The organism is [Mycobacterium] fortunisiensis (assembly GCF_019050325.1).
GTDB classification, from domain to species: domain Bacteria; phylum Actinomycetota; class Actinomycetes; order Mycobacteriales; family Mycobacteriaceae; genus Mycobacterium; species Mycobacterium fortunisiensis.
Map to the genome: position 1 here is coordinate 1 of NZ_VOMB01000005.1, position 115,343 is coordinate 115,343.

The 115,343-nt window shown below is 66.4% G+C and carries 101 protein-coding genes, 3 tRNA genes and 1 pseudogene (1 of these 105 running past the window's edge); 48 read left to right on the forward strand and 57 right to left on the reverse strand.

The annotated features are described in order from the left end of the window. Positions 1 to 357 precede the first annotated feature (357 nt). Positions 358 to 1,556, forward strand: a pseudogene (locus FR943_RS26910) (IS481 family transposase). 25 nt (positions 1,557 to 1,581) lie between these two features. Here the strand turns inward: FR943_RS26910 and FR943_RS03745 are convergent. Then, positions 1,582 to 1,664: transfer RNA gene (locus FR943_RS03745), tRNA-Leu, on the reverse strand. Between the two features lie 262 nt (positions 1,665 to 1,926). Between FR943_RS03745 and FR943_RS03750 the strand changes: the two genes are divergently transcribed. From FR943_RS03750 to pknB, 7 genes are all read left to right on the forward strand, one after another. Then, positions 1,927 to 3,393 carry an FhaA domain-containing protein gene (locus FR943_RS03750; protein WP_217155126.1) on the forward strand — a complete coding sequence of 489 codons (1,467 nt, stop codon included), beginning with the start codon at positions 1,927 to 1,929 and terminating at the stop codon, positions 3,391 to 3,393. A gap of 131 nt (positions 3,394 to 3,524) precedes the next feature. After that, positions 3,525 to 3,992 carry an FHA domain-containing protein FhaB/FipA gene (locus tag FR943_RS03755; RefSeq protein ID WP_029110475.1) on the forward strand — a complete coding sequence of 156 codons (468 nt, stop codon included), beginning with the start codon at positions 3,525 to 3,527 and terminating at the stop codon, positions 3,990 to 3,992. A 31-nt stretch (positions 3,993 to 4,023) separates the two neighbouring features. Further along, positions 4,024 to 5,547, forward strand: coding sequence for a PP2C family protein-serine/threonine phosphatase (locus tag FR943_RS03760; RefSeq protein ID WP_217154981.1), 1,524 nt, complete (start codon positions 4,024 to 4,026; stop codon positions 5,545 to 5,547). After that, positions 5,544 to 6,959, forward strand: coding sequence for a peptidoglycan glycosyltransferase RodA (locus FR943_RS03765; protein WP_217154982.1), 1,416 nt, complete (start codon positions 5,544 to 5,546; stop codon positions 6,957 to 6,959). Before FR943_RS03760 ends, FR943_RS03765 begins: the two co-directional genes overlap by 4 nt. Continuing rightward, a complete protein-coding gene (gene pbpA / locus FR943_RS03770) occupies positions 6,956 to 8,431 on the forward strand; it encodes a peptidoglycan D,D-transpeptidase FtsI family protein (protein WP_217154983.1) in 1,476 nt (491 codons plus the stop codon). Before FR943_RS03765 ends, pbpA begins: the two co-directional genes overlap by 4 nt. Positions 8,432 to 8,453: 22 nt before the next feature. Further along, a complete protein-coding gene (locus tag FR943_RS03775; protein ID WP_217154984.1) occupies positions 8,454 to 9,731 on the forward strand; it encodes a protein kinase domain-containing protein in 1,278 nt (425 codons plus the stop codon). Then, positions 9,728 to 11,602 carry a Stk1 family PASTA domain-containing Ser/Thr kinase gene (pknB, locus tag FR943_RS03780; RefSeq protein WP_217154985.1) on the forward strand — a complete coding sequence of 625 codons (1,875 nt, stop codon included), beginning with the start codon at positions 9,728 to 9,730 and terminating at the stop codon, positions 11,600 to 11,602. Before FR943_RS03775 ends, pknB begins: the two co-directional genes overlap by 4 nt. On the opposite strand, the gene FR943_RS03785 is transcribed toward pknB, so the two are convergent. Then, positions 11,580 to 12,254, reverse strand: coding sequence for an aminodeoxychorismate/anthranilate synthase component II (locus FR943_RS03785; RefSeq protein WP_217154986.1), 675 nt, complete (start codon positions 12,252 to 12,254; stop codon positions 11,580 to 11,582). The two genes, pknB and FR943_RS03785, sit on opposite strands and share 23 nt — an antisense overlap. Before the next feature lie 30 nt (positions 12,255 to 12,284). Continuing rightward, positions 12,285 to 13,034 (reverse strand): DUF881 domain-containing protein, encoded by a 750-nt coding sequence (locus FR943_RS03790; RefSeq protein ID WP_217154987.1) that lies wholly within the window; start codon positions 13,032 to 13,034, stop codon positions 12,285 to 12,287. A 94-nt stretch (positions 13,035 to 13,128) separates the two neighbouring features. Between FR943_RS03790 and crgA the strand changes: the two genes are divergently transcribed. Both crgA and FR943_RS03800 read left to right on the forward strand, forming a co-directional pair. After that, on the forward strand, positions 13,129 to 13,413 hold the full coding sequence (crgA, locus tag FR943_RS03795; protein ID WP_076195894.1) for a cell division protein CrgA: 285 nt from the start codon (positions 13,129 to 13,131) through the stop codon (positions 13,411 to 13,413). A gap of 155 nt (positions 13,414 to 13,568) precedes the next feature. Continuing rightward, complete coding sequence (locus tag FR943_RS03800; protein WP_217154989.1) at positions 13,569 to 13,985, forward strand: PH domain-containing protein; 417 nt, start codon at positions 13,569 to 13,571, stop codon at positions 13,983 to 13,985. Between the two features lie 75 nt (positions 13,986 to 14,060). On the opposite strand, the gene FR943_RS03805 is transcribed toward FR943_RS03800, so the two are convergent. Then, complete coding sequence (locus FR943_RS03805; RefSeq protein ID WP_217154990.1) at positions 14,061 to 14,588, reverse strand: peptidylprolyl isomerase; 528 nt, start codon at positions 14,586 to 14,588, stop codon at positions 14,061 to 14,063. 142 nt (positions 14,589 to 14,730) lie between these two features. On the opposite strand from FR943_RS03805, the gene cwsA reads away from it, so the two are divergent. After that, positions 14,731 to 15,129, forward strand: a complete 399-nt coding sequence (cwsA, locus tag FR943_RS03810) for a cell wall synthesis protein CwsA (protein ID WP_217154992.1) — start codon at positions 14,731 to 14,733, stop codon at positions 15,127 to 15,129. Between the two features lie 7 nt (positions 15,130 to 15,136). Here cwsA and FR943_RS03815 read toward each other — a convergent pair whose 3' ends face one another. The 12 genes from FR943_RS03815 to dnaA all read right to left on the reverse strand — a co-directional run bounded on the left by FR943_RS03815 (position 15,137) and on the right by dnaA (position 29,901). Then, positions 15,137 to 15,721 (reverse strand): hypothetical protein, encoded by a 585-nt coding sequence (locus tag FR943_RS03815; RefSeq protein WP_217154993.1) that lies wholly within the window; start codon positions 15,719 to 15,721, stop codon positions 15,137 to 15,139. A 170-nt stretch (positions 15,722 to 15,891) separates the two neighbouring features. Beyond that, positions 15,892 to 16,314: a hypothetical protein gene (locus tag FR943_RS03820; protein ID WP_217154995.1), complete on the reverse strand. Its 423-nt coding sequence runs from the start codon at positions 16,312 to 16,314 to the stop codon at positions 15,892 to 15,894. 205 nt (positions 16,315 to 16,519) lie between these two features. After that, positions 16,520 to 16,592: transfer RNA gene (locus FR943_RS03825), tRNA-Ala, on the reverse strand. A gap of 153 nt (positions 16,593 to 16,745) precedes the next feature. Beyond that, positions 16,746 to 16,819, reverse strand: a tRNA-Ile gene (locus FR943_RS03830). A gap of 56 nt (positions 16,820 to 16,875) precedes the next feature. Continuing rightward, entirely contained in the window at positions 16,876 to 17,799 is a 924-nt protein-coding gene (locus FR943_RS03835) for a DUF3566 domain-containing protein (protein WP_217154997.1), read from the reverse strand. A gap of 52 nt (positions 17,800 to 17,851) precedes the next feature. Further along, a complete protein-coding gene (gene gyrA / locus FR943_RS03840) occupies positions 17,852 to 21,619 on the reverse strand; it encodes an intein-containing DNA gyrase subunit A (RefSeq protein WP_217154998.1) in 3,768 nt (1,255 codons plus the stop codon). A 107-nt stretch (positions 21,620 to 21,726) separates the two neighbouring features. Continuing rightward, positions 21,727 to 23,760, reverse strand: coding sequence for a DNA topoisomerase (ATP-hydrolyzing) subunit B (gene gyrB / locus FR943_RS03845; RefSeq protein WP_217155000.1), 2,034 nt, complete (start codon positions 23,758 to 23,760; stop codon positions 21,727 to 21,729). 216 nt (positions 23,761 to 23,976) lie between these two features. After that, positions 23,977 to 24,558 carry a DUF721 family protein gene (locus tag FR943_RS03850; RefSeq protein WP_217155002.1) on the reverse strand — a complete coding sequence of 194 codons (582 nt, stop codon included), beginning with the start codon at positions 24,556 to 24,558 and terminating at the stop codon, positions 23,977 to 23,979. Then, a complete protein-coding gene (gene recF / locus FR943_RS03855) occupies positions 24,555 to 25,709 on the reverse strand; it encodes a DNA replication/repair protein RecF (protein WP_217155004.1) in 1,155 nt (384 codons plus the stop codon). The genes FR943_RS03850 and recF overlap by 4 nt, the downstream gene beginning before the upstream one ends. A gap of 10 nt (positions 25,710 to 25,719) precedes the next feature. Then, entirely contained in the window at positions 25,720 to 26,613 is an 894-nt protein-coding gene (gnd, locus tag FR943_RS03860; protein ID WP_217155007.1) for a phosphogluconate dehydrogenase (NAD(+)-dependent, decarboxylating), read from the reverse strand. 26 nt (positions 26,614 to 26,639) lie between these two features. After that, positions 26,640 to 27,833 carry a DNA polymerase III subunit beta gene (gene dnaN, locus FR943_RS03865; RefSeq protein WP_217155008.1) on the reverse strand — a complete coding sequence of 398 codons (1,194 nt, stop codon included), beginning with the start codon at positions 27,831 to 27,833 and terminating at the stop codon, positions 26,640 to 26,642. Positions 27,834 to 28,389: 556 nt separating this feature from the next. After that, the gene (gene dnaA / locus FR943_RS03870) at positions 28,390 to 29,901 is read right to left on the reverse strand and encodes a chromosomal replication initiator protein DnaA (protein ID WP_217155010.1); all 1,512 of its coding nucleotides are present in this window, start codon (positions 29,899 to 29,901) and stop codon (positions 28,390 to 28,392) included. Between the two features lie 512 nt (positions 29,902 to 30,413). On the opposite strand from dnaA, the gene rpmH reads away from it, so the two are divergent. The 9 genes from rpmH to FR943_RS03915 all read left to right on the forward strand — a co-directional run bounded on the left by rpmH (position 30,414) and on the right by FR943_RS03915 (position 36,900). Then, positions 30,414 to 30,557, forward strand: coding sequence for a 50S ribosomal protein L34 (rpmH, locus tag FR943_RS03875; protein WP_003883350.1), 144 nt, complete (start codon positions 30,414 to 30,416; stop codon positions 30,555 to 30,557). A gap of 30 nt (positions 30,558 to 30,587) precedes the next feature. Then, positions 30,588 to 30,944, forward strand: coding sequence for a ribonuclease P protein component (rnpA, locus tag FR943_RS03880; protein ID WP_217155011.1), 357 nt, complete (start codon positions 30,588 to 30,590; stop codon positions 30,942 to 30,944). After that, positions 30,941 to 31,297 (forward strand): membrane protein insertion efficiency factor YidD, encoded by a 357-nt coding sequence (gene yidD, locus FR943_RS03885; RefSeq protein ID WP_217155013.1) that lies wholly within the window; start codon positions 30,941 to 30,943, stop codon positions 31,295 to 31,297. Before rnpA ends, yidD begins: the two co-directional genes overlap by 4 nt. Then, positions 31,290 to 32,360, forward strand: coding sequence for a membrane protein insertase YidC (yidC, locus tag FR943_RS03890; RefSeq protein WP_217155015.1), 1,071 nt, complete (start codon positions 31,290 to 31,292; stop codon positions 32,358 to 32,360). The genes yidD and yidC overlap by 8 nt, the downstream gene beginning before the upstream one ends. 39 nt (positions 32,361 to 32,399) lie before the next feature. Continuing rightward, entirely contained in the window at positions 32,400 to 32,942 is a 543-nt protein-coding gene (locus FR943_RS03895) for a Jag family protein (RefSeq protein ID WP_217155016.1), read from the forward strand. Positions 32,943 to 33,015: 73 nt separating this feature from the next. Further along, a complete protein-coding gene (gene rsmG / locus FR943_RS03900) occupies positions 33,016 to 33,732 on the forward strand; it encodes a 16S rRNA (guanine(527)-N(7))-methyltransferase RsmG (RefSeq protein WP_217155017.1) in 717 nt (238 codons plus the stop codon). Between the two features lie 2 nt (positions 33,733 to 33,734). After that, complete coding sequence (locus FR943_RS03905) at positions 33,735 to 34,721, forward strand: ParA family protein (RefSeq protein ID WP_218045265.1); 987 nt, start codon at positions 33,735 to 33,737, stop codon at positions 34,719 to 34,721. A 54-nt stretch (positions 34,722 to 34,775) separates the two neighbouring features. Beyond that, positions 34,776 to 35,816 (forward strand): ParB/RepB/Spo0J family partition protein, encoded by a 1,041-nt coding sequence (locus FR943_RS03910; protein WP_217155018.1) that lies wholly within the window; start codon positions 34,776 to 34,778, stop codon positions 35,814 to 35,816. A 232-nt stretch (positions 35,817 to 36,048) separates the two neighbouring features. Beyond that, positions 36,049 to 36,900 carry an acetyltransferase gene (locus tag FR943_RS03915; RefSeq protein WP_217155020.1) on the forward strand — a complete coding sequence of 284 codons (852 nt, stop codon included), beginning with the start codon at positions 36,049 to 36,051 and terminating at the stop codon, positions 36,898 to 36,900. A gap of 267 nt (positions 36,901 to 37,167) precedes the next feature. Here the strand turns inward: FR943_RS03915 and FR943_RS03920 are convergent, their stop codons facing one another. From FR943_RS03920 to FR943_RS03955, 8 genes are all read right to left on the reverse strand, one after another. After that, positions 37,168 to 38,361: an N-acetylmuramoyl-L-alanine amidase gene (locus FR943_RS03920; protein ID WP_217155022.1), complete on the reverse strand. Its 1,194-nt coding sequence runs from the start codon at positions 38,359 to 38,361 to the stop codon at positions 37,168 to 37,170. A gap of 127 nt (positions 38,362 to 38,488) precedes the next feature. Continuing rightward, complete coding sequence (gene trxA, locus FR943_RS03925) at positions 38,489 to 38,821, reverse strand: thioredoxin (protein WP_217155024.1); 333 nt, start codon at positions 38,819 to 38,821, stop codon at positions 38,489 to 38,491. A 34-nt stretch (positions 38,822 to 38,855) separates the two neighbouring features. Then, positions 38,856 to 39,791, reverse strand: coding sequence for a thioredoxin-disulfide reductase (gene trxB / locus FR943_RS03930; RefSeq protein ID WP_217155026.1), 936 nt, complete (start codon positions 39,789 to 39,791; stop codon positions 38,856 to 38,858). An 80-nt stretch (positions 39,792 to 39,871) separates the two neighbouring features. After that, the gene (locus FR943_RS03935; RefSeq protein WP_217155028.1) at positions 39,872 to 40,609 is read right to left on the reverse strand and encodes an RsmA family anti-sigma factor; all 738 of its coding nucleotides are present in this window, start codon (positions 40,607 to 40,609) and stop codon (positions 39,872 to 39,874) included. After that, positions 40,560 to 41,213, reverse strand: coding sequence for an RNA polymerase sigma factor SigM (gene sigM / locus FR943_RS03940; protein WP_217155030.1), 654 nt, complete (start codon positions 41,211 to 41,213; stop codon positions 40,560 to 40,562). The genes FR943_RS03935 and sigM overlap by 50 nt, the downstream gene beginning before the upstream one ends. Before the next feature lie 98 nt (positions 41,214 to 41,311). After that, on the reverse strand, positions 41,312 to 44,974 hold the full coding sequence (gene murJ, locus FR943_RS03945; RefSeq protein ID WP_217155032.1) for a murein biosynthesis integral membrane protein MurJ: 3,663 nt from the start codon (positions 44,972 to 44,974) through the stop codon (positions 41,312 to 41,314). After that, positions 44,971 to 47,454 (reverse strand): DUF6049 family protein, encoded by a 2,484-nt coding sequence (locus tag FR943_RS03950; protein WP_217155034.1) that lies wholly within the window; start codon positions 47,452 to 47,454, stop codon positions 44,971 to 44,973. Before FR943_RS03950 ends, murJ begins: the two co-directional genes overlap by 4 nt. Beyond that, entirely contained in the window at positions 47,451 to 48,266 is an 816-nt protein-coding gene (locus FR943_RS03955; RefSeq protein ID WP_217155035.1) for an NUDIX hydrolase, read from the reverse strand. The genes FR943_RS03950 and FR943_RS03955 overlap by 4 nt, the downstream gene beginning before the upstream one ends. An 84-nt stretch (positions 48,267 to 48,350) precedes the next feature. Between FR943_RS03955 and FR943_RS03960 the strand changes: the two genes are divergently transcribed. Together FR943_RS03960 and FR943_RS03965 are read left to right on the forward strand one after the other, a co-directional pair. Next, a complete protein-coding gene (locus FR943_RS03960) occupies positions 48,351 to 49,814 on the forward strand; it encodes a CCA tRNA nucleotidyltransferase (protein WP_217155037.1) in 1,464 nt (487 codons plus the stop codon). Between the two features lie 18 nt (positions 49,815 to 49,832). Further along, complete coding sequence (locus FR943_RS03965; RefSeq protein WP_217155038.1) at positions 49,833 to 50,324, forward strand: pullulanase; 492 nt, start codon at positions 49,833 to 49,835, stop codon at positions 50,322 to 50,324. A gap of 90 nt (positions 50,325 to 50,414) precedes the next feature. Here the strand turns inward: FR943_RS03965 and FR943_RS03970 are convergent, their stop codons facing one another. Both FR943_RS03970 and FR943_RS03975 read right to left on the reverse strand, forming a co-directional pair. Further along, positions 50,415 to 51,191 carry a TIGR03084 family metal-binding protein gene (locus tag FR943_RS03970; protein WP_217155040.1) on the reverse strand — a complete coding sequence of 259 codons (777 nt, stop codon included), beginning with the start codon at positions 51,189 to 51,191 and terminating at the stop codon, positions 50,415 to 50,417. Positions 51,192 to 51,214: 23 nt separating this feature from the next. Then, on the reverse strand, positions 51,215 to 52,498 hold the full coding sequence (locus FR943_RS03975; protein ID WP_217155041.1) for an MFS transporter: 1,284 nt from the start codon (positions 52,496 to 52,498) through the stop codon (positions 51,215 to 51,217). A gap of 88 nt (positions 52,499 to 52,586) precedes the next feature. On the opposite strand from FR943_RS03975, the gene FR943_RS03980 reads away from it, so the two are divergent. Further along, complete coding sequence (locus tag FR943_RS03980) at positions 52,587 to 53,192, forward strand: YqgE/AlgH family protein (RefSeq protein ID WP_217155042.1); 606 nt, start codon at positions 52,587 to 52,589, stop codon at positions 53,190 to 53,192. Positions 53,193 to 53,224: 32 nt separating this feature from the next. Here the strand turns inward: FR943_RS03980 and FR943_RS03985 are convergent, their stop codons facing one another. Together FR943_RS03985 and FR943_RS03990 are read right to left on the reverse strand one after the other, a co-directional pair. Then, positions 53,225 to 53,572, reverse strand: a complete 348-nt coding sequence (locus tag FR943_RS03985) for a hypothetical protein (RefSeq protein WP_217155043.1) — start codon at positions 53,570 to 53,572, stop codon at positions 53,225 to 53,227. A 58-nt stretch (positions 53,573 to 53,630) separates the two neighbouring features. Continuing rightward, positions 53,631 to 54,578, reverse strand: coding sequence for an LpqN/LpqT family lipoprotein (locus FR943_RS03990; protein ID WP_217155045.1), 948 nt, complete (start codon positions 54,576 to 54,578; stop codon positions 53,631 to 53,633). A gap of 219 nt (positions 54,579 to 54,797) precedes the next feature. On the opposite strand from FR943_RS03990, the gene leuS reads away from it, so the two are divergent. Beyond that, positions 54,798 to 57,650: a leucine--tRNA ligase gene (leuS, locus tag FR943_RS03995; protein ID WP_308170447.1), complete on the forward strand. Its 2,853-nt coding sequence runs from the start codon at positions 54,798 to 54,800 to the stop codon at positions 57,648 to 57,650. Between the two features lie 49 nt (positions 57,651 to 57,699). Here leuS and FR943_RS04000 read toward each other — a convergent pair whose 3' ends face one another. Next, positions 57,700 to 58,383, reverse strand: coding sequence for an SDR family oxidoreductase (locus FR943_RS04000; RefSeq protein WP_217155046.1), 684 nt, complete (start codon positions 58,381 to 58,383; stop codon positions 57,700 to 57,702). Positions 58,384 to 58,460: 77 nt separating this feature from the next. Here FR943_RS04000 and ggh point away from each other — a divergent pair, with 77 nt between their 5' ends. Then, a complete protein-coding gene (gene ggh, locus FR943_RS04005; protein WP_217155047.1) occupies positions 58,461 to 59,801 on the forward strand; it encodes a glucosylglycerate hydrolase in 1,341 nt (446 codons plus the stop codon). 5 nt (positions 59,802 to 59,806) lie between these two features. On the opposite strand, the gene FR943_RS04010 is transcribed toward ggh, so the two are convergent. The 8 genes from FR943_RS04010 to FR943_RS04045 form a co-directional block, all read right to left on the reverse strand. Then, positions 59,807 to 60,289, reverse strand: coding sequence for a MarR family winged helix-turn-helix transcriptional regulator (locus tag FR943_RS04010; protein WP_217155048.1), 483 nt, complete (start codon positions 60,287 to 60,289; stop codon positions 59,807 to 59,809). Between the two features lie 65 nt (positions 60,290 to 60,354). Continuing rightward, entirely contained in the window at positions 60,355 to 61,107 is a 753-nt protein-coding gene (locus tag FR943_RS04015) for an amino acid ABC transporter ATP-binding protein (protein ID WP_217155049.1), read from the reverse strand. Next, positions 61,107 to 62,879, reverse strand: coding sequence for an ABC transporter substrate-binding protein/permease (locus FR943_RS04020; RefSeq protein WP_217155050.1), 1,773 nt, complete (start codon positions 62,877 to 62,879; stop codon positions 61,107 to 61,109). The genes FR943_RS04015 and FR943_RS04020 overlap by 1 nt, the downstream gene beginning before the upstream one ends. A 45-nt stretch (positions 62,880 to 62,924) precedes the next feature. Continuing rightward, positions 62,925 to 63,590: a GntR family transcriptional regulator gene (locus tag FR943_RS04025; protein ID WP_217155051.1), complete on the reverse strand. Its 666-nt coding sequence runs from the start codon at positions 63,588 to 63,590 to the stop codon at positions 62,925 to 62,927. 81 nt (positions 63,591 to 63,671) lie between these two features. Then, positions 63,672 to 64,478, reverse strand: coding sequence for an LLM class F420-dependent oxidoreductase (locus FR943_RS04030; protein ID WP_308170448.1), 807 nt, complete (start codon positions 64,476 to 64,478; stop codon positions 63,672 to 63,674). Between the two features lie 14 nt (positions 64,479 to 64,492). Beyond that, the gene (locus FR943_RS04035) at positions 64,493 to 65,392 is read right to left on the reverse strand and encodes an Rv0045c family esterase (protein ID WP_372448071.1); all 900 of its coding nucleotides are present in this window, start codon (positions 65,390 to 65,392) and stop codon (positions 64,493 to 64,495) included. A 102-nt stretch (positions 65,393 to 65,494) separates the two neighbouring features. Continuing rightward, positions 65,495 to 66,586 (reverse strand): inositol-3-phosphate synthase, encoded by a 1,092-nt coding sequence (locus FR943_RS04040; RefSeq protein WP_217155052.1) that lies wholly within the window; start codon positions 66,584 to 66,586, stop codon positions 65,495 to 65,497. 60 nt (positions 66,587 to 66,646) lie between these two features. Then, positions 66,647 to 67,192: a PadR family transcriptional regulator gene (locus tag FR943_RS04045; protein WP_217155055.1), complete on the reverse strand. Its 546-nt coding sequence runs from the start codon at positions 67,190 to 67,192 to the stop codon at positions 66,647 to 66,649. A 213-nt stretch (positions 67,193 to 67,405) separates the two neighbouring features. Between FR943_RS04045 and FR943_RS04050 the strand changes: the two genes are divergently transcribed. From FR943_RS04050 to FR943_RS04060, 3 genes are all read left to right on the forward strand, one after another. After that, positions 67,406 to 67,828 (forward strand): DUF5318 family protein, encoded by a 423-nt coding sequence (locus FR943_RS04050; RefSeq protein ID WP_066901853.1) that lies wholly within the window; start codon positions 67,406 to 67,408, stop codon positions 67,826 to 67,828. Positions 67,829 to 68,009: 181 nt separating this feature from the next. Next, positions 68,010 to 70,361, forward strand: coding sequence for a transglycosylase domain-containing protein (locus FR943_RS04055; protein WP_218045269.1), 2,352 nt, complete (start codon positions 68,010 to 68,012; stop codon positions 70,359 to 70,361). Between the two features lie 8 nt (positions 70,362 to 70,369). Beyond that, positions 70,370 to 71,971, forward strand: coding sequence for a glycosyltransferase family 87 protein (locus tag FR943_RS04060; RefSeq protein ID WP_217155132.1), 1,602 nt, complete (start codon positions 70,370 to 70,372; stop codon positions 71,969 to 71,971). Between the two features lie 128 nt (positions 71,972 to 72,099). Here the strand turns inward: FR943_RS04060 and FR943_RS04065 are convergent, their stop codons facing one another. Then, positions 72,100 to 73,419 carry an adenylate/guanylate cyclase domain-containing protein gene (locus FR943_RS04065; RefSeq protein ID WP_217155056.1) on the reverse strand — a complete coding sequence of 440 codons (1,320 nt, stop codon included), beginning with the start codon at positions 73,417 to 73,419 and terminating at the stop codon, positions 72,100 to 72,102. 50 nt (positions 73,420 to 73,469) lie between these two features. After that, positions 73,470 to 74,165 carry a hypothetical protein gene (locus tag FR943_RS04070; protein WP_217155057.1) on the reverse strand — a complete coding sequence of 232 codons (696 nt, stop codon included), beginning with the start codon at positions 74,163 to 74,165 and terminating at the stop codon, positions 73,470 to 73,472. A gap of 157 nt (positions 74,166 to 74,322) precedes the next feature. Here FR943_RS04070 and rpsF point away from each other — a divergent pair, with 157 nt between their 5' ends. The 8 genes from rpsF to FR943_RS04110 all read left to right on the forward strand — a co-directional run bounded on the left by rpsF (position 74,323) and on the right by FR943_RS04110 (position 80,747). Next, on the forward strand, positions 74,323 to 74,613 hold the full coding sequence (gene rpsF / locus FR943_RS04075; RefSeq protein ID WP_003884149.1) for a 30S ribosomal protein S6: 291 nt from the start codon (positions 74,323 to 74,325) through the stop codon (positions 74,611 to 74,613). Positions 74,614 to 74,682: 69 nt separating this feature from the next. Beyond that, the gene (locus FR943_RS04080) at positions 74,683 to 75,186 is read left to right on the forward strand and encodes a single-stranded DNA-binding protein (RefSeq protein WP_217155058.1); all 504 of its coding nucleotides are present in this window, start codon (positions 74,683 to 74,685) and stop codon (positions 75,184 to 75,186) included. A 36-nt stretch (positions 75,187 to 75,222) separates the two neighbouring features. Next, complete coding sequence (gene rpsR / locus FR943_RS04085; RefSeq protein ID WP_003884147.1) at positions 75,223 to 75,483, forward strand: 30S ribosomal protein S18; 261 nt, start codon at positions 75,223 to 75,225, stop codon at positions 75,481 to 75,483. Positions 75,484 to 75,494: 11 nt separating this feature from the next. Further along, on the forward strand, positions 75,495 to 75,950 hold the full coding sequence (gene rplI, locus FR943_RS04090; protein WP_217155059.1) for a 50S ribosomal protein L9: 456 nt from the start codon (positions 75,495 to 75,497) through the stop codon (positions 75,948 to 75,950). 545 nt (positions 75,951 to 76,495) lie between these two features. Then, positions 76,496 to 77,881, forward strand: a complete 1,386-nt coding sequence (gene dnaB / locus FR943_RS04095) for a replicative DNA helicase (RefSeq protein ID WP_217155061.1) — start codon at positions 76,496 to 76,498, stop codon at positions 77,879 to 77,881. Between the two features lie 169 nt (positions 77,882 to 78,050). After that, on the forward strand, positions 78,051 to 79,415 hold the full coding sequence (locus FR943_RS04100) for an LAGLIDADG family homing endonuclease (protein WP_217155062.1): 1,365 nt from the start codon (positions 78,051 to 78,053) through the stop codon (positions 79,413 to 79,415). A 114-nt stretch (positions 79,416 to 79,529) separates the two neighbouring features. After that, positions 79,530 to 80,159, forward strand: coding sequence for a DUF4262 domain-containing protein (locus FR943_RS26725; protein WP_308170450.1), 630 nt, complete (start codon positions 79,530 to 79,532; stop codon positions 80,157 to 80,159). Positions 80,160 to 80,276: 117 nt separating this feature from the next. After that, positions 80,277 to 80,747 (forward strand): hypothetical protein, encoded by a 471-nt coding sequence (locus FR943_RS04110; protein WP_217155064.1) that lies wholly within the window; start codon positions 80,277 to 80,279, stop codon positions 80,745 to 80,747. Here FR943_RS04110 and FR943_RS04115 read toward each other — a convergent pair. After that, positions 80,744 to 81,145: a maleylpyruvate isomerase N-terminal domain-containing protein gene (locus FR943_RS04115; protein ID WP_217155065.1), complete on the reverse strand. Its 402-nt coding sequence runs from the start codon at positions 81,143 to 81,145 to the stop codon at positions 80,744 to 80,746. The two genes, FR943_RS04110 and FR943_RS04115, sit on opposite strands and share 4 nt — an antisense overlap. Continuing rightward, positions 81,138 to 82,523, reverse strand: coding sequence for an FAD-dependent oxidoreductase (locus FR943_RS04120; RefSeq protein ID WP_217155066.1), 1,386 nt, complete (start codon positions 82,521 to 82,523; stop codon positions 81,138 to 81,140). The genes FR943_RS04115 and FR943_RS04120 overlap by 8 nt, the downstream gene beginning before the upstream one ends. 146 nt (positions 82,524 to 82,669) lie before the next feature. Between FR943_RS04120 and FR943_RS04125 the strand changes: the two genes are divergently transcribed. Next, positions 82,670 to 83,455 (forward strand): SDR family oxidoreductase, encoded by a 786-nt coding sequence (locus tag FR943_RS04125; protein ID WP_308170451.1) that lies wholly within the window; start codon positions 82,670 to 82,672, stop codon positions 83,453 to 83,455. Positions 83,456 to 83,480: 25 nt separating this feature from the next. Here the strand turns inward: FR943_RS04125 and FR943_RS04130 are convergent, their stop codons facing one another. From FR943_RS04130 to FR943_RS04150, 5 genes are all read right to left on the reverse strand, one after another. After that, positions 83,481 to 83,621, reverse strand: a complete 141-nt coding sequence (locus tag FR943_RS04130) for a hypothetical protein (RefSeq protein ID WP_217155068.1) — start codon at positions 83,619 to 83,621, stop codon at positions 83,481 to 83,483. Positions 83,622 to 83,709: 88 nt separating this feature from the next. After that, positions 83,710 to 85,782: an AMP-binding protein gene (locus FR943_RS04135; protein WP_372448072.1), complete on the reverse strand. Its 2,073-nt coding sequence runs from the start codon at positions 85,780 to 85,782 to the stop codon at positions 83,710 to 83,712. 94 nt (positions 85,783 to 85,876) lie between these two features. Continuing rightward, on the reverse strand, positions 85,877 to 88,810 hold the full coding sequence (locus FR943_RS04140) for an MMPL/RND family transporter (protein WP_217155070.1): 2,934 nt from the start codon (positions 88,808 to 88,810) through the stop codon (positions 85,877 to 85,879). Continuing rightward, positions 88,811 to 91,690 carry an MMPL/RND family transporter gene (locus tag FR943_RS04145; protein ID WP_217155071.1) on the reverse strand — a complete coding sequence of 960 codons (2,880 nt, stop codon included), beginning with the start codon at positions 91,688 to 91,690 and terminating at the stop codon, positions 88,811 to 88,813. It lies immediately after the preceding gene. After that, on the reverse strand, positions 91,687 to 92,109 hold the full coding sequence (locus FR943_RS04150) for an MmpS family transport accessory protein (RefSeq protein WP_217155136.1): 423 nt from the start codon (positions 92,107 to 92,109) through the stop codon (positions 91,687 to 91,689). Before FR943_RS04150 ends, FR943_RS04145 begins: the two co-directional genes overlap by 4 nt. A 681-nt stretch (positions 92,110 to 92,790) precedes the next feature. Between FR943_RS04150 and FR943_RS04155 the strand changes: the two genes are divergently transcribed. Further along, complete coding sequence (locus FR943_RS04155; RefSeq protein WP_217155072.1) at positions 92,791 to 94,308, forward strand: MFS transporter; 1,518 nt, start codon at positions 92,791 to 92,793, stop codon at positions 94,306 to 94,308. On the opposite strand, the gene FR943_RS04160 is transcribed toward FR943_RS04155, so the two are convergent. Continuing rightward, complete coding sequence (locus FR943_RS04160; RefSeq protein ID WP_217155074.1) at positions 94,309 to 95,640, reverse strand: hypothetical protein; 1,332 nt, start codon at positions 95,638 to 95,640, stop codon at positions 94,309 to 94,311. Positions 95,641 to 95,965: 325 nt separating this feature from the next. Between FR943_RS04160 and FR943_RS04165 the strand changes: the two genes are divergently transcribed. The 3 genes from FR943_RS04165 to FR943_RS04175 all read left to right on the forward strand — a co-directional run bounded on the left by FR943_RS04165 (position 95,966) and on the right by FR943_RS04175 (position 99,201). After that, complete coding sequence (locus FR943_RS04165) at positions 95,966 to 97,264, forward strand: glycosyltransferase (RefSeq protein WP_217155076.1); 1,299 nt, start codon at positions 95,966 to 95,968, stop codon at positions 97,262 to 97,264. A 107-nt stretch (positions 97,265 to 97,371) separates the two neighbouring features. Further along, entirely contained in the window at positions 97,372 to 98,181 is an 810-nt protein-coding gene (locus FR943_RS04170; protein ID WP_217155137.1) for a TylF/MycF/NovP-related O-methyltransferase, read from the forward strand. A gap of 18 nt (positions 98,182 to 98,199) precedes the next feature. Continuing rightward, positions 98,200 to 99,201: a Gfo/Idh/MocA family protein gene (locus tag FR943_RS04175; RefSeq protein WP_217155138.1), complete on the forward strand. Its 1,002-nt coding sequence runs from the start codon at positions 98,200 to 98,202 to the stop codon at positions 99,199 to 99,201. Here the strand turns inward: FR943_RS04175 and FR943_RS04180 are convergent. Next, positions 99,194 to 99,976, reverse strand: a complete 783-nt coding sequence (locus FR943_RS04180) for an alpha/beta fold hydrolase (protein WP_217155077.1) — start codon at positions 99,974 to 99,976, stop codon at positions 99,194 to 99,196. The genes FR943_RS04175 and FR943_RS04180 overlap by 8 nt on opposite strands. 173 nt (positions 99,977 to 100,149) lie before the next feature. Here FR943_RS04180 and FR943_RS04185 point away from each other — a divergent pair, with 173 nt between their 5' ends. Beyond that, positions 100,150 to 101,163 (forward strand): Gfo/Idh/MocA family protein, encoded by a 1,014-nt coding sequence (locus tag FR943_RS04185; protein WP_217155078.1) that lies wholly within the window; start codon positions 100,150 to 100,152, stop codon positions 101,161 to 101,163. A gap of 27 nt (positions 101,164 to 101,190) precedes the next feature. Here the strand turns inward: FR943_RS04185 and FR943_RS04190 are convergent, their stop codons facing one another. Then, positions 101,191 to 102,831: a GMC oxidoreductase gene (locus tag FR943_RS04190; protein ID WP_217155079.1), complete on the reverse strand. Its 1,641-nt coding sequence runs from the start codon at positions 102,829 to 102,831 to the stop codon at positions 101,191 to 101,193. A gap of 186 nt (positions 102,832 to 103,017) precedes the next feature. Between FR943_RS04190 and FR943_RS04195 the strand changes: the two genes are divergently transcribed. Next, on the forward strand, positions 103,018 to 104,283 hold the full coding sequence (locus tag FR943_RS04195; RefSeq protein WP_217155081.1) for a glycosyltransferase: 1,266 nt from the start codon (positions 103,018 to 103,020) through the stop codon (positions 104,281 to 104,283). A 16-nt stretch (positions 104,284 to 104,299) separates the two neighbouring features. Here FR943_RS04195 and FR943_RS04200 read toward each other — a convergent pair whose 3' ends face one another. Then, entirely contained in the window at positions 104,300 to 105,004 is a 705-nt protein-coding gene (locus FR943_RS04200) for a rhamnosyl O-methyltransferase (RefSeq protein WP_217155082.1), read from the reverse strand. Here FR943_RS04200 and FR943_RS04205 point away from each other — a divergent pair. The 4 genes from FR943_RS04205 to FR943_RS04220 all read left to right on the forward strand — a co-directional run bounded on the left by FR943_RS04205 (position 104,997) and on the right by FR943_RS04220 (position 108,920). Next, entirely contained in the window at positions 104,997 to 105,200 is a 204-nt protein-coding gene (locus tag FR943_RS04205; RefSeq protein ID WP_217155083.1) for a hypothetical protein, read from the forward strand. The two genes, FR943_RS04200 and FR943_RS04205, sit on opposite strands and share 8 nt — an antisense overlap. Before the next feature lie 89 nt (positions 105,201 to 105,289). Beyond that, complete coding sequence (locus FR943_RS04210; protein WP_217155085.1) at positions 105,290 to 106,672, forward strand: nucleotide sugar dehydrogenase; 1,383 nt, start codon at positions 105,290 to 105,292, stop codon at positions 106,670 to 106,672. A 48-nt stretch (positions 106,673 to 106,720) separates the two neighbouring features. Next, entirely contained in the window at positions 106,721 to 107,719 is a 999-nt protein-coding gene (locus FR943_RS04215) for an NAD-dependent epimerase/dehydratase family protein (protein WP_217155086.1), read from the forward strand. Between the two features lie 64 nt (positions 107,720 to 107,783). After that, positions 107,784 to 108,920: an acyltransferase family protein gene (locus FR943_RS04220; RefSeq protein ID WP_217155139.1), complete on the forward strand. Its 1,137-nt coding sequence runs from the start codon at positions 107,784 to 107,786 to the stop codon at positions 108,918 to 108,920. A gap of 93 nt (positions 108,921 to 109,013) precedes the next feature. On the opposite strand, the gene FR943_RS04225 is transcribed toward FR943_RS04220, so the two are convergent. The 4 genes from FR943_RS04225 to FR943_RS04235 form a co-directional block, all read right to left on the reverse strand. Continuing rightward, positions 109,014 to 109,676: a rhamnosyl O-methyltransferase gene (locus tag FR943_RS04225; protein WP_246584835.1), complete on the reverse strand. Its 663-nt coding sequence runs from the start codon at positions 109,674 to 109,676 to the stop codon at positions 109,014 to 109,016. Positions 109,677 to 109,975: 299 nt separating this feature from the next. Continuing rightward, the gene (locus FR943_RS26295; RefSeq protein WP_308170452.1) at positions 109,976 to 110,767 is read right to left on the reverse strand and encodes an ABC transporter permease; all 792 of its coding nucleotides are present in this window, start codon (positions 110,765 to 110,767) and stop codon (positions 109,976 to 109,978) included. After that, positions 110,764 to 111,519: an ABC transporter permease gene (locus FR943_RS26300; RefSeq protein WP_246584823.1), complete on the reverse strand. Its 756-nt coding sequence runs from the start codon at positions 111,517 to 111,519 to the stop codon at positions 110,764 to 110,766. The genes FR943_RS26295 and FR943_RS26300 overlap by 4 nt, the downstream gene beginning before the upstream one ends. A gap of 31 nt (positions 111,520 to 111,550) precedes the next feature. Next, a complete protein-coding gene (locus tag FR943_RS04235) occupies positions 111,551 to 112,480 on the reverse strand; it encodes an efflux ABC transporter ATPase subunit, DrrA-related (protein ID WP_217155090.1) in 930 nt (309 codons plus the stop codon). 202 nt (positions 112,481 to 112,682) lie between these two features. Here FR943_RS04235 and FR943_RS04240 point away from each other — a divergent pair, with 202 nt between their 5' ends. Continuing rightward, entirely contained in the window at positions 112,683 to 113,447 is a 765-nt protein-coding gene (locus FR943_RS04240; protein WP_308170461.1) for a phthiotriol/phenolphthiotriol dimycocerosates methyltransferase, read from the forward strand. An 18-nt stretch (positions 113,448 to 113,465) separates the two neighbouring features. Here the strand turns inward: FR943_RS04240 and FR943_RS04245 are convergent, their stop codons facing one another. The 3 genes in view from FR943_RS04245 to FR943_RS04255 are tightly spaced (at most 40 nt apart) and all read right to left on the reverse strand, a layout consistent with a single transcriptional unit that may run on beyond the window. Then, on the reverse strand, positions 113,466 to 114,524 hold the full coding sequence (locus FR943_RS04245; protein ID WP_217155141.1) for an NAD-dependent epimerase/dehydratase family protein: 1,059 nt from the start codon (positions 114,522 to 114,524) through the stop codon (positions 113,466 to 113,468). A gap of 40 nt (positions 114,525 to 114,564) precedes the next feature. Further along, positions 114,565 to 115,071, reverse strand: a complete 507-nt coding sequence (locus FR943_RS04250; RefSeq protein WP_217155092.1) for a DUF2505 domain-containing protein — start codon at positions 115,069 to 115,071, stop codon at positions 114,565 to 114,567. 12 nt (positions 115,072 to 115,083) lie between these two features. After that, a protein-coding gene (locus FR943_RS04255) for a metal-dependent hydrolase (RefSeq protein ID WP_217155094.1) crosses the window boundary here: on the reverse strand, positions 115,084 to 115,343 show its 3' end. The gene runs 670 nt beyond the window's last position; 260 of the gene's 930 nt are visible here — the last part of the coding sequence; its start codon lies off the right edge, out of view; it ends in the stop codon at positions 115,084 to 115,086.

Sequence of the window (115,343 nt, forward strand, 5' to 3'; positions counted from 1 at the left end):
CTACACTGACCGGTGCTCACAGGTGAGGAATTTCAACGAGCACACCTGGGGACGTTCGATGAGCGCAATCAGAGGAGCTAACGCCGGCCCTGCCCAAACCCACTGCGCGACTTCAACCTCGGGGACTTACGCAACCAGATCCCCGCACACGACCCAGCACCCATCGATAGGACGACGCACACCCAAACACAAAGGCCGCGAACTCTGCTGAGTTCGCGGCCTTGAGTCTGCGGTGAAACCGCTCTCTGTGGGCGAAGGGGTGTGTGAGTTCACGACATAGGTGACACATGAGTCGGGACATGGGCGACACCTGCGATGGACCTCGATGAGTCGCGTCATAGGTGACAGTCATGATTCATGTCGAAAGCCCGCGTGGTGGTGTTGGAAATCGTCTCCGGTCATCTGTCGGTCAGCGCCGCGGCCCGTACCTACGGGATGTCCCGTCAACACATCCACCGACTGCTCAAACGTTTCCGGGAAGGCGGTCTGGAAGCCGTCGATCCCCGCTCTCGGCGCCCCGCCAGCAACCCCCGCGCAGTCAGCGATGAGGTCATCACCGCGATCGTGCTGCTGCGCGAAAAACTCACCGCACAGGGCCTCGACGCCGGCCCGATCACCCTGCAAGAACACCTGGCCCAACAACAGCTACCGGTGCCCTCGACCTCCACCATCCGACGCATCCTGCACCACCACGGACTGATCACCCCGCAACCACACAAACGGCCCTGCAGCTCCTATCACCGCTTCGCCGCCGAACAACCCAACGAATGCTGGCAGTCCGACTTCACTCACTGGACCCTGGCCGACGGCACCGACATCGAGATCCTCAACTGGCTCGATGACCACTCCCGATACCTGCTGTACTGCACCGCATTTACCCGCGTCAGCGGACCCGACATCGTGGCCAGTTTCACCACCCTCATCGACATCTACGGCCCGCCGGCATCCACCCTGACCGACAACGGATCGGTCTACACTTCACGATTCACCCACGGCCACAACGATTTCGAACGACTTATCGCCAGCTGGGCATCACGCAAAAGAACGGACGCCCCGGCCACCCGCAAACCCAAGGCAAAATCGAACGCTTCCACCAAACCCTCAAACGCTGGCTGGCCGCCCGCCCCCGACCATCGACCCTGGCCGACCTGCAACACCTGCTCGACGAATTCCGCATCATCTACACCACCGAACGCACCCACCGAGCCCTGCCAGCCGCCACCACACCGGCACAGGCCTACACCGGCCGACCCAAAGCCACCCCGGACGCAATGATCGAACACTTCCGCATCCGCCACGACACCGTCGATCAATTCGGCAAACTCACGCTGCGCCACGGCAGCCGACTACACCACCTGGGCATCGGACGCCGCCATGCCCATACCCCGGTACTCATTGTGGTCACCACCACCAACGTCACCGTCATCAGCAAAACCGGATACCACCTCATCGCCGGCCACCGGATCAACCCCGACCGCAACTACTGGCCCAACCAACAAAAAACCCCGGCCAAAAGACCGGGGAATTCTGTAACCGATGACTCGACTCATGTGTAACCCATGACCCGACTCACCACATCTGTGGGCGAAGGGGGACTTGAACCCCCACGTCCCGAAGGACACTGGCACCTGAAGCCAGCGCGTCTGCCATTCCGCCACTCGCCCGAATGACCGAGGCAGCGTAACACTGTGGGCGCGCGGTTCCCAAACCGCCCGATCAGCGGGCCCCCGGGCGGCCAGAGAATCCTTAACCTCATCTAGATCAGGTCACTGACCAGCGTCGATCTGATTCTCAGAGTTCTGTTGGTCCCGCATAACGGCGCCAGGCCGATACCATGCTTGTGAGCAGTGTGGCCAGAGCGACACGCGGGAGCACGGATGACCGTGCCGAGACGACGAATGACGACGAGTGAAGGCGGGCGGTGACATGGGTCTTGTCGACCGCATCGAACGCAAACTCGAGTCGACCGTCGGCGATGCGTTCGCCCGGGTCTTCGGCGGCTCGATCGTGCCCCGAGAAGTAGAGACCGCATTGTGTCGGGAAGCCGAATCCCGAGCCCGTACCGTGGCCGGTGGACAGGTTTTGGCACCGAACGACTACGTAATTACGCTCAGTGGCACTGACTATCAGAAGGTGAGCGCCGATACTGACCTGACCTCGACCACGTTCGCCAAGCATCTGGGGGGATTCATTCGTGATCAGGGGTGGCAAACGTATGGTGATGTGGTTGTCAGATTCGAGCAATCACCGAACTTGCACACCGGACAGTTCCGCGCGCGTGGCGCGGTCAACCCCGATTCAACCGCTGGCGAATCCGCGCGAGCCCACGGCGACCATGCGTTCACCGCAGAATCAGGAGAACCACCTATGACCGATAACCCGAATTACCGCGGCGGCCAGGGACAAGGGCGGCCCGGCGACGATTACTACGACGACCGCTACGGGCGTCCGCAGGACGATCCCCGTGGCGGTCAGTACCCGCCGGATCAGGGTGGCTATCCCCCACAGGATCAGGGCGGCTACCCCCCGCCGGACCAGGGTGGCTACCCCCCGCAGCGCGGCGGCTACCCCGATCAGGGCGGCTACCCCGATCAGGGTGGCTACCCGGATCAGGGCGGGTACCCCGACCAGGGCGGCTACCCGGACCAGGGCGGCTACCCGCCGCAGTCCTACGAGCAGCAGCGCCCGCCGGCCGGTTACGGCGGCCAGCCCGGTGGCGGATATGACCAGCCGGCCGGGCGTGGCTACGGCCAGCCCGGTGGCGGCGGCTACGGTCAGCCCCCGCAGGGCGGTCAGCCCGGCTACGGCGGCGGTGACTACGACTACGGACGTCAGGACCCCCGCCAGGGCGGCGGCTACCCGGAGCAGGGCGGTTACCCCGAACAGGGTGGGTACGGCGGCGGCCAGCCCTACGGACGCCAGGAGTACGGCCAGCCGCAGGACTACGGTCGCGGCTACGCCGAGCCGCAGCAGGGCGGTTACCCCGAGCAGGGCTACGGCGAGCCGGGTTATGGCGACCAGGGCGGTTACGGCGGCGGCGAGTACGGCGCCCCGGCCCAGGGCGGGTACGGCGGCGGCTATGGCGGCGGCGATTACGCCGCCGGCGGGGCCTCTGTCACGCTGCAGCTCGACGACGGCAGTGGCCGCACCTACCAGCTGCGCGAAGGCGCCAACGTGATCGGCCGCGGTCAGGACGCCCAGTTCCGTCTGCCGGACACCGGAGTCTCGCGTCGGCACCTGGAAATTCGGTGGGATGGACAGGTCGCGTTGCTGTCAGACCTCAACTCCACCAACGGCACCACGGTGAACAATGCGCCCGTGCAGGAGTGGCAGCTGGCCGACGGCGACGTCATCCGGCTGGGCCATTCCGAGATCATCGTGCGCGTGCACTGAGCATCTGAGACCGGACACACCGGAGTGGCAAGCACCCAGCTTCGCCCTCACGGCTATCGCCGTCCAAGTATCGTGACGTTGCCGGCGGTAGCGCAGCGATACCAGTGGGGCGGATACGGAGAGGACGTCAGATGCAGGGGTTAGTGCTGCAGCTGACGCGTGTCGGATTCCTCCTGCTGCTGTGGCTGTTCATCTGGTCGGTGCTGCGCATCCTGCGTACCGATATCTACGCGCCCACCGGCGCGGTGATGGTGCGTCGGGGATTGGCGCTGCGCGGTTCCCTGCTGCCGAGCCGGGACCGCCGCCACATCGCGCGGCAATTGGTGGTCACCGAGGGCGCACTGGCCGGAACCCGCATCACGTTGGGTGCCCAGCCGGTGCTGATCGGCCGTGCCGACGACTCCACCCTGGTGCTCACCGATGATTACGCTTCGACGCGGCACGCCCGGCTCTCACCACGAGGTTCGGAGTGGTACGTCGAAGACCTAGGATCGACCAACGGCACATACCTTGACAGGGCGAAGGTGACAACAGCGGTAAGGGTTTCCATCGGAACGCCGGTTCGAATCGGCAAGACGGTAATCGAGTTGCGTCCGTGACGCCGCGTACGCAAGGAGCGCGAGGAACACTATGACCCTCGTACTCCGATACGCCGCGCGCAGCGATCGCGGGCTGGTGCGCGCCAACAACGAGGACTCGGTGTATGCCGGGGCCCGGCTGTTGGCGCTCGCCGACGGTATGGGCGGCCACGCCGCCGGCGAGGTGGCCTCTCAGTTGGTCATCGCCGCACTGGCACACCTCGATGACGACGAGCCCGGTGGGGACCTGCTCAGCAAGCTCGACACCGCAGTCGGCCAGGGCAATGCCGCCATCGCCGCGCACGTCGAGGCGGATCCCGAGCTCGACGGCATGGGCACGACGCTGACCGCGATCCTGTTCGCCGGCAACCGGCTGGGGCTGGTCCACATCGGTGACTCCCGCGGCTACCTGCTCCGCGACGGGGAACTGACCCAGATCACCAAGGACGACACCTTCGTCCAGACCCTCGTCGACGAGGGCCGCATCACCGCCGAAGAGGCGCACAGCCACCCGCAGCGCTCGCTGATCATGCGGGCGCTGACCGGCCACGAGGTCGAACCGACCTTGATCATGCGTGAGGCCAAGGCCGGCGACCGCTACCTGCTGTGCTCCGACGGCCTGTCCGATCCGGTCAGCCAGGAAACCATCCACGAGGCACTGCAGATCGAGGATGTCGCCGAGTGCGCCGACCGGCTGATCGAGCTGGCGCTGCGCGGCGGCGGCCCCGACAACGTCACCGTGGTGGTGGCCGACGTGGTCGATTACGACTACGGGCAGACCCAGCCGATCCTGGCCGGCGCGGTGTCCGGCAACGACGATCAGAGCGCGCCGCCGGACACGGCGGCCGGACGGGCCTCGGCGTTCAATCCGCGCCGCAACGAACCCAAGCGGGTGGTTCCCCAGCCCGCCGAGCCGGATCGTCGGCCCCGGTCGCGGCGCCGCTTCCTGATCGCCGCGGTGCTGCTGGTGCTGGTGCTCGTCGGTGGGTTGGCGATCGGCCGCGAGGTGATCCGCAACAACTATTACGTCGCCGAACACGACGGCACGGTGTCGATCATGCGCGGCGTGCAGGGCTCGTTTCTCGGTGTCTCGCTGCAGGAGCCGTTCCGGTTCGGCTGTCTCAACGATCGCAACGAGCTGTCGCTGATCGGCGCCGACCAGGATCGCAACGGTCTCAATTGCCGTTTGATGGCGGTCAACGACCTGCGCCCGTCGGAGCGGGCCCAGGTGGTCGCCGGCCTGCCGGGCGGTACGCAGGAAGAGGCTTTCGCCCAGATCGGTGATCTGGCCCGCAGCTCGGTGCTGCCGGTCTGCGCACCGCGCACCGCGACCACGACGTCCAAGCCCGCCCCGCCACCGCCGCCCACTCCCACGTCGACACCCAGCCCGTCGCCGGGCGCTCCGCCGGCTCCCAGCGCCGAACCGCCGGCTCCGGAGACCAGCGCCCCCGAGGCGCCCGCCCCGGGTCCGTCGCCCACCGCGGCCGCGCCGGCCCCGGCCCCTCCGACACCGACCTTCACCGCGCTGCAGCCGCCGCCACAGGAACCGGGGACGAACTGCCGAGCGGTGTCATGACAACTCAACCCCAGTCGCCGGTTACCGTCATGCCGCCGCTACCGAATCGGCGCAATGCGGAACTGCTGCTTCTGGGGTTTGCGGCGGTGATCACCACCCTCGCACTGCTGATCGTGGAGGCCAACCAGGAGCAAGGGCTGGGCTGGGAGCTGGCCCGCCACGTCATCACCTTCACCGCGTTGATGGCCGTCGCGCACCTGACGATCCGGCGCTTCGCCCCCTACGCCGACCCGCTGCTGCTGCCGGTGGTGGCGGTGCTCAACGGGCTAGGGCTGGTGATGATCCACCGGTTGGACCTGGCCCGGGGCGAGATGACCTCCGACGGCCTCGGCGGTACCGCCAATCAGCAGATGATGTGGACGCTGGTGGGCGTCATCGGATTCGCCGTCGTGGTGGCGTTGCTGACCGATCACCGGATGCTGGCCCGCTACGGCTACATCTGTGCACTGACCGGCCTTGTGCTGCTGGTGATTCCGGCGCTGCTACCGGCCCGTTACTCCGAGCAGTACGGCGCCAAGATCTGGATCCAGTTCCCCGGCTTCTCCATCCAACCCGCCGAGTTCTCCAAGATCCTGCTGCTGATCTTCTTCGCCGCGGTGTTGGTGGCCAAACGCGACCTGTTCACCAGCGCCGGAAAGCACTTCCTCGGATTGGATCTGCCGCGGCCCCGCGACCTCGCTCCCCTGCTGCTGGCCTGGGCCGCCTCGGTGGGCGTGATGGTGTTCGAAAAGGATTTGGGCACTTCGCTTTTGCTGTACGCCTCGTTCCTGGTGCTGGTGTACGTGGCCACCGAGCGGCTCAGCTGGGTGATCATCGGGCTGGCCCTGTTCGCCGCGGGAAGCGTTGTGGCGTACCAGGTTTTCGACCATGTGCGGGTGCGGGTACAGACCTGGCTCGACCCGTTCGCCGATCCCGACGGCGCCGGGTACCAGATGGTGCAATCGTTGTTCAGCTTCGCCACCGGCGGCATCTTCGGCACCGGCCTGGGCAACGGCCAGCCCGGGAACGTCCCGGCCGCCGCCACCGATTTCATCATCGCCGCCATCGGCGAAGAGCTCGGATTGGTCGGGCTGGCAGGCGTTCTCATGCTCTACACGATCCTGATCGTCCGCGGGCTGCGCACCGCGATCGCGGTGCGTGACAGCTTCGGCAAGCTGCTGGCCGCCGGGCTGGCCTCAACACTGGCCATCCAGCTGTTCATCGTGGTCGGCGGTGTCACCAAACTGATCCCGCTGACCGGGCTGACCACGCCGTGGATGTCCTACGGCGGATCCTCCCTGCTGGCCAACTACATCCTGCTGGCCATCCTGGTGCGCATCTCCCACATCGCCCGCCGGCCGATCACCACCACCGCGCCGCCCAACCCGACGCCGATCGCCGCGGCCAGCACCGAGGTGATCGAGAAGGTATGAACACCTCCCTGCGCCGGGTGGCAGTCACGATCATGGTGTTGATCGTGCTGCTGCTGGGCAACGCCACCATCACCCAGGTGTTCGCCGCCGACGGGTTACGCTCCGACCCGCGCAATCAGCGGGTGCTGCTCGACGAGTACTCCCGGCAACGCGGCCAGATCACCGCCGGCGGGCAACTGCTGGCCTACTCCGTGGCCACCGACGGCCGGTTCCGGTTCCTGCGCGTGTATCCCAATCCCGAGGTCTACGCCCCGGTCACCGGGTTCTACTCGCTGGCCTACTCCAGCACCGGGCTGGAGCGGGCCGAGGACACGATCCTCAACGGATCCGACGAACGGCTCTTCGGCCGCCGGCTGGCCGATTTCTTCACCGGCCGCGACCCGCGCGGCGGCAACGTCGACACCACGATCAAGCCGGAGGTTCAGCAGGCCGCCTGGGATGCCCTCGAGCACGGCTGCGACGGACCCTGCAAGGGCTCGGTGGTGGCGCTGGAACCGTCGACCGGCAAGATCCTGGCGATGGCGTCGTCCCCGTCATACGACCCCAACCAGCTGGCCACCCACGATCTCGAGGCGCAGAGCCAGACCTGGCAGCAGCTGCGTGACAACGCCCAGTCGCCGCTGCTCAACCGGGCGATCTCCGAGACCTATCCCCCGGGCTCGACGTTCAAGGTGATCACCACCGCGGCGGCGCTGCAGTCCGGCGCCACCCCGGACACCGAGCTCACCGCGGCGCCGCGGATCCCGCTGCCCGACAGCACCGCCACCCTGGAGAACTTCGGCGGGGCGTCGTGCGGGGCCGGTCCGACGACCACGTTGCGCGAGGCGTTCGCGAAGTCCTGCAACACCGCGTTCGTCCAGCTCGGGCTGAACACCGGCGCCGACAAGTTGAAGTCCACCGCCCAGGCCTTCGGGCTGGACTCGCCGCCGCCGGCCATCCCGATGCAGGTGGCCGAATCCACCACCGGTCCCATCGTCGACGCCGCCGCGCTGGGCATGTCCAGCATCGGCCAGCGCGACGTCGCCCTCACTCCGCTGCAGAACGCGCAGGTGGCCGCGACCATCGCCAATGACGGCATCGCGATGCGCCCGTATCTTGTGGATAGCCTCAAAGGGCCCGATCTGAGCACGATCGCCACCACCGCGCCCGCCCAGGAGCGCCGGGCGGTGTCACCCCAGGTCGCGGCTACACTTACGGACTTGATGGTCGCCGCCGAGCAGGTGACTCAGCAGAAAGGAGCCATCGCCGGCGTGCAGATCGCTTCGAAGACCGGTACGGCAGAGCACGGGACGGACCCCCGTAACACTCCGCCGCATGCCTGGTACATCGCATTCGCACCGGCCGCCGACCCCAAGGTCGCGGTCTCGGTGCTGATCGAGGACGGCGGGGACCGGTTGTCGGCCACCGGCGGCGCACTCGCCGCCCCGATCGGACGCGCCACGATTGCGGCGGCGCTGCGGGAGGGTTCATGAGCGACGCTTGCGAGGTGGCCGCATGAGCCCCCGCGTTGGAGTGACGCTGTCCGGGCGGTACCGGCTGCAGCGCCTGATCGCCACCGGCGGCATGGGTCAGGTGTGGGAGGCGGTGGACTCCCGGTTGGGCCGGCGCGTCGCCGTCAAGGTGCTCAAGGCCGAGTTCTCCACCGACGCCGAGTTCGTCGAGCGGTTCCGGGCCGAGGCCCGCACCGTGGCCATGCTCAACCACCCAGGTATCGCCAGCGTCTACGACTACGGCGAGACAGAACTGGACGGCGAGGGGCGGACCGCCTACCTGGTCATGGAATTGATCAACGGAGAGCCGTTGAACTCCGTGATCAAACGCACGGGCCGGCTCTCGCTGCGGCATGCCCTGGACATGCTCGAGCAGACCGGCCGCGCGCTGCAGGTGGCCCACACCGCGGGCCTGGTGCACCGCGACGTCAAGCCGGGCAACATCCTGATCACCCCGACCGGTCAGGTGAAGCTGACGGACTTCGGTATCGCCAAGGCCGTCGACGCCGCCCCGGTCACCCAGACCGGCATGGTGATGGGCACGGCCCAGTACATCGCCCCCGAACAGGCCCTGGGCCATGACGCCACCGCGGCCAGCGACGTGTATTCGCTGGGAGTCGTTGGCTATGAATCGGTTTCGGGTAAGCGCCCGTTCACCGGTGACGGGGCCCTGACGGTCGCGATGAAGCACATCAAGGAGACCCCGCCGCCGCTGCCGGCCGATCTGCCGCCCAACGTCCGCGAGCTGATCGAGATCACCCTGGTGAAGAACCCGGGGATGCGCTACAAGTCGGGCGGGCCGTTCGCCGATGCGGTCGCCGCGGTGCGCGCCGGCCGCCGTCCACCGCGCCCCAACCAGGCTCCGACGCTGGGTCGCGCGGCACCGGCCGCGGTGCCGTCGGCCTCGCAGGCCCGTGCCGCCGCGGAACTGTCCGGCCGCACCCCGATGACGGCCACCCGGGCCCGGCCGACCACCGCCTCCCATCGGCCCGCGCCGGCCCCGCGGCGCACGTTCTCGTCGGGTCAGCGGGCCCTGCTGTGGGCTGCCGGGGTACTCGGCGCGCTCGCCATCGTCATTGCCATCCTGATCGTGCTCAATGCGCAGGACCGCAAGGATCAACAGCAGTCACCCCCGCCCACGGTCACCGACACGGTGACCGAGACGACCCCGTACCAGACGCCGGCGGCGCTGCCGGCCCAGGCCTTCCACGTGATCGTGCCCCAGGGAGCCGGAACTGGTCTTCAGGACATACCCGTGGCACCGGAACAGATACTGCGATGACGACGCCTCAGCACCTCTCCGACCGATATGAACTCGGCGAAATCCTCGGCTTCGGCGGCATGTCCGAAGTTCACCTGGCACGCGATACGCGGTTGCACCGCGACGTCGCGGTCAAGGTCCTGCGCGCCGATCTGGCCCGCGATCCCAGCTTCTACCTGCGTTTCCGCCGGGAGGCGCAGAACGCCGCCGCGCTGAACCATCCGGCCATCGTGGCGGTGTACGACACCGGTGAGGCCGAGACGCCGAACGGGCCGCTGCCCTACATCGTCATGGAGTACGTCGACGGTGTGACGCTGCGCGACATCGTGCACGGCGAAGGTCCGATCCCGCCCAAGCGCGCGATCGAGATCATCGCCGATGCCTGCCAGGCCCTGAACTTCAGTCACCAGCACGGCATCGTGCACCGTGATGTGAAGCCGGCCAACATCATGATCAGCAAGAACAACGCTGTGAAGGTGATGGACTTCGGTATCGCCCGGGCGCTGGCCGACACCGGCAACAGCGTCACCCAGACCGCTGCGGTGATCGGCACCGCGCAGTACCTGTCGCCCGAGCAGGCCCGCGGTGAGACCGTCGACGCCCGCTCCGACGTCTACTCGCTGGGCTGTGTGCTGTACGAAATCCTCACGGGGGAACCACCTTTCATCGGTGACTCACCGGTGGCCGTGGCGTATCAGCATGTGCGGGAGGATCCGATCCCGCCGTCGCGCCGGCATCCCGGCATCTCCCCCGAACTCGACGCCGTGGTGCTCAAGGCATTGGCCAAGAACCCTGACAACCGCTATCAGACCGCGGCCGAGATGCGCACGGATCTGATCCGGGTGCACAGCGGCGAGGCCCCCGAGGCACCCAAGGTGCTCACCGACGCCGAACGGACGTCGATGATGAACTCGGGGCCGATGCTGGCCCAGGGCGGCGCCGCGGCCCCCACCCAGAACCTGGTGGTGCCGCGCCCGGCCGATCGCAGCGCCTCGGTGGCGCGCTGGCTGATCGCGGTCGCCGTGCTGGCGGTGCTGACCGTCGTGGTGACGGTGGCGATCAACATGTTCGACGGCAAACCCCGTGACGTGCAGGTGCCCGATGTCAGCGGTCAACGTTCGGCCGATGCCATCGCCGCGCTGCAGAACCGGGGGTTCAAGACGCGCACCGAAGAGAAGGACGACAACAAGGTGCCGCCGGGCGTGGTGATCGGCACCGACCCGTCGTCCAGCAGCATGGTGGCGGCCGGCGACGAGATCACCGTGAACGTTTCGCGCGGGCCCGAGCAGGCCCAGATCCCCGATGTCGCCGGGCTGAGCCCGTCACAGGCCCGACAGAAGCTCAAAGACGCCGGCTTCGAGAAGGTCAAGGAAACCCCGAGCCCCTCGACGCCGGAACAGAAGGGCCGGGTGCTGGCGACCAACCCGCCGGCCAACCAGACCGCCGGCATCATCTACGAGATCACCCTGGTGATCGGTTCGGGCCCGGAGGCGACTGCCGTGCCGGACTGCGGCGGCCAGAGCGCCGACGTGTGCAAGCAGATCCTCACCGCGTCGGGATTCACCAGCACGGTGGTCATCGATGTCGACCACACGTCACCGGCGGGTGAGGTGGTCGGTACCGAACCGGCGTCGGGCGCGTCGGTACCCAAGGACACCCCGATTCAGATTCACGTGTCCAAGGGCAACCAGTTCGTGATGCCGAACCTGGTGGGGCAGTTCTGGGACGACGTCTATCCGCGGTTGACGGCGCTCGGCTGGACGGGCGTGCTGGACAAGGGGCCCGACGTTCGTGACAGCGGCCAGCGCACCAACGCCGTGGTCACTCAGAGTCCGCCCGCGGGCGCCGGGGTGAGTCGCGACGCCCGGATTACGCTGAGCTTCGCGTCGTAGCCGCTGCCACGGCGCGGGCCACCTCGGCCTCCAGTGAGGCCACCAGGTGCTCGGCCGGGGCCGCACCGCAGACGGCCAGCCAGTTGGCCAGCATCCGGTGCCCGCCCTCGGTCAGGATCGATTCCGGATGGAACTGCACGCCGTGGATGGGCAGCTGCCGGTGCCGCACGGCCATGATGACCCCGCTGTCGGTCTGCCCGATCACCTCGAGCTCGGCCGGCACGGTGTCGGGCAGGATCGTCAGCGAGTGATACCGGGTCGCGGTGAACGGATCCGGCAGGCCCTTGAGCACCCCGGCGTCAGCGTGATGCACCACGCTGGTTTTGCCGTGCAGCAGTTCGGGGGCGCGGTCGACGGTGCCGCCGAACGCGACGCCGATGGCTTGGTGGCCCAGGCAGACGCCGAGCAGGGGAGTGCCGGCCGCAGCACAGGCGTGCACCAGCGGGATCGTGGCGCCGGCGCGTTCCGGGGTGCCGGGCCCGGGACTCAGCAGGACCCCGTCGAAGTCGGCTGCCACCTTGGCGAGGTCGGCGTCGGTGGCCAGGCGGTCGTCGTCGTTGCGCCACACCTGTGCTTGGACCCCGAGCTGGCCCAGATACTGGACCAGGTTGAAGACGAAGCTGTCATAGTTGTCGACGACCAGAACCTGCATCGGCTCAGGTTACCGGCCGAAATGGCCAGCTCAGTAGCCGACCGGTCCCGCGGGCTTGGCGTAACGCATCCGTAGTGGCTCGGTGTGCCCGGCCAGCTCGACCTCGGCACGTGGTTCTTCGGTGTAACCCAGCCCGAACCGCACCACGTACTGCTTGTAGAGGTTCACCAGGGGCGCCGCCGCCAGGGCGGCCTGCATGGCCGGGGCGTCGCCGACGGCGGTGATGACGTAGGGCGGGCTGTAGGTGCGCCCGTTGAGCAGCAGGGTGTTTCCGACGCAGCGTGGGGCCGAGGTGGCGATGATGCGCTGATCCTGCATCTGGATTCCCTCGGCGCCGGCGCTCCAGAGGGCGTTGAGCACGGCTTGGATGTCCTGCTGGTGCACCACGAGATCGTCGGGGGCGGCGTCGCGGGGGAAGCGCCCTTGTGCGTCGCGCTGGGCGTCGTTGAGGGTGACCACCAGACCGGGCCCGCGCATCGGCACCGTTCCGGCGTCGACGGCGAGTTCGGCCGAGCGCCTGGTGATCGCCCCGAGCGCCGAGTGTGAGGTGGGGGAGCCGCCGTGGTGGCTGTCGATCTGGGTGGACAGTGAATCGCGCTCGGCGGCGAGCCGGTCCACGGACTGCTGGGCCTCACGGACCAGGTCGACGAGGCGGGGCGAATCGCTGCGGCGAATCTCGTCGCCGCCGGAGACCCCGTGGGTGGCGGCCAGCAGCAATCCGGCGAACAGGCAGACCAGCGGGACGCCGAAGCGCCACCGGGACCTTTCCGGTTGGTCCATCGCTGTCTCTTTCCGACGTGCAGCTACGTTAGGCTCGTGAGGCATCCTGCCTCATCGTCGCACCGTGTGACGCCGACTGTCCGCGAAGGTACCCATGCCCAAGTCCAAAGTCCGCAAAAAGAACGATTTCACCATCAAGCCGGTGAGCCGGACTCCGGTCAAGGTGAAAGCCGGGCCGTCGAGTGTGTGGTTCGTCGCGCTCTTCATCGGTCTCATGCTGTTCGGCCTGCTGTGGCTGCTGGTCTTCCAGTTGGCGGCAACGAATCCGGTGGACACTCCATCCTTCCTTCAGTGGATGGCGGATCTCGGTCCGTGGAACTACGCGATCGCGTTTGCCTTCATGATCAGTGGTTTGTTGCTCACGATGCGCTGGCGCTGATCCGAACGGGCACCATAATGAATTCATCTTACGTTTTCAGCGTTACCGGTTCAGCAACTTCGCCGATGCTCAATCACACCGTTGTGATTCATCCCCATTGGGGATAGCACCTGTGGATAACTCCATTAGTCGCGGTAAGAGGGTGTGAAGAACCCGTGCAGCAAACACACTGGAGTCCACCGGCGGCCGGAGTCGCAGGTTGCGGCGTAGTCGGCCTAGTGATGGCTATCGCAGCTGTGACCCTGATCACAGATCCGCCCGGGCGTGTTCTTGCCGGCATTGCTGGGGTGGGATTGCTCACCTTCGCAACTTTCTCGTGGCGCGCCCGGCCAAAACTGGCAATCAACCAAGACAGTCTCAGCGTCGCCGGCTGGTGGACCACCCGAACGTATCGCCGCAATGAGATCCGCCGCGTGCGCATCACCGAGTTCCGCCGGCTCGCACGCAAGGTCCGGCTGCTGGAGATCGAAACGAGCGACGACCACCTGGCCGTCTTCACCCGATGGGACCTGGGAACGGACCCGCTCAGCGTCTTGGATGCACTCACCGAGGCCGGATTCGCACCCCGGTGAGAGACACCGACCCCGCACAACACGTGACGCCCCCGAGTTCGGGGGCGTCACGCATGTGTAGGTGCGGTTCGGCCGTTACGACACGGTGATCGATTCGATGACGACCGGTTCGGTCGGCCGGTCGGAGCGATCCGTCGGGGTGGACGCAATCGCGTCGACGACCTTCTGCGACTCGGGATCCACGACCTCACCGAAGATGGTGTGGCGGCGGTTCAGGTGCGGTGTCTGGCCGACCGTGATGAAGAACTGCGAACCGTTGGTGCCCGGGCCGGCGTTGGCCATCGCCAGCAGGTAGGGCTTGTCGAACACGAGCTCGGGGTGGAACTCGTCGGCGAACTGGAAGCCGGGGCCACCGCGACCGGTGCCGGTCGGATCGCCACCCTGGATCATGAAGCCGTCGATCACCCGGTGGAAGACAGCGCCGTCGTAGAACGGACCCGACGTACCGCCCGATGCGTTCTCGGTGCTGTAGTCCTTGGTTCCCTGCGCCAAACCGACGAAGTTGGCCACGGTCTTGGGAGCGTGGTTTCCGAACAGTGCGATCTTGATGTCGCCGCGGTTGGTGTGCAGTGTCGCCGTTGCGGTCTGAATGGGGCTCGTCACGAGAAGTCAGTCTGCCATCCCGGCCCCGGTGTCCGTCGGATACCCCGCCAACGGCCCGAGAACCGCCCGGAGATGGCAATCTGGAACTCAGCCCATCAACGGCCAGAACCCGGCCATCGCCATGAGCGCAGAAAGGTGCCCAATGACCGCGAACGTCGATATCCGGTTGGCCCCCCGTCAGCGTCTGGCCCGCGGCTTGAAATACAGCACGATCGGGCCGGTCGACGTCACCCGCGGTGTGGCGGGCATCAGCCTCAACACCGTCTCCGCCGCCGCGGCAGGGCTTCGTAAGCGCTATGAATCCGGCAAGCTGCGCCGTCAACTCGCGGCTGCCGCCGAAGCCGTGGCTGCCCTGCCTGAGGTGATCCAGGAGGCCGCCGCCGCACCGGAACCCAAGCGGCGGCGACGCCCGCTGGTGATCGCCGGGGTGGCGGCCGCGGTGATCGCCGGTGGGGCAGTGGCGTTCTCGATAGTGCGGCGATCCATGCGCCCGGAGCCTTCACCGCTGCCGCCCAGCGTCGAGGTGACGCCGAAACCCTGACTCGCGGCTACTGCGGCGACGGGTTCTGGCAGTCCAGCCACCGGCCGTTCTCTTTGCGGAAGGCGTTGGGCTGCGTGCTCGTCGCCGGTGGGGTCTCGCCGAGCACCCATGTTGTGGTGAGGTCGGCGGTAGCCGTGTCGCCGGTCACCTTGATGTTCTCCACCTTGTCGATCGTCGCCTTCGACGTCTGCCGCAGGATCTCAAGGTTGGCCGCTTGGTACGCCGGATCGTCGTATCGGATCAACGCGTCGACCAGTTGATTGATGGTGGCGTCCGATGCCTTGGGGTGCTGCCGTTTGAACCCACTCCTCAGCAGGTCCACGGGGGCGCCGGCCAGTTCCCCGGGGGCGCCGGCCGCGCTGAGCGGTGGGAACAACGTGGCCACTTGGTTTCGTACCGCGTCGCGGTATTGCTGACAGGTCAGCTCGGACAACCTGTTGAAATCGAACGTGCCCAGTGCCTTTTCTTCCTGGGCGACCAGGTCGCGGATCTGCTGTTCGGCGCTGACCGGCGCCGGCGGCGGAGCGGCCGCACTCGACGTCACCTCCGGAGCGCTCTCCGATCCGCAACCGGCGAGCGCCAGAACGGCCACGCCAACGATGAATCCTCGTATCACAAGTTCCCCCTCTTTCCATGTGGCGCCACCAGCTTTGGTGAAGCATCCCCGCGGTTGGTCTGCCCGCGCTGTGGACAGCGGCAGCTTACCGAGCGCCGGAGCGGTGTTGGCGCCAACGAGAAGGGTGTGACCGGATACTGCTGCGCCTATCCCTCTCCGTCGCCGCCGTTGTCCTCCGGATCGTCACCAGCGCCATGGTTGGGATTCGTACAGATCGTCCCCTCACAGGGGACATCGGACCCGTCTCCATCCGGATTCGGCATCACTGCACCGCCGTTCTCCTCCGGATCGTCACCGGCCCCGTGGTTGGGATTCGTACAGATCGTCCCCTCACACGGCACCATCGAGCCGTCCCCGTTGGGATTCGGCATCATCGGTGCCGTCGACGTGGCGGGTACGCCGGGCGTCTGCGGTGCCGCCGGTGCCTCTGGCACCGCGGGCGCATGGCGCACCGAGGTCACCGGCGTCGCGGGGCTGGTCGGGGCCTGTGGACTGCTGTCGGTGCTGCAGGCAGCCCCGAAAAATGCCAGTGCCGCCGCCAGGGGAATTACCGTGTGCAAACACTTCATGCTGTTCGACGGTATCAACCGAGAACGACCCTCTCGAGGTATTTCCACATCCGCACAGAAGGTCTTGTCGTGCAAGGTAATTCGTACTCGTTGACCCAACCCACGACAGCGCCCGAAATCGGCTGGCCTTCGGCGGCAGAACGGAACGAAAAAAGCGGCCCCGGTGGCTACCACCAGAACCGCTTTGAACTGCTGATCTATCTTGTGGAGCCTAGGAGATTCGAACTCCTGACATCTGCCTTGCAAAGGCAGCGCTCTACCAACTGAGCTAAGGCCCCGTATCTGGCGGCGACGCTGGAATCTCCAGGTCGTGCCAAACCTCTTCACCGTGTCGGGATCGCCAGAGGATCACCGTGGCGGCGGCAAGGGCGGCCAGAACGACGAACCGCATGGCACAACCTCTCAGTGATCACCGGCTACACCGGGTGTCGTGGGCCTAGGAGGACTCGAACCTCCGACCTCTTCGTTATCAGCGAAGCGCTCTAACCGCCTGAGCTATAGGCCCGAAAATTGGGATCGACCGAGCGCAGAGATTACCGCACCGAGGCTCAGAGTCCCAAATTAATCCCTGTCGGCGAGGGTGACCTCGACACCGCCCACCAAATCGGTGGTGAGGTTGTAGATGAATGCCCCGATGGTGGCCATCGCGCACAACACCACGATGTTCACCAGGCCGATCAGTGCGGACCCGCCGAAGATCGTTCCGCTGGACACCAATTCGCCGCCCGAGGCGCCGCTGGCACTGGTCAGCAGGTCACCCACGTTGCTGTTGAGCTTGCTCCACACCCCCATGGCGCCCAGCACCAGATAGAGGAACGCCACCGCGATCATCCACACGAAGAACAACACCACCGACAACACCAGTGAGACCTTGAGCACAGTCCACGGATCGACCCGACGGATCTGCATGCTGGCCCGGACCGGGCCGTTGTGCTGGGCTCGACCCGCCACCTGGATGCGGGTGGTCGGGGCGTTGCTCGACGATCTGGCCGCCGCGGCGTCCCCGGGCGGCTTGCGTTGCGCGGGCCGTGGCGACGGCCCGGACAGGTCCGGAAGCTCGCTCGCATACGCCTCCGGACGCACCGGTTCATTGCGGTCCTTGCGCGGAGGGCCCGATGCGGCGGGGCCCGACGGCGCAGCCGGTCCCGAGCCCGCCGCAGCCGGTCGCGCCGGCCGGGGCTGCTGCTCGGTCTCCTGGTTTTCACCCGCCACGAACCGCTGCAACCGGGCTTCCACGCCGGGGGAGTGGGAGCCCGGCTTGCGGGCACTCTCATCGCGGCTCTCGCGGGGTTCGGCCGGGGGTGCGGTGCGCGCGGTGCCGCGCTGCCACGGCGGGGCCTCACCGGTCTCGGTGATCTGACCGCCGGCGGCCCGGGCCGCGGCCTTCGGAGTGGCCGATCCGCCCTCGCCCCCGGCACCTGAGCCGTTGGAGCTGCCCGGCCGGTCGCCCGTACGCGGGTGCCCCGGCTCGCTCGGTGAACTCACCTAACAGCTCCTTAACTCAGGCCGGGGTCCGGGTCGGGCCTCGGCGACAGCGTCACGCTTCGTCGGACTCGCCACCATCGGGATCTGAGTCCTCCTCGGCGTTGCGCGCGATCGCAATCAGTGTGTCGCCCTCGCCGAGGTTCATCAAGCGGACGCCCTTGGTCTGGCGCCCGGCCTTGCGAACCTGACGTGCGGCGGTCCGGATGACGCCGCCACCGGAGGTGATGGCGTACAGCTCGGTTTCGTCGTCGACGATCAGCGCTCCAACCAGATTGCCACGTTTCGGGTCGTACTGGATCGTCAGGATGCCCTTGCCGCCCCGGCCCTGCACCGTGTACTCGTCGATCGCCGTGCGCTTGGCGTAACCACCGGCCGTCGCGACCAGCAGATACGTGTCCGGCTGCACCACGTTCAGCGACAGCAGACGGTCCTCCTCGTTGAACCGCATGCCCTGCACACCCGAGGTGGCCCGGCCCATCGGCCGCAACGCCTCGTCGGTGGCCGAGAACCGGATCGACTGGCCCTTGGCGCTGACCAGCAGCAGATCGTCGTCGGCCGAGCACAGGACCGCGCCCACCAGTTCGTCACCGTCACGCAGGTTGACCGCCACGATGCCGCCGGACCGGTTGGAGTCGAAGTCGACCAACTTGGACTTCTTCACCAGGCCGTTGCGGGTGGCCAGCACCAGATACGGCGCATCCTCGTAGGTTTTGAGCTGGATGACCTGCGCGATGCGTTCCTCGGGCTGGAAGGCCAAGAGGTTCGCGACGTGCTGGCCGCGGGCCGTCCGGGAGGCTTCCGGCAGTTCGTAGGCCTTGGCCCGGTACACCCGGCCCTGCGTGGTGAAGAACAGGATCCAGTCGTGGGTCGAGCAGACGAAGAAGTGGTTGACGATGTCGTCGGCCTTGAGCCCCGCCCCCTGCACACCCTTACCGCCGCGCTTCTGGCTGCGGTACAGATCGGTCTTGGTGCGCTTGGCGTACCCGGTTTCGGTGATCGTGACGACCACGTCCTCCCGGGCGATCAGATCCTCGTCGCTGACGTCGCCGTCGGCCGGGACGATCCGGGTCCGCCGGTCGTCGCCGTACTTCTCCACCAACTCGGCGAGTTCGTCGTGCACGATCGCGCGCTGCCGCTCGGGCTTGGCAAGGATGTCCTCGAGATCGGCGATCTCGGCCTCGATCTTGGCCAGATCGTCGACGATCTTCTGACGTTCCAACGCTGCCAACCGGCGCAACTGCATGTCCAGGATCGCCTGGGCCTGGATCTCGTCGATGTCCAGCAGCTCGATCAGCCCGGCCCGGGCGATCTCGACGGTCTGCGAGGCCCGGATCAAGGCGATCACCTCGTCGAGCGCATCGAGCGCCTTGACCAGACCCCGCAGGATGTGGGCCCGCTCATTGGCCTTGCGCAGCCGGTAGCGGGTGCGCCGCACGATGACATCGAGTTGGTGGTCGACGTAGAGCCGAATCAGCTGGTCCAGGCGCAGGGTGCGGGGCACACCGTCGACGATCGACAGCATGTTGGCACCGAAGCTGGTCTGCAGCTGGGTGTGCTTGTAGAGGTTGTTCAGCACCACCTTCGCGACCGCATCGCGCTTGAGCTCCACCACGATTCGCAGACCGACCCGGTCACTGGACTGGTCCTCGATGTTCGAGATGCCGGCCAGCTTGCCGTCGCGGACCTGCTCAGCGATCGAGGTGATGAAGTTGTCGTGGTTGACCTGATACGGCAGCTCGGTGATGACGATGCCGGTGCGGCCCCGGCTGTCTTCCTCGATCTCGACGACACCGCGCATCTTGACCGAGCCGCGCCCGGTCTTGTACGTGTCCTCGATGCCCTGGCTGCCCACGATCAGGCCGTAGGTGGGGAAGTCAGGGCCCTTGACCCGCTCGCACACGGCGGCCAGAGTGGCTTCCTCGTCGGCCTCGTAATTCTCCAGGCACCAGTAGACGGCCTCGGCCAGTTCCCGCAGGTTGTGCGGCGGGATGTTGGTGGCCATGCCGACGGCGATACCGCCCGATCCGTTGGCCAGCAGGTTGGGGAACCGGCTCGGCAGAACCGTGGGCTCCTGCACCCGGCCGTCGTAGTTCGGAGCGAAATCGACTGTCTCCTCGTCGATTTCACGTAGCATCTCCATGGCCAGGGGAGTCAGCCGGGCCTCGGTGTTGTGACTGACGAAACCATTGGTGATGAACGCGTGGTCCGCGGTGTCGACACGCAGGCTGTAGACCGGCTGTACGCCGGCCTCCGTCACCGATGCGACCTCGGCATAGTAGAACCGGCCGTCGGTCAGATCGGTTGCCACCGCGCGAACATCGGGATCGGCGATGTGGCTGAGGATTTCGTCTCCGCCACGACGCCAGCGATCGATTCGATCGACGTTGTGCTTACGCAGCCACTCCTTGTCGGCCCAGCGCCCACCGGCGTGGGTGCGGATGAACTCGCCCAGCCCCGGAACCTGGTCCCCGTCAAGACCCCTGGCAGAGACGGGGAGTGCGGCGAGAATCGAGTTCAGCTTGGCCTGCTTGGCGCCGCCGAAGCCGATCTGTGCGGCGAACAATTCCGCCTGTGCCCGGTTGGTGATGGCGACCTTGTGCTCGCCGGTGACGTGGCGATACCGACTCGAGATCACTCCGAACTCGAGCAGCATCTGCTGGACGTCCTTGGCCAGCTGTTCGCTGCGTGTCGAGTACGACACCTGAATCGTATTGCGCGGCAATGCCGAGCATGACCCATCGCCTTCGAACAGAGCCTGCAGGAAGATTCGTTTCGCTGCTGCTGAGGCGTGCCACATCCACTCTGGCACCCGCTTGTCTGCCGAGCGCTGACCCACCAGGTCCCAGAGCCTAGTCCGCTTGAGCGCAGTGACATTACCCACGTTCAATGTGTGAATAGGTGAGTACGGAGGGTTCGCCTTGTCGCAAACACAGCGTTTCCCACCAACCACCGCGTCATATGCGGCAACAACCATCGTGAAGTAATCGAGATCGAGATTGGCGAATCCAGCTCTCGTGTCCGATACGTAACCCTCGCTAATGAAGGCGCCGAGCAACAACGCTTCCATCGCATCGTGCCAATCTGCAGGACCGAACTCGACGGGTGGTGTCCGCTGGATCGCCACCCGATCACCCGGACGGATTTCCTCGATGAGCTTCCACAGCAGTGTCGGCACGCCAGCAACATTTACAAGGCACAGCAGTGGGTGGTTGCTGGTTCCGGTGACCTCGAAGCCCTCGGCAGTTTGCACCCGGTAGGTCTGGTGCTCGCCTGAGTGGAAGAGCTGGTCGGCCAACACAGGATTCCCATGCCGGTCGAGGACTTTCAACTCGATGTCATTGTCGGAATTCGGCTTGGCACCCGGAACCACGTCACTGATACGCACCGACTGCCCGAACGGCAATCGGACCATCGCGTCAGCCGTCAGACAGTACCTCATGGCAGCTGGTGGGTCGTTGCCCGGCGAGCCGAAGTTGCCCTGTCCGTCCACCAGCGGATAGCGCAGCGACCACGGCTGGGCCATGCGGACCAGGGTGTCGTAGATCGACGAGTCACCGTGCGGGTGGTAATTACCCATCGTTTCGGCGACCGAGCGGGCCGACTTGGCGTGGCTGCGATCCGGCCGGAACCCGGAGTCGAACATCGCGTAGAGCACGCGGCGGTGCACCGGCTTGAGACCGTCGCGCACCTCCGGCAGCGCGCGGCCCACGATCACGCTCATGGCGTAATCGATGTAGCTGCGCTGCATCTCCTGCTGAATGTCGACCGGCTCGATCCGATCGCCCGCTTCACCTCCCGGGGGGAGGGTGGTGTCAGTCATCTATTCCTCGTCCTTCAGCCGCGGCCACAGTTTAGTAGCTCGCGGTGTCGTCGTTCGTGGTTATCGGGCGCGACACGCATAGCGGGCCGGTTCGTCACGTGACAATCTCAAACATCCAGGAAGCGCACGTCTTTCGCATTGCGGGTGATGAAGCTGCGGCGCGCTTCCACGTCTTCGCCCATCAGAATGGAGAACAGCTCGTCGGCCGCGGCAGCATCGTCGAGTGTCACCTGACGCAACACCCGCACCGACGGATCCATGGTGGTCTCCCACAGTTCCTTGGCGTCCATCTCACCCAGACCCTTGTACCGCTGGATACCGTCGTCGACGTTGATCCGCTTACCGGCCGCCTTGCCCGCCTCGAGCAGGCCGTCGCGTTCCCGGTCGGAGTAGGCGAACTCCGGCTCCTGACGCTGCCATTTGAGCTTGTACAACGGCGGCTGAGCCAAGAACACATGCCCGTTCTCGATCAGCGGCTTCATGAACCGGAACAACAACGTCAACAACAGCGTCGAAATATGCTGACCATCCACATCGGCATCGGCCATCAACACGATCTTGTGATACCGCAGCTTGGAAATGTCGAACTCGTCATGGATACCGGTACCCAACGCCGTGATGATGGCCTGGACCTCGGTGTTCTTCAACACCCGGTCGATGCGGGCCTTTTCGACGTTGATGATCTTGCCGCGCAACGGCAGGATCGCCTGGAACATCGAATCCCGACCACTCTTGGCCGAGCCACCGGCCGAATCGCCCTCCACCACATACAGTTCGGACCTACTCGGATCCGTCGACCGGCAATCGGCCAGCTTGCCCGGCAGCCCACCGATGTCGGTGGCACTCTTACGCCGCACCAGATCCCGGGCCTTGCGTGCCGCGGCGCGGGCCTGTGCCGACGAAACTGCTTTGTTCACAACAGTTTTGGCTTCGGCCGGGTTGGCCTCGAACCAATGGCCGATCTGCTCGTTGCAGATCTTCTGCACAAACGACTTCACCTCGGTGTTGCCGAGCTTGGTCTTGGTCTGGCCCTCGAACTGCGGCTGGGACACCTTCACCGAGATCACCGCGGCCAAACCTTCACGGATGTCCTCACCGGTGAGGTTCGGATCCTTGTCCTTGAGAAGTTTCTTGTCCTTGGCGTACTTGTTGACCACACTCGTCAACGCCGCCCGGAAACCCTCCTCATGGGTACCGCCCTCGTGGGTGTTGATGGTGTTGGCGAACGTGTGCACCGACTCCGAATAACCGCCGTTCCACTGCATCGCGATCTCGACCTCATGGCCTTCACCCTTGCCGTCGAAATCGATAACGCTGGGGTGGATCGGAGACTTCGTCCGGTTGATGTGCTTGACGAAATCCACCAGGCCGCCGGGGTAGTGGAACACCCGGTGCTTGACCTTCTGCGGTGGCGGGGCCGCAGCTTCGGCGGCCTCGTCGGCCGCGGACTTGGGGGCGTCGGCGTGATCGCTGACCACGTCGTCGACCACTTCCTCGGCGGTGACCCGCTCGTCGGTGAGCTCGATCGTCAGCCCCTTGTTCAGGAACGCCATCTCCTGGAGCCGACGGGCGATGGTCTCGAAGTCGTAGACCGTGGTCTCGAAGATGTCCGGGTCGGCCCAGAACCGGATCGTGGTCCCGGTCTTCGTTGTCTTCTCACCCTGCTTGAGCGTTCCGGGCACCGACTTGTCGTACACCTGGAACCACTCGTAACCGTCTTTGTAGATGTCGGCCTCGAGGCGGGTCGACAACGCGTTCACCACGGACACACCGACGCCGTGCAGACCGCCGGATACCTGGTAGGCGCCCTCCTCGAACTTGCCGCCGGCGTGCAGCACGGTCATCACGACATCCACGGTCGGGATACCGGTGGCGTGCATGGCCACCGGGATGCCACGGCCGTCGTCGGTGACCTGCACACCGCCGTCGGCGAGAATCCGCACGTCCACCCGGTTGGCGAAGCCGGCCATGGCCTCGTCCACCGCGTTGTCCACCACCTCCCAGATCAGGTGGTGTAGACCTCGCTCACCGGTGGAACCGATGTACATGCCCGGACGTTTACGTACCGCCTCTAGTCCTTCCAGCACCTTGATCGAATCGGCGCCGTATTCGCTTGGAGCATTCTTCTTCTGGGCAGCCACGTCGGACGCGTCTCCTTGGGGTTCCGGGGAGGCAGTGCAGACACCGCCTGAGATCCGTCCGACAGTCTACCGCCAGATTCGGACAGGACCGGTGCTGTAGTCGCGTTTCTGACGGTCTGATTGCGCCGTGCGCGGAATTTTTCGCATATTGGTGCGTCCGGAGCTCGGAAACTGCCCTGTTGAGCGTCTCGGCGCTCTCAGCGCAATATTGTGGGTTTAACCATAGGTATCGCGCGGACCACGGCCGGGAACGTGGCGCGGACCTTTGCGCCACGAAGGACCGACCGGACCCACGATCTTCAACGAGGTCACCACCCCGTCGCCGACCGCCGCGGCAATCTTGGCCAGCAGCTGGGCCTGCACCATCCGCAGCTGGGTGGCCCACGCGGTGGACTCCGCCGACACCGTCAGCACCCCTTCGTTCAAGCCCGTCGGATTGGCGTGATCGGCGATCTGGTCACCAACCACCGTGCGCCACCGACCGAACACCGAGCCCTCGGCCACCCTCGAGGACCAGCCCCGCACCTTCGCCAGATCTTGGGTGGCCGCGCCGAAAAGCTGTGGGTCGCGGACGTCCGGGCCCGGGCCCGACCAGGTTCGACGTCTGCCGGTGTTGCCCGCGACCCGACGCACCGGCGCGCGGCGACCCCGTCCGACATCTTTCCCCTGGCTGCGCGCCGCACCTCGAGCCTCTTCGAGGGTGCGCCGCACCAGATCCATCCCCTTCATCCGGGTCAGGTCCTCCGCGGCAGGCCCGGGGATGGCCGGGTCGGCAGATTCCGCCGGATCCTCGCTCATGGTTCCACCACCGATACCCGCCCCTGATCGCCTTCGGTCATCCGGATCTCCACCCGGTTCACCGCCCAGTCCGACGGAATGTCCTCGCCCACCGCCGCGGTGACCAGAACCTGCTCGGCCTCCCCGGCCACCGCGGCCAAGGCCTGTCGCCGGGCGGTGTCGAGCTCGGCGAAGACATCGTCGAGCAGCAGCACCGGATCGACCCCGTCCGAACGCAGTAATTCGTAGGCACCCAACCGCAGCGACAACGCCATCGACCACGATTCACCGTGGCTGGCAAAGCCTTTCGCGGGTTGGTCACCCAACCACAGCTCGAGGTCGTCACGGTGTGGCCCGACCAGACAGACGCCGCGCTCCAACTCTGCGTCCCGACGACGGGCCAGTGCGTCCAGTAGCGCGGCCTCGTAGAACTCGACCGATTCCGGCCCCGGTGCGGTCTCGATCGCCTCGACACTGCTGCGGTACCGGATCGTCGCCGCCCGGGAGGCCGGTGCCAACAACTGGTAGGCCTTGCTCACCTCGGGCTGTAGTTGTTCGACGAGCGCGGTGCGGGCGGCGATGAGCGCCGCGCCGTGGGCGGCCAGGTGCCCATCCCACACATCGAGGGTGTCGAGTACGCTGCGATCACCCCGATAGCGTGCTCCCGCAGCGGTTTTCAGCAGGGCGGTGCGCTGACGCACCACCTTGTCATAGTCGGCACGGATGCCCGCGACCGCCGGCCGCCGGGTGGTGGCCAGTTCGTCGAGATAGCGACGTCGTTCCCCGGGGTCACCGCGTACCAGGGCAAGATCTTCCGGGCTGAACAACACCGCCCGCAACACCCCGAGAATCTCGCGGGCCGACCGCACCGGTGAGCGGTTCAACCGCGCCTTGTTGGCTCGGCCGTTGGTGATCTCGAGGTCGACCGCCAGCTCCCGACCCTCGTTGACGACGATGCTCGAGACAATGGCGCGCTGCGCACCGGCCCGGATCAGGGGCGCGTCGGACGCCACCCGGTGTGAGCCGAGGGTGGCCGAATACCATAGTGCTTCAACGAGATTGGTCTTGCCGTAGCCATTCGGACCGACGAAGACGGTACGGCCGGGCTCGAGATCGAGATCGACGTGGGCCCAGGACCGGTAGTCGGTCAGTCCCAGGTGACGGACATACACAGTGCAGCGCCTAACCGGACTCGCTGATCCGTTGCACCGCGTGACCACCGAACTGGTTGCGCAGTGCCGACACCGCCTTCATGGTGGGGGAGTCCTCTTGCCTCGAGGCGAAGCGGGCGAACAGCGACGCGGCGATCACCGGCATCGGCACCCGATGGTTGATGGCCTCTTCCACGGTCCAGCGACCTTCCCCGGAATCCTCGGTGTAGCCGCTGATCCCGGAGAACCCGGGATCCTCCTTGAGCGCCTTGGCCAGCAACTGCTGCAGCCAGGAACGCACCACGGTGCCGTTGGTCCAGGCCTGGATCACTGCCTGCGGGTCGGTGATCAGATCTTCGGCCGCCAACAGTTCGTAGCCCTCGGCGTAGGCATGCATCAGCCCGTATTCGATGCCGTTGTGCACCATCTTGGCGTAGTGCCCCGCCCCCACCGGGCCCGCGTGCACGAAACCGTCGGCGGCGTCACCGGCCGGGCGCAGGCTGTCGAAGATCGGCATGGCTCGAGCCACGTCGGCATCGCTGCCGCCGACCATCAGTCCGTAGCCCTCGGTCAGGCCCCAGACACCGCCGGAGACACCGGCATCCACGAAATTGATTCCCTTGTCTCCCAACAATTTCGCGTGCGGGCCGTCCTCGGTGTAGCGCGAGTTGCCACCGTCGATGACCAGGTCACCGGCGCCGAGCACCTCGGCCAACTCGACGATGGTCTGGTGCGTGACGGTGCCCGAGGGCACCATCACCCAGACCACCCGCGGGGCCTCGAGCGCCGCGGCCAGGTCGCTCAGACCGGCCACGTCGGTGACTTCCGGGCGAGGGTCGTAGCCCACGACGTCATGGCCGCCCGCGCGCAGACGCTCGCGCATGTTGAAGCCCATCTTGCCCAGGCCGACTAACCCCAGTTGCATGTCCGCCCTTCCTCGGTGACGACCGATCAGCCCGGAAGGCGTACCGGCATCAACAGATAGACGTAATCGGTTTTGGCGGCCGGGAACGGCCCCGAGCCACCGCCGGTCCCGCCATCCTCACCCGTCGGCCGCAACACGGCCGGCCGGCTCGGGGTGGTGAAACCGAAAGTCACCCGGTCGGAGTGCAGCGAGCTCAAGCCGTCGGTGAGATACGTCGGGTTGAACGCGATGGTCAGTGGGTCCCCGGCGAATTCGACCGGCAGGTCTTCCTCGGCCCGGCCCACGTCGTCGGCGCCGGCCGAGAGCCGCAGCACGTCGTCACCGAACTCCATCCGGATCTGAGCACCCCGATCGGCGACCAGGGCGACACGCTTGATCGCCTCGGTAAGCTCGGCGACCCCGATCGTGGCCACCGCGGTGTGCTCGGCCGGCAGCAGCTGACGGAACTTCGGGAACTCCGCGTCCAGCAGCCGGGTGGTGCTGCGCTTGCCGTTACTGCGGATCCCGAGCAGACCGTCCTTGCCGACCGATTCCCCGGAACCCAGCGACAGATGCACCTGGTTGCCGTCGGTGCCGGCCTTGGCGGCTTCGGCCAGTGTCTTGGCGGGAACCAGCACGGCGGCCTCGACGTCGGTGGCGCTGGTTTCCCAGGTCAGCTCACGCACGGCCAGCCGGAACCGATCGGTGGCGGCCAAAACCACTGACTCACCGGAGATTTCGACCCGGATGCCGGTCAGCATGGGCAACGTGTCATCCCGGCCGGCGGCCACCGCGACCTGGCCGATCGCCTCGGCGAACAGGTCGGAGGACACCACGCCGGTCTCCTCCGGCAGGGCGGGCAGCGCCGGGTAGTCCTCGACTGCCAAAGTCGGCAGGGAGAAGCGGGCGCTGCCACAGGTCAGCGATACCCGGGTGCCCTCGACGCTGAGCTCGACCGGTTTGGCCGGCAATGCCTTGGTGATGTCGGAGAGCAACCGACCGGATACCAAAACGCTTCCGGGAGAAGCGATTTCGGCGGCGACCCGGACCTCGGCGGAAACTTCGTAGTCGAAGCCGGAGATGGTCAGCCCGTCATCGGTGCCGGTCAACAGGACCCCGGCCAGCACCGGGATCGTCGGCCGGGTGGGCAGGTTACGGGCCACCCAGGCCACCGCATCCGCGAAGTCGTCACGCACCACGCGGAACTTCAAATCGGTCAGCCCAGCCGTCGTCGTTGCCACGTGCTATGTGCCCCTTCGATGATCCCCATAATGAGCTCTACCAGCGGGTTCCCAAACCGCACCAGCCAGCATGACGCTGAATGACAAAGTCGGTAACCACTGTCGATGAACCACCGTAGAGCTTTCCGCATCAACTTGAAAGCTAATCGAGCGGGGTGACATGTGGGCTCCTCGAGCCGGATCGGACGGGCGCTCCGCTCGATGTCCCCAAGGCCCTTCTTCTAGAAGGAATTCTTAGAAGATATTTGAGTAACAGTATTAGGTGCTGTGCAATCTGGGGATGGACGGGTGTTTGCCCAGCCCTGTCGGTGTGTCGCAATGTGAGTCCACTGTGGACAGCGGTGGATGGATCGCCGGGCGGGTGTGGACAGCCGCGGCCGTGTGGATGGTTTTGTCATTTGTCCCGTGGTTTGCCCGCAGGTTGTGCACAGCACTATCCACAGCGCTGACCTGTGACATGTGACGCACGGTGGGGCGAAAGTGGTGACAAGTTTTTTCACCGACGGGCCGTCAGAGACCACAATGTGAGACACCGGGACGCCCCGGGAGGCGGATTTCAGCGCTTGGCGCGCTGACGGATCCGGGTGGTGAGCTCCTTGACGTGGTCGAAGACCTCGCGCCGCTCTGCCATTTCGCCACGGATCTTCTTCTCGGCGTACATGACCGTGGTGTGGTCGCGGCCGAACGCCTGGCCGATCTTGGGCAGGGACAGATCGGTCAGCTCGCGGCACAGGTACATGGCGATCTGACGGGATTGCGCCAGCGCCCGGGTCTTGCCGGGGCCGCGCAGTTCCTCGACGGTGGTCTCGAAGTACTCGGCGGTGGCCGCCATGATCGCGGCCGTGCTGATCTGCATGGTGGTGGCGTCGGCGATGAGATCCCGCAACACCACCTCGGCCAGCGCCTTGTCGATCCGGGTCTTGTTGAGTGAGGCGAACGCGGTGACACGGATCAGCGCACCCTCGAGCTCGCGGATATTGCGTTCGATGCTGCTGGCGATGAGCTCGAGCACATCGTCGGGCACGTCCAGCCGGTCCATCTGCGCCTTCTTGCGCAGGATCGCGATGCGGGTCTCCAGCTCGGGCGGCTGGACATCGGTGATCAGGCCCCATTCGAACCGGGTCCGCAGCCGATCCTCGAGGGTGGCCAGCTGTTTGGGCGGGCGGTCCGAGGAGATGACGATCTGCTTGTTCGCGTTGTGCAGGGTGTTGAAGGTGTGGAAGAACTCTTCCTGGATACCTTCCTTGCCCTCGATGAACTGGATGTCGTCGACGAGCAGGATGTCGATGTCGCGGTAACTGCGCTTGAACGACGCCTTACGGTCGTCGCGCAGCGAGTTGATGAAGTCGTTCGTGAATTCCTCGGTGGAGACGTACTTCACCCGCATGCCGGGGAAGAGACGTTGCGCATAGTTTCCGGCCGCGTGCAGCAGATGGGTCTTGCCGAGACCGGATTCACCCCAGATGAACAGGGGGTTGTAGGCCCGCGCGGGCGCTTCGGCGATGGCCAGGGTGGCGGCATGGGCGAAGCGGTTGGACGCACCGATGACGAAGGTGTCGAAGGTGTAGCGGCGGTTGAGGTTGACCGCGTTGTCGTCACTGATCGTGGAGTCGCGCTGCGGGCTGCTGAAGTAGGTCGGCCAGGTCTCCTCGGCGCTGACCTTGGCGGCCCTGTCGTCGTCGATCTCGTCGGCCTCGGCGGCCGCATCGGGGCCCACCGGTACGTCGTCCGGCTCGTCGGCGAGGGCGGCGGAATCGGTGCCGGCCGCGGCGTCCTCGGCGTCCTCGGGCGGAGTGGCGATCCGCACCCCGAGTTCGACCCGCTGACCCAGCTTGCGGCTGAGCGCGTCGATGATCGGCTCGCGAAGGTGGCGTTCGATCTCGTTCTGCACGAACGGAGTGGGCACCGACAGCAGAGCAAACCCCTCGGCGATCACGAGCGGTTTCACCAACTTGAGCCAGGCTCTTTGCTGAGGAGTCAGCGGGGGGAGAGCTGGATCACCACCGTTGAGTTCGGTGACGACGCTGTTCCAGACCGAGACGAACGGTGGATCGGGGTCAGCTGACAACGCCTGTTCCCCCCTTGAGGTGAATCGAGGTCGACCCGGTGACGACCAAAAAGAACGATGACGAACTGTCCACATATTTATCCACAGCTTGTGGAGAAAGGACAGTCGTCGTCGCTCTGTTGTCTATTTGTGAGAGCGTCGTGGCCGGAATCGTCACATGCTGCGAGGTGCGCCGCGCCGCGATCTCTCGTTTCATTGTCCGGGGCCGCCCCAGGCTCGGAACGGCATTGCCAGAAGCTAACAGTTTTCTCTCGACGTGCCAACAGTTCTGCAACATCCGATACGAACAATGTTGGCGGGTCGACGCAGGTTTGACCCCGTGAAATCTCATCAGTACCCTCGAGCAGTCGCCCGCACGTGGCGATACGGCTGCGCCCGGGAAGTTCCGGAGAACGCGCCGGTTAGTTGAAGCACGACGGACGAGCTTAAACCGAGCTTGCACGGTAACCGTGTTCCTGGCGGCACTTCGGTGTCGGCGGACGCGGGTGCCATAGGAACAAGGAGAGATTGCCGTGGCCAAGGGCAAGCGGACCTACCAGCCCAACAACCGCCGCCGTGCGCGCGTGCATGGGTTCCGGCTGCGGATGCGCACTCGCGCCGGCCGCGCCATCGTCGCCAACCGTCGTAGCAAGGGCCGTCGCGCACTCACTGCGTGATACTGCGGCTCTCAGGCGGGATCTAGCGCGGTGCTTCCGGCTCGATACCGGATGAGGCGATCCGCGGAGTTCAGTGCCACCGTCAGTCGTGGCGTGCGTGCGGTCCAACCCGACGTTGTCGTGCACGCCTTACACGAGGGAACGGACGCTACCGGCCCGCGGGTCGGCCTGATCGTGTCCAAAGCCGTCGGAAACGCCGTGGAGCGGCATCGGGTGTCGCGCCGGCTCCGGCACGCCGCCCGCGTTGTCGTACCGAAATTGGATGCCACCGATCTGGTGGTGATCCGTGCCCGCGCCGGCAGTGCGGAGGCCCCGTCGGTCCGGCTGGAGCAGCAGTTGCAGCGCGCCCTCGAGCGCCTGGATGCGCGGCGCAGGACGTCACCATGATCCGGCGGGCGGGTGCTCAGGTGGCTCGCGGCGCGATTTTCCTCATCCAGTTCTACCGGCACGCCATCTCCCCGCTGCGCCCGCCGTCGTGTCGATTCATGCCGACGTGTAGTCAGTACGCCGTCGATGCGCTCACCGAGTACGGGCCGATCCGTGGTGGCTGGCTGGCGTTGATCCGGCTGTTGAAGTGCGGACCGTGGCACCCGGGCGGCTGGGATCCGATTCCCGAGCGGTGCCCGCACGAGCATGAGTCCGCCCGCACTGATGAGACCATCTCCGGCGCAATGGACGCCGCCGAAAACCTTGTCTGGGACACCCCAGCGAAGCGAGGGGAGAGCAAGTCGCGTGTTTAACTGGTTCAGCCTGGACATCATCTATTACCCGGTGTCGGCGATCATGTGGGTTTGGTACAAGGCGTTCGCCTTCCTGCTGGGCCCCGAGAACTTCTTCGCCTGGGCGCTGTCGGTGATGTTCCTGGTGTTCACGCTGCGCGCGATCCTCTACAAGCCCTTCGTCAAGCAGATCCGCACCACGCGGCAGATGCAGGAGCTGCAGCCACAGATCAAGGCGCTGCAGAAGAAGTACGGGAAAGACCGGCAGCGCATGGCGCTGGAGATGCAGAAGCTGCAGCGCGAGCACGGCTTCAACCCGATCCTGGGCTGCCTGCCGATGCTGGCGCAGGTGCCGGTGTTCCTGGGCCTGTACCACGTGCTGATGTCCTTCAACCGCACGCAGACCGGGATCGGCCGGCTGGGGCTGTCGGTCGAGGAGAACCGCAGCCTGGCCAACTATGTCTTCAGTGCGACCGACGTCAGCCACTTCCTCGACGCCAACCTGTTCGGCGCGCCGCTGGGTGCGACGATGGTCCAGCAGCACGGTCTGGAGGCGTTCACCGAATTCAACCGGCTCTCCGTGGTGCTGGTCGGGGTTCCGATCATGATCCTGGCCGGTATCGCCACCCACTTCAACAGCCGGGCCTCGGTTGCGCGGCAGAGCGTGGAGGCGGCGGCCAATCCGCAGACCGCGATGATGAACAAGCTCGCGCTCTACGTGTTCCCGCTCGGCGTGGTGGTCGGTGGACCGTTCCTTCCGCTCGCGGTGATCATTTACTGGTTGTCCAACAACATCTGGACTTACGGTCAGCAGCACTACGTGTTCGGGATGATCGAGAAGGAAGAAGAAGCCAAGAAGGCCGAGGCGCTCGAACGTCGTTCGGCGAACGCGCCGGCGCCCGGAGCGAAGCCCAATCGGGCACGCAAGTCCGAACCGGCGAGCGCACCCGCAGTCACCGAGGACACCGAGGCCGACGCGGGGGAGACCAAAGGCCAGAGCGACGCGGCGGGTGGCTCCGGACAGTCGAGTACGACCCCGAGCAAGCCCAAGCCCGGTGCGCGCCCCAAGAAGCGGAAACGGTGACCAGTTCTCACACTGGCTACAAGTAGGGAGAAGACGGAGATGACGGACTCACAGACGACCGAAGTCGGCGCCGAGCCGGACGAGGACATCCAGTCGGCAGCCACGGGCGAAGACGATCTGGAAGAGCGACTGGTGGCCGAGGGCGAGATTGCCGGCGACTACCTCGAGGAGCTCCTCGATCTGCTTGACTTCGACGGTGACATCGACCTCGACGTCGAGGGGGACCGTGCGGTGGTGAGCATCGACGGCGGCGGCGATCTGAACAAGCTCGTGGGGCGTAAGGGCGAGGTGCTGGATGCCCTGCAGGAGCTGACCCGGCTGGCGGTGCACCAGAAGACCGGCGAGCGCAGTCGGCTGATGCTGGACATCGCGCGCTGGCGTCGGCGTCGTCGCGACGAGCTCGCAGCGCTGGGCGACAAGGTGGCCCGCCGGGTGCTGGCGTCGGGGGAGCGCGAAGAGCTGGCCCCGATGACGCCGTTCGAGCGGAAGATCGTTCACGATGCGGTGGCGGCGGTCGATGGTGTCCGCAGCGAGAGCGAGGGCGTGGAGCCGTCGCGCCGTGTCGTTGTGTTGGTCGACTGAGTTCTGCTTGGCTGAGTATTAGTTACATAGGTGTAGTTCGTTTGCGGCGACGGTGCCGTCGGGAGTGCGGAGGATGTTTCACGTGAAACATGGACCGGTCCCCGCGGCACCGCCCGCCGCGGCGGGGGTCTTCGGCGAGCGGCTGGAGACCGCCGAGCGGTACGCGGCGATTCTGGCCGGTGCCGGTGTCGAGTGGGGATTGATTGGTCCGCGAGAGGTGGACCGGCTCTGGGACCGACACATTCTGAACAGTTCGGCACTCGGTGAGCTTCTGTCTCCCGGTGAGCGCGTGGCCGATATCGGCAGCGGGGCCGGCCTTCCCGGCGTTCCTTTGGCCCTGGCCCGTCCCGACATACATATGACGTTGATCGAACCGCTGCTCCGCCGCAGTGAATTCTTGCGCGAGGCGGTCGATGAGTTGGCACTGGACGTGACGGTGGTCCGCGGCCGGGCCGAGGAGCCGGACGTCCGCAAGACGGTGGGCGAGTTGGATGTGGTGACGTCGCGGGCGGTCGCCTCACTGGACAAGTTGACGCGGTGGAGCATGCCGCTGCTTCGCGTCGACGGCAGGATGCTGGCCCTGAAAGGTGAGCGGGCGGAGTCCGAGATCGAGGAGCATCGGCGTGTGATGGCTTCCTTGGGTGCGGTCGATGCCAGGGTGGTGAAATGTGGCGTGAACTATTTGAACCCGCCCGCAACCGTCGTCGCCGTGCGGCGCGCAGCGGTCAAACCGGGGAACCGGTCAACGGGCAGAGCCTCCGGGTCGCGGGGGAGATCGGGCAGGAGATGAGGATGGGTTCTGATCGGCAGGCAGCCGCTAGGACGAGCGGTACGCCCGCCGTTTCACGTGAAACGGTTTCACGTGAAACCTGGAACGGTGGCGGTGAGACGGCGTGGTCCACAGACGCCAGCATGGATACTCCGATCGCCGCGGAAGCCGAACAGGCCACCCGCGTGCTCCACACGTCGCATGGCCAACTTCCCCGGCCGTCGCGGCAGCGGGTGTTCACGATCGCCAACCAGAAGGGCGGCGTGGGGAAGACGACCACTGCGGTCAATGTCGCCGCGGCGCTCGCGCTCCAGGGGTTGCGGACACTGGTGATCGACCTCGATCCCCAGGGCAATGCCAGCACCGCACTGGGTATCGAGCACCGGCCCGGGACACCGTCGTCGTACGAGGTACTCATCGGGGACATCCCCGTCGAAGAGGCGCTGCAGCGCAGCCCGCACAGCGACCGGCTGTTCTGCATTCCCGCGACCATCGACCTCGCGGGTGCCGAGATCGAGTTGGTCAGCATGGTGGCGCGTGAGGGCCGGTTGCGCTCCGCGCTCGCCGCGCTCGCCAACCACAACTTCGACTACGTGTTCATCGACTGCCCGCCATCGTTGGGGCTGCTGACGATCAATGCCTTGGTGGCAGCTCCCGAGGTGTTGATCCCGATCCAGTGCGAGTACTACGCCCTTGAAGGGGTGGGCCAGCTGCTGCGCAACATCGAGATGGTGAAGGCTCATCTGAACCCCGAGTTGTCGGTGTCCACCGTGATACTGACGATGTACGACGGACGGACGAAGCTGGCCGATCAGGTTGCCGAGGATGTGCGCGAGCACTTCGGCGACAAGGTCTTGCGGACGGTCATCCCCCGGAGCGTGAAGGTGTCGGAAGCCCCGGGATACGGGATGACGATCCTCGATTACGATCCGGGTTCCCGCGGTGCGCTGAGCTATCTCGACGCGAGCCGCGAGATCGCAGAGCGCGGGGCCCCGCCCCGCGGGCAGTAGACGGCAGACATCAGTGAGCAGACAGCGGACGGCAGCGATGAGCAGGAGACGATCATGAATCAGCCGGTACGGAAGCGGAGTGGCCTCGGCAGGGGACTGGCAGCGCTGATTCCGACCGGACCGGCTGAGGACGGTGGCGACGCCCTGAGCCCGAAGATCGGCTCCAGCGCGGCCGATGTTCTTCTCGGCGGACCGCCGGCTGTCACCGGGAAGGACGGTGCTTCAGCAGTCGACGCGCCGTCGGCCGGAGTGGATGGCGCTGACCTGTCCACGGGCGACGTCGGCGCGACCTATCGCGAGATCGATCCCAACCTGATCCAGCCGAACCCTCGCCAGCCGCGCCAGGTGTTCGACGAGGAAGCCCTGAACGAACTTGTGCACTCGATCCGCGAATTCGGATTGATGCAGCCGATCGTCGTCCGCGCGGTCGAAGAGAACGGCGAAACCCGCTACCAACTGGTGATGGGGGAGCGGCGGTGGCGCGCTGCCCAACAGGCCGGGCTGGAGACCATCCCGGCGATCGTTCGTGAGACCGCGGACGACAGCATGCTGCGGGACGCGCTGCTGGAGAACATTCACCGTGTGCAGCTGAACCCGTTGGAAGAGGCCGCCGCCTACCAACAGTTGCTCGACGAATTCGAGGTCACGCACGACGAGCTCGCCGCGCGCATCGGGCGCTCCCGGCCGCTGATCTCGAACATGATCCGGCTGCTGCGGTTGCCGATCGCGGTGCAGCGACGGGTCGCGGCGGGGGTGCTGTCGGCGGGGCACGCCCGGGCGCTGCTCGCGCTCGAGGGCGGCCCCGAGAAGCAGGAAGAGCTCGCCGCCCGGATCGTCGCCGAGGGGATGTCGGTGCGCGCCACCGAGGAGGCGGTGACGCTGGCCAATCGGGACGGCAACACCGCCCCGCCGGCTCCGCGCCGCAAGCCGATCCAGATGCCAGGTCTGCAGGACGTTGCTGAGCGGTTGTCCTCGGCCTTCGACACCCGGGTCACCGTGAGTCTTGGCAAACGCAAAGGCAAGATCGTCGTCGAGTTCGGGTCGGTGGATGATCTGCAGCGCATCGTCGACATCATGAGCGCCGAAGAGCGCTGAACAGCGCTGCGAACCCAGGACCGACGACACCAGGTTGTTCCGTCACTGTGACACATCGGTGATCAATACCTGCAGCCATGACCCCATCGGACCGCAAAGTTCTTGTGCGGCATGGCTTTTCACGACGAAGGCGGAGCTGGATGGGATTTTCGGGGCGCGGTGCGCCGGGCCGGGCGGATTCTCCTATCCTTGAGGGGCAGCCACGCACTCAGTGGGAAAGCCAGGGACCTCAGTGACAGCACGAATCACGCCGCTCCGGCTCGAGGGTTTCGAGCAGCTGCCCAAGCATGCCCGGCGCTGTGTCTTCTGGGAAGTGGATCCCTCCACCGTCAACGACGGTCACCTGACGGACCCGGAGTTCGAAAAGGAAGCCTGGCTGTCCATGGTGATGCTGGAGTGGGGCTCGTGTGGGCAACTCGCGGTCACCGCTCACCCCGACACTGAGCCGGACTCCGGGAGCGGTCTGACGTCGAACGGGGGGTCGGCGGCCGGGGCAAATCTGTTGGCCTCCGCGGCCGGCGCCGATTTCACCGCTCCGGAGTCGATCGACGACCCGTGTCTGGGTTTCGCGTTCTACGCCCCGCCCGGTGCCGTCCCCAGGGCTCGGCTCTTTCCGACCGCGCCGGTGAGCGCGGACGCAATCCTGCTCACCGCAGTCGGGGTAGAGGCCGGAGAGGATCGAGAGGCCTTGTCGCAGAGCCTGCTCGCGGCCGTGGTGAACGATCTGGTGCGCCGCGGCGTCCGCGCCTTGGAGGCTTTCGGGTACACCTCGGCAGTCGTCGAACTGGCCGCCGGAGCGCGGCTGCCGGCCGAATTGTCTGCGGTGGTCGAAGTGTTGGGGGACTGCGCTGTCGACCAGTGCATGCTCGCCTCTGACTTTTTGGAGGACGTCGGTTTCACGGTGGTGGCACCGCATCCGTACTTCCCGCGGCTCCGCCTCGAACTCGACAAGGGACTCGGCTGGAAAGCCGAAGTGGAAGCCGCACTCGAGCGGCTGTTGGAGAGTGCGCGCATCGAGTTGCCGGTCGGCGCCGGCATGTCCGCGGTGTCGGCCTCGGATACGACATTCCGACTCCGCAAGTGAGTGGTGCGGACGTCGAAACGCCGCACCGCACTGCCGGCTGAACGGGCCGTTCAGGCCGCAGCAAGACTCAACACCCGCGGGGCGGGGGAGGGTTGGCCCTGAGCGCGTAGCGATTGGGGGCGGGAAAAGTCAACGTGCACAAGGCGTTTGTGCGGTAGAGCAGCGATTGCGTGCTGTTCGGGCGCCGCGAGGGTGACCGAAATGCCGCTGAAACACGGGGTGTCGAGGTGCAGACACGCACGCTCGCGGAGCTAGGGGGTTACGCGCTCACGCGCCGCGGCCGGCCTGTTGCTCCACCGACAACTCATGCGCCAACAACTCCGCGAAGGTGAAAGTCCCTGTCGGACGGTCGTTCTTGCCGAGCAGATAGAGCCGTTTGACCGCGGCCAGGATGCCCTCGGCGATCGCGTCGCGGGTCTGGGTGGACAACAGCAGACCGCGATCGTGTGGATTGGTGATGTAGCCGATGTCGACCTGCACGGTGGGCATCCGGGTCAGACGCAGCAGGTCCCACGTCCGGCCGTGCGAGCGGCAGTCACGTAACCCGGTGCGGGCCACCACTTCCCGCTGGATGAAGTCGGCGAGGTTGCGCCCGATGGTGGACACCGAGCCGTGCGAGTTTCCGAAGTGGAATGACGCCACACCATTGGCCGAAGGCGAGGATTGGGCTTCGCAGCGCAGGCTGATCATCAGATCGGCGCCGACCCGGTTGGCCGTGGCGGCCCGCTCGGTGTCCAGCGGGCTGCGGTTGGCCGGGCGGGAGATGAACGTCTCCATGCCGATCGCGGTCATCCGGCCCTCGAGCCGGCTTGCCAAGTCCCACAGGATGTCTGCTTCGCTGATCGGCCCGTCGGGGCCGTGCATGATCATCCCGTGGTCCGAGCCGCCACGGCCCGGATCGATGATGACGTGCTTACCGGACAGCCGCGGGCCGGAGCGGCGCACCAGCTCCTCTTCCCGGATGGCGTGCGGGGACCCACCGGTCACCCGGGAGCCCAGGAAATACAACGAGCGCAACGTTTCCGGGCCGCAGATGCCGTCGGGGTACAGCCCGTACTCGCGTTGATAGGAGGACAGCGCGTTGTGCGTCTGCAGGCCGAAATGTCCGTCCACCATGCCGGTGTAGAAGCCCAGGTCCTGCAGACGTGCCTGCAGCGTGGCCACGTCGTCGCCGTACATCGGGGCACCGAACTGGTGGGTCAGGGTGCGGGCGCCCAGCCGGTAGGACGCCTCGCGCAGGGCACGGTAGGTGGCCTCGCCGACGATGCCGTCCACCAGCAGCCCTCGGTGCTGCTGAAAGGCCCGCACGGCGCGATCGAGCTCGTCATCGAAGACATCCAGTGCAACATGCCTGCCGGTGCTCAGGTCGGCGTCAGGGTTGTCGATCAGACCTAACGCGGCCAAGGCTGCCCGGATCTCGGTGACTGCTCCGCCACGGTCACCGCGACGCAGACTCGACATTCGGCCCCTCCATGCTGGTCTCCGGCCGTCTGCCGGACTAGCTGCCCAGCATTGTCTCAGACTTCGGCCACATACCGGAAAACGCCAGGCGTACCCGGGGTGTGCGTAATGGCGGTGTGGGTGTCTCTCAGAGAGCGTCGGCAAGTTCGCGCAGCAGGGCGGCTTTGCCCTTGGCGCCGACGATGCGTTTGACCGGCGCGCCGTCCTTGAACAGGATCAGGGTCGGGATCGACACCACCTGGAAATCACGGGCGGTGGCCGGGTTGGCGTCCACGTCGATCTTGGCCACCCGCAGTTCACCGGCCTTCTCGCCGGCGATCTCCTCCAGCACCGGGGCCACCATCTTGCACGGGCCGCACCAGGTGGCCCAGAAGTCCACCAGCACCGGCGTGCTGCTGGACAGCACGTCGCTGGCGAACGAGTCGTCGGTGACCGTTACGGTTGCACTGTCGGCACCCATGAAGCTCTCCTGTCGGGTCGAAATCTGTTGGTGGTCAGTCGTTGTCGGCAAGCCAACGTTCGGTGTCGATGGCCGCCGAACAGCCGCTGCCGGCGGCGGTGATGGCCTGACGGTACGTGTGGTCGACGAGATCGCCTGCGGCGAACACACCGTCGAGCGTCGTCGCGGTGGTGCGGCCGATCACCTGCACGTAGCCCTCGTCGTCGAGGTCGATCTGGCCGCGGACCAGCTCAGAGCGCGGGTCGTGACCGATGGCCACGAACACGCCGGTCACCTCGAGCTTGGACTCCTCGCCGGTGACGGTGTCGCGCAGCCGCACGCCGGTCACCTTCGGATCGCCTTCGATCTGGGTGATCTCGGTGTTGGTCAGGAAGGTGATCTTCTCGTTGGCGCGGGCCCGTTCCAGCATGATCTTGGAGGCACGGAACTCGTCGCGGCGGTGGATCAGGGTCACGCTGCGGGCGAAGCGGGTGAGGAAGGTGGCCTCCTCCATCGCCGAGTCGCCGCCACCGACGACCACGATGTCCTCGTCCCGGAAGAAGAAGCCGTCGCAGGTGGCGCAGGTGCTCACCCCCATGCCGGTCAGCGCTTCCTCGCCGGGTACCCCCAGATGGCGGGCTGCGGCACCCATCGCCAGGATCACCGCGCGGGCCTGGTGGGTCTCGTCACCGACGGTCACCGTTTTCACCGGACCGGTCAGGTCGGCTGCGTCGACGTCCTCCATGCGCAGGTCGGCGCCGAAGCGCAGTGCCTGTTCCCGCATCTCGTCCATCAGCTCGGGGCCGGTGATGCCCTCCCGGAACCCGGGGTAGTTCTCCACCTCGGTGGTGGTCATCAAGGCGCCGCCGAACTGGGTGCCCTCGAACACCAGGGGCTTGAGCTGGGCGCGGGCCGCGTAGATGGCGGCGGTGTAACCCGCCGGGCCGGAACCGATGATGATGACGTCATGAACCGTCGCTGAGGTGGACATGTAAGCCTTTCTGCCGTACTCGGCACGGGTTGTAACGTCAGCCTAGGCCGGATGTGTTCCCAGCGAGCTCGCAGGACAGCCTACGGATGTTTCCCCGGCCGGTTGACGACGGTGTCGGCCAGTGTCGCCGGGTGTCCGGCAGCGCAGTCGGCGCCCACCACCAGCCCGACGACGGCGTCCGGGCGGTCTGCGGGCAGCACCAGCAGCACCCCGGGCCGGCCCGCCACCTCGTGCGGCCGGGCCCCGAGGATCGGGGTGTCGGACGGGTAGCCCAGCGCGGCGAGGCAGCCTTCCCGGCGGTGCGGATCGGCCAGCGGTCCCAGGTCGGGCCGCGCCGACAGCAGGCTCAGCAACTGGGCGTCGGACAGGCCGATCTGGGCGGGTGGCGGCGCCACGGTGATGCGGCCGAGGCTGGTCAGCGTCGAGGGCGCGGAGCCCGGCGGGTGCAGGAGGACGACGACACCCACGACGGCGGCCACCACCGCGGCACCGGTCCCGGCGATCGCTGCCAGGAGCTTGCCGCGCCGGATGGGCGGACGGGTCGGGGCGGCCCGCAGCGCCGCGGACAGCCGGGCGCTGACTTCAGCGGGGACCGGTGGCGCGGACTCGGCGTCGGTGCCCAGGTGGGCCAGGTCGCGGCGGACCCGGTCGAGTGCGGCCAGCGTGGCGCGGGCCGCCGGGCCGGCCTGCGGGTCGGTGCGCACCTGCCGGCGCAGCTGCGCGGCGGTGGCATCGTCGAGCAGCCCGGCCTGCAGGTCAGCCAGCAGCTCAGCAGGAATCGGGCCGTCCGACGGCACTCGGGGTGTGCTGCCGTTCATCGGCTTCAAAATACTGGAGCAGCCGGGCCAGCTTGGTCCTGGCGCGCGCACACCGGCTTTTCACGGTGCCCTCGGCGACGCCCAGCAACCGGGCCGTCTCCGCCACCGAGAAACCCTGCATGTCGACGGCCACCACGGCGGCGCGCTGCTCGACCGGCAGCTGCATCAAAGCCCGTTCCACCACGATGGCCGTGTCCACCCGGCGGGCCGGGTCACCGGCGGGGTCGCGCAGGTGTGCGAGGTCTTCGAGCTCGTAGCGGGCGGCGGCGGGTTGGCTGCGGGCCCGGCGCACCCGGTCGAGGCAGGCGTTCACCACGATGCGGTACAACCAGCTGCTGACCGCCGAGTCGTAGCGGAAGGAGGCGGCGGTGCGGTGCGCCGAGAACAGCGCGTCCTGCACGGCGTCGTCGGCGTCGTCGTCGTGGTGGCTGGTCAGGAAGGCCAGCCGGCGCAGCTGCCGGTGGTGCCGGTGCACGAGTTCTTCGAACGCGTAGGGGTCCCCGGACACATGGGCGGCGAGCAGCTCGGCGTCGGAACGCGCGGTGGCCTCATGCCCCCGACTCCGTCCGCTGACCGGCGCCCCGGCCCCCCCGAACCTTCCCACACGCTGAACCTAAACGCTGTCGGGAGTGATCCAGGACACTTGTTTGACGCTGGGCTGATAACGCCAGGTCAGCCCGCTGTTCGGGCTGTGGATGACGGTCAGGAGGCGGCTTTGATCGTGATCTCGGAGATGTCGGTGCGGCTCTTGCCGTCCACGGTGCCCAGGGTGGAGATCCACACCAGCACGTACGACGTGGACGATTCCTTGCTCACCTCGATGGTGTTGGAACCGGGCTTCAGCGGGGTCGGCGGGGTCAGCTCGGTGGTGTCCGACAGCGACGACGGTGAGGCCGACTCCGCCGAGCGGATCTGCACGGCGGTGCCGGTGCTGGTCACGTTGAGGGTCACCGAGCCGATCTCGGTGGGCTTCGGCAGTTGCAGCAACAGGCCGACGCCGTTCTTGAATCCGGGGAACGGTGCGGGATCCGAATAGGTGTCGGTGGACCAGGCCGTGCTGGAGCTGCCGTCGATGGCCTGCCCGGCCGTGGCCGGCGAATCAGCTTCGCCTTCCGGTGAAAACACCGTGGCCCGAACCGGTTTGACCGTGCTTCCGGTGGCAGCCGACGAATTGTCTTGGGTCTCTTGAGTATCCGAGGTGGGCGCGTTGAGGCCGAGCTCGTCGCGGTTGAGGCCGCCGCCGACGTCGCCGAAGATGCTGTTCAGGACCGAGGCCAACACCAGCAGCGCGATCAGGATGATGGCCGCGGCCACGCTCACCCCGATGATCAGGCCTTTGCGGCGCCGGGCCTCGGCGGCCTCGTGTTCCTCGGGGGTCTCGTGTGCCCGCACGGGGGCGGCCGGGACCGGGGCCTCTTCGAACGAACTCATCAACTCGGTCCGGTCGGCGACCGCGGTGGCCTGCTGCAGCAGGTTCAAAAGTGTTGGGGCACTGCGGATCCCGCCACCCGGCTGGACCGCGCGGGCGGCGGCCGCCGAAATCTGGAACGGGATGTCGCGGTCGACGGCGCGTGGCTCGACCGGCTGCCCGGCGGCATCGAGCCCGGCCGGCTCCAGCCCGCTGCGGGACCCGGACTCCGGCAGCGGCCAGCGGTTGACCAGCAGGGCGTACAGCGCCGCCCCGATACCGCGGATGTCGTCGTCGGGGGTGGCGTCGGGCATGGTGGCCGGGAAGGCCAGCGCCACGTCGCCTTCGATACTGACCCGCACCCGGCTGGGGTGATCGATCGACAGGGCCACGCCGGCGCGGTGGGCCGCCTCGGCGGCGGCCGCCAGGGACTGGATGGCCCGCGCGCCGCCGACCGGCGAGGGTGAGGTGTCGGCCACCTCGGCCAGCGAGCCGCCGCGGATCCACTCCGAGACGATCAGGCCACCCGATCCGCTGTGGGCCACGTCGAGCACCCGGGCGATACCGGGCACATCGATGCGGCTGAGCTTGAGGGTGCGCGACAGGATTTCCTGCACCTGGGCGTCGGGCATGGCGCCGTCGGGGTCGACGAAGGTCAGCGCCACCTGGCGGTCCAGCGCGGTGTCCAGGGCCTGCCAGAACTGCAGGTGCGGCGGACCGCCGTGGAAGACCAGCAGCCGGTAGCGGCCGTCGGCGATCGTGGCGCCGGGAATCAGGTGGACGTCGTCCTCGGCCGAGTCCATGGGTTCGCGCGGCGGGGCGAAGGAGATCGGCTCGCGGGACGGGTCGCCGGCGTAGTCGGTGGCGGCTCGTGCCGTGCCGTTGGACCGGCCGGGGGGCAGGTCGGTCACCTCGGTGGGGGAGTCGGACTCCGGGGTGTCGCCTGCCGCCGCGGCGGGGGAATCGGCCGGCGAATCGGCCGGGGCCGCATCCGGCTGGAACTCGTCGGCAGCCGGACGGGGCAACTTCGTCGTCTCGGTTGTCATCCCGGATGTCGAAGTTGCGTTCGGTGCCGGGCCGTCCGCAGATTCGTCGGTCACCGGTGGTCCTTTCCACATCCCCGCCCCGGCAACAGCTGCCGGGGTCCCGCCTCCGGCGGCTGCCGGGCTTGACGGCCACCGGTTGGGAGAAGAATTCCTCTGATCAGGGTACGTGACGGGCATCGCAGGAGGCGGCCCGACGGGCGGCGCAATTGGCGGCGCGGCTACCGTTCCGCCGGGCGGCACCGGTGCGCGGCGGCCGCGGTCGAGCCGCCGCCGGATCATCGCCAGCGCCGAGTGGGCCTCGGGCACCCCGGCGGCCAGCATCACTGCCGCGATGATCGGGACCATGATCACGCCCAGCACCAGCAGGCGCAGCAGCGAACCCGCCGGGCCGGCGTTCGTGGTCAATGACTCCAGCCCCAGCAGCTGGTCCACGGTGTGCGCCACCAGGCTCGCGACCAGGGAGGCGGCCAGGGTGACCAGGATGGTGCGGATCACCGCGTCGCGCAGCATCCGGCCACCGCGCGGGCGCAGGTGTGACTTCAGCAGGAAATGCCCGACGGCGGCGCCGGCCGCGTAGCCGAGGCCGTTGGCCAGGCCGAGGTAGCCGGCCACCATGTTGGGATCGTCGGTGACGTGCGGGGCGGCGATCGAGCCGGCGATCTTGACGACGGCGATCACCACCACGATCACGATCGGGGTCCACGGTTTCTCCCGGGCGTAGAACACCCGCAGCTGCAGCAGCACCAGTGCGTAGGGGATGAGCGTGAACGAGGACAGCGTGATCGCCATGCCCAGGTAGCCGGCGTCGCTGGCGTCGAAGTTGCCGTAGTCGAACAGGGCGCTGCCGATCGCCGGCCCGCCGACGGTCATCATCGCCACGATCGGGATGAGCGTGACCATGGTCAGCCGGGTGGCCAGCGAGAAATCGTCGAGGACCGCGGGGATGTCGTCGGCGGCCGCGTTGCGGCTCAGCCGCGGCATCACCACCGTGAGCACCGTGACGCCGATCATGCCGAACGGCAGCATCAGCAGAAGCCACGTGTAGTTGTAGATGGCCGGGCCGGAGGCGGCGGCGGCGCTCGCGATCCGGTTGCCCACGATGAAGCCGATCTGGTTGATCAGCACGTAGAGCACCATCGCGGCGGCCATCCCGCCGAAGGCCTTGAGCCGCTTGTCGATGCCCCACAGCGGCCGCAGGCTGACCCGTTCGGCGCGGATCGCCACGAACAACACCACGGCCTGGGCCACCACGCCCAGCGTGGTGCCGATCCCGAGCACCAGCAGTTTGGCCGTCCCCATGCGAACCGGGTCCGCGGACAGTTCGCCGGGCACCAGGACGAAGACGCCCATCGTCGCGATGGCGATGACGTTGTTGAGCACCGGCGCCCAGGCCGGCGGGCCGAAGATGTTGCGGGTGTTCAAGATTGCGCCGTACACCGAGGTCAGCCCGTAGAACAGCACCTGCGGCAAGAGCAGGTAGGCGAACGCCGTGGTCAGTGGTGTGTTGACCTGGGGGTGACTGCCCAGCATCAGCTTCACCAGCAGCGGCGCGCACAGCACCGAGAGCACCGTGGTGACCAGCAGCAGCGTGGTGGCCAAGGTGACCAGGCGCCGGACGAACGCGGCACCGCCGTCGGCGTCGTCGCGTTCGGCGCGGACGAGCACCGGCACGAAGATGGCGGTGAACGTGGCCTCCAGGACCAGCGCGGCCACCATGTTGGGCAGCTGGTTGGCCACTGAGAACGAACTGGTCAACGCTCCGCCGAGCATCGTCATCAACAGCACGAACCGGAAGAACCCGGTGATCCGGGAGATCAGGGTGGCGAAGGCCATGCCCCATGACCGCGACACCACGGCGGAATCGGACAGCTCGGGACGCCCGGCCGGGCGGGGCGCGGGTCGGTCGGTCATCTGGTGCGCTCCGGGTGCTCCGGCTGCTCCGGAGGCGGCGTCGGCTTGTCGTCACTGCTCGAGTCGGTGTTGAAGGCCAGGGCGACGTCGAGCGGGTCCGGGTGCTCGCCGGGCGGGATGAGGTCGGCCCGGTCGGGCTGGCCGCGGAAGCGGTGCCACAGCCGGCGGCCGGCCAGCGCCACGAGCACCGCCCCGGCCGACAGCGTGATGAAGAACAGCACCTTGCCGTAGGCGTTGGAGTGCACCGACAACCGCACCGGCTCACCCAGGGTCAGCCCGCCCGCGGTCTGCAGGCTGACGTCGACGGCGACCCGCTGGGTGAAGTGCACCTCGATCGGCACCCGCAGCGGCAGGTAGCCGGGCGGCAGCACGATCTCGCCCATGTCGGTGACGGTCATCCCGGGTGGCGCGTCGACGTGCAACCGCACCCGCACCGGCACCGGCAGGTTGTTGCGCAGCGCCAGCGGCAGCGGGCTGCGTTCGGTGGCCAGCGTGTAGGCCCCGCCCGGATTGACGATCGTCACGGCCCGGAACATGTCGTCCACGCTGCGGCTGACGGTCTGCACCCGTTGCTCGGCCAGGCCTTCGCGGGCGTCCGGCGGCACGGACTGGCTCAGCGCCCGCAACATGTCCTCGCGCAGCGGAGCGGTGTACTGCATGCCGGTCAGCCCGGTGCGTTCGTCGGTGGTCAGTGCGGCGGTCAGGCCCCACAGCCGGGTGACCACGGCGTGGATGCCGCGGTTGATGTTGTCGTCGACGACGCTGCGCGGATTGCCGAGGGAATCCGGCGGTGCCGGCTGCTGCGGTTCGGGTGGCACCGCGTTGCCCTCGGCGATCAGGTTGGGCAGCGGGCGCGGCACGGCCAGGCCGGCGTGGATCGTGGTGGCGACGGTGGTGAGGATGGCCTGCGCGTCGTCGGCGTCCAGGGTCCACATCAGCGGGGGCATCAGGATCTGGGTTCGGGGTTGTTCGTCCGGGGTCAGGCCGCGCCACAGCAGTGCGCCCAGCGCGTCCTGACGGCGGGCGGTCTGGGAGTCGTGCCGCAGCGGGATGTCCAGCGACCGGTCCAGGTAGGACGGCGCCACCGGATCGGTGCCGGCACCGGCCAGGGCCGCCCCCACGGCCGGGTCGAAGCCGGCGGCCACCACCTCGGGCCGGTAGCGCAGCGGCGCCACCTCGGCGGTCACCGGGGCGCCGGTCTCGGAGTCCTGGGCGGTGATGTGGGCGGCCGAGATGGCCACCGTCTGGCCTTGGGCGGCCAACAGATCCAGGGCCGGACGGGTCAGCGGCCCGTCGCCCAGGAGGCTGGCGCCGCGCACGGAGGTGATGCCGAGAATCTGGTCGACGATGTCGCCGGCGCCGTTGGTGGCGATCACGTTCAGGCCCGGATCGCCGACCTGTTGCAGCGCGGACAGATCGGCCTGCGCGTAGCTGGTGGGTGCCACGCACAGCCGGTCGGCCAGGGCGCGCAGCCGGTTCAGCCAGTCCAGGGCGGCCTCTTGGCCGGCGCCGGGGCGGGTCGGGGTGCCGGGGCCGATGTCGGGTCCGTCGTTGACGACGTAGCCGCCGGTCATCGCATTGACGGTGACCAGCAGATCCGGGTCGACGGCCAGGCACAGGGTGGCGCGCATCTGGCCGCCGGAGTCGACGGTGGGCCCGGTGGCGAAGTCGGCCGCCGAAAGCAGGGTGTCGAGCCGCCCGCCGGGGGCCAGCGAGGTGGCCAGGGTGTCGTCGACCAGCCGCACCGGGGTGGTGCCACCCGGGGCGCCCGGGGCCAGGCGCGGCCGGTCGGCCAGCGGCCACAGCATCGTCATCCGCACCGGGTGTGAGGTGTCGGGCGGCACGACCGAACTGAGGGTGTCGGCGGCCGACATCGTGTCGGGCTCGGAGTCGGTGGATCCGTCGGCAGGGACGCCGAGCACGGGCAGCAGGAAGCGAGCGTCGTCGAGGCGGGCGGGCTCGCCGTAGTCCGGGGTGCCGTTGACGTTGATCAGTACCGGGTAGACCCCGGGTTCGGCGATGTGCAGGGAGCTGGCGCCGTCGGAACGCAGCGGGTAGGACAGCGTGAAGGCCACCGATTCGCCGCGTTGCATCTCCGGGGCCACCGTGACGAAGTCGGCCACCGGCTCGAACTGGTCCAGGTCGCCGGTGAGGTCGGTGCGCAGCTGACTAGAGGAGGTGACGGCGCGCGCGTGCTCCATCCGGATCACCACGTCGCGCACCGGCCGGTCGCCCACGTTGAGGACGGCGCCGCTGACGGTGACCACCGATGCGCTCGTGGTGGTGACGACGTCGGGGGTGACCTTGTCGATTCGGATCTGCAGGAACGGCAGGGCGCCCGGTTCGCTCGCGGCGGCCCGGGGCAGCAGCGCCGGCAGGGCGGCGGTGGACCACACCGAGAGCAGCATCAGCACCACCGCGAGCAGCACTGTGTGCGCCAGGAGGGAAAGCCCTCGGCGCACCGCGGGAGCGGCGGTCACGGTCCCTGTCCGCATCCGTTCGTGCGCCGTCGTGGCTGGGGTTGTGCAGATTCGTCGCGGCGGTGGTTGCGGGCGTGCGAGTGGGTCTGGGGGCGTCGCCGCGGCGCACTGCGCGGCAGTGGCGGCAGCGCGGCGGGACCGTCGGTGTGCAGTTTGTCGATCAGCTCCCCGGCCACCTCGGCCAGCTTGCGTTCGTCGGCGTAGGCCAACCGTGACGGCAGTTCCCGCAGGGGCACCCAGGCGACCTCGGTCACCTCGACGTCATCGTCGGACAGTTCGCCGCCGAGGAAACGCATCAGGTAGTGGTGCACGGTCTTGTGCACCCGGCGGCCCTCGGTGACGAACCAGTAGTCGATGCTGCCGAGGGCGGCCAGCACGTCACCGCGGATGCCGGTTTCCTCGGCGACCTCGCGGATCGCGGTCTGTTCGGCGGTCTCGCCGAGTTCGATGTGCCCCTTCGGCAAGGACCACAGCATCCGTCCGCGCCGGTCGACCCGGCCGATCAGGGCTGCCACCTGGGTGTCCTTCGGGCCGTCGATGCCGTCGATGACGAGGCCACCGGCGGAGGTCTCGTGGACGGTGCGCAGCCGCTCCGGCGGTCGGCGCGGCCGGGACTTGCGTTGCTTGGACTGGTCACGGGGGGTCGGGTGGGGTGGATCCGCGGCGGGGGGCGTCTGGTCGGCGGGTTCGGTGTGACGTGCGGCGTCGGTGCCCTGATCGTCGGCCGGGGGCCCGGCCGCCCGCTGTGCACGACGACGGCCGCGACGCCGACTGCGGCGCCGTCGTGGTTTGGCCTGTTCGCCGTCCGACACCCAAGCGATAGTAGCTGCCACGGGGTTGGCCACCTGCCGCACTCGCCGGTTGTGACCAGACCGCGAGCATTAGGCTCATCGAACGTGTCCGACCCTGTTGTTTCTGATGCCGAATTGCTGGCCGGCGCCCTGGTGGCACTGAACCAGCGCGCCGAGGTGCTGCGCGGGCTCGGTGCGCTCTTCGCTGCCGCGGGCCACGAGTTGTATCTGGTGGGTGGCAGTGTGCGGGACGCGCTGCTGGGCCGGTTGACCGAGCACAGTGATCTGGACTTCACCACCGATGCCCGCCCGGAGCAGATGCTGACGTTCCTGCGGCCGTGGGCCGATGCGCTGTGGGACACCGGGATCGAGTTCGGCACGCTGGGTGTGGGCAAGGGTGCCGACCGCCTCGAGATCACCACGTTCCGGGCCGACAGCTATGACCAGGTGTCGCGGAATCCGACGGTGGAGTTCGGTGACAACCTCCATGACGATCTGGTGCGCCGCGACTTCACCGCGAACGCCATGGCGGTCCGCATCAGCGCCGACGGTCCTGCCGAATTCCACGATCCCCTAGGCGGTTTGGCAGCCATTCAGGCCAAGGTGCTCGACACCCCGTCGGCACCGGAGGTGTCGTTCGGCGACGATCCGCTGCGGATGCTGCGGGCGGCCCGATTCGTTTCGCAGCTGGGTTTCGGGGTGGCGCCGCGGGTGCTCGAGGCGCTGTTGGAGATGGCGCCGCAGCTGTCCCGGATCACGGTCGAGCGGGTCGCCGCCGAGCTGGACAAGCTGCTGCTGGGCGCCGATCCGGTGGCCGGTATCGACCTCATGGTGCAGACCGGGCTGGGCGAGGTGGTGCTGCCCGAGGTCGGCGAGATGCGGATGGCCATCGACGAACACCACCAGCACAAGGACGTGTACTGGCATTCGCTGACGGTGCTGCGGCAGGCCATAGAGCTGGAAGGCTCTGGAAGTCCTCCTGATTTGGTGTTGCGCTGGGCGGCGCTGCTGCACGACATCGGCAAGCCGGCGACCCGCAAGCACGAATCCGACGGCGGCGTGAGCTTCCACCATCACGAGGTGGTCGGCGCCAAGATGACCCGTAAGCGGATGCGGGCGCTCAAGTACTCCAAGCAGATGGTCGATGACGTGTCGCAGCTGGTCTATCTGCACCTGCGGTTCCACGGTTATGCCGACGACAAGGGCACCGGCAAGTGGACGGATTCGGCGGTGCGGCGTTATGTCACCGATGCCGGGCCGCTGCTGGGCCGGCTGCACAAGCTGGTGCGGGCGGACTGCACCACCCGCAACAAGCGCCGGGCGGCGCGGCTGCAGGCCAACTATGACGACCTGGAGAACCGGATCGCCGAGTTGGCGGCCAAGGAGGATCTGCAGCGGGTGCGGCCGGACCTCGACGGCAACGAGATCATGGAGATCCTCGGTATTCCGGCGGGCCCTCAGGTCGGCGAGGCGTGGAAGTACCTCAAGGAACTCCGGCTGGAGCACGGCCCGCTGTCCCGGGAGCAGGCCGTCGACGAATTGCTGAAATGGTGGAACGCCAGGGGCTGATCGTGCGTCTGATCAGTCATGGACTATTGCCTGGGTGATTCCGACGGGGCTGTGACGATCCACACCGGCGTGCCCGATGTGGATGTGGACGGCGACGGCAGCCCCGACGGTGTCGGGCTGGACTTCGACGGCGACGGCCGGATCGACGACGTGCTGGCCGATTTCGACGGGGATGGTCTCGCCGAGCGGATGGTGCTCGATGTCGACGACGACGGCCGGGCCGAAAGCTATTACTCCGACGATGGTTCGGGCACTTGGGCGGTGCGGGTGGACCGGTCTGGGCAGGTGCGCTGGTTCGGGTTGGACGGGATGGAACAGACCGGTGGCCCACTGGTCGATTTCGACGCCGACGGTGCGGCCGACGACCGGCTGGTCGATGTCGACGGGGACGGTCTGGCCGATCGGGTGCTGGCGGGGGAGTTGGCCTACGTCGACACCGACGGCGACGGGCAGTGGGACATGAAGCTGGCCGACACTGACGGCGACGGCCGCGCCGACTCGGTGTCCTGATCCCCCTCAGCGCGAGCGTGCGTGTCTGCCACCGGCCACGCCGCCAATCCCCAGCAGGATCCGCACCCTCACGCCGTCACGAGCGTGCGCTCAGCCCCGTCCGGCCCCCGGCGGCCCGGCGAACGCCTGCGCGATCCCCAGCCACCGGGTGGCGTCGTCACCCACCGCCGTCACGTCCAGGTCCGCGGGCGCCCGGCGCTGGGTGACCAGCATGCAGAAGTCCTCGGCCGAACCCGTCACGCGCTGGGCCGCATCCGTCGGCCCCCACTCCCACAGCGAACCGTCCGGGGCACGCAACTCGACCCGGAACTCCTCGGCCGGTGGCGTCAACCCGTGCACGGTGAACGCGAAATCCCTTGTGCGCACCCCGATGTGGGCGATCGAGCGCAGCCGTGCGGTGCCCGGCCGGTGTACCCCGAGCGCGTCGGCCACGTCCAGGCCGTGTGCCCAGGTCTCCATCATGCGGGCGGTGGCCATCGAGCTCGCGCTCATCGGCGGACCGAACCAGGGCAGCTTGCGGCCCTCGGCCACGTTCACCAACTCCGTGTGCAGTCGGGCGCGGGTCGCGCGCCAGTCGGCCAGCAGCTGATCGGGCGGGGTCAGCGCGGTCTGTTCGGCGGCCGCGTCGACGAAGCCGGTGGGATCCTGCATCGCCTCGGCGAGCACCGCGTCGAAGCCGTCCTTGTCGGTGATCGCGATCACCGACACTCGGTCGGTCCACAGCAGGTGGGCGATCTGGTGGGCGATGGTCCAGCCTTCGGCCGGCGTCGGGGTGGCCCAGCCCGTGGCGGGCAGGTCGGCCACGAGGGCGTCGAGTTCGTCGCTCTCGGCGGACAGGTCGGCCACGATCGCTTCGGCGCTCACCATGGCGGACAGCCTAGACCGGCGCTTCACCCCCGCTTCGGAGATGCCACCGCGGCGTGCAGCCCGAGCCCGATCAGGTAGGCCGCCGCCCCGGCCGCCACCAACCCGGGCGAACGGCCGTCGGCGGGGATCACGGCGGCCGTGGCGGCGATCGCCAGCACGAACGCGATCCAGAACAGTGCGTCCTGCACGGTGAACACGTGGCCGCGCAGCGCGTCGTCGACGTCGATCTGCATCGCCGAATCCGCGCACAGCTTCACCAGCTGCCCCGCCGCCCCGAGCAGAAATCCACACCCCAGCAGCACCGGCATCTGCAGGCTGATCGCCACCAACTGGACGGCGACGGCGAAGCCGAGGGCGCCGTTGGCCGTCGCGTAGCGACCGAACCGGGCGATCACCGCCGGGGCGGCCACGGTGGCCAGGAACTGGCCGGTGCCCCCGGCCGCGACGAACACCACCGCGGTGCCCAGTCCCAGACCGGTCAGGTCGGGATTGTCGGTGTGCCGCACCATCACCAGCACCAGCAGCGTGTTGATCCCGAACGCCATCCGGTGCGCGGCCAGCCCGGCCAGGGTTCCGGCGACCGGGCGCACGGCCAGCACGGTGCGGGCACCGTGCACCCAACCGGTGGACACCGCGTAGAACACCGACCCGTGGATGGCGCGCTTGCTCTCGTGCGGGCCCAGCACGTGCGGCCCGAACCGCACCGACAGCCACAGCGCGAACGCGACCGGCAGGCTCACGATGAACATCACCACCGCCGCACCGGTGTCGTCGGCACCGACCACCAGCCGCGGCAGCAGCATGAAGTCCGCACCGAGGAAGGCGGCCAGCGCACCGACCGCGGTGGCCACCGAGTTCATCGTCACCACCTGGTCGCGCGGCACCACATCGGGCAGGGACGCCGACAGGCCCGACGAGACGAAGCGGGTCAGACCGTTGACGATCAGGGCGCAGCACAGGATCGGCACGTCGCCGATGCCGAAGGCCAGCAGCACACCGACCAGCAGCACCACCACCAGCCGGCCCAGGTTGGCCCCGATGAGTACCAGGCGTCGGTCCCAGCGGTCCAGCAGCGCCCCGGCGAACGGGCCCAGCACCGAATACGGCAGGAACATCACCGCGAACGCCGCCGCGATCTGCCACGGTTCGGCTTGCCGTTCCGGGTTGAACAGGATCGCCCCGGCCAGACCGGCCTGGAAGAGCCCGTCGCCGAACTGGCTGACCGCGCGTAGCTCCAGCAGCCGGCGGAACTCGGTCAGTCCGCGCAGCGAGTGCCACAGGGCACGGGGCGCGCGCGGAGGAGCCACCCGATCAACAGTACAAAGCTCGCGCGAAATCTGACCGGGCCCGGGCTTGTTCGCCACCTGGAGGCAATCGCGGTGCCATGATGTAGACGTGGCGCAGTCAGAAGACCCGGAGGATTTCATCGCGCCTGCGGCGCACCGGGTGCGGCCTGGCACGCTGTTGCTGGCCAATACCGATCTGCTGGAGCCGACGTTCCGGCGCAGTGTCATCTACATCGTCGAGCACAACGCCGGCGGGACGCTCGGTGTGGTGTTGAACCGGCCCAGCGAGACGGCCGTCTACAACGTGTTGCCGCAGTGGGCCAAGCTCACCACCAAACCCAAGACCATGTACATCGGCGGCCCGGTCAAACGGGACTCGGCGCTGTGCCTGGCGACCCTGCGGGTCGGCATGCAGGCCGACGGCGTCCCTGGGTTGCGGCACGTGCAGGGCCGGGTGGTGATGGTCGATCTCGACGCGGATCCGGACACGCTGGCGCCGGTGATCGAAGGCGTACGGATTTTCGCCGGGTATTCGGGGTGGACGATCGGTCAGTTGGACGGCGAGATCGAGCGCGACGATTGGATCGTGCTCTCGGCGCTGCCCTCGGATGTGCTGAGCGGTTCCCGCGTGGACCTGTGGGGCCGGGTGTTGCGCCGTCAGCCGCTACCGATGTCGTTGTTGGCCACCCACCCGATCGACGTCAGCCGCAACTAGAACTTGCCGGCGGGCGGGTGGCACCTGCGCGGTCACTTACAAGACAGCGTGCAGCCGGCGCACGAGCCGGCACAGCCGGCTCCCGAGCTCGCGGCCTCCGCGGCGGCGACCGCCTTGGCGCTCTGCCAGCAGCCGGCGGCCACTGTGGCCACCGCGCCGATGATGCACACCAGCACGACCATCAGGCCGGTGTGGGGTGCGACGGCCAACGCCGCGGCTCCGCCGGCGGCCAGCATCACCGCGGCGGCGAGTTGGGTGGGGGCCACCGCTCTCAACACCGAGCGCACGGGGTCACCGGTGCGCTCTCGGGTCAACAACCACAGCCCGAACACGCCGACGATGACGGCGGCGCTCAAACACAGCAGCGCGGCGATCAGCATGCGCCACACAATACGAGGTGCCGCTCGGTGTGGCGAGGTCGGGCCGGGTCTGGCCGGCTCAGCCCTGCAGGCCCAGGAGCTGCGGCAAACCCGCCGCGGGGGCCGGGGCGACCGGTGCCGGGGCGGCCGGCGGGGTCGCCGGTGCGGGTGCCGCCGCGGGGGTGGGCGCGCTCACCCGGAACCCGGAGACGATGGCATCGGCGGCATCGGCCGCGGCGGAAACGCCCTGGTTGGCGACGGCGGAGTTGACCGACAGCGACACCAGGTAGCGGTCGGATCCAGCGGTGGCCAGGATGTGCCGGCGTGAGGTGTTGAGCATCTGGCTGCCGGATTGATAGCTACCTTCGATGAACGCCGAGGGGAAACCGTGGAAATCTCCCATGCCCATGTCGGTGGGGCGCCAGTTCTGCAACTGCTGACTGTCGACGTAACCGTGGCTGATGGCCTCGACCGGATCGAAATCACCGACGAGCTTGTAGACCACCACTTGGGCGTTGGGCGTGTACAGGTCGGGGCTGGACCGGTCGGCGATCACCGCGAAGGCGTCGGGCACGTTGGGATCGGGCACCTTGGTCCAGCCTGCCGGTAGCGGCAGGACGATGCTCAGCGCCTTGAAATCCTGGCTGACCTGCGGCTCCATCTTGACGCCCTTGCTCTTGAAGTAGTCGGCAAGGGTGCCGGAGGTGGCCGGGGTGATGGTCTGGGCGGCCGGGACCGGCGCGGCGACTGCCGGTGCCGGTGCGACGGCTGCTGGGGCTGGCGCTGGGGCTGCGGCTGGGGCGCCGACTGCGGGTGCGGTGGCCACCGCGGCCCCCGGGGTGGCCGCGGTTGCGGGTGCGGCGGCGGGCGCCACGGTGACCGTCTGGGTCACGGTCACCGGCCCCGGACTGGGGGCCGGGAGCAGGGGTTCGGCTGAGGCGGTCTGACCGGCGAAACCGACGACCCCGGCCACGCCGACGGCCACGCCCGCTGTCAGCACCCGCCATCGGCGGGCCAACTCGATCATCACTCGTTCCTTCCGCGCTTGGTGCCTTGACCAGGCGACTTTCACTTGGCGCCGAGACTATCCGCGGGTACTGCGACCCACCAGGGACTAGATCGAGCTGGAACCAACCTCTGACTGGGCCGCGACGCAACCGATACCAAGCCGTGGCTTTCAGTGTCCGGTGGCGACGGCGAGGCGGGTGGTGAGCTGGCCAAACCGTGGCCTTATACCCTGAACGACGTGATCGAACCCGCCGCCACCACCTCAGAAGACACCCCGCAGCACCGTTACACGGCGGAGTTGGCGGGCCAGATCGAGCAGAGCTGGCAGCAGACCTGGGCGCGGCTGGGGACCTTCAACGTGGCCAACCCGGTGGGTTCGCTGGCGGCGCCGGACGGCACGCCGGTGCCGGCGGACAAGATGTTCGTGCAGGACATGTTCCCGTACCCGTCGGGTGACGGTCTGCACGTCGGACACCCGTTGGGCTACATCGCCACCGACGTCTACGCCCGCTACTACCGGATGACCGGGCGCAATGTGCTGCATGCGCTGGGCTTCGACGCGTTCGGCCTGCCCGCCGAGCAGTACGCGGTGCAGACCGGGACGCATCCGCGCACCCGGACGGAGGCCAATATCGTCAACTTCCGCCGGCAGTTGGGCCGGCTGGGGTTGGGGCATGACACCCGGCGCAGCTTCGCCACCACCGATGTCGACTTCTACCGGTGGACGCAGTGGATCTTCCTGCAGATCTACAACGCCTGGTTCGACGCGGCAGCCCGGAAGGCCCGCCCAATCAGTGAGTTGGTGGCTGAATTCGACTCCGGGGCAAGGACTCTCGATGACGGTAGGGCGTGGGCCGAGCTGTCGGCGGCCGAGCGCGCCGACGTGGTGGACGGCTACCGCCTGGTGTACCGCGCCGACTCGATGGTGAACTGGTGCCCGGGCCTGGGCACCGTGCTGGCCAACGAAGAGGTCACCGCCGACGGGCGCAGTGACCGCGGCAACTTCCCGGTGTTCCGGAAGCGCCTGCGGCAGTGGATGATGCGCATCACCGCCTACTCGGACCGGCTGCTCGACGACCTGGAGCTGCTGGACTGGCCGGACAAGGTCAAGGCCATGCAGCGCAACTGGATCGGCCGCTCCACGGGAGCATCGGTGGAGTTCGGCACCGCGGCCGGCGATGTCGAGGTGTTCACCACCCGCCCGGACACCCTGTTCGGCGCCACCTACCTGGTGCTGGCGCCTGAGCACGATCTGGTGGATGCGCTGGTGGCCGATTCCTGGCCCGAGGGCACCGATTCGCGGTGGACCTTCGGGGCGAAAACCCCGGCTGAGGCCGTCGCCGCCTATCGGGCCGGGATCGCGGCCAAGTCGGATCTGGAGCGCCAGGAGAACAAGACCAAGACCGGCGTGTTCCTCGGTGCCTATGCCACCAATCCGGTCAACGGGACCGGTGTGCCCATCTTTATTGCCGACTACGTGCTCGCCGGGTACGGGACCGGGGCCATCATGGCGGTGCCCGGTGGCGACCAGCGCGACTGGGACTTCGCGACCGAGTTCGGTCTGCCGATCATCGAGGTGGTCTCCGGTGGCGACGTCACGCAGGCGGCCTACAACGGCGATGGCACCATGGTGAACTCCGACTACCTCAACGGGCTGTCGGTGGCCGAGGCCAAGGCGAAGGTCATCGAACACCTGGAAGCGGACGGTCGCGGCCGGGCCCGGATCGAGTACAAGCTGCGGGACTGGCTGTTCGCCCGGCAGCGGTACTGGGGTGAGCCGTTCCCGATCGTGTACGACGCCGACGGCCGGGCCCACGCACTGCCGGAATCCGCTCTGCCGGTGGAACTTCCGGACATTCCGGACTATGCACCGGTGTCGTTCGACCCGGACGACGCGGACAGTGAGCCGTCGCCGCCGCTGGGCAAGGCGACCGAATGGGTGCATGTCGAGCTGGATCTCGGCGACGGGCTGCAGACCTACACCCGCGATACCAACGTGATGCCGCAGTGGGCCGGCAGCTCCTGGTACGAGCTGCGCTACACGGACCCGCAGAACTCAGAAGAGTTGTGCGCCAAGGAGAACGAGGCCTACTGGATGGGCCCGCGGCCGGCCGAGCACGGGCCGGACGATCCGGGCGGCGTCGACCTGTACGTCGGTGGCGTCGAACATGCGGTGCTACACCTGCTGTACTCGCGGTTCTGGCACAAAGTGCTGTTCGATCTGGGCTTCGTGAGCTCGAGCGAGCCGTACCGCCGGCTGGTCAACCAGGGCTACATCCAGGCCTTCGCATACACCGATTCCCGCGGCAGCTATGTGCCGGCCGCCGAGGTGGTCGAGCGGGACGGCAAGTTCTTCTGGACCGGTCCCGATGGGGAAATCGAGGTCAACCAGGAGTTCGGCAAGATCGGCAAGAGCCTGAAGAACTCCGTCTCGCCCGACGAGATCTGCGACGAATACGGCGCGGACACCCTGCGGGTGTACGAGATGTCGATGGGTCCGCTGGAGGCGTCACGGCCGTGGGCCACCAAGGATGTCGTGGGTGCACACCGGTTCCTGCAGCGGGTGTGGCGCGTGGTGGTCGATGAGGAGACCGGGGCGACCAGCGTCAACGAGCACGAGGCGCTCGACACCGACACGTTGAAGATCCTGCATCGCACGATCGCCGGGGTGACCGAAGACTATGCGGCCCTTCGTAACAACACCGCGGCGGCCAAGCTGATCGAGTACACCAACCACCTGACCAAGGAGGGGGTGTCGGCCCGCGCCGCGATCGAACCGCTGGTGCTGATGGTCGCCCCGCTGGCGCCGCACCTGGCCGAGGAGTTGTGGAAGCGGTTGGGTCACGACACCCCGCTGGCGCACGGCCCGTTCCCGGGGGCCGACCCGCAGTACCTGGTGGACGACACCATCGAGTTCCCGGTCCAGGTGAACGGCAAGGTGCGCGGCAAGATCACGGTGGCCGCCGATCTGGACAAGGCCGGGCTGGAGGCCGCGGCGCTGGCCGACGAGAAGGTGCAGGCCTTCCTGGACGGGGCCACCCCGAAGAAGGTGATCGTGGTGCCGGGCCGGCTGGTCAACCTCGTCGTCTGAGTGATTTGTGCACAGGCGCCGGCGGTCAGCGCCGCTCCGGGTGCACAAATCACCCGGGACGGACCACGATTTCGTGCACCTGCCCGTCCGGCGGGGTGCTGATGGCCGTGGCCACCAGCCCGGCGACGGTCTCGGGTTTGAGGAACTTGGCCGGGTCGTACTCGCCGGCCGTGTCGTTCACCGCGCTTTCGTAGGCGACGAGGTCGCGTTGCATCTCGGTGTCGACCCGGCCGGGGAAGATCGAGGTGACCCGCAGTGACGGCTCGTCGGTGCGCAGCGAGTCGGCGAAGGCGCGCAGCGCGAACTTGCTCGCCGAGTAGGACGCCATTCCGGCTGAAACTTTCTGTCCGGCACCGGAATTGATGAACACCACATGCCCGCGGGCGGCGCGCAGGGCTGGCAGCAGGGCAAGCGTCAGCGCCACCGCGCCGGTGACGTTCACCTCGAAGGAGGCCCGCCACTGCTCGGCGATGGACTCGGAGACCCGGCCCGGGTAGAGCACGCCCGCGTTGTGCACCAGCACATCGAGTTCGGCGAGCACCTCGGTGGCGGATTCGATGGAGTCGGCGTCGGTGAGGTCCAGCGGCCAGGTCGGGGCTCCGAGCCGGTCGGCCAGCGCGTCCAGGCGAGCCGACGGGCGTCCGGCCAGCAGCAGGGTGTGGGTGGGAGCAAGCGCGGCGGCGATGGCTGAACCGATGCCGCCGGCGGCTCCGGTGATCAATGCAGTCGGCACGACTGCAACGGTACTGTGACGGGCGTCGGCGCGGGGTCGACCTGCGGAGCGGGCTCGGGCACCGCATGATGGTAGGGATGCCACCGGATCCCAGTTTCGCTCCCACCCAGCTCGCGGCGCGCGCGGCCTACCTGCTGCGCGGCAACGACCTGGGGGTGATGACCACGGCCGCACCGCTGCTGTATCCGCACATGTGGAGCTGGGATGCGGCGTTCGTGGCGATCGGGCTGGCCCCGCTGAGCGTGGAGCGGGCCGTGGTAGAGCTCGACACCCTGCTCTCGGCGCAGTGGCGTAACGGGATGATCCCGCACATCGTGTTCGCCAACGGGGTCGACGGCTACTTTCCCGGCCCGGCCCGGTGGGCCACCTCGGCGCTGTCGGCCAACGCCCCGCGCGGACGGCACACCTCGGGCATCACCCAGCCGCCGGTGCATGCGATCGCGGTGCAGCGCATCCTCGACCATGCCCGCAGCCGTGGCCGGTCCACCCGTGCGGTGGCGGCCGCGTTCCTCGATCGCCGGTGGGCGGATCTGGTGCGCTGGCACCGCTGGCTCGCCGAATCGCGGGATCAGGACAGCCGTGGCCGCATCACGCTCTATCACGGATGGGAATCCGGGATGGACAACTCGCCACGCTGGGACAGCGCCTATGCCAACGTGATTCCGGGAAAGGTGCCCGAGTACCAGCGCGAGGACAACGCGATCATCACCGACGCCACCCAGCGTCCCAGCGATCTCGAGTACGACCGGTACCTGTGGTTGCTCGAGGAGATGAAATCCGTTCGCTACGAAGATGATCTGCTACCGAAGGTGATGAGCTTCGCGGTCGAGGACGTCTTCGTCTCGGCGATCTTCTCGGTGGCCTGCCAGGTGCTCGCCGAGATCGGTGAGGACCACAAGCGGCCGCATGCCGATGTGCGCGACCTGTATGCCTGGGCCGAGCGTTTCCGTGCCGGGGTGGTCGAGACGGCCGATGAACGCAGCGGCGCGGCAAGGGATTACGACGTCCGCGCCAAGAAGTGGGTGGCCACCGAGACGGTGGCACAGTTCGCGCCGCTGCTTTGTGGCGGGTTGCCGCACGACCGTGAGCGGGCCCTGCTGCGGCTGTTGGAGGGCCCGCGGTTCTGCGGGCATCCGGATCTGCGGTACGCCCTGATCCCGTCCACCTCGCCGGTCTCGCGGGACTTTCGGTCCCGCGAGTACTGGCGGGGCCCGGTGTGGCCGGTGATGACCTGGCTGTTCTCCTGGTGCTTCGGACGACGCGGGTGGGCCGAGCGGGCCCTGGCGTTGCGTCGGGAGGGGCTGCGACAGGCCAGCGACGGCACGTTCGCGGAGTACTACGAGCCGTTCACCGGCGAACCACTGGGCAGCATGCAGCAGTCCTGGACCGCGGCCGCAGTGCTGGACTGGTTGGGATAGCCGGGCTACTCCGACTTGGCGTGGGCGGGTTGTGCCTGCTCGTTCTGGCCGGCCAGCCGCTCCAGCGGGGCCAGCGCGGCAGCCAGGGTGGACAGATCGTCGGCGCTCAGGTTGGCCAGCCGGGCCGCGAGGTCGGCGCGGCGGGCGGCCAGAGATTCGCGGTGCTGGACCAACCCGCGCGGGGTCACCTCGACGAGGACGGCGCGCAGGTCAGAGGGGTCGCGCGAGCGCTTTACCAGCCCCAGCTTCTCGAGGCGGCGGATCGCGACGGTGGTGGTGGGGGTGCGCACGCGTTCGCGGGCGGCCAGCTCGGTCATCCGGATCGGCCCCTGGTCGAGCAGGGTGAGCAGGATCGAGAGCTGGGCCAGTGTGAGTTCACCGGCCGTGCCCTTGTTGGTGTCGCCCCGACGCAGCACGGAGAACACCTTGGAGAGAACGCGCTGCAACTCTCCGGCCAGCTCTGTGACCTGCGAATCGGCTTCCACCATAATTCGCTAGTCTAACCTGTCTGGGCCTGCCAGGTCGTCAGCTTCTCGGGTTTCCGGCCGGGGTTTCACAGCACCTGGGACAGGAAGCGGCGCAGCCGATCTGTCTCGGCGGCGTCGAAGATCTGGTCGGGGCTGCCCGATTCGATGACCGCGCCGTGGTCCATGAACACCACCGAGTCAGCGGTGGAGCGGGCGAAGCCCATCTCGTGGGTGACCGCCAGAATCGTCATCCCGTCGGCGGCCAGGTCGGCGATCAGCTCCAAGATCCCTTTCACCAGTTCGGGGTCCAGGGCCGAGGTGGCTTCGTCGAAGAACATCACCTGTGGGGCCATCGCCAATGCCCGGGCGATCGCGACCCGCTGCTGTTGGCCGCCCGACAGCGTCGCTGGTCGCACATCGGCCTTGTGCCGCAATCCAACTCGGTCGAGCTGCTCGAGCCCCAAGGTGCGGGCGTGGTCGGCGCTCAGGCCTTTGAGCTTGCGCGGGCCCAGCGTGACGTTGTCGAGAACGGATTTGTGGCCGAACAGGTTGAACTGTTGGAACACCATGCCGATGCGCTGCCGCAGCTGGTCGGGGTTGTCGGTGAGCACTGAGCGTCCGTCGAGCAGGATGTCGCCGCGGTCTGGTTCGTACAGCCGGTTCAGGGTGCGCAGCAGGGTGGATTTCCCGGACCCGGAGGGTCCGATGATCGCCGTGGTGGTCCCGGCCGGAACGTCGAGGTCCACACCGCGCAGCACGGCATTCGGCCCGAACGACAGGTGGATGTCGGTGGCGGCCAAGGCCACCGGCCGGGCGGTGGTGGGTTGCGGTGCCGACATCAGATCATCTCCTGGGTGGTCGCCGCGGGCGGCAGGTCCTCCTCGACCGGCGGCCGGCCCCTGCGCAGGCGGTTGTCGACGTAGTTCACCAGATGGGTCAGCGGGATGGTCAGCAGCAGATAGAACAGGCCGGCCGCCACCAGCGGGGACAGATTCCCGGTCTGCGCGTTGAGGTCTCGGCCCACCTGGAACAGTTCGCGCTGGCTGGCGACCAGGCCCAGGAAATACACCAGGGACGAGGCCTTGAGCAGTGAGATGAACTGGTTCATCAGAGCGGGCAGGACGCGGCGGATGCCCTGTGGCACCACCACCAGGCGCATCGAGGCGGGGTAGCTGAAGCCCAGGGCGCGGGAAGCCTCGAGTTGGCCGGGCTCCACGCTCTGGATGCCGGACCGGAAGATCTCCCCGACGTAGGCCGCCGCCATCAGGCCGAGTGCCGCGATTCCCAACGGGTACGGGCTGTTTCCGGTGAGGTGTCCGACCACCGGGCCGATGCCCAGCCCGATCAGCAGGATGATCACCACCTCCGGCAGGCCGCGGAAGATGTCGGTGTAGATGCGGGCGGGCCAGCGCAGCCAGCGTGACCGGGAGATGCCGGCCACGGCCAGGCCCATCCCGAGCACAAGCCCGATGATGCTGGCGCACACGGTCAGGATCAGGGTGTTGGGCAGCCCGGTGCGGAGCAGGTCGGGGATGGCCTGGCGGTAGAGGTCCCAGTCCAAGAACGAGTCCGCCAGTTGTGCCAGTGTCGATTTCGGGGCGACGGGGGCGCCGTCGGCGGGTTTCTCCTGCGCCGCTGCGATGGCGGCGAAATCGGGTAGTTGGGGAGCGGGGGCGGCCTTGGAGCCGGGTTTCCAGCCGGGCGGCAGGGCCCGCGGCACCCAGTCGGAATACAGTGTGGCCCAGGTGCCGTCGGCGATGATCGCGTCCAGTCCGGAGTTCAGCGCGTCGATCAGCGGCCGATTCTCTTTGGCCACCCCCCAGGCCACGAAATTGTCCAGGCTGAAGGTGTTTTCGATGATCTGAGCGGGATCGCCGGGCTGCACGCTGCCCGAGGCCTGCTGTGACGGCGCCACCCAGGCGTCGATCTGGCGGGTCTTGAGGCTGGCATAGACGGTGTTGTAGTCGGGGAACTTGACCGGTTGCAGGTGCAGGGTGTCGATGACGTAGGACTCCTGCACGGTGCCCTGCACCACGCCGATCCGCTGTCCGGCGGCGAGCTGGCCGAATCCGGTGATCGGTGAGCCGGTCGGCACCACGAGCGAGAAGTAGCCGAAGTCGTAGCCGTTGGTGAATCCGACGGTGCGCCGGCGCGCATCGGTCGTGGTGATCGATGACGACGCCACATCGAAACGGCGGGACGCGGTCTGCGCCAACAACCCGGAGAAGTCCGTGCCGACGAAGTTGATCCGCAGCCCGAGTTTGTCGGCGACGGCACGCAGCAGCTCGTTGTCGAACCCGGTGAACTGTCCGGCCGAGTTGATGCAGATGCTCGGCGGCGCATCCGAGAGCGTGCCGACGGTGAGCACACCCGGGGTGCGCAGGCCCAGCCGGTCGGGCCGGATCGAGTCCAGGGGCACCACCGAGGCGGTCGTGTACTTGTCGGCACCGGGCCCGGTGGCCGCGGCGGCCAGGTTGGTGGGCAGCGCGCTGGCGCTGTCCACGCCGGGCGGTGCGCATTGGTCGACGTCGGCGCCGGCCGGCGCCGCCAGCATCAGGCCGACGAGCATCAGAACCGTGGTCAGCAGCGCGGCCGATCGTCTGACGTCCATTTGATGAAACCTAGTGGGCAGGCGTCCGGCGATGAGCGATTCCGCTCACGGGGACCGCAAGTCGCCGAACACCCCGCGCCGGGTGAGCTCACCGATCATGATCTGTGCCATCCGGTCGGCGCGCTCGGTGCAGGCTTTTCGGGCGCCGTCGGGATCGCGGGCGTGGATCGCGGTGAGTTCGTCCTCGTAGCCGTCCAGGAACTCGGCCTTGGCCTTGGGATAGCTCAGCCAGAACTCCGAGGGGGCAAAGCTCTTACCGGCCCGGATGGTGGCGTGCAGGCGCGGCCCGGCGTACTCGTCGTTGATGGCGTCGCGGAACACCCAGCAGGCTTCCTGAAAGGTCTTGGTGTCCTTTGCTGTCCGCATCACCCGCAACGTGTCATCCAGATGGGCCAAAATGCGCGGGGTCGGGTTGGTGGCGCAGCGCGCCGAGGCGATGCCGTTGAGGATGCCGTAGAGCTCGTGATGCTCGGCCACCGTCGCCTCGTCGAACCTGGCCACGAATGCGCCGCGGTGATATCGGGTCGACAGGATGCCGTCGTGCTCGAGTTGGACCACCGCTTCCTGGATCGGAACGCGGCTGAGGCCGAGGTCGCGAACGATCTCGTTGCGGTCGATGCGGTCACCGGTTCGCAGCTTGCCCGTCATCACCAGATTGATGATGTGCGTGACAACCTGATCCTTCTCCTTGACCCCGTAATTCTTGGGCACCCTGCCGTGTCTCCCCCTGTGCGTTTGCGTTGCGCAAGTTTCTCACGGCTTCGCCGAGTCGGTGGCGGGAGTCGCCTCAGCTCATCCGTCGAACTTTGCATGCCGGCCGTCGCGCCACCGGCAGAGGGCCTCGGCGGCGGTGAGGTCGTAGTCGGGACCGTTGACGCCGACGGTCAGGATGCTCACCCCCAGATCGGCCAGTGCGTCGGCTTCGGCGAGCATGGCGTCGAGCCCGCCGGATTCTTGCACCCCCGCCGAGCGCTGCACGGTGTCCGGGTCGCGGCCGGTGGCGGCGCAGTGTTCGGCGAGCACGTGTGCTTTGCCCGGGTAGGTGTTGCGGTCGACGAACGCGTGCCAGATGTGGGCGTGTTCGGCCACCAGGCGCAGGGTCTTGCGTTCGCCCTGGCCGCCGATCAGGATCGGGATCGCCCGGGTGGGCGCCGGGTTGAGCTTGGCCAGCCGCGCCTCGATCCGGGGCAGGGCCTGGGCCAGGTCGTCCAGCCGGCTGCCCGCGGTGCCGAATTCGTAGCCGTATTCGTCGTAATCCTTTGGTTTCCAGCCACTTCCGATGCCCAGGATGAGCCGGCCGTCGGAGATGTGGTCGACGGTGCGGGCCATGTCGGCCAGGAGCTCGGGGTTGCGGTAGGAGTTGCAGCTGACCAGGGCGCCGATCTCGATGCGCGAGGTCTGCTCGGCCCAGGCGCCGAGCATCGTCCAGCATTCGTAGTGCGCACCGTCGGGATCCCCGTAGAGCGGGAAGAAGTGATCCCAGTTGAAGGCGATGTCGACACCGATGTCCTCGCAGCGCCGTACCGCGTCACGAATGTGGCTGCACTTCGGGGAGTGCTGCGGCTGGAGTTGGACACCGATGCGAATGGGATGGCTCACCCCCTCGAGCCTACTCAGCTCAGCAGGCCGCGCAGGATCTCCACGAGTTTGGCCGGTTGGTCGCCCTGGACGGAGTGCCCGGAGTCGGCGACGACGTGGGTGCGCTGGAATCCGGGAGCGCTGCGGGCGAAGGTTTCGGCGTCCTCGTCGTTGACGAAAAACGAGTTGGCGCCCCGGATCAGGGTGGTCGGCATGGTGATCGCCGGGACGTCGTCCCACAGGCCGTCAAACCCGTCGCCCTTGCGGAACGAGTCGTAACGCCAGGTCCAGGTGCCGTCGTCGAGTTGTTTGGAGTTGTGGAAAACCCCGCGCCGCAGCGACTTCCGGTCCCGATGCGGCGCGGCGGCGATCGTCACGTCGAGCATGGCCTGAAAGGTGGGGAAGGTGCGGTGTTCGGAAACCAGAGCCACGGTTCCCATTTGCGCCTTGGTCATCTCGGTGTGCCGTTCCGGGGCCGAGGGAGTGACGTCGACGAGGGCGAGCTCGGGCACCAGTGGCGGTTCGGTGGCTGCGATCCGCAGCGCGGTCAGCCCGCCCAGCGACATGCCGACGACCAGGCGGGGATTGGGTGCATGTGTCTTCAGCACCGGAATCAGGGTGGCCGCACCGAGTTTCGGGCCGTAGTCGCCGTCCTCGCGCCAGGCGGAGCGGCCGTGCCCGGGCAGATCGACGGCCAGCGCCGGCTCGCCGAGGCCGAGGATGACGGTGTCCCAGGTGTGGGCGTTTTGTCCCCCGCCGTGCAGGAACACCACGCGGGGCGCCTCGGTGCCGAACTTCAGGGCACTGATCGGACCGTGCTCGATGCGTTCGACGGGCGGTATCGCGGTGGCGCCGATCTGTTCGGCGTTCTCGTGCAGGAGCCCGAATTCGTCCAGGCCGGTCAGTGCGTCGTCGGAGATATCGGGAGTGCTCACCACGTCGCCGACCTTACTCAACGCCGAAACGGCATTCCAGCAGGCTTGCTCTCGCAAAAGCTCTGCCGGAATGCCGTTTCGGCGGAAAGGGGGGAGCGAAGACTAGCCTTCGATGAAGCTCTCCAGCTCGACGCGGGCGACATCGTCGGCGATCTGCTTGGGCGGGCTCTTCATCAGGTAGGCCGAGGCTGCCTCGACGGGGCCGCCGATGCCGCGGTCCTTGGCGATCTTGGCGGCGCGCACCGCGTCGATGATCACACCGGCGGAGTTCGGCGAATCCCACACCTCGAGCTTGTACTCCAGGTTCAGCGGCACGTCACCGAAGGCGCGGCCCTCCAGGCGGACGTAGGCCCACTTGCGGTCGTCGAGCCAGGCGACGTGGTCCGACGGGCCGATGTGGACGTTCTTGTCCTCGACCTTGCCAGCCAGCGAGCCGGTCAGGTTGGAGGTGACGGCCTGGGTCTTGGAGACCTTCTTGGACTCCAGCCGCGAGCGCTCCAGCATGTTCAGGAAGTCCATGTTGCCGCCGACGTTGAGCTGGTAGGTGCGGTCCAGCGTGACACCGCGGTCCTCGAACAGCTTGGCCATCACGCGGTGGGTGATGGTGGCACCGACCTGGCTCTTGATGTCGTCGCCGACGATCGGGACACCGGCGTCTTCGAACTTCTTGGCCCACACCGGGTCGGATGCGATGAACACCGGCAGCGCGTTGACGAAGGCCACACCGGCGTCGATGGCGCACTGGGCGTAGAACTTGTCGGCCTCGTCCGATCCCACCGGCAGGTAGGAGACCAGCACGTCGACCTTGGCGTCCTTGAGCGCCTGGACGACGTCGACCGGCTCGAAGTCGGAGATCTCGATGGTGTCGGCGTAGTACTTGCCGATGCCGTCCAGGGTCGGGCCGCGCTGCACGGTGACGTTGGTCGGCGGCACGTCGGCGATCTTGATGGTGTTGTTCTCGGAGGCGAAGATGGCCTCGGACAGGTCGAAGCCGACCTTCTTGGCGTCCACGTCGAAGGCCGCCACGAACTTCACGTCGCGCACGTGGTACGGGCCGAACTTCACGTGCATCAGGCCCGGCACGGTCGTGTTCTCGTCGGCGTTGCGGTAGTACTGCACACCCTGTACCAGGGACGATGCGCAGTTACCGACGCCGACGATGGCGACCCGGATTTCTCCTGCGTGCTCAGACATGGACGATCTCCTTACTCGTTCTGTGTGCTCGGCCTGGGGCTTCGGGCATCAAGGCTGTTGTCATGTGTTTTCTGGGCGCCCCTGCGCTGTACGTTCAGCCGCGATCAACTCGTTGAGCCATTTCACTTCTCGTTCGCTGGACTCCAGGCCCAACTGGTGTAGCTGACGGGTGTAGCGGTCGAACGAACTGCTGGCCCGCGCCACGGCTTCACGCAGACCTTCCCGGCGTTCCTCCACCTGGCGGCGTCGACCCTCCAGGATTCGCATCCTGGCCTCGGCCGGGGTGCGGTTGAAGAAGGCGAGGTGGACTCCGAACCCGTCGTCGGAGAAGTTCTGCGGCCCGGTGTCGGCGACCAACTCGCTGAATCGTTGCTTGCCGGCGTCGGTCAGCTGATACACCCGCCGAGCCCGACGCACCTTGGTGGGCCCCAAGGGTGTGGCGTCCTCGACGATCAGGCCGTCGGCCTGCATGCGACGTAATGCCGGATAGAGCGATCCGTACGAGAAAGCCCGGAACGCCCCCAACAGACCCGTCAATCGCTTGCGCAGCTCATAGCCGTGCATGGGCGACTCGAGCAAGAGGCCCAGGATGGCGAGTTCCAGCACCGAGATCACCCCCTTCGACAGATCAGATGGAATTGATCGCTACGACGGATCAACACCTCGCGAAACTGTATCGCGCCGATATATTGCGTGCCAAGGGGAGATCTTTGATGCGCCGCCGGGGATGTGACGAAGGCCTGGTTGATCGGGCAGCGGTGAGCGAGCCGTGGCGCGGTCGCGCCTCGATGCTCAGAGGGCCGACGTACTCTGGTCAACGTGCGATTGCAGAGACAGGTGGTGGATTACGCGCTCCGGCGGCGGTCCCTGCTGGCAGAGGTCTATTCGGGGCGCACCGGCGTCTCGGAGGTCTGTGATGCCAACCCGTACCTGCTGCGCGCGGCAAAATTTCACGGCAAGCAAAGCTCGGTGATGTGTCCGATCTGCCGTAAAGAGCAGCTCACGCTGGTGTCGTGGGTATTCGGTGACCATCTGGGCCCCGTGTCGGGTTCGGCGCGCACCGCAGAGGAGCTGGTGATGTTGGCAACTCGTTACGACGAGTTCGCGGTTCATGTGGTGGAGGTGTGCCGCACCTGCAGTTGGAATCATCTGGTCAAGTCATATGTGTTGGGTGCGCCTCGGCCACCGAAGGCACGTGGCACTCGATCGACGCGCAAGTCGGCGCGTACGGCCAGTGAATAACGAAGGGCGCCATAGCCGGTCAGCCAACGACATCCGTAATGCGGCTGACCGACTCGGTGCGCGCAACCCACGCCCCCCGGCCCGGGAGAACCAACCCCCGGCGCGCGAGAACGCGCCCGCTCCCCGGGAGCCAGGCCCCCCCGGCCGGGAGAATCCGCCGTCGGGTCGCCCCCGCCGCCCGTTGCCGCCCGATGATCGGCTGACGGCGATCCTGCCGCCGGTGCGCGACGGCCGGGCCGCACCGCTGGATGTCGTCAAGGCCGCGATGGACGGCACGCCGCCGCCGAAGCCGCCGCCACCCGCGCCGCCCGCGCGTCCGCCGGGCGGTGGTGGCCGCGGATCGGGCCCGTCGGGTCCGTCCGGTTCGGGGCCCGGCGCGTCCCGGCAGTTCCGGGTCAACTGGAAGTTGGTCCGACGCGGGTCGATCGCCGCCGTGGTGGCGATGATCCTGTTGCCGATCGTGACCTTCGGTATGGCGTACATGATCGTCGACGTTCCGCAGCCCGGTGACATCCGGACCAATCAGGTGTCGACGATCCTGGCCAGCGACGGCAGTGAGATCGCCCGGATCGTGCCGCCCGAAGGCAACCGGGTCGACGTCACCATCGATCAGATCCCCGAGCATGTCCGGGACGCGGTGATGGCCGCCGAGGACCGCGATTTCTACTCCAATCCCGGCTTCTCGTTCACCGCGTTGCTGCGCGCGATCAAGAACAACCTGTTCGGCGGCGACCTGCAGGGCGGGTCGACCATCACCCAGCAGTACGTGAAGAACGCGCTCGTCGGTGATGAGCGCTCGGGTCTGGGCGGCTTGATCCGTAAGGCCAAAGAACTGGTCATCTCGACCAAGATGGCCGGCGAATGGTCCAAAGACGCTGTGCTGCAGGCCTATCTGAACATGATCTATTTCGGTCGCGGTTCTTACGGCATCGCCGCGGCGGCCAAGGCCTACTTCGACAAGCCGGTCGAGGAACTCAACGTGGCCGAGGGCGCGCTGATGGCCGCCCTGATCCAACGGCCGTCGACGCTGGACCCCGCGGTGGATCCCGACGGCGCTGCCGAACGGTGGAACTGGGTGCTCGACGGCATGGTCGACATCGGCGCGCTGTCGGCCAAGGACCGGGCCGGGCAGGTGTTTCCGCCTACGGTGCCGCCGGACCAGGCTCGCCAGGAGAACCAGACCACCGGCCCCAACGGTCTGATCGAGCGGCAGGTCACCAAGGAACTGCTGGACCTGTTCGACATCAGCGAGCAGGCGCTCAACACCGAGGGCCTGCAGATCACCACCACGATCGACCCGCAGGCTCAGGAAGCCGCCCAGGACGCGGTGTCCAAGTACATGGACGGGCAGAACCCGGACATGCGGACCGCGGTGGTGTCGGTCGATCCGCGGGACGGCGCGGTCAAGGCGTACTACGGCGGCTCGGATGCCAACGGGTTCGACTTCGCCCAGGCGGGGTTGCCGACCGGCTCGTCGTTCAAGGTGTTCGCCCTCGTCGCGGCACTGCAACAGGGCATCGGGCTGGGTTATCAGGTGGACAGCGGTCCGGTCACCGTCAACGGCATCAAGATCACCAACGTCGAGGGTGAAGGCTGCGGCACCTGCTCGATCGCCGAGGCCCTCAAGCGCTCCCTCAACACCAGCTACTACCGGCTGATGCTCAAGCTTGAGCACGGGCCCGAAGACGTCGCCAAGGCCGCACACGATGCCGGGGTGGCCAAGAGTTTCCCCGGGGTCGAGCACACTCTGTCCGAGGACGGCCAGGGCGGCCCCCCGAACAACGGTGTGGTGCTGGGCCAGTACCAGTCCCGGGTGATCGACATGGCCTCGGCGTACGCGACGCTGGCGGCGTCGGGCGTCTACCACAAGCCGCACTTCGTGCAGAAGGTGGTGAACTCCTCGGGCCAGGTGCTGTTCGACGCGTCGTCGCAGGACAACGGGGAGCAGCGCATCGACAAGGCCGTCGCCGACAACGTCACCTCGGCCATGCAGCCGATCGCGGGCTGGTCGAAGGGGCACAACCTGGCCGGCGGGCGTCCGTCGGCGGCCAAGACCGGCACCAACCAACTCGGCGACACCGGCGACAACCGTGATGCCTGGATGGTCGGATACACGCCCTCGCTTTCGACGGCGGTCTGGGTGGGTACTGCTGATGGTGTGGAACCGTTGAAGACCCCGTGGGGCGGGCCGGTGTACGGCTCGGGCCTGCCGTCGGACATCTGGAAGGCCACCATGGACGGTGCGCTGAAGGGGTCCGACATCGAGAAGTTCCCCAAGCCGACGGAGATCGGTGGTTATGCCGGGGTGCCGCAGGCCCCGCCGCCCCCGGCCGCACCGGGGACCCCGGGCGGTCCGCCGATCGCGACGATGCCGTCGGAAACCGTGATTCAGCCGACGATCGAAGTGGCCCCGGGTATCACGATCCCGATCGGTCCTCCGACGACCGTGCCGATCGGACCGCCGCCGCCGGTGGCTCCTGAGCCGCCAGGCGTACCGGGCGTTCCTGAGGCGCCGGTGCTGCCGCCTCCGTGACGGACCGGATTTCGCCGGCGCCCCTCGTAGAAGATCAGCGGAGCGCCGACGACCGCGACTTTCCCAGCCGCAACGACCGGCTGGCCCACGCGCTGTCGCAAACCGTCGGCGGGCCGGTCGGGCGGCACGCGTTGATCGGGCGGACCCGGTTCATGACCCCGCTGCGGGTGATGTTCCTGATCGCCGTGGTGTTCCTGGCGATGGGCTATTCGACGAAGGCCGCCTGTCTGGTGTCCTCGGGCAGCGGGACGGCCGGTCAGCGGGTGGCCAACTGGGAGAACAACCGGGCCTATTACGAGCTGTGCTATTCCGACACCGTTCCGCTCTACACCGCAGAACTGTTGAACCAGGGCAAGTTTCCCTACAAATCCAGCTGGGTCGAGAACGACGCCACCGGCCAGCCGCGCCAGCAGTACGACGGCAGCCCGGCCATCCGCTACATGGAGTATCCGGTGCTCACCGGGCTCTACCAGTATGTGTCGATGTCGCTGGCCAAGACCTACACCGCGGTGACCAAACTGGTGTCGGTGCCGGTGGTGGCCGAGGTGGTGATGTTCTTCAACATCTCGGCATTCGGCTTGGCCCTGGCCTGGTTGGCCACCATCTGGGCTACCTCGCGAATGGCCGGGCGACGGGTGTGGGACGCCGCGCTGGTAGCCGGCTCACCGATCGTGATCTTCCAGGTGTTCACCAACTTCGACGCGCTGGCCACGGCAGCTGCGGCCGGCGCGATGCTGGCCTGGGCCCGGCGCAAACCGGTGTGGGCCGGAGCCCTGATCGGCATCGGCGTGGCCGCCAAGCTGTACCCGCTGTTGCTGTTCGTCCCGCTGGTCCTGCTGGGGTTGCGCACCGGGCGGCTGCGTGAGGTGGGCCAGAGTCTTTTGGCCGCAGTCGTGACCTGGCTGGCGGTGAACCTGCCGATCATGGTGTTGTTCCCGCGGGGCTGGTCAGAGTTCTTCCGGCTCAACACCCGTCGCGGCGACGACATGGATTCGCTCTATAACGTGGTGAAGTCGTTCACGGACTGGCGGGGTTTCGATCCGGATCTGGGGTTCTGGCAACCGCCGACGGTGTTGAACACGGTCACCGCGGTGTTGTTCGTGGCCTGTTGCATCGCGATCGGGTACATCGCGCTGACCGCGCCGCGGCGGCCGCGGCTGGCGCAATTGGCCTTTCTGGTGGTGGCGGCCTTCCTGCTGACCAACAAGGTGTGGAGCCCGCAGTTCTCGCTGTGGCTGGTGCCGCTGGCCGTACTGGCGCTGCCGCATCGCCGAATCCTGTTGGCGTGGATGACCATCGATGCTTTGGTGTGGGTGCCCCGCATGCTCTACCTGTACGGCGAGGCGAACAAGGGCCTGCCCGAGCAGTGGTTCACCACCACCGTGTTGCTGCGCGATATCGCGGTGATCGTGCTGTGCGCCTTGATTATTCGGCAGATCTACCGACCGGAGCTGGATCTGGTCCGCCACGGCGGGCGCATCGACGATCCCACCGGCGGAGTGTTCGACGGTGCGCCGGACAACCCCCCGCGCTGGTGGCCGGACTGGTTGCTGCCGTCGGCTGCTCGGGTGCGCGTCGAGCCGGCTGCAGACCGTGCGTTGGTGGGGTGAGTGGCCGGGTTGTGTGGCGCTGGCGCTGGTGCTTGCTTTGTCACGCCAGAGTGGCTCTGGCGGCCGAGTGCCACTCTAGCGTGACAAATCGGCAGGGCGACGGCAGAATTGGCCCGCACCGCCCAGCGCTATCCACCGGTGACGGCGAAGAGTTGCCAGTCGCCGGGCACACCTTTGAGCTGGTGTGTGCCAAAGCCCTCGAACTGAAGCCCGGAGCCGATCACCAAGTCGCGCAACGTACTTGACACCAGTACCTGGCCGGGTTCGGCCAGTGCACTCACCCGCGCCCCGATGTGGACGCCGATGCCGCCGATGTCGTCACCGCGAACTTCGCATTCACCGGTGTGCAGTCCGGCGCGGACTTCGATGCCGAGTGCGCGCAGCGCGTCGCGGATGGCCATCGCGCAGCGGATCGCGCGTTGCGGTCCGTCGAACATCGCGAGGAAGCCGTCGCCGGCCGTGTTGATCTCGCGGCCGCGAAACCGCGCGAGCTGAGATCGCACGATCGAATCGTGCGCGTCGAGCAGGGCGTGCCAGTCCCGGTCGCCGATGTCGGCGGCCCGACGCGTCGAGTCGACGATGTCGGTGAACAGCACGGTGGCCAGCACCCGGTCGTCGGCCACTTCGGCCTGGTGGCCAGTGAGGAATTGGTACACCTCTTCGAACGCAGGCCGCCACGGTTCGACGAAGTGGTACATGTTGCGGCCCGGTAGCTCAACGTATTTCGCGTTGGGGATGTTGTCCGCGATGTGGATTCCCATCGACCGGGTGACGTAGGGATCGTCGGTGTGTTGGACGATGAGGGTGGGAACCCGCACGCTCGGCAACAGGTCCGCGACGTTGAGTTCGGCAACGAACGGCAGCGTCGACTGAAGTGTGCCCGGGGCGGCGGCCAGCCGTTCCAGGCGCGCCCACGATGCCCGGACGTCTTCGTTCCACGGCATGTCCGGGTTGATCGCATGCTGGAATTGGCCTGTCCCCCACAGGGATACCAGCGCACCGAGGGCTTCTTCCGAGGACAGGCCGTCGGTGCCCTTGGCCCCTCGATCGGCGTACACCTCCAGCCCGATCAGCGCCGTGGTACGCGAGGGGTGGGTCGCGGCGAACATCACCGCGGTGGCGAACGCCCCGTCGAGCGCCAAGATCACCGCTTCGCGGCTGTCGAGCTCGTCGAGAACCGCGGTGATGCTGTCGGTCCACTGCTCCAATGTCGGCAGCGCGCCCGGACCCACTGGATCGGAGGCGCCGGTGCCGGGTTGGTCGAGAAAGATGAGCCGGCCGAGGGACGTCATCGCCTCGATCCAGCCCTGCAGCGACGGCAGCTCGGGAAGCACCTCACAACAGGTGAACCAATTGGGGACGAACACGATGTCCCGATCGCCTGCGTCGGACGCACGGTAGGCGACGTGTAACTCGCCGTTGCGCGCATAGCGCGTCTCGGAGAACACGGAGGCAGTCTATGACCGCCATCGAGCGTAATTGTGCAGTTCAGGGCACTTCAGTAGCCCGGATACGGCGGATAGTGCTGGGGCACAGCCGCATCTGGCCTCGCGTCGAGCCAGGCCGTCGTCGAGGGCAGCAAGGCCAGCACGAGCGTCGCGATGGGAAAGATGAGTCCCAAGAACGTGAAGAAGCCGCCACCCAAACCGACGTGGCTGGTCGACATGGCCGCGGCTGCGCCGAGGCTGAGCAAGCTGCTCAGGATGGCCAGCGCGCAGGCGCTGACCACGAGCCAGCGGCCGAGCATCTTTCGTTGGAACAGCATCACCGCACCGGTGGCGATCATCAGGCCGAAGACGAAGTTGAACAGGATCCCGACGATCAGCAGTGCGTATACGCCGCCGGACAGATCGGCCTCGGTGCTGCCCACGGCCAGGCCGATGGCCCCGAGCACGCCGCCGACCAAGCCTGCCACCCCGCCAAGGGCGGCGAGTACGGCGGCGGTGATTGCGGTGCCACCACTGGGTTCACCGGTCGGCATCAGGTAGGGCTGCGGCGGGTAGCCGCCTGATGGGGGATACCCCGGAAAGCCTTGTTGCCCGAAGCCCTGTTGTGGAAAGCCCTCTTGCGGATGGCCGGGTGGAGGGTAGCCGGGCTGCTGCGGGTAGGGAGGCTGCTGTTGGTAGCCGGGCTGTTGCGGTTGACCGGGTTGCCCAGGGAACCCCTGGCCGTAGGGCCCGTTCGGATAGTTCACACATCCCCCTCGACTCCAGAACCAAGGAGCTCACCCTATACCGATTTCGCAGATCAGGGCGGTTTCGGGTAGCCTGGGCCGGTTGCCGACGCAGGCGACCCTCCTGCCACGGAATCCGCCGTGGCCGCACACGACCAGAGGAGGTGATGAGGTTCTAATGCGTCCATACGAAATCATGGTCATTCTCGACCCCACACTTGACGAGCGCACCGTAGCTCCGTCGTTGGAGACGTTCCTGAACGTCGTCCGCAAGGATGGCGGTTCTGTCGACAAGGTCGACATCTGGGGCCGCCGCCGGCTGGCCTACGAGATCGCCAAGCACGCCGAGGGCATCTACGCCGTCGTCGATGTCAAGGCGGAACCGGCCACCGTGTCCGAGCTCGACCGTCAGCTCAACCTGAACGAGTCGGTGCTGCGGACCAAGGTGATGCGGACCGACAAGCACTAAAGGCCGTCAGTCGTCGGCGCGGCTACGTAGGCTTCGCGCAAACGGACATGCCTATCCCAGGAGGATCTCGTGGCTGGTGACACCACCATCACAGTTGTCGGAAACCTGACCGCCGACCCGGAGTTGCGTTTCACTCCGTCCGGCGCGGCTGTCGCCAACTTCACTGTTGCGTCGACACCGCGGATGTTCGACCGCCAGAGCGGCGAATGGAAGGACGGGGAAGCGCTGTTCCTGCGGTGCAACATCTGGCGTGAGGCCGCCGAGAACGTGGCCGAGAGCCTGGTTCGAGGTTCGCGGGTGATCGTCACCGGCCGGCTCAAGCAGCGCTCCTTCGAAACCCGCGAGGGCGAGAAGCGCACTGTGGTCGAGGTCGAGGTCGACGAGATCGGTCCGTCACTGCGCTACGCCACGGCCAAGGTCAACAAGGCCAGCCGTAGCGGCGGCAGTAGTGGTGGCGGCTTCGGTGGTGGGGGCGGCGGAGGTTCGCGCCCGGCCGAGCCCAAGGACGATCCGTGGGGCAGTGCACCGGCGTCGGGTTCCTTCAGCGGGGCCGACGAAGAGCCGCCGTTCTGATCAACAACGAAAATTTTTGCAAGGAAGAGATAACCAATGGCCAAGTCCACAAAGCGACGGCCGGCACCGGAAAAGCCGGTCAAGACTCGTAAGTGCGTGTTCTGCTCCAAGAAGGGTAAGGGGCAGGTCATCGACTACAAGGACACTGCGCTGCTGCGCACCTACATCAGCGAGCGCGGCAAGATCCGTGCCCGTCGGGTGACCGGCAACTGCGTCCAGCACCAGCGCGATGTCGCCATCGCCGTGAAGAACGCCCGCGAGGTAGCTCTGCTGCCCTTCGGCTCGTCGACGCGGTAGGGGAGACCATCATGAAGCTGATTCTCACCGCTGAGGTGGAGCACCTGGGTGTCGCCGGCGACGTCGTCGAGGTCAAGGACGGCTACGGCCGTAACTACCTGCTGCCCCGCGGGCTGGCCATCGTGGCCTCCCGCGGTGCCGAGCGCCAGGCCGACGAGATCCGCCGGGCCCGCGAGGCCAAGACGATCCGCGGCGTGGAGCACGCCAACGAGCTCAAGACCGCGCTCGAGGGTCTGGGCGAGGTGTCGCTGCCGGTGCATGCCGCCGCTGACACCGGCAAGCTGTTCGGTTCGGTGACTGCAGCCGACGTCGTGTCCGTGATCAAGAAGGCCGGTGGCCCGAACTTGGACAAGCGCACCGTGCAGCTGCCCAAGGCGCACATCAAGTCCGTCGGCACGCATCCGGTCACTGTGAAGCTGCACACCGGGGTGGAAGCCAAGGTGTCGCTCAACGTCGTCGCGGAATAGCACCGTCGCGGAATAGCGCTCTGGCGGAATAAGCCCGTCACGGAGTATTCCCGTAGCGGACTGACTCCGCCGGCAGTCAATCGCCCGGGTGGGGACCTGCAGAGGTCTCCACCCGGGCGTTGCTGTATCTCTGGCGAACAGGTTGCGCGAAACTCTGGACAGCGAAGCTAACCGGGTGTTTACCGAGTTGGTCCCTGCGCGCAACACAACACGCCCGGGACGGCAACCCGGCACGACACGCCGAACAACTTCCCATGCACAATTACTCACCGCCCATGTGACACCCTGACCTGGGAAAACAACAGATCGCCAGGGATTGATCCCCAGGTTCTCCCCAGGGGGTCAACACTGTGACCGACACCTATCCCCATGCCATCCACAGGTTGATCAACAGGGGTGGTTTCGGGCGGCGCCAGCAACGTCTACCGTGATGCGTCGCAGTGCCGTCAGAAGATTTGTCGGCAGCCTGTTCTACAGTTGCAGTACCTATTCGAATACACGTTCGAGCCTGTCGTGGGGCGGTCTCGGAAGGGGGTGGGGAGTCCGTGGCGGTGGTGGACGACCTGGGGCATCCGGATGCCGAGATGGATGGCCCTCCGCCTGGAGAGGATTTCGGTAGGCAGCCGCCGCAGGACATGGCGGCCGAGCAAGCTGTGCTGGGCGGCATGCTGCTGAGCAAGGACGCGATCGCCGACGTGCTGGAGCGGCTGCGTCCCGGCGACTTCTACCGCCCGGCCCACCAGAACGTCTACGACGCGATCCTCGACCTCTACGGCCGCGGCGAACCGGCCGACGCCGTCACCGTGGCCGCCGAGCTCGACCGCCGCGGGCTGCTGCGTCGTATCGGCGGCGCGCCGTATCTCCACACGTTGATCTCCACCGTGCCGACGGCGGCCAACGCCGGTTTCTACGCCGCCATCGTGGCCGACAAGGCACTGCTGCGCCGGCTCGTGGAGGCGGGCACCCGAGTGGTCCAGTACGGCTACGCCGGGGCCGACGGTGCCGACGTCACCGATGTGGTGGACCGGGCGCAGGCCGAGATCTACGACGTCACCGAGCGCCGCGCCTCGGAGGACTTCGTCCCGCTCGAAGACCTGCTGCAGCCCACGATGGACGAGATCGACGCGATCGCGTCGCAGGGCGGCATCTCACGCGGTGTGCCCACCGGGTTCACCGAGCTCGACGAGATCACCAACGGCCTGCACGCCGGGCAGATGATCATCATCGCGGCGCGGCCTGGTGTCGGCAAAAGCACACTGGGACTTGACTTTATGCGGTCCTGCTCCATCAAGCACCGGATGGCCAGCGTCATCTTCTCGCTGGAAATGAGCAAATCCGAGATCGTCATGCGGTTGCTCTCGGCCGAGGCGAAAATCAAACTGGGAGACATGCGTTCGGGTCGCATGAGCGATGACGACTGGACCAAGCTGGCGCGGCGGATGAGCGAGATCAGCGAGGCGCCGCTCTACATCGACGACTCACCGAACCTGACCATGATGGAGATCCGGGCCAAGGGACGTCGGCTCGCCCAAAAAGCGGATTTGAAGCTCGTGGTCGTCGATTACATGCAGCTGATGAGTTCGGGCAAGAAATATGAATCACGGCAGCAAGAAGTTTCGGATTTTTCGCGTAGCCTCAAATTGATGGCAAAAGAATTAAATGTTCCAGTAGTTGCAATTAGTCAACTTAACCGTGGGCCGGAGCAACGGACCGATAAGCGTCCGCAGGTCTCTGACCTGCGTGAGTCGGGCTCGCTCGAGCAGGATGCGGATATGGTGATGCTATTACACCGCCCCGACGCAATTGATCGTGAAGACCCACGTGGTGGTGAAGCGGACATTATTCTCGGTAAACACCGAAATGGCCCGACAGCGAATATCACGGTGGCGCACCAATTGCATTTCTCGCGATTTACCAATATGGCGCGATAGAACGACGACCCCGATACGCACTTACTGGAAGTTGTAACTGCAAATAGAAGCAATGGGCGTGCGTCCGCTCTCCCCAGTCTTCTCGTGGTAGCAGTAGGCATCCTAAGCCGTTTAGCCGCAGGCAATTTCGACGATCGGAGGTGTCAGTCCTCAGCAGTATCGTCGGGCCATGACAGCAACCGAAGATGTAGGCGGCTTTCTCTCGGCCGCTGAAGTCAGTGACGCACTGGCCAAACCTCCTGGTGTGACAGACTCAACGCAGCTGCGTGTTCTGCGTGCCGACAACGGTTTTGACACCCCGCTTGCTCGTCTGGCATCTCACTCAGGCAGGCCCGTGCTGCTGTGGTCGGTAGATTCCCACCTGCGTCTCACACAACGACCGTTGACGATTCAGATCTCTGTAGGCGAGCGGGACGTGTACTCCCTGAGGCTTGCTTCCGGGCGGTGTCTGGAATTGGCGTCGAACCACAGCGTGCGCAAACTGGAGGGCTGGACGTCTGTTCCCGAGTTGGACGTCGGCAGTCGAGTCGCTGTAGTACGCCGGGTAGATGAGCCAGTGCAGACCGACCGCATGCACAACCAAGAGTTGATCATGCTGGCGCACATGATCGGTGACGGATCCTGCGTCCGGCGCCAACCGGTCCGCTACGCCTCGATTGACGAGGCAAATCTTGACGCTGTGACCACCGCGGCTTTGCACTTCGGGGTTACCGCGATCCGTGACGAGTATGCCGCAGCGCGTGTGACGACGCTGCGCCTCCCCGCGCCGTACCGTCTGACGCATGGCAAACGCAACCCTATCGCCGAATGGCTGGACGGCCTAGGCCTGTTTGGCTTGCGGAGCTATGAGAAGTTCGTTCCAGCAAAGGTTTTCGCGGCCCCTAACGACCAGGTGGCGCTATTCCTGCGCCATCTGTGGGCGACCGATGGATCTGTCCGATGGGATGCGAAGACAGCGCAGGGCAGGGTCTACTACGCGTCGACGAGCCGACGGTTGATCGACGACGTGATGCAACTTCTTCTGCGAATGGGCGTACAGGGCAGAATCACTGAGACCCAGAAAGCGAGCTACCGCGCTTGCTGGCATCTCACCATCGACCGCGGCGAGAACCAATTGGCGTTCCTCACGGATGTCGGCGTGCATGGTGAGCGCGGAATCAAGGCCCAGGAGGTTGTTGCGCGTCTTGCTGGACGCGATCGCCGTCCGGGCACTGACACGATTCCTATTCAGATCTGGGAGCATGTCAAAGCGTTGATGGTCGAGCGCAACTGGTCTGCGATGGATTTTGCCCTCGCGACCAACACCAGGTTCGACGGTCCGCTGATGTGGACGCACGCGCCAGGTCGCGCACGGATGCAACGCATTGCCAACGTTTTCGGCGATCCACTGTTGCACGACCTCGCCACCAACGACATTGTCTGGGACAAGGTGGTCAGTCTCGAACACGTGGGTTACCAGGAACGCGTCGATTTCGGTCGCGGGGTCGCCGGCCCATTAGTCGTTGGCGGTTTACTGGTCGAGCCACAGAGCTAGCGGCCACTCAGCCTAGGTAAATGTGATGCCTGACCGGGGTGCCGAAGCATTGTTTCGCCCGCCGCCGAGCACCTCTGCGGTAGCTCACCAGCTCCACTTCTCGAGATTCGCGACGTGATCGGGTGTTATCGGCGAGATCAGCAGCAAAAATCCTCGCTCGCTTTTCTTCCCACGCCGCCGCCAGCAACTGCAGGATCTCAACCCGGCTCTGGCGACACGGATCAGTTGTCGGGGGCCGGGGGCATGCTTGGTCGCAACCACAGCAGAAAGGTGCGGCTGATGTGCTGGCAGTGCGAGAACCCAAATGCCCCCATCGAGGATTATCTGGATGAACTGAGGGGCATGATCGAGGACCACGGCTGGGCGGTGCAGTTCGTCGAAAGCGAGAACCGCCCGTTCGCATACACGGTCGGATTACATGACCGCGGCCTCCCGGAACTGTTGATCACCGGCTTGCCGCCTGACGTCTCCACCCGTGTGTTGAATTCCCTCGCGCACATGATCGTCGACGACGGCATAGTCCTGGGGCCGGCCATGCACATCGATTACCAAGACCGGTTCCTCATCGAGGTTGTCGAGGTCGAGAATCCCGACGTGCATCTGAAGTTCGCGATCGGGCTTTTCGGCCCTCAGGTTCGGGCCCTCCAACTGGTGTGGGCCGACGACCGTGGCCGCTGGCCTTGGGATTTCGACTGGGATAATGGTCGCCGTTGGCAAGCGGTGCTGGGCATCCGATCTACATGAATGGATTGTAGGGCTTGATCTTTGATCGACGCGCCGAAGGTATGACACAAAAAATCGGGTCGATACGGACAGAGCTCAACGGTGAGCTTCGGGTAGATCTCGATAGGGTGAGATCTCATGTCTCAGCGCCATGAAGCCGCCGCTCCGTCCAACCCAGTCCCGACAACGGCCGCCTTGATCGGTGCGTGGCGGACCGAGGGCGAGGTCTTCGGCGAGGATGGTCGAAGCGTGGCGGCCACGGTGGTCGGAAGCGACGTATACGAGGAGCTCGGGCCGACTGTCGTGCACCACGTCGATGTGGAGATCGGCGGCGAACGCACACGTGCTCTGGAGATCTTCGAGCCCTACGACGCCGAGCTCGGCGGCTTTCCGACGAGATCCTATGACGACCGCGGTGGCGTCGAGACCTCGACTGCTGTCGTGCAGGACGGCTTGTGGACCTTCCACGCCGGCCCCGCCAGCGCGACGCTCGAGGTGGCTGAAGACGGTCGATCGATGCATGCGCGCTGGGAGGTGACCGACGCAGAGGGCCGCCGGCGGACCTGGATGGAATTGCGGTTCACCCGCCAGCAGGTAACGGACGTTTAGGCGCTTGATCGTCCGCTCGCGGATCGACTGCCAGGTCGGCGGCGCCGGCGGGCATGGTCAGCGCTCGGGATGCCACCCGCGGCGAGGTTCGGCCCGGTGAACTGCTGACCGGACAACCCGGCCTCGACAGTGGGGTTCACCCGATCCGATTCGGCCAGCAGCCCCTCGGCCGAATCCTGTTGTCGTTCAGTGAGGTGTCGAGCTGTCCACTTTTCGCCGCCCACGCCGTCGAGGCGGCCGGACGCTGCATCGGCCGCTCCACCGACCAGGTGCGCCAGCAGATCGTGCACGGTCCATCCGGGTGTCGCTGGGACCGGTGTCGTCAGCTGAGATTCGCCAAGACCGGCCGCGACGGCGACGATGAGCAAGCGCGCGCCCCGATATGACTTGTCAAGCATGGGTTTTCGTCCTCAAGCGCAATCTGGGAGTTGGCGGCGGCACAGCGTTGCGGAGATGATGCCCGGCTACCCTCGCGAGCAGGCGGGGCTCGAGGAGCCGTTGCGGCGGGTCGACCATGTTGACGATCCGGACCAGGCGTTCGGTGACAACGATGTCGTCGGCGGCCTCGAGAATCTTGCGGCGGCCCCACTGGAAGGCTCGGCGGCGGGCCCTGGCCTTCGCACTTCGGTCGGATGCGTATCCGGGCGGCAGGTTGGTAGCCCACACCGGCGCGACCAGATGCGCCAGTGATCGGTAAAATCGTTGTGAGTCAACACTTCCCTGACCGCGGAGATATGTGCGGAGCACCTGGACATGCCGCGCAGCCATGGTGATCCCCTGACCGTGGATGGGATCCAGGCAGCACAGCGCGTCGCCGATGACGAGCAGGCCGTCGGGGTGGCGGGTGCAGCGGTCATAGCGATGCCACATGCCGCCGGGGTAGTGGTAGACCGCGACATCTGACATTGCCGTGGCCCGGCGAAGTATCGGATGGATGTGCGCTGGCACGAATTTCTCGGCCAGGGTGAGCATGTCGGCCAACGTGGTAGGTGGCGTCGGGTGTTGGTCTGCGTGCGCAGCGATGGTCAACGTCCAGATTCCATGTTCGCCGGCGGCCAGCCCACCGCGGCCGGCGCCGCCGCGCGGAATGACCAGAATCAGGCGTTCGGCGAACTCGTCGTGATCGGGGATGGCGATCTGTTGGCTGTAGTACACGCCGCGTACGGTGAATGACTGCTGCGGTGGCTGCTCATAGCCGAGTTGTCGCAGGAGCAATGGGGTGCGCGTGGCCCGTCCGGTGGCATCGATCACCAGGTCGGCTTCAAGCGTGTGCACCGCGGCGGTCCGCCGGTCGGTGATGGTGACACCGGTAATGCGATCCGGTTGGCCGGCGACCAGTTCGCCCACGTCGTGACCGTCTTTGATGGTGACGTTGGGCAGGGCGGTGACCCTGCGGCGCAGTGCACATTCCAGTAGCGGTCGGGTTCCCAGGTAGGTGGCGAGCGCGGCTGGGTCTGCTACCGGGTCGGTGCGGTTGAAGGTGTACGGGCCGGTTTGGATGTGCATCCGCGCACCGATGCGGGCGTCGTCGAGGACGAGGCCCCCGGCGGTGATCACATCGTCGATGAGGCCAGGTGCCAGATCCTCGATGATCTGCCAGCCGCGCGAGAGCAGGTTGTGCAGGTGAGGCCCCTGCGGTACGCCGCGGCGCTGGGATGGGCTGTCGCACAGTCGGTCTCGTTCAACAATCGTGACGTCGTGGCCGGCATCGGCGAGCGCGGTTGCCGCCAACAATCCGGCAATGCCTGCGCCGAGGACTACAGAGTGGTCAGTCATGTCGTGCACGCCTCCCCTGCGTGTCGAACTGAGTGATGACGCCGACGCTTACATGAAATTAAGAAAAATAAGGATAAAGTAAGATAACTCTAAGGCTGAGCCCGTTGAAAGGGGGACTGGTGAACGGACCAGATATCGGAGGGGACGTGGCCGATGGGGCGGCCGCCAGCGGAGTGGCCGGTCAGGTGGTGCTGGTTACCGGCGCCTCTCGCGGAATCGGTGCCGAGGTGGCACGGATACTCGGTTCGTCCGGCTGCCACGTATTGGTCAATTACCGTGAGAAAGCTGCGCGGGCGAACAACGTGGTTAAGGAGATTCGCGCTGCTGGGGGACGAGCATCGTCTGCGGCCGCCAACATCTGCGACGAAGCAGCAGTCGAGGTGCTGCTGGCTGATGTCAGTGAGCGGTTCGGCAGACTCGATGTGTTGGTACTCAACGCTTCTGGAGGCCTGGAGCGCGGAGCAGATTCCGGTTACGCGATGCGCCTCAACCGGGATGCCCAACTGCGTCTGGCCACGCTGGCCCGCCCGCTCATGCCGCCGGGGTCCCGAATTGTGTTTGTCACCAGTCATCAAGCGCACTTTTACCCGGCCAGACAGGTGCCCGAGGCGTACGGACCCATTGCGGAAAGTAAACGTGCCGGCGAAGACGCGCTGCTCGCCTCGAGATCTGCGCTGGCTGCTCGCGGAATCACCCTCAGGGTCGTATCTGGCGACATGATCGACGGGACCATCATTGTCCGCCTGCTGCAACGGCGCGACCCGGCCGCCGTAGCGGCTCGCCGCAGCCGGGCGGCACTGCCGACGGTTGAGGAATTCGCCACTGCAGTCGCCCGAGCGGCATTGGATCCCGATCACCCCGACACCACGTACGTCGGCGGCGCGGATTATCTGGTCTCGGACGCAACCCGCAGGCTCGGGAATCCGAACTGAGCGTCGACCCGCGGCGAAGCAGCCCTCAGAAGAGGATCAGGCCCAGCACCAACAACACCAGCACGATCACGGCGAGAACCAACGCGACGGCTGCCGCCCGGTTGTTCTTCGCCCAGATCCGCGCCGACGGCACGGTCAGGTAGATATGCGGTTCCGCGCTGACCATCAACCCTCCTGATATTGCGTTTGCCCTGGATGGCAATCGTATGCGGATATGGTCAGCGACCATATCCTGGGGCCGTTGCGCGGGGCGCTCAGCTGGGCCCGGCCGCCAGATCGTCATCGAGCAGGCTGCGTTTGATGATCTTTCCCGTGGTGGTGCGCGGCAGCCTGTCGACGAAGGTAACGTCGCGGGGAATCGAGAAGCGGCTCAGCCGGTTTCGGATGTAGTTCTTGATCATCTCTTCGTCCAGCGAGGCACCTTCGGCGCGGACCACGAACGCGGCGAGGCGTTGTCCGAATACCGGATCGGGAACGCCGATCACCGCCACGTCGGACACCTGCGGCAAGAGTGCCAGGGCTTCCTCGACGGGGCGTGGAAACACGTTCTCACCGCCGGAGATGATCATTTCGTCGTCGCGCCCGGCGACGAACAGCCGCCCACCGGCGTCGAGGTATCCCACGTCACCGGTGTCCATCAGCTGGTCCTTGATGGCAGGTGACGCAGCGTTGGTGTAACCGTCGAACAACATGTCGTTGCCGACGAAAATCCGCCCCACCCCACCGATGGGCAGGGGATCGCCCGCGTGATCGAGTATCGCCACCCGGGTACCCAGCGGTGGCCGGCCGGCCGTTGTCGGGGCCGCGCGCAGGTCCGTCGGGTCGGCGACGGTCGCCCACGACACCTCGGTGGAGCCGTAGAAGTTGTACAGCACGTCGCCGAAGGTGTCCATGAACTTGATGACGGCGGCGCCGGGGATCGGTGACCCACTGCTGGCGACCACCCGCAGCGAGGAGGTGTCGTATCGGTTGATCACCGCGGCGGGTAGCTCAAGGATCCGCTGTAACATCACCGGAACGGCGACCAAGACGGAACATCGATGCTGTGCAATGGTTTTCAGACACTCCTCGGCGTCGAACCGTTCCATCAGCACCACGGTTGCGCGCAGCGGAGCGCTCACCTGAAGGGCGGCCAGGCCCCACGCGTGAAACAGTGGCGCGGGGATCAGCATCACCTCGTCGCGACGCAGGGGCATCCGCGACAACATGGCGGCGATGGTGCCGAAGCCGGTCGGTGTGGGCCGCCGTGCCCCTTTCGGTGTGCCGGTGGTCCCGGAGGTGAGCACCACCAGTCGGCCCGGTCGTTTGGGAGGTGTGAGTGGACCGCTGTCGATACCTGATGAGATCAGGTCCTCGATCGAGCGCCGTTGCGGCACAGTGGCTGTGGGACGCGTCGAGATGCGCGGTATCTGGGCGGGAAGATAGCGCACCTGGGGTTCGAACTCGTCGTCGACGAACAGGGCGTCGACACCGTGTTGCTTGATGATCTGTTCGATCGGGTGGGCGGCCAAGCCGGTGTTGAGCAGCACCAGGTCGGCGCCGAGCTTGCTGACGGCCACCATGCACTCCACCATCGCCGAATGATTGCGCGCGAGGATCGCGAACTTGCTGTCCGCGGTGAAGCCGACGGTGGCCAGGCCGGAGGCGATGTGCGTGGTGCGTTCGGCGACGTCGGCGTAGGTGGACTGACCGTGGCTGTCGATCAGCGCGATGTTGCGGGGTGACCGGGCGGCCGCGGCGGTGAGGCCGCCGGCGAGGGTGAATCCCCACTTGGCCAGGGAATTGAGCTGACGCAGGCCGCGATCCGGTCGGGATGCCCGCACCACACCGCTGACCACCATGGTCTTGAGGATGCTGAGTTGCAGGGAACGCATGTCGCCCTTGTTGACCAGGACTGACGTTTGCTTGCCGGCCAGATACTCGGCAATGCGCTGCAGGCCGTCTCGGATCCAGTTCTCGACGGCACTGTCATCGGTTTTCGCCAGGTCAGGGTGGAGCAACCCGACCGAGAAGGTCGTCACCGCGATCCGGGTGTCGTCCGCTGTGGGGCTCAGCCGGATTGACACACAGCAGTCGGGCACCTGGACGGACTGCAGCAGCATTTCCCTCCCCGCGCGGCGAACCGTCAGGTGCATCTCCTGCACGACAACGGCGCCACGGGGGGTGATGAAACGAACCTGATACTGCTGGGTTTGGCCAGAGGTCAGCTCACACGAACCAAGCCCGCGGAAGAAGCGGGGGTACCGGTCGGGTGACTGCAGGACGTTCCAGATATCCGGACATGAGTGATTCAGCACCACGGCGAAATCGATCACGTCGCGCACCACGATGGTCCTGTCGGGTCGACTCTGGAGTTAACTGAGTGACCACATTGTGGTTGATCTGCGTTCGATACGGAGCAGTTCGGGGTGATCGCCCGGATCAGACCAGTGACTTCGGTCCTTTGGCCGGGACCGGGGCCTGGCGCTCGTCCTCCCGGAGGAACAGTTCGCGCACCAGCGACCGTGGCCCGGTATCGCGGAGCATTCGGCTGGCCGGCCGCGGCCGGACTGCCTTAGGCCACCAGAACCACCGTCCGAGCAGTGCGGCGATGGACGGCAGCAGGAATGACCGCACCACCAGGGTGTCGAACAGCAGACCGATACCGATGGTGGTGCCGACCTGACCGATGATGCGCAGATCGCTGAAGACCATGGAGGCCATGGTCAGGGCGAACACCAGGCCGGCGTTGGTCACCACCTTGCCGGTGCCGGCCATGGCGCGGATGATGCCGGTGTTGATGCCGGCGGCGATCTCTTCTTTCATCCGGGACACGAGCAGCAGGTTGTAATCCGAACCCACTGCCAGCAGCACGATCACGGACATCGGCAGCACCATCCAGTGCAGTTTGATGCCCAGGATGTATTGCCAGATCAGCACGGACAGCCCGAACGACGAGCCCAGCGAGAGCACCACGGTGCCCACGATGACCAGCGTGGCCACCATGCTTCGGGTGATGAGGAGCATGATCAAGAAGATCAGGCACAGCGCGCCGACCGCCGCGATGAGCAGATCGTATTTGGATCCGTCCCGGAAGTCCTTGAAAGTCGATGCGGTACCGGCGATTTCGATCTTCGCGCTGACCAGGGGCGTGGTTTTGAGCGCCTCTTCGGCCGCCGTCTTGATCGCAGAAACCCGGGCGATGCCTTCAGGGGTGGCTGGGTCGGTCTTGTGGGAGATGACGAGCCGGGCCGATTTCCCGTCGGGGGACAGGTAGAAGCTCATCGCGCGCTGGAAGTCGGGATTTTCGAAAACCTCGGGCGGCAGATAGAAGGTGTCGTCGTTGTGCGCGGCATCGAAGGCCCGGCCCATGGCGGCGGCGCTCGTCTGCGAATCGTCGATGACGCTGAAGCTTCCCGACATGGTGCTGTGCATCGTCAGGAGCATGCCCCGCATGGTCTCCATGCTGGCGATCAGCGGCGGCATCTTGTCGAGCAGCTGGGGCAGCAGAGTGTCCATCTGTTCGGCGATTTTCACGAGGTCGTCCATTTGACCGGTGAGGATGTCGATACCGTCGAGAGCTTCGAAGATGCTCTTGAGTGCGGAGCACAGCGGGATGTTGTCGCAGTGCTTGTCCCAGTAGAAGTAGTTGCGGATCGGCCGGAAGAAATCGTCGAAGTCCGCGACGTTGTCCCGCAGCCCCTTCATCATCACAACCATCTCTTTGGTCACGCCGATGGTCTGGTGGGTGATGTCGGTCATCTGTTGCTGAAGCCCGTACATGTGCTTGGTCAGCTCGATCTGCTGGCCCAGCAGGTCGGCGATCTTGAGCATGTCGTCGACCCGGCGCCGCATCGACTGCATCGACTGCTCCTGACCGGCGTTCTGCATGCTGATCAAAAACGGGATCGAGGTGTGCTCGATGGGTTGGCCTTCGGGCCGCGTAATGCCCTGTACCCGGGAGATTCCCGGAACCTTGAAGACTGCCTTGGCCAGCTTGTGCAGGACGAGGAAGTCCGCCGGATTGCGCAGGTCGTGGTCGGCTTCGATCATCAGGATCTCGGGCATCATCCGCGCTTGGGAGAAATGACGATCGGCGGCCGCGTAACCCTGGTCGGCCGGAATGCCTTTGGGTACGTACTGACGGTCGTTGTAGCTGGTTTGGTACATCGGCAGGGCGAGCAGTCCGACGAAGGACACTGCCAACGTCGCTGCCAGGATGGGCCCGGGCCAGCGGACGATCGCGGTGCCGATTCGACGCCACCGACCGAACGTGAGTTCTCGCCGTGGGTCGTAGAGCCCGAAACCACCGCCGAGGGACAGAATCGCCGGACCCAGGGTCAGCGCGATCGTCAGTGACACGAGCATGCCCACCGCGCAGGGCACACCGATGGTCTGGAAGATGGGCATCCGGGTGAAGCTCAGGCACAGCATGGCGCTGGCGATTGTCAAACCCGAGCCCAGGACGACGGGAGCGACACTACGGAACGTGGTGTAGTAGGCCGCTTCCCGGTCGACGCCGGCCTGCCGGGCTTCCTGGTATCGACCGAAAAAGAAGATGCCGTAATCGGTTCCGGCCGCCATCGCCAGGGCCACCAGCATGTTGATGGCAAATGTCGAGAGCACGACGACACCGGTGTCGCCGAGGTAGGCGACGATGCCGCGGGCGGCGAACACCTCGATGCCGACCGCGATCAACAACGACACCACGGTCAGCAGCGAGCGGTAGACCAGCAGCAGGACCGCGAAGATGATCCCGGCCCCGATGAAGGTCATCTTCAGGATGGATCGGTCTCCGGAGTGCTGCATGTCGGCGGCCAGCGCGGCCGGTCCGGTGACGTAGGCCTTGATGCCGGGCGGTGGCGGCGTGCGGTCGACGATGTCGCGTACCGCGGCCACGGAGTTCTGGCTCAGCGTGGTGCCCTGGTCCCCGGCCAAGTTCAGCTGTGCGTAAACGGCTTTGCCGTCAGCGCTCTGTGCACCCGACGCGGTGAGCCGATCTCCCCACAGGTCCTGGACGTGTTCGACGTGCTCGGTGTCGCTCTTCAGCGCACCCACCAGTTTCTCGTAGTACTCGTGGGCGTCGGTGTCGAGCGGTTGTTCGCCCTCCAGGATGATCATGGCGAAACTGTCGGAGCTGGAGTCCTTGAAGTTCTCGCCCATGTGCGTCATGGCCTGGACAGCGGGCGCGTCTTTCGGGCTCATCGGCACGGAGTGCTCGCGGCCCACCTGTTCCAGTGACGGCACGGCGAACGTCACCAGCAGGGTCAGCGCCGTCCACATCAGGATGATGAGCGGTGACAGCTTGCGAATGACCCGTGCCGGCAAGGGGTGTCGATCGGCTGGGGGCTCCGTGCCGAGTTGATGGGCGGCCATCTACTGCTGCTGATTCAGGAGCAGGGCCCGCACCAGCGGTCGTGGCCCGGTGGACCGGAGCATCGAACTGGCGGGGCGGGGGCGCACCTTCTGCGGCCACCAGAACCAGCGTCCCAACAGGGCGGCGATGGACGGGGTCATGAAAGCGCGCACGATCAAGGTGTCGAACAGCAGCCCGATCCCGATGGTGGTGCCCACCTGACCGATGCTGAGCAGGTCGCTGACGACCATGGAGCCCATGGTGAATGCGAACACCAGGCCGGCCGTTGTCACGACCTTGCCGGTCCCGCCCATCGCGCGGATGATCCCGGTGTTGATGCCGGCGGCCAGTTCTTCTTTCATCCGGGCGACCAGCAGCAGGTTGTAGTCCGACCCCACCGCCAACAGGATGATCACCGACATCAGTAGCACCGACCAGTGCACTTGGATGCCCAGCAGGTATTCCCAGACCAGGACGGACAGGCCGAAAGATGCTCCGAGTGAGAGCAATACGGTGCCGACGATGACGACCGCGGCCACCAGGCTTCGGGTCATGATCAGCATGATGCTGAAGATCAGGCAGAGTGCGGCGACCACGGCGATCATCAGGTCGAATCGTGAGCCGACGACGATGTCCTTCGTCGAGGCCGCGGTGCCGGTGAGGTAGATCTTCGAGTCCTCCAGCGGAGTCCCCTTCAGACCCTCCACGGCCGCGGTGGTGATGGCATCGACGCGTGCGAGCCCCTCGGGTGAGGACGGATCACCCTTCTGGGACACCAGCATCCGGACGGCTTTTCCGTCGGGCGAGACGAATATCTCCAGGATCCGCTGGAAGTCCTTGTTCTCGAAGACCTCCGGCGGGATGTAGAAGGAGTCGTCGTTCTTGGCGGCGTCGAATGCCTTGCCCATCACCGTGGAATTGCCGTTCCCGTCGGTCATCTGGCCGAACACGCCGGACATGGTGCTGTGCATCGTCAGCATCATCGACCGCATGCTCTCCATGATCGAGATCATTGCCGGGAACTGGCTGATGATCTGCGGCAGGATCACGTTGAGCTGGTCGAGGTTGTCGACCAGTTCGTCCAGTTTGTCGCTGACCTCGTCAACACCGTCGATGGTGTCGAAAACGCTTCTGATCGACTGGCAGACGGGGATGTCGAAGCAGTGGGGCTCCCAGTAGAGGTAGTTGCGGATCGGTCGGAAAAAATCTTCGAAGTCCGCGATGTGGTCGCGCAGATCCTTGGTGATCGTCTGCATTTCTTTTGTGTTTTCGACCATGTCGCTGGTGGTGGCCGCCATCTGCTTCATCAGGTCGTACATCTGCCGCATGATCGTGATGGTTTCGGCCAACATGTCGGCCTGTTTGAGCATGTCGTCCATGCGCAGATCCTGGAAGTGCATGAACTGCTGCTGGCCCGCCTGTTGCATGCTGAGCAGGTAGGGGATCGACGTGTGCGCGATGGGGGTGCCCTCGGGCCGTGTGGCGGACTGCACCTTTGATACGCCCGGAACCGCGAGGATGGCTTTGGCCAGCTGCTCCAGCACGAGGAAATCTGCCGGATTGCGTAGGTCGTGATCGGATTCCATCAGCAGGATCTCGGGCATCTTCATCGCGGATTCGGGGAAATGCCGGGCCGCGGCCGCCAATCCTTCGCTGGCCGGGATGTCCTTGGGAATGAACTGCTGGTCGTTGTAGCTCGGCGTGTACCCCGGCAGGGTCACCAGGCCGATGAACGAAATCGCCAATGTGGTCACGAGAATGGGGCCCGGCCACCGCACGATCGCGGTGCCGACCCGGCGCCAGCCGCGCACCTGGAATCTGCGTTTGAGCTCGAACATGCCGAAACGGCTGCCGAGTGCGATGGTCGCCGGCATCAGCGTCACGGCGACCGCAACCACCACCACAACGCCGACCGCGCACGGGGCGCCCAGGGTGCTGAAGATGGCCAGCCGGGTGAAGCTCAGGCAGTAGATGGCGCCGGCAATCGTCAAGCCGGAGGCCACCACCACCTTGGTGACCCCGCGGTAGGCGGTGTAGTAAGCCGTCTCCTTGTCTTCGCCGGCCTGGCGCGCTTCCTGATAGCGGCCGAGGAAAAATATGCCGTAGTCCGTTCCAGCTGCAATGGCCAGGGAGACAAGGAGATTGACCGCGAAGGTGGTGAGGCCGAGAAACTCGTAGTGGCCCAGGAGCGCGACGACGCCGCGGGCGAGCTGCAACCCGACCCCGACCGTCAGCAACAGGACGATGACGGTGACGATCGAGCGGTACACCAGCAGCAGCGTGATGAAGATGACCCCGACGCTGACCAATGTCGTGACGATGACGGTCCGGTCGCCACTGTTGCCCATGTCGGTGGCCACCGCCGCCGGCCCGGTGACATACGCCTGCACCCCGTCCGGCGCCGGCGTCGACCCGACAATGTGTTGTACGGCCTCGACTGATTCGTTGCCCAAGGTCTGGCCCGGGCTGCCGGCAAGGTCCAGCTGGACGTAAGCGGCTTTGCCGTCGGCGCTCTGCGCGGCGCCCGCCGTCATCGGGTCACCCCAGAAATCCTGGATGTGCGCCACGTGCGTCGAATCGGCTTTGAACTGGCTGATCAGGTTGTCGTAGTACCGGTGGGCCTCATCGGCGAGTTTGTCCTGGCCTTCCAAGACCACCATCACGATGCTGCCGGCGTCGGATTGGTCGAAGGCTTCGTTGATCCGCACCCCGGCCTGGTAGGACGGGGCGTCGGTCGGGTTCAGCGAAACCGCGTGCTCTTTTCCGACCTGCTCGAGCGGGGGGATGAAGGCGCCCAGCGCGAACATGATGCCGAGCCAGGCCAGGATGACCAGCGGCGAGAACCGGCGGATGATCCGGGCGGCGAGTGGCTGCGTGGGGGGCAGCTGGTGGGTGCTCATGCGGCCTTCAACATGCAGGAGGCAAAGGCGCTGACTTGGTGGGTCACGATCTTCTCGGACTTGACCTCGTTGTCGACGAGGATGCGGCAGCCGATGGTGTCGCTGTCGCCTTGTGCGGCAATGCTTCCGATGCCCGCTGCGGCGCTGATCGGGAATTCCAGCGTCCACGGCAGGCTGACGTCATCGGCGTTGACGGGGTCGCCGTTGGCGTCGAAGTAGCTGAGATGGGCGAGGGTGCCCGGCGGCCCGAAGACTTCGTACCGTAGGTGTTTGGGGTCGAACGGGACGGTCTCTTCCTGTGACGAGTCGGCGTAGGAGACGGTCTTGTGGGAGCCGAACATGCCGTGCAAGCGCCAGACGGTAAAACCTCCGGCCGTCATGACAGCCGCGATCACCAGGGGGATCCAGAGCTTCTTCAGGAACCTGAGGGCGGGCGGTGTCGAGTTTCGACGGCGCTTGCGGGGGCGGCTGTTCTCCCGGGGTGCAACTGAGGGGCGGTGAGCCCGACGCCGCAGGACGAGTCGGCGGCGAGCGCTTTGGCCAGCGTCGCGGCTGCCCGCGGTGGCGATGTCGAACCTAGCTGGCTCGACATCGGGCAAACGGACTTCGCTCACTACTACCTAACCTTCCCGTCACCCGACGCGTTTCCGCGCCCGGCTCCACCGCCGGGGCGGTGCCTGCAACGACCTGTTTCGCCGCGAAGCGTCACGTTACGAACAACGTGGTTGCTGTCACGGCAGCGAACTGTGCGTAGAGCTAACCACGCTGGTGGTCCAATATTGACGCGTGCGTGACATAACAGGGGATGGTAATGCAGGGCGGGACGGGGCGGGGTGGAAATTCTGCCGATGTAGGCCGGACCCGGGTGGCATCGGCGTGCGCCGCGGCCGCGGTCCGGTGGCCGCGCCAACTCGGAAGGTTCATTGCTGACGGTTTGCTGAATGTGGCCACCTGCGCATACCTGGCGATGGGTAGCGGAATTCTGGCGAAGGCGCCCCGCGGTGTACCCGCCCGACTGCTAGGGTCCTCTGTTACGGAGACGTCAATTGATGTCGAACCGGCCACCCACCGGATGACCCAACGCGCGGAATGAGCGATCCATGCCGGCCGAATCGACCACGCTGTCTCGTAGCGGGACAGACGTTCGGTCCTGGCTGCGGTCGCGCGAGTTCCTCGGCCCGGTCTGCGCGATCGGCGGTGTCCAGCTGATCGCCTCGATGGACGGCCCCGTCGTGGTGTTCGCGCTGACCAAGATCCAAGCCGAACTCGGCCTGTCCGATGCCGGACGCAACTGGGTGATCACCGCGTACATCCTGGCCTTCGGCGGGTTGATCCTGTTGGGCGGCCGACTCGGGGACACCATCGGCCGCAAGCGAATCTTCATCTTCGGGGTCGCGCTGTTCACCTTTGCCTCGGTGCTGTGCGCGAGTGCCTGGGACGGCGGCGTGCTGGTATTCGCCCGGCTGTTGCAGGGTGCCGCCGGCGCGATCGTCGCACCGACATGTGTGTCGTTGACGGCCGCGGCGTTCCCCAAAGGCCCGGCCCGCAATGCGGCGGCCGGCGTGTTGGGCGCCACGGCGGTGATCGGCGCGGTGACAGGTCTGGTGGTCGGCGGGGTGCTGACCGGGGTGTCCTGGCGGCTGGCGTTCGTGGTGAATGTGCCGATCGGGCTGTTGGTGATCTGGCTGGCCGCCACCATGCTGCAGGAGACCCAGAAGGAGCGGATGCGGCTGGATGTCGCGGGTGCGGTGCTGGCGACATTGCTCTGTACCGCAGCGGTTTTCGGGTTGTCGATGGCGCCGGAGAGGGGGTGGTTGTCGGCCACGACGATCATCGCCGGTCTGGTCACAGCGGTGGCTTTCGTGGCGCTGGTCGCGGTGGAGACCGCGGCCGTCAACCCCATCGTGCCGCTCAACCTGTTCGGCGATCGCAACCGGTTGGCCACGTTCGCGGCCATGTTCCTGGTCCGCGGGGTGGCTTTCGCGTTGACGGTGGTGATCGCGGTGTATGTGCAGACCGTCATGGGCTACAGCCCGCTGCGCGCCGGTATCAGCTTCATCCCGTTTGCCATCGCGATGGCGGTGGGCGCGGTGGTGTCCTCGCGCCTGGTGGTGGTGTTCTCACCCCGGGTGGTGGTGATCGGGGCCAGCACCCTGGTACTGGGCGCGGTCACCTACGGTGGCTTGGCGTTTCACCATGGCATCCCGTACTTCCCGAATCTGGTGGTGCCGATGGTCGTGGGCGCCATCGGCATCGGCATCATCAACGTCCCTCTCGGCCTGTCCCTGATCGCCAGCGTCGACCTGGACCGCATCGGTCCGGCCTCGGCGATCGCGGTGATGTTGCAGAGCCTCGGCGGACCCGTGGTGTTGACCGTCGCCCAGATCGTCATCACGTCGACCACACTGCATTTGGGCGGCGCCGACGGACCGGTGGGGGCCATGACCGCCGCTCAGCTCTACGCGCTGGACCACGGCTACGCCTATGGCCTGCTGGCACTGGCCGGGCTGATCGTCGTGCTGGGCGCCGTGGCGCTGCTCATCCGCTACAGCGCGCAGGAGGTGGCGCATGCCCAGAAAGTGAAGAACGAGGCCGAGTCGGCTGCCCCCGGACCGTAGTTACTCGACGTCGCCGGTCAGCTCGAACTCCGCCAGTGTCCGTGCCACCAACTCCCGCAACGCTTCCCGGGTGGTCACACCGCCCGGTTGGTAGGCCAGCACGTGGATGCAGACCTTGTCGAGTGCTGGTGCGGTGAGAAACTGCACTTGCAGCTGACCACCGATCCGCTCCAGCCACTGCCGGGTTGCGTGTTGCCGGGTACCCCGTGCGTATCCGTATGAGCATTGGGTGCCGTCGGGCCGGGTGATGTCGGAGCCGACGTCGCCGAAGTTGGAGCACACGACCGGGTGATCGGGGTCGTCGAGGGCCCAGTTGACCATCTGCTGCCACGCCTTCTTCGGCGTGAAGGGCGTCAGCGGTGCCAACGCCGCTGCCTCATCGGGTGCTTCCTTGACCGCGGTCAATGCCTGCTTGATGTCGGCGCGGACGCCGCGCAGATCTGTGGTCACCACCGCGGGATCGACCCGGATTCGGGCGAATGACACTGCGATGGCGCGGGTATCACCGAACGTCCGGTCGTTCACGATGGTCTGCACGCAGACCGTGCCGTCACTGTCGTGCCGAAATCCCGTGCCGTCACCGAGTTTTGCAGTGAACGCGGCGGTCAGCACATTGGTGGTGCCGCCCAGGGCTTTCGCGCGGGCGTCCCAATCTGAGATCTTGACCCAGGCCGTGACGCCGGGCAAAACGACGTGTTCGTCTCCGGCCGCCTCGATGACGGCGGCGGGACGCGTAGTTGCCGAGCGGGAATCCTCGCGCCGGCGGCGCCGGGCTTCCTTTGCTGCGGCGACAATCGCGCGGGCCACGTCGGGAATGTCCCGGGCCGTCTGGCCGGCATCCTCGACCAGCGCCCCCAGCCGTGAACGGGAGCGCGGCGCCGGGTAGTCGGGACGGGTCCCGACGCCGAGAATCGCCTCGACCACCGCGACGGCCGCCCCGATGCCGTCCATCACATAGTGCGACATCACCAGGGTGACCGCCGTCGAGCCGTCCGAGAGCGGAAGGACGCCCATGTGCCAGCCCGGCCCGGCTTCCGGGTCGACGGGAAGCTGTGAGCGTTCGTCCAGCCAATCGTTGAGTTCGCTTCGGGGTCGGGGGGATTCGGCAATGTCGATGTCGGCCGACCACTGTGCGGCCACCCACCGGTACGGGCCGAACGGTAACGGTGAACGTTCGATGAGCCGGCCCAAGATGCCGCGATTGAGGTTCTGGTGCAGCTGCGCGAGGCCGTCGAAGTTGACCGGGTGCTCGTACACCCAGGCCACCTGCATGACCTCCTTCTGGCCGGCGGCGCGGTGCCCGGCGTAGAAGCCCTGGTCGAGCAATGCCATCCGGTTGTCCACCGCTGCCGAACCGTTGGACGCATGATTGGCAGACGCTGCCTCAGCGAGACGTACCCGAGTTGCCATTGACCGGCCTCCGATGACACTAGATTTGCTCGTGACGTTCAATGGGCGAGATCCGCCCGGTCACGGAGCGACAGCGTAGCGGATCTGCCACCGTTGCTCGCCGGTTTCGGGCGCAGGCGAAAACTTCGGGATTCCGGGCTGCGTGCGCGCGCATCGGGTTACGCTCCCAAGCGGCTGCGCCGGGCGGTTGAGGCTCTCCCACTTTCATCCCGCAGAACGCGCACGGGACTGAAAGGCTCGGATTCCCATGAAGTTTGTACTCGCCTTCTATGGAACTCGCGGTGATGTGGAGCCCGGCATCGCGCTGGGTTGCGAGCTGGCCCGCCGGGGCCACGACGTTCGGATGGCAGTCCCGCCGGACCTGATCGGTTTCGCCGAGTCGGTCGGACTCAACGCCACCGCCTATGGGCCGGACAACCAGGCCTGGCTGGAGTCGACGCGCAACTTCTGGGGCCGGGTGTTCCGCAACTTCTGGCGGATCAACGAAGTGAAACGGTTGTTGCGCGAGTCGCGCGAGCCCGGCATCCGGGCCTGGGCGGAGATGACCGCGACGCTGACGTCGCTGGTGGACGGGGCCGATGCGTTGGTGACCGGCATGAGCTATCAAGAGCTTGCCGCCACCGTCGCGGAGTACCGCGACGTTCGGTTGGCCACCCTGTTGTGGTTTCCGATCCGGGTGAACGGCCAGTTGGTGCCGAACCTGCCGGCGCCGGCGGTCCGTGCGGCGATGAAGGTCTACGACCGGTTGGTGTGGCGCGGGGTGCGCAAGGCCGATACCGCGCAGCGCCGTGAGCTGGGCCTCCCGAGGGCGACGGGCCCTGCGCCGCAACGGATCGCAGACCGCGGCGCGCTGGAGATCCAGGGCTACGACGAGGTGTGCTTTCCCGGGCTGGCGGCCGAGTGGGCGCAATGGGCGCAGCAGCGCCCGTTTGTCGGGACCCTGACCCTGGAGCTGGCGACCGGCGCCGACGAGGACGTCGCATCGTGGATCGACTCGGGAACCCCGCCGATCTTCTTCGGGTTCGGCAGCATTCCGGTCGAGTCGCCGGCCGACACCATCGCGATGATCGCGGGCGCGTGTGCACAGTTGGGTGAGCGGGCCCTGGTCGGCGCCGGCTGGAGTGACTTCGCCGATGTGCCCCAGTTCGAACACGTCAAAGTGGTGGGCGCGGTCAACTACGCCACGATCTTTCCGGCTTGCCGCGCGGTGGTGCACCACGGCGGCGCTGGTACCACCGCTGCGGGCCTGCGTGCCGGGGTCCCCACCCTGGTCCTGTGGATGGCCGATGTCCAGTTGATCTGGGGCGCCGCGGTCAAGCGACTGAGGGTGGGCACCGCTCGGCGCTTCTCCTCCGCAAACGAAAAATCACTGGTGGCAGACCTGCGAACCATCCTCGCGCCGGATTACCGCACCCGGGCCCGTGACGTGGCCGCCCGGATGACCAAACCAGCCGAAAGCGCGGCTGCGGCCGCTGATCGGCTGGAGCGATTCGCGGCCGGTGCACGGGTTGTCGACGCAGCTCAGGCTGATATCGGCGACGACTGAGCGGAAAATCTTGGCGGCGATTCAGGAAACTACTGACGCCATCGTCAATAGCGGTTTAGAGTCAGCGCTGCTACTGCCACCATGCGAGATAGAGGCACATCTTGACCATCACCGACTACGACGTCCGCTCGCTGTATCTCGACCTGCTCCGTCGCAACCTGACTCGGTACGGGATGCATGAGCGGGTGCCTTCAGACTGGCCGCTGCGGCGACGCATTCTTCTCAAGACGGTGAACCGGATGAGCCCGCGGCTGCGGGGCACGAGTGTGCGCGATCAACGGGAGCAGCGTGCGCTCGGTCTGGACTGGCCGGCCGAGGCCGAGACGATGATCGGCATGAAGCGGCTGACCAGTCTGCAGGAGTGCGTGGAAACCGTGGTGGCCGACGACATCCCCGGTGACCTGATCGAGTGCGGAGTCTGGCGTGGTGGGGCCTGCATCCTGATGCGCGCGGTCCTCGCCGCCTACGGGGATCACACCAGAAACGTCTGGCTGGCCGACTCATTCCAGGGTGTGCCACGCTCGGATCCGGAAAATTACAAGGCGGACAAGGGGATCCGGGCCGAACTGGCCGCCGGCATCCTCGGCGTCTCGGAAGCCGACGTCCGGGCGAACTTCGAGCGGTACGGGCTACTGGACGACCGGGTGCGGTTCCTGCCCGGCTGGTTCAAGGACACCCTGCAGGACGCCCCGATCGAGCAGCTGTCGGTGTTGCGGCTGGACGGCGACCTCTACGAGTCCACGATCCAGGCGCTCGACGCCCTGTACCCCCGGTTGTCGCCGGGCGGATTCTGCATCGTCGACGACTATCTGGCGGTCAAGGCGTGTGAGCAGGCAGTCACCGATTACCGGGCCAAGCACGGGATCACCGCCGAGATCGTCAACATCGACGGGACAGGAGTGTTGTGGCGCAAGTGATCCGGATCGGGCGCTAGCATCACTGCCCCACCTCACGCGCCCCTGCGGATCGGCATCCTGGGGGCAGCCCAGATCGCCCCGTTGGCTCTGATCGAACCAGCACGGGAGAACGCCGATGTCTCGGTGGCGGCGGTGGCCGCACGTGACGTGTCGCGGGCCCAAGGGTTCGCCGCGAAACACGGCATCGCCAAGGTGCACCAGAGTTACCAGGAGCTGCTTGCCGATCCGGAGCTCGATGCGGTCTACAACCCACTGCCAAATAGCTTGCACGGTAGGTGGACTCGTGCCGCGATTGCGGCCGGCAAGCATGTGCTGTGTGAAAAGCCGTTCACCGCCAACGCCGACGAGGCCCGCGAGATCGCCGAACTCGCCGCCAGTTCCGGTCGGGTGGTGATGGAGGCGTTCCATTACCGCTACCACCCGCTGACGATGCGGGTGGAGGAGATCATCGCCTCCGGCGAGCTCGGTACCTTGCAGCGGGTGGACGTCGCGTTCTGCTTCCCGTTGCCGAAGTTCGCCGACATCCGCTACAACTACACGCTGGCCGGCGGCGCGACCATGGACGCTGGCTGCTATGCCATCCATATGGCACGCCTGTTCGGTGGTTCCACACCGGAAGTCGTTTCGGCACAAGCGAAACTGCGTGACCGCCAGATCGACCGGGCGATGACGGCCGAGTTGCGTTTCGCCGCTGGGCACACGGGACGGATCCGCTGCTCCATGTGGTCGTCGGACGTGCTGCGGGTGTCCGCACGGGTGACCGGCGATCGAGGTGAGATACGGGTGCTCAACCCGGTGCTGCCGCACGTGGTCCATCGCCTCTCGGTTCGATCCGCGGGCCGCAAGCGCGTGGAGCGCTTCTCACGCCGCACGTCTTACGCGTACCAGCTCGATGCCTTCGCGGCCGCGGTGCTACGTGGCGAACCGGTGCGCACGACACCGCAGGACGCGTTCGAGACCATGACCGTAATCGACGGGGTCTATCGCGCCGCGGGTCTGCCGGTCCGGATGCCTAGCTGAACAGCTGGATCTCAGGAGGAAGAGTGGTGTTGGAGAGCCAGCCAGAGGCGGTGCGGGAGAACAGATCCGGACAGCGCAAAGGCCAGTCGTGGTGCATCCCGGCCGCGGCCCCGTCGACACCGTTGGGCATGCGGTGGGCCAGGGTCGCCGCCCAGCGGCGGACGAACGGCCTCTCGTTGGCCCCGGACAAGAACAGGGTTGGCGTATCCGACTCGTCGAGTCGCTCGGGGATGGTGAAACCCGCGGATGCGACGACGACATGGGCGAGTTGTGGTCCTGAGCTGAGGCGGACGTCCTCGTGGTAGTCGTCGAGGTTCGCTGCGGGCACACCCACCTCGCGTGCGTTCCAGCGCCGGTTGACCATCTGCTGGAACCACGGCACCCGGGCCATCGTCCCCAAAAGCCGCTGCGCCAACCGGACCCCGGGCAGGGTGTTGACCAGGGTTCCGCACAGCACCGCTCGATCCACCAGCTTCGGCTCGGTGGCAAGCAGTTGCAGCCCGACCTGGGCGCCCAGCGAGTAGCCCACCACGTGGGCGTGGCCGGTGCCCACATGGAAGCGGATGAGTTCTGCTACGGCATCAGCGGCTCGACTCATGTCGAACGGACCCAGCTCAAAGCTCTTGCCGTACTGGGGCAGATCGGGCACCAGACAACGGTATTGCGGCATGCGATCGACCACCGGCTGCCAGGACCAGCCGCTCAGGTGCCCGCCGTGCAGGAAGATGACGGCCGGCGCCACGGCCGGACCGTATTCACGCACGAACAGAGCCACGGCGGCAATGCTACTTGGTTGTTCCGCAGTGTGATTCATGAGACGAGCACGACACGAGAACCGATCGGACTACGGTCGAACGCCGAGGCTCACCACATTTCTGCCACACCGACAGTGCTGGCATGTCAGGATCATTCGTCCACAGAAGGGATTGCCGAGCCGTGGAGAAAGTAATGAAGGCCGGATCACTGCCGGAAACGCAAGCTCCGGTGCGGATCGGCATCCTGGGGGCCTCGAGCTATGCACCCACCACACTTCTCAACCCCGCCAAGGAAAATGACGAGGTGGTGATCTCAGCGGTGGGATCACGTGAGCTGCCCGGTGCTCAGGCGTTCGCCGACAAACACGGCATCCCACGGGCGCACGGCAGCCTTCAGGCACTGGTCGAGGATCCGAACCTCGACGCGGTGTACGTCCTCCTGCCCACCAGCTTGCACGGTAGATGGACCCGGGCAGCACTCGAGGCGGGCAAGCATGTGCTGTGCGAAAAGCCCTTCGTCGCCAACGCCGACGAGGCCCGGGAGGTCGCCGAGCAGGCGGCGAAGTCGGATCGAGTGGTGATGGAGGCCATCCAATTTCGCCATCATCCGCTGACCTTGCGGGTCGAAGAGATCATCGCCTCGGGTGAGATCGGCAGGCTACAGCGGGTGGACATCGACTTGTGCGTGCTGCTGCCGACGTTCAAGGGCAACTGCTACAACTACGACTTCGCCGGCGGCGCCATGATGGATGCCGGAAGCTATGTGGCCAACATGGCCCGTACATTCGGTGGCTCCACCCCGGAGGTCGTTTCGGCGCAGGCGAAGCTGCGCAGCCCGCAAGTTGATCGGGCCATGACTGCCGAGTTGCGTTACGCCGGCGGTCATACCGGCCGGATACGGTGCGCGCTGTGGTCATCGAACTTGTTCCGGGCTCGGGCCAAGGTGGTCGGGGACCGCGGTGAGTTGCGGTGGTTGAGCCCGGCGGCACCGAATCTTTTTCCGCGGCTGTCGATCAGGTCAGACGGCCGCAAGCGGGTGGAGAGTTTTCCGCGGCGCGCGTGTTACGACTACCAGCTCGATGCGTTCGTGGCGTCGGTGCTTCGTGGGGTGCCGGTGCGGACGACACCGGACGACGCGGTCGAAAACCTGTCGGTCATCGACGCGGTCTATCGTGCGGCGGGCCTGCCCATCCGGATGCCGAGCTGAGACCCATGTCCGTGTGACGCACATCGATCAGGCGGGGAAATCTGCCTGATCGATGTGCGCCGCCACCCGTAACGCGTTGGCCGCCACGGTCAGGCTCGGGTTCAGCCCGGCGCTGGACGGGAAGAACGAGGTATCCACCACGTAGAGGTTGTCCACTTCGTGGGACCGGTTCTGGGGGTTCAACACGCTGGTCTTGGGATCGGTACCGAATCGGCAGGTGCCGCAGACGTGGCCGAGGTTCGCGTTGTCCTTGCCGCTGCCCAGGGTGATCTTGCGGAACGGGGCGAGCAGCTCCTTGAATCGGCGCATGAATGCCGCGTGCCGTTCGATCTCGTTGGGGTGCAACCGATACTGCAGACGCATCCGCTGTCGGCCGTCAGAACTGGGTTGCGCCGACGGCAGGATGCGGTTGTCCAGATAGGGCAGGTCTTCCATCATCGCCGCCAGCACCAGTCCGCCGGTGAAGAAGCGCTCGTAGACCCGGCGCACCGCCGGCCGCATGGCGCGCAGCGCCTTGCCCCGCGCGCCCGGCCGGTTGGTGAGCATCTCCATCGGTGGTAGAGCCCCGAAGGATTGCACGGTGCCGTACTTCTGCCCGCCGTAGAAATAGAAGTCGTTGAGGCCGATCTCTTTGTTGGCGGCGGTGATCCGGCTGTCGGGCTCGGGCCAGATCTCGACCGGATCCAGGAGATGGCGCATCAGGTTGCGTCCCACCCAGTCCGAGCCGTTCGCCAATCCGCCCGGCCAGTCGCCCGACCGTGAGTTGAGCAGCAGTACCGGGGTGGCCAGCGCGCCGGCGGCCAGGACCACCACCTTGCCCCGCAGCATCAGGGTGCCTTGGGGATGTTCGCAGATCACGCTGCGCACGCTGGTGCGGTCGGCGTCGAGGCGAACGACGCGGCATTGCGTCAGGAGTTGGGCGCCGTGTTCGGTGACGGCGGGCAGCACGCCGTTGCGGCCGGCCTCGTTCTTGCACGATCGTGGACACAGGTAGGTCTGACAGGTGGTGCAATCCTCGGTGTAGTCGCACGCCATCGGCAGGTGGTAAGGATGCAGGCCACGGCCCGTCAGGTAGTCGACCAGAGGCTGGTTGTCGGACGAAAAAGGCGGTGCGGCAGGCAGACCCACGTCGAGCGCCTCCGGACGCAGCGGGTCGGCCTGACCACGGACGCCCAGCAGCTTCTCGGCCTCGGTGTACCAGGGGAGCATCTCGTCATAGCTCACCGGCCAGGCCTCGGGCACGGTGGAATCGCCGGGGTCGCGAAAGTTCTGTCGGGGCGTGAAATCGTCGGCGAAGAAACGCTCGCACACCATGCCGTAGAGGGCCGAGGATCCGCCGGTGCCGCTCCCGATGAACGGCACGAATCGCTTGGGGAAGCGCCTGCTGATGTCCTCGACCTCGTCGGTCGTGCGACCGCCGCGGGCCAGCGCGTCGTAGTACGCCGCTGGGGAACGCGCCGAGTTGGGCTCGGCCAGTTCCGGCATGGCCGCGCGAATGGTGCCCGGCGCTCCGGGCAGTGTCGAGCGTCCCTTCTCGACGAAAAGCACCCGACGGCCCGAACGGGCCAGCCGGTGGCCCAGGGTGCCGCCACCCATGCCGGTGCCCACGACGATGACATCCCAGACGATGCGCTCGGCTGCGCGCGCGTCTACTCCGCCGTCGGCCAAAGTCGAGCTCCTCTGCGTGATGGCCCAAAGATCGGCCAGGGACCGACGCTGCGAAGTTACCTGCTCAGCCGGTCGGGCATACCCCGTTTTGCGGCGATAACTTACGATATCGTCAAAATCTGTCCGAGCCGAACCCGCCGTCGGCGAACATGGACGATCCCAGGGACGGAAAGGCCAGGGCCCGCTATGAAATTGGTGCTGGCGAGCTATGGCGGCCGCGGCGACGTCGAGCCCGCGGTCGTGGTGGGGCGCGAATTGCAGCGTCGAGGGCATGAGGTTTCCATGGCCGTGCCGCCGAACCTGGTGGGTTTTGTCGAGTCGGCCGGGCTGACGGGGGACGCCTACGGGCTGGACTCGAATCCGATTCTGGACCTGCAGCGCGAGTACTTCACCTGCTACTCCCGGACCCCGTGGAAGGTCAAGGAACTCAGACGGATGTCGCGCGAGACCGAGCGGTTCGCGGCCGAATGCTGGGCGCAGATGACCAAGACGCTGACCTCCGTGGCCGACGGTGCCGACCTGCTGCTCACCGGCCTGATCTTCGAGCAGCCCGCGGCCAACGTCGCCGAGTACTTCGACCTCCCACTGGTCACGCTGCATTACTTCCCGGTCCGGGCGCACGGCCAGTTGCTGCCGTTCGTGCCGGCGCCGTTGGGCCGCAAGGCCATGGCGGTGAACGACTGGTTGGCGTGGCGCGGCACGAAGAAGGACGAAGACGCGCAGCGTCGTGAGCTGGGCCTGCCGGCGGCGACGCGTCCCGCACCGCAGCGGATCGCCGACCGCGGCTCGCTGGAAATCCAGGCCTACGACCAGGTGTGCTTCCCGGGGCTGGCGGTCGAATGGGCGCGCTGGGCCGACCAGCGGCCCTTTGTCGGTGGATTGGCGATGGCCTCGCCGACGGATGCCGACGACGATGCGGCTTCGTGGGTGCGGCAGGGAACGCCGCCGATCTTCTTCGGGTTCGGCAGCGTGCCGATCGGATCCCCGGCCGAGACGATCGCCATGATCAGTGCGGCCTGCGCGCAGTTGGGGGAGCGCGCGCTGATCGGGGCCGGGGGCACCGACCTGAGCGGGGCGCCACAGTCCGAGCACGTCAAGGTGGTTGGCCAGGTGAATTACGCGACGCTGTTCCCGCTCTGTCGTGCGGTGGTACACCACGGCGGCGCCGGCACCTTGGCCGCATGCCTGCGGGCCGGGGTGCCGCAGTTGGTGCTGTGGACGCTGCCTGATCAGCCGTTCTTCGCGGCTCAGCTCAAGCGGATGAAAGTCGGTGCCGGAAGGCGTTTTTCGGCGACCACCGCCAAGACGCTGGTGGCCGACCTGCGCCGGATCCTTGCCCCGGAATACCTGACCCGGGCCCGAGAACTCGCACCGCAGATCACCATGCCCGCGCACAGTGCGGTGGCGGCCGCGGATCTGGTCGAAGACTTCGCCCGCCGCCGGCGGGGCTGATCGCCGGCGGTCGCCCTCAGTTGCGGATCAGAAAACCGTACGGAGCGAAGGTGAAGCCGAACTTGTTCTCGCGCTCCACGTCGTGGGTGTAGTCATCGGGGAATTGCTGCTCGTAGGCTTCGACGGCCTCGTACGGGCCGGGCCCCCACCCGGGGAGCACGGGGTGGCCGTTGACGGTGGAATCCTCGACCAACAGATAGTCGCCGGACGACAGCAGCGGCCGCAGGAGCTTCATCTCGGCCAGCACGTGATCCATCGAGTGGTCGCTGTCGAGGATGGCGAAGATCTTGCCGGGGTACTCGCTCTTGAGCCGCTGGATCTGCTCAGCAATCTCGGGACGAGTGGAGGACGACTCGATGAACTCGATGTCGGGATCGCGGCGCGCGGCCGGGTCGAGGTGTTTGTGACTGATGTCCACCGACAGCACTTTGAATGGCTGGCCGAGCCGCTTCATGATCGTGGCGAAGAATAGCGCCGAGCCACCCTGATTCGTGCCGAATTCGATTATCAGGGACGGCTTCAGGTCGGCGATTATTTCCTGATAGTTCCACATGTCGCTGACGGACTTCCATGTGGTTACCCCTAGCCAGCTGGTCTTTTGCCAGACAAAGGTGTTGTAATACCACTTGTGGTATTCCTCGGCCTCTGAGCCGGTCGGTTGGTAGAAAGCCACCGCAGCGACCGAATTCACGAGTCTCCGCAGGGACACCAGGGTGGCCATTGCAATTCCCGAAAAGGTGGTCTTCTCGACAGATTCGCGTCTCAGTACCATGGAAACTCCCCGTCTGGATTTCGTGACTTCGGCGATGCTCCGCCGGATGCTAGCAGCGGCTGATGCCCAGCTGGACGCGATCTCAGGAAAAATTTCCGCTAGCGTCAGTTTCGCCCCGAATCTCGAGTCGCTGACGCTCGCGTGAATTAAGCTGCCGAGCGATCGGCGTCGGAGGTGCGGCCTTCGCTGTCATCGTCGGACGGCGCGCGCAGCACCGGGAAGGCTGGGTATCGCATGGCTAGAGGAGCGTTCGGAAGCAGCGACGCCGAAATCGATCTGCTGGTTCGCGGCAAGCGGTGCGGGATCGCCGTGGTCGGATTCGGCTACATCGGCACCGTGATCGGTGCCGTGCTGGCCGATCGCGGATGGCCGGTGACCGGTATCGACGTGCGGCAAAGCGTGGTTGACGAGCTCAACCTCGGCAAGACCTCGGTGGCCGAGCCGGGGCTGAGCGAACTGGTGGCCAACAGTGTGCGGACCGGTCGGCTGCGCGCCACGACCGATTTCGGTGTGATCGCCGAAAACGACTTCGTCATCGTCAATGTCGGGACGCCCTTGGGACCGGACTACGAGCCGATCGTCGACGACATCAAAGCCGCCGCGGCCGCGGTGGGTGAGCACCTGCAGGCCGGCCATGTGGTGATCCTCAAGAGCACGGTGCCGCCCGACACCACCGAGACACTCGTCCGGCCCATCCTCGAAGCCGCCTCGGGTTTGCGTGCGGGCGTGGACTTCGGGCTCGCGTTCTGCCCCGAACGCCTGGCCGAAGGACAGGCCATTCACGAGTTGACCTCGATCCCGGTCGTGGTCGGCGCGGTCGACGAGCGCAGCGCACGGGCGTGCGCCACGTTGTGGCGCCATGCCCTGGGGGTGGACTCCGTGGTGGTCGACGATCCGCGAACCGCCGAGATGGTCAAGCTCGCCGACAACCTCTGGGTCGATCTCAACGTCGCGATGGCGAACGAGCTCGCCAAGCTGTGCGATCAGCTCGACATGGATGCCCTCCAGGTCATCGACGCGGCCAACACCATGCCGAAAGGCACCCACAACGTCAACATCCTGCGGCCGAGCATGGGCGTCGGCGGGTACTGCCTGACGAAGGATCCGTGGTTCGTCAACCACCTGGGCGAGTCCGTCGGGCTGGAGCTGTCGATCCCGCGCACATCGCGGACCGTCAACGACACGATGCCCACGTATACCTACGGTCTGCTCACCCAGTTGCTCGCCGATCAGGGAAAGGCGATCCAGGACAGCAAGATTGCGGTGTTGGGTATCGCGTTCAAGAACAACACCGGTGACTGCCGTCTGACGCCGACCAAGTACGTCTGCGCGCTGCTCGAAGAGTCGGGCTGTCAGCTCTCGGTCCACGATCCGTGGGTGCCGGACGACGAAGCCGTCACGGTGACGAGCGTCCCGCTGAGCCCGGACATCGAATCCGCGGTCAAGGATGCCGATGCGTTGGTGGTGTTGGCCGGGCACCGTGAGTTCCATCAGACGCCGCTCACCCGGCTGGCGGACCTGACGGCAGCCGGGTGTGTATTCCTCGACGGCCGTAACAGTTTCGACCCTGCGGCGGTACGAGCCGCCGGCTTCGTCTACAAGGGGATCGGCCGCTGAGCGGCCGACGTGTGAACCCGGACCGCTACCCGAGATGAAAGAGTGACGATGGCTAACGTTGTGGTGACCGGCGGCTACGGTTTCATCGGATCGCATCTGGTGTCGGCGTTGCTGGCCCGCGGTGACTCGGTCACCATCTTCGACTTTGCGAAGAACACCCGTGACACCAGCATCGACTTTGACCGTCATCCGAACTTCCGGTTCGTGCAGGGCGACGTCACCGACATCTCCGCCCTGGAGGGGGCCCTGACTGCCGACGTGGACACGGTCTTCCACTTGGCGGCGGTGGTCGGTGTCGGCAACTACATGAGCGACCCGTTGCGGGTCCTCGACGTCAACGTGATCGGCACCCGCAATGTCCTGGAACTGAGCCACCGCAACGGGATCCGTGTGCTGTTCGCCAGCACGTCGGAGGTGTTCGGCAAGAATCCCAAACCGCCGTGGGCCGAGGACGACGACCGCGTGCTCGGCTCGACCAAAACCGCGCGCTGGAGTTACAGCACCAGCAAGGGCATGGCTGAGCACTTGGTGTTCGCGATGCACTCGGCACACGGTCTGCCGGTGACGGTGGTGCGTTACTTCAACGTGTACGGCCCGCGGCAGAATCCGATCTTCGTGATCTCACAGTCGATTCACCGGATCCTCAACGGGCGTGAGCCGTTGCTGTACGACTCGGGTGAGCAGACCCGGTGCTTCACCTACGTCGACGACGCCGTGGCCGGCACCCTGCTCGCCGCCGACAGCGACGACGCGATCGGCGAGGCCTTCAACGTCGGCAGCATGACCGAGACCACCATGCGGGATGCGATCGAGCTGGCGATCAAGATCGCGAGTGTGGACTCGGTGTCGGGTACTGAATCCGTGGACACCGCAGCGCGTTACGGCGTCCGCTACGAGGACATTCCGCGACGTATCCCGGATTCGACCAAGGCGCAGCGGGAGCTGGGCTGGCGGCTGAACGTCGACGTGGAAGAAGGTATCCGCCGCACGATCGAGTGGGCGCGGGACAACCCGTGGTACCTGGAAGAGCTCCCCGAGAAGGTGTGAAGGATCGACGAAGTTGAGCAGGCTCCCCGACGTCGCAGAGATACAAAAAGCCACACCGAATAGTCTGCGGGAACAGCCGCGAATAGGTGCGAAGCTCGGGAAGGTTTTCGATCCACGCAACAACGCACTGAACGCCTGGCGCTTGGTGCTCTTGACTGGCGTCATCCTGGCGCACTCGTGGCCGCTGACCGGGCGCCGGATCGAATTCGAGCCGGCACACCAGCTTCTCGCCAACGTCTGGCTCGATGGATTCTTCGCCATCTCGGGGTTCCTCGTCACCCGGGCATGGTTCCGAAACCCGCGGCTCGGGGAATTTCTCCTGTCCCGCGCGCTGCGGCTGTTGCCCGGGTTCTGGGTCTGCCTGATCGTCACGGCGTTCGTGATCGCACCGATTTCTCTTGCCGTCCAGGGTGACTCGCCTGTAAAGCTGCTGTTTTCTCGCGAGCCATTTCTGTACGTGCTGCAGAACAGCGCGATGCTGATCGTCAAGTTCGACGTCGCTGGAACACCATTGGACATCCCGTGGCCGGGGCAGTGGGACGGCTCGCTCTGGACATTGACATTCGTGGTGATGTGCTACATCGGTACCGCCGTGCTCGGGGCCACCGGCCTGCTCTCGCGCCGTTGGCTCATCCCCACCTTGTTCGTTCTGACGCTGTGGTGGGCGGCGAGTTTGCCGCCGCTGAACGATGTGGTGGAGCAGCCACCCGGCGCGCAACCGGTCGATACCGCCACCGCCATGCTCGTGGTGCAGCAAGTTAGCGCCCGTCTCTACCTGATGTATCTCACTGGCGCATTGCTCTACCAACTCCGCAGCCGGATTCCAGCCCGCTGGTCGCTCGTCGCGTTGAGCGTTGTGGTGGTTCTGGCCTCGAGCCTGCTGCCCAACTACCACATCGTCGGCGCCATCCCGCTTGCCTACGCCGTCATCGTCTCCGGTGCCTTGGCCCGTCAGGGATGGCTGACGCTGCGGACAGATCTGTCCTACGGCGTCTACGTCTACGCCTGGCCGATGCAGCAACTGCTGATCGTGTGTGGTCTGGGCGTTCTGAATCCGGTGGTGTTCTCGGCGGTTGCGGTGACCGTCACGCTGCCGTTGGCGGCCCTGAGCTGGTTTGCGGTCGAGAAGCGGGCCCTTCGACTGAAATCTCGGTTCCCGCGCCGGCGCCTACCTGGCGAAGCGCAAGCGTCGGCCTACTAGTCGGTTACGCGTGGCCGGCCAAGGCCGCCGGTCGCACCCCCGGGGCATGCAGTTCAGAAGCTGTCCCGGAGGGCGCGACGCGGGGCGCCGGACCTAGTTGCGGATCAGGAATCCGTTGGGTGCGTAGGTGAATCCGAATTTGTTCTCACGGTCTACGTCGTGGGTGTAGTCGTTCGGGAATTCCTGCTCGTACGCCTCGATGGCCTCGTACGGGCCTGGCCCCCACCCGGGGAGGTTGGGATGACCGTTGAGCATGGAATCTTCCACGAGGAGGTAGTCGCCTCGGGTGAGCAAGGGCCGCAACAGTTTCATCTCCGACAGCACGTGCTTCATGGAGTGGTCGCTGTCCAGGATGGTGAAAACCTTGCCGGGGTAATCCTTCCGGAGATCCCGAATCTGGTCGGCGATCGCCGGCACGTTGGACCGTGATTCGACGAACAGCACATCGGGATCGCGTTGTGCGATCGGATTGAGACGCTCGTGGGTGACGTCGACGGAAAGCACCTTGAACGGTTGGCCGATCTGCCTCATGACGTTGGCGAAGTACATCGCCGAGCCACCCTGGTTGGTGCCGAACTCGACCACGAGCGAGGGCTTCAGGTCGACGAGGATTTCCTGGTAGTTCCACATGTCGCTGACCGATTTCCAGGTCTCGACGCCCATCCAGGTGGTCCGCTTCCACACCATGGTGTTGAAGTACCACTTGTGGTATTCGTCGGCCTCCGAGCCGGTCGACTTGTACAGGAACGGGGCCATCAGCCCCGATGCGATTCGCCGTCCGAGGCCGGCCGGTGTGGGCCGCTGTTCGATCACGGCGGCGGCCATTCTCAGAACGCTGTTCCGGTCCACATAGCTGGCGCCGGGCGCTACCTTCTCGCTGCTAGATGTTGGCACTACGCGCTCTCCCATTGTTGGACCGGCAGTGTTGGCGCTGCGGTCTGTCCTCGCGGTTGTCCGCTTACGGGGGAATAATATCGAGCAAGATTTACGTGTACGTCAGTTTTTCGCAAACTGCGTCGCCTCCCGAAAGGTTGGCAAGGACGCAAAGTTCGGTCTCAGCGCCCGGACTCTGCCGCGGCTCGATAGCCGCTGATGGCCAGTGGGGCGACCACGGCCACCAGGCCGACAGCCCAGAGGGTGCCCACCAGCACCGCCTCCAGAACGGGGCCGCCCTCGGCGAGGGCGCGCATGGCCGAAATGGTTGCCGACATCGGCTGAAGCCGGACCAGCGGCTGCATCCACGTCGGCAACATCTCGATGGGCGGCGCCCCGGAGCTGGCGAACACCAAACTGATGGCCGGCACCACGAACCAGACGAGCACGGTGCCGCGCTTGGAGCGGGTAGCAATCGCGACGATCGCCATCGAAAAGATGACCACGACCACCGACGGCACCAACAGAAATGCGATGAGCGCCAGCAGATTACCTTCGAAGCGAAGGCCCATCCCGATACCCACCGCGGTGATCAAGGCAGTGGCCACCACGGTGCGTACCGCTTCGGCGAGGAGCCGCCCGGTCAGTGCGCTGCCGCGCCGCACCGGCAGCAGCCACATCTGGCTGAGCAACCCGCTGTCGCGTTCCACGGGAATGGTCATGCCGGCAGCAAGTGCCCCGAACATCGCACCGGCCACCGCGCAGGTAGGGACCAGGCCATAGATGCTGTCCGCACCGGTGATGCGCAGGATCGACTCGCCGACCAGCAGTTGGTACATGATCAACAGGAAGGTCGGCAGGAACACCGCTTGAATCGTGACCGCCGGCCCTCGCCGCCAATGTGTCAGCAGCTGGTTGCAGAACAGCAGACTCTCGGCGACATAGGAGCTGCGCAGCTCGGCATGCGACGTCACGGCTCACGCCTCTGCATCCGCACCGCCAGCACACCGAACACCACCAGCATTGCGCCGCACCACGCCAGGCTGATCGCCAGATTGTCGACCATCACGTGACCGGTGGAGAAGCCACGCATGGTTTCGGTGAGCTGCGAGACCGGTTGGTAGTGCACGAACGGGCGCAGCCAGTCTGGAAAAGCATCGAGCGGCGCCATCCCGGTGGACAGCATGATCAGCGTCAGCTGCGGAACCAACAGCATCTGGCTGGCCGTACCGCTCTTTCCGACCGCGCTCCCGGAGAGCGCGGCACCGAGGGCATCGGCCCCGAGTGACAGCGCGAGCGTCAAGACCAGGACAAGCACCACGAATGCCGCTGCGTAGCCCACCCCGCCGGTCATCCGGAATCCGAAGGCATAGCCGACGGCGACGGCGGCGAGCAGGGCGAGGCCACCGCGGAAGATGCAATACAGCATCCGTGCCACCAACGGAACCAAAGCGGAGATCGGCAGAGTGCGGAGCCGAATGCCGAAGTCGGACTGCTGTTCTCGCGCGGCATGGTCCACGGTGGCCAGTACTCCGAGCGACATCACCTGGATGATGATCACCGGCAGCACGTACTGCGGATAGCTCATCGAACCGGTATCGAACACATTGCGCAGGGCGAAATTGAAGACCATGAAATTGCCCGCGGCCGCGAGAATCGCGAACGGCAAGTCCTCGCTCAGCTGACCGAGCACCATGCGCTCGGTGAGAGCGGCCACGGCTGTCATGCGCGATCCGCTTGCGCTACTCGCTGAACCGTCATGCGGTGACGTTCTCCGTGAGATGCAGGAACGCCTCGTCGAGCGACGGCTTGCGCAGCGAGATGTCGGCCAGCTCGACCCCGAGCTGATCGACGCGGCGGAACACCTCGCTGAGCGTCGCGACACCGTCGGGGGCCAGCACCGAAACCGTGTTTGCCTCCTGGTCGGCTTGGGCGTCCTCCAGGTCGGCGAGCACGGCGAAGATCTTGGCGAGGTGGCCCGGATCGACCGGACTGACTGTGCAGTAACCGAATCCGGCCAAATGTTTGAGGTCGTCGGCGGTGCCGGTGGCGATGACGCGCCCGCCGTTGATGAGCACGACCGAATCGCTGAGCAGGTCGGCCTCTTCGAGATACTGCGTGGTGAGCAGGACGGTGACGCCCTGGGCCGACATCGTCGACACCAGGTTCCAGACCTCCCGACGGCTGCGCGGGTCCAATCCGGTGGTCGGCTCGTCGAGGAAGAGCACTTTCGGTGGAACCACAAGTGCCGCAGCGATATCGATGCGGCGGCGCATGCCGACCGAATAGGTATCGACGCGCCGGTCGGCGGCATGGGCCATGTCGAACTGCGCGATCAGCGCCTCAGCCTGCACTTGCGCGCGCTTGCGTCGCATGCCCCGCAGCCGGCCGAACAGTACGAGGTTCTCCCGCCCGGTGAGTTGCCCGTCGAGTGCGGCGAGCTGTCCGATGGTGGAGATGCTTGCCCGCACCTTGTCGGGCTGCTCGACGACGTCGTAGCCGGCGACCACCGCGCGGCCGGAGGTGGGCTTGAGCAACGTGGACAGGATCTTGACCGTCGTCGTCTTGCCGGCGCCGTTGTGACCGAGCAGAGCGCAGACCGACCCGGTGGGGACGGCAAAACTCACCTCCTGAAGTGCGTGTATGGACCCGTCATAGGTCTTGGCCACACCGTCTAGCTCGATCACGGGTAGAAGATACCGCGGGCATGGGCGGCTGCGGGCGGAGTCGGCTAACGAAATTGACGCGACCGAAAGAATGTTCTAACTCCATGGCCGCCCAGGTTATTGGGCTCGTCTGGACGAAGTTCGAGATTTTGTCTACATCGTCAATTGTTGGCGGGTACGGTGCCCGACCATGACCATCACAGACCGTATGGGCCGGGCTCTGGTGTGGAAACTGAACGCACGGCTGCACAATCGGATGTACCGCTACATTTCCGGTCACGCCTCTGACGATGTGCTCTTCATGAACTGGGCCTATGAAGAAGACCCGGCCATGGCGATTCCGTTGGACCCGACTGACGAGCCCCATCGCTATCCCATCCAGCTGTACCACTCTGTGGCAGCCCAGAACGGCGGACTCGCCGGAATGCGGGTGCTGGAGGTGGGCTGCGGACATGGTGGCGGTGCCTCGTACATCATGCGCACTTTCGGGGCGGAATCGTATGTGGGGCTTGACCTGAACGCCGTCGGCATCACTTTCTGCCGGCGCCGACATCACGTTCCCGGGTTGGAGTTCATCGAGGGTGACGCCGAACAGCTGCCATTCCGGGCCGAGTCATTCGATGCCGTGATCAATGTGGAATCGTCGCATTTCTATCCTCACTTCACCCAGTTCCTGAGCGAGGTGACACGAGTGCTCCGCCCCGGCGGAGAGTTCCTGTACACCGACATTCGACAGTGGTACCAGTGCGACCAGTGGGAGGCCGACCTCGAGGCCACCGGGATGCGGATGGTGGCCGGGCGGGACATCAACAAGCAGGTGCTGCGCGGCATGGAGCTGAACAAGCCGCAGTGGGATGCGGTGTGGGACCGCATTGCGCCGGGGTTCCTCCGCTCGATCGGCAGCGCACCGACGACGGGTACACCGCTGTCACGGGACCTCGAGAACGGCAAGCAGTTCTACCGGATGTATTGCCTCACCAAGGGATAACCCGCACGGAGCCGATGATCAACCAGTCGCGCCCTGCCCGCCGATCCAGTCGAGCAGGGCGCGCAGGCCATCCTCGAGCCCCCACTTGGGGCGCCATCCGAGCTCCTTGATCGTCGGTTCGACATCGCACCTCGCGGCGCGGACGTCACCGTCGCGGAACTTCCCCACGACGACCGGCTCGGGGGCATCGCAGAGGATGGCCATCTTCTGCGCCAACTCGTGGATGGTGGTCGGGACTCCCGACCCGATGTCGAGGCAGCGCAGTGTCGCGGCGGGCTCGTAGATCGCCGAGTACAGTGCCTCGACGACGTCGTCGATGTAGACGAAGTCGCGCAGGATCCGGCCGTCCTCGTAGACCTCCAGCGCCTGCTTGGCCAGTGCCAGTCGGCCGAACAGCGCGACGATCCCGGTGTACGAATTCGTCAGCGACTGGCCCGGGCCGTAGACGTTCTGCAGCCGCAGCACGCTGAGGTTGGTGTCGTGCGCGGCGGTCCAGGCGGCCAGCAGATGCTCTTGCGCGAGCTTGGTTGCGGCATAGATGTTGGTGGGGCGCGGCTGTGTTTCGGCTGTCGAGCTCGGCAGCGGTACCGCAGGGGCGCAATCGGCTCCCGTCGGATCCCAGCTGCCGGCCGCCAGTTGAGCGTGACTACGCGGCCTCGGATAAAAGATCTCAGTGCCGGCTTGCCACGCGCCCTCGCCGTATACCGCCCGCGATGAGGCCAGCACGAGTTGATCGGGCACGTGGCCCGCACGACTCAATGCATCGAGTAGCTGAGTCGTTCCGACGACGTTCACCGAACCGTGCCGCGTCGCCTCCGACAGCGATTGCGCCGTACCGGTCTCGGCCGCCAAATGGACGATCTGGTCGGGACGGAACAACCGCAGTACAGCGTCCAGGTCGGGGGCGTGGGTGACGTCGCCGGTGAAAAATCGTACGGCGGAGGGGAGTTCGAGGGTGGCGTGGTCGCCGTGTACCTGCGGGTGCAGGACGTCGACCACCGCCACCTCGTAGCCGGCTTCGACGAGACGGTGAGCCAGCGCGGACCCGATGAATCCCGCCCCGCCCGTGATGAGCACTGATGTCGACACTGTTCGATGCCTCCGGTTCCTACAGCGCTCAGGCGTTCTCGGTGACCCACGTGGTGGTGAAGCGCACCACCTCGGGGATGTTCTCGGACAAGCTGGCCCCGATGGTCTTTTCGAGATTGCCGCCCACCAACGGGATCTTGACGTCAACCCGTCCGGTGAACCGCAGTCGTGAGCCGGTATCCGCCGGCGCCAGCCAGGTTTTCGCCCGGCACGACCCCAGCCCGCCCGGCACCGACACCTGGATCTGCCCGTGCACCTGCCCGTCATTGTCGGGCGTCCATGTTTCCTGATGTACCAGGTTCAGCTCTCCTGGAACGAGATTGGCGACCACTTTGGGCAGCAGCTGACGGCCCAGGTGCTGGGTCAGGCGCACGGTCACTGTGCCGTCGGCATCGACGGTCAGCGAATCCAGTGTGGTCGTTGCGGCATCACTGCCCGCCAGCCGGGCCAGCCAGTAATCCTCGCGGCCGAACGCTGCGTGAATCTGCTCAACGCTTGCCGGCGACTCGGTGGAGCCGTCGAATGAACGTGCCATGGCCAACCATTCCTAAGCTCGCTGGCTACGGGCCCCGGTGTACCACCGGGTGACGTCGTAGCCGGCGTCGTAACGGGCGAGCCATTCGGCGGCCAAGGCCGGCAGCTTCGCATTGCGGGGATTGTGGCCGGGAATCTGGCTGCGGACGCAACCTGAGGCGGCGGCCAGCTTCTCACGTAGTGGGATGTGGCCGTAGGCGTTGTCGCACGGTCCGTAATCCGGAAAGTCGAAGAACGAAAACTTCTGCGCCAGAGCACGTTTCCATCGGCGGG

Coding starts and splice junctions, on each gene's coding strand:
- FR943_RS03750 (WP_217155126.1), top strand. CDS start 1,927: ATGGGTCTTGTCGACCGCATCGAACGCAAACTCGAGTCGACCGTCGGC.
- FR943_RS03755 (WP_029110475.1), top strand. CDS start 3,525: ATGCAGGGGTTAGTGCTGCAGCTGACGCGTGTCGGATTCCTCCTGCTG.
- FR943_RS03760 (WP_217154981.1), top strand. CDS start 4,024: ATGACCCTCGTACTCCGATACGCCGCGCGCAGCGATCGCGGGCTGGTG.
- FR943_RS03765 (WP_217154982.1), top strand. CDS start 5,544: ATGACAACTCAACCCCAGTCGCCGGTTACCGTCATGCCGCCGCTACCG.
- pbpA (WP_217154983.1), top strand. CDS start 6,956: ATGAACACCTCCCTGCGCCGGGTGGCAGTCACGATCATGGTGTTGATC.
- FR943_RS03775 (WP_217154984.1), top strand. CDS start 8,454: ATGAGCCCCCGCGTTGGAGTGACGCTGTCCGGGCGGTACCGGCTGCAG.
- pknB (WP_217154985.1), top strand. CDS start 9,728: ATGACGACGCCTCAGCACCTCTCCGACCGATATGAACTCGGCGAAATC.
- FR943_RS03785 (WP_217154986.1), bottom strand. CDS start 12,254: ATGCAGGTTCTGGTCGTCGACAACTATGACAGCTTCGTCTTCAACCTG.
- FR943_RS03790 (WP_217154987.1), bottom strand. CDS start 13,034: ATGGACCAACCGGAAAGGTCCCGGTGGCGCTTCGGCGTCCCGCTGGTC.
- crgA (WP_076195894.1), top strand. CDS start 13,129: ATGCCCAAGTCCAAAGTCCGCAAAAAGAACGATTTCACCATCAAGCCG.
- cwsA (WP_217154992.1), top strand. CDS start 14,731: ATGACCGCGAACGTCGATATCCGGTTGGCCCCCCGTCAGCGTCTGGCC.
- FR943_RS03820 (WP_217154995.1), bottom strand. CDS start 16,314: ATGAAGTGTTTGCACACGGTAATTCCCCTGGCGGCGGCACTGGCATTT.
- gyrA (WP_217154998.1), bottom strand. CDS start 21,619: ATGACTGACACCACCCTCCCCCCGGGAGGTGAAGCGGGCGATCGGATC.
- FR943_RS03850 (WP_217155002.1), bottom strand. CDS start 24,558: ATGAGCGAGGATCCGGCGGAATCTGCCGACCCGGCCATCCCCGGGCCT.
- gnd (WP_217155007.1), bottom strand. CDS start 26,613: ATGCAACTGGGGTTAGTCGGCCTGGGCAAGATGGGCTTCAACATGCGC.
- yidD (WP_217155013.1), top strand. CDS start 30,941: ATGATCCGGCGGGCGGGTGCTCAGGTGGCTCGCGGCGCGATTTTCCTC.
- FR943_RS03895 (WP_217155016.1), top strand. CDS start 32,400: ATGACGGACTCACAGACGACCGAAGTCGGCGCCGAGCCGGACGAGGAC.
- rsmG (WP_217155017.1), top strand. CDS start 33,016: ATGTTTCACGTGAAACATGGACCGGTCCCCGCGGCACCGCCCGCCGCG.
- FR943_RS03905 (WP_218045265.1), top strand. CDS start 33,735: ATGGGTTCTGATCGGCAGGCAGCCGCTAGGACGAGCGGTACGCCCGCC.
- FR943_RS03910 (WP_217155018.1), top strand. CDS start 34,776: ATGAATCAGCCGGTACGGAAGCGGAGTGGCCTCGGCAGGGGACTGGCA.
- FR943_RS03920 (WP_217155022.1), bottom strand. CDS start 38,361: ATGTCGAGTCTGCGTCGCGGTGACCGTGGCGGAGCAGTCACCGAGATC.
- trxA (WP_217155024.1), bottom strand. CDS start 38,821: ATGGGTGCCGACAGTGCAACCGTAACGGTCACCGACGACTCGTTCGCC.
- trxB (WP_217155026.1), bottom strand. CDS start 39,791: ATGTCCACCTCAGCGACGGTTCATGACGTCATCATCATCGGTTCCGGC.
- FR943_RS03935 (WP_217155028.1), bottom strand. CDS start 40,609: ATGAACGGCAGCACACCCCGAGTGCCGTCGGACGGCCCGATTCCTGCT.
- murJ (WP_217155032.1), bottom strand. CDS start 44,974: ATGACCGACCGACCCGCGCCCCGCCCGGCCGGGCGTCCCGAGCTGTCC.
- FR943_RS03965 (WP_217155038.1), top strand. CDS start 49,833: ATGGACTATTGCCTGGGTGATTCCGACGGGGCTGTGACGATCCACACC.
- FR943_RS03970 (WP_217155040.1), bottom strand. CDS start 51,191: ATGGTGAGCGCCGAAGCGATCGTGGCCGACCTGTCCGCCGAGAGCGAC.
- FR943_RS03985 (WP_217155043.1), bottom strand. CDS start 53,572: ATGCTGATCGCCGCGCTGCTGTGTTTGAGCGCCGCCGTCATCGTCGGC.
- FR943_RS03990 (WP_217155045.1), bottom strand. CDS start 54,578: ATGATCGAGTTGGCCCGCCGATGGCGGGTGCTGACAGCGGGCGTGGCC.
- ggh (WP_217155047.1), top strand. CDS start 58,461: ATGCCACCGGATCCCAGTTTCGCTCCCACCCAGCTCGCGGCGCGCGCG.
- FR943_RS04010 (WP_217155048.1), bottom strand. CDS start 60,289: ATGGTGGAAGCCGATTCGCAGGTCACAGAGCTGGCCGGAGAGTTGCAG.
- FR943_RS04015 (WP_217155049.1), bottom strand. CDS start 61,107: ATGTCGGCACCGCAACCCACCACCGCCCGGCCGGTGGCCTTGGCCGCC.
- FR943_RS04020 (WP_217155050.1), bottom strand. CDS start 62,879: ATGGACGTCAGACGATCGGCCGCGCTGCTGACCACGGTTCTGATGCTC.
- FR943_RS04040 (WP_217155052.1), bottom strand. CDS start 66,586: ATGTCTGAGCACGCAGGAGAAATCCGGGTCGCCATCGTCGGCGTCGGT.
- rpsF (WP_003884149.1), top strand. CDS start 74,323: ATGCGTCCATACGAAATCATGGTCATTCTCGACCCCACACTTGACGAG.
- rpsR (WP_003884147.1), top strand. CDS start 75,223: ATGGCCAAGTCCACAAAGCGACGGCCGGCACCGGAAAAGCCGGTCAAG.
- rplI (WP_217155059.1), top strand. CDS start 75,495: ATGAAGCTGATTCTCACCGCTGAGGTGGAGCACCTGGGTGTCGCCGGC.
- FR943_RS04100 (WP_217155062.1), top strand. CDS start 78,051: ATGACAGCAACCGAAGATGTAGGCGGCTTTCTCTCGGCCGCTGAAGTC.
- FR943_RS04110 (WP_217155064.1), top strand. CDS start 80,277: ATGTCTCAGCGCCATGAAGCCGCCGCTCCGTCCAACCCAGTCCCGACA.
- FR943_RS04115 (WP_217155065.1), bottom strand. CDS start 81,145: ATGCTTGACAAGTCATATCGGGGCGCGCGCTTGCTCATCGTCGCCGTC.
- FR943_RS04120 (WP_217155066.1), bottom strand. CDS start 82,523: ATGACTGACCACTCTGTAGTCCTCGGCGCAGGCATTGCCGGATTGTTG.
- FR943_RS04130 (WP_217155068.1), bottom strand. CDS start 83,621: ATGGTCAGCGCGGAACCGCATATCTACCTGACCGTGCCGTCGGCGCGG.
- FR943_RS04140 (WP_217155070.1), bottom strand. CDS start 88,810: ATGGCCGCCCATCAACTCGGCACGGAGCCCCCAGCCGATCGACACCCC.
- FR943_RS04145 (WP_217155071.1), bottom strand. CDS start 91,690: ATGAGCACCCACCAGCTGCCCCCCACGCAGCCACTCGCCGCCCGGATC.
- FR943_RS04155 (WP_217155072.1), top strand. CDS start 92,791: ATGCCGGCCGAATCGACCACGCTGTCTCGTAGCGGGACAGACGTTCGG.
- FR943_RS04160 (WP_217155074.1), bottom strand. CDS start 95,640: ATGGCATTGCTCGACCAGGGCTTCTACGCCGGGCACCGCGCCGCCGGC.
- FR943_RS04165 (WP_217155076.1), top strand. CDS start 95,966: ATGAAGTTTGTACTCGCCTTCTATGGAACTCGCGGTGATGTGGAGCCC.
- FR943_RS04185 (WP_217155078.1), top strand. CDS start 100,150: ATGAAGGCCGGATCACTGCCGGAAACGCAAGCTCCGGTGCGGATCGGC.
- FR943_RS04195 (WP_217155081.1), top strand. CDS start 103,018: ATGAAATTGGTGCTGGCGAGCTATGGCGGCCGCGGCGACGTCGAGCCC.
- FR943_RS04200 (WP_217155082.1), bottom strand. CDS start 105,004: ATGGCCACCCTGGTGTCCCTGCGGAGACTCGTGAATTCGGTCGCTGCG.
- FR943_RS04210 (WP_217155085.1), top strand. CDS start 105,290: ATGGCTAGAGGAGCGTTCGGAAGCAGCGACGCCGAAATCGATCTGCTG.
- FR943_RS04215 (WP_217155086.1), top strand. CDS start 106,721: ATGGCTAACGTTGTGGTGACCGGCGGCTACGGTTTCATCGGATCGCAT.
- FR943_RS04225 (WP_246584835.1), bottom strand. CDS start 109,676: ATGGCCCCGTTCCTGTACAAGTCGACCGGCTCGGAGGCCGACGAATAC.
- FR943_RS26300 (WP_246584823.1), bottom strand. CDS start 111,519: ATGACAGCCGTGGCCGCTCTCACCGAGCGCATGGTGCTCGGTCAGCTG.
- FR943_RS04250 (WP_217155092.1), bottom strand. CDS start 115,071: ATGGCACGTTCATTCGACGGCTCCACCGAGTCGCCGGCAAGCGTTGAG.